This window comes from Actinophytocola oryzae, from assembly GCF_004364325.1.
In the GTDB taxonomy this organism is placed as follows: Bacteria; Actinomycetota; Actinomycetes; order Mycobacteriales; family Pseudonocardiaceae; genus Actinophytocola; species Actinophytocola oryzae.
Window position 1 is genome coordinate 170486 of sequence record NZ_SOCP01000006.1, and the last position, 113032, is coordinate 283517.

The following is a 113032-nucleotide window of genomic DNA, read 5'->3' on the forward strand; positions in this document are numbered from 1 at the left end:
CGGCGCGAACTGCTGCATCTTGCGCATAGACCGGACCTGGTTCACGAACGGCTTGAACAGAATCGCCCGCAGCGACCAGACGAGGAAGATGATGCCGAGCACCCAGGAGATGCCTGCGGACTCGCCGAACACGAACCCGAACACCTTGTGCCAGAACCAGAGGATCCAGGACACCGGAAAATAGATGAAATCGAGCACGAGCCGCTACTCCTTGGCGTCTGTGTATTCGGGGCCGGCCTCGGCCGGCTCATCGCGGTCTTGGTGGCGGGGAGGCACCGGGTCGTAACCACCGGGGTGCCAGGGGCCGCAGCGCAGCAGCCTGCGCACGGTGAGCCAGGAGCCGCGCAGTGCGCCGTGGGTCGTCAGCGCCTCGACGGCATACGCGCTGCAGCTCGGCTCGAACCGGCAACTGGGGGGAAGAACCGGGGAGATCCACGCCCGGTAGAAGTTGACGGGCACGAGTAGGACCCGCGCCACCGGACCGGCGCGACGCGTTGGCGCGTCCTGGTCCTCGGTGTCGGGCAGGGTCACTTGGCACCGCCGGTATCGCTGTCGTCGCGGCTCAGCCGCAACCGCCGCAGGGCGGCGTCGATGTCGCTCCCGAGGTCGGCACTCGCCGCGGAAGCGGCGGGCGGCAGCGCTCGCACGACCAACGTGCAGCCGGGCCGCACGGTTCCCAACCGGTCCCGAAGCACGTGGCGAAGACGGCGGGCGACCCGGTGGCGGACCACCGAGTTACCGACCGCCTTGCTGACCACGAAACCTATTCGGGGGACCGCGTCGGACTCGGCGAGTGCCGGATCGACACGGTCGGCCCCTGCCGCGCCCGCGCGGAACCGAGCAACCTCCTCGGCCGTGATGGCGTGCACGACGAGCCTGGGGCGCCCAGCGCGGCGACCCTTTCTGGTCACGAGCCGAAAGTTGTCGCTGCCGGTCAGTCGACTGGGCGCGGGGAGCAAGCCGGCTCAGGCAGAGAGGGCCTTGCGACCCTTGCGGCGGCGGGCACCGAGGATCGCCCGGCCGGCACGGGTACGCATGCGCAGGCGGAACCCGTGGGTCTTCGCCCGGCGGCGGTTGTTCGGCTGGAAAGTACGCTTGCTCACGGCTGGATCTCCCGTTACTGGCTCGCCAAAAGTATCTGTCCCCGTCGCGGCCTGACGGCGCGCAGGACTCACCCACAACTGACGGGAGACCTTCATAGGGTACGGCACCCCTCGGACGCCCCGGATCCGGGTTGTCCCAAGTCAACCGCCGGGGACCTTTGGGCGACACGCCAGGCACGTTGGGTGCTTGCCCTCGGACATGTCTTGTGGCATGCGCCGGGGCTTGTTAGCGTGCGTGCTCTTGGTTGGCCAGAGGGAGTGGGAGCCCACTGCGCCGCAGAAGTTACGGCAGGGTCATTGGCGGCTTCCGCTGCGCTCCGTCGTACCTTCGTGCACAGTTGTGGACAACTCTGTGGATGCAGCCCACGCCTGGGCCGCTTCTGCCACGCCCGCCTTCCGGCGGGTCGCACCAGGGTGCCGACAGCGAGGGGCCGCAGTGATGGTGCAATGCCAACGAGGGGAGGGGAGCTCGTAGGTGTCTGAGCAGCAGATGAACCTGAGTGTGGTGTGGGAGCAGGTCGTGCGGGAGTTGTCCGCGGGCACGCTCTCCCCGCAGCAGCGTGCCTGGATGCGGGTGACCCGACCCATCGGGCTGCTCGACGGCACCGCCCTGCTCGCCGCACCGAGCGACTTCGCCAAGGACGCCATCGAGCGCGCGCTGCGGGAGCCGATCACCGACGCGCTGTCCCGCAGGCTCGGCCGGGTGGTCTCGCTCGCGGTCAAGGTCGACCCCGTCAGCACGCAGGCCCCGTCGCCGCCGGTCGTCGTGACGCCCGGCCCGAGCGCGCCGCCTCCGCCACGCAACGTGCCCCCGCCGCCGCCCCAGCCGAGGCCGGGAACACCGCGGCCCGGCGTCGGCTCGTTCGTCGAACAGACGATCATCATGGCGCCGATCTCCGCAGCGGACCTTAATAACACTGAGAAGCCCGACCCCTCCCGTGACGACGAGGAGGTGGACGAGGAGCGCGACGCCCTCGCCACCGTCCACGAGATCTGGCCGGGTCCGCAGGCGCGCCAGCCGCACTACCCGCCCATGCCGCCGCCGGTCGCCGGGCAGCCGTTCACCGCGCCGGCCCAGCCGCAGACGTCGAAGACCCGCCTCAACGAGAAGTACACGTTCGACACGTTCGTGATCGGCGCGTCCAACCGGTTCGCACACGCGGCCGCCGTCGCCGTCGCGGAGGCGCCGGCCCGTGCGTACAACCCGTTGTTCATCTGGGGCGAGTCCGGGCTCGGCAAGACCCACCTCCTCCACGCGGTCGGCCACTACGCGCAGCGCCTGTTCCCCGGCATGCGCGTGCGGTACGTGTCGACCGAGGAGTTCACGAACGACTTCATCAACTCGTTGCGCGACGACCGCAAGGTCGCGTTCCAGCGCCGCTACCGCGACATCGACATCCTGCTCGTGGACGACATCCAGTTCCTGGAGGGCAAGGAAGGCACCCAGGAGGAGTTCTTCCACACCTTCAACACGCTCCACAACGCGAACAAGCAGATCGTCGTGTCCTCCGACCGGCCGCCGAAGCGCCTGGAGACCCTGGAGGACCGGCTCCGCACGCGGTTCGAGTGGGGACTGATCACCGACATCCAGCCGCCGGAGCTGGAGACCCGCATCGCCATCCTGCGCAAGAAGGCCGCGCAGGACCGCCTGGCGGCGCCTGCCGAGGTGCTCGAGTTCATCGCGGCCCGCATAGAGCACAACATCCGCGAGCTGGAGGGCGCGCTCATCCGCGTCACCGCGTTCGCGTCGCTGAACCAGCAGCCGGTCGACATCGGCCTCGCCGAGATCGTGCTGCGCGACCTGATCCCGGACTCGCAGATCCCGGAGATCAGTATCGCCACGATCATGGCCGTCACGGCCGAGTTCTTCAGTGTCTCCCTCGACGACCTGTGCGGCCCTGGTAAGACCAAGGCGCTCGCACAGGCGCGGCAGATCTCCATGTACCTCTGCCGCGAGCTGACCGACATGTCGCTGCCCCGCATCGGACAGACCTTCGGCGGCCGCGACCACACCACCGTCATGCACGCGGAGAAGAAGATCCGCAAGGAGATGGCGGAGCGGCGCCGGGTCTACGACCAGGTCCAGGAACTCACCTCGCGGATCAAGCAACGCGCCCGCGGCTAGCCCCTCCTGTAGGACGTCTCATGACCAGCTCGCTTCGCTGTGCGGCTGGGCTGGAGGCGTGCCCGGACGACCCGAGGCGGCCCGCCGCCGCGGCGCAGAGCCCGACACGCAAACGTCCGAAATCCCTTGTGCGGCAAGAAATTTCCGGATGTTGTCGGCTCCGTCGATGTGTCCTGCGTCGCAGTTCCGCTTGTCCCCACCCCTCCGACCCTGTGCATGACTTGGGGGCGAACGCCTCACTTCTGGGGAGCGGCCTGTGGACAACTGGGGGCAACCTGTGGATCAACCTTGCACAGGCTCGAGTTGTCCACGGCGGCCCCGAGTTGTCCCAAGGTTGCCCCCACCCTCCATCCCCAGGCCTCGATACGTCGCGACGTGGAGGAACGAGGGTTATCCACACAATCCACAGGACCTATTACTACGACTGTTTTATCTTCAAGGGTTATCAACAAAGAAAAAGCAGGGGGTGCGTGTGCGCGAACGCGTGCGTCGCGAAGTGGAAGCCAGGACGGCAGGGGCCGATTGGAGCCGGGTTCGCCCACGCTCTACGGTGGCGAACAACGTCTGGTCTTCCTTCGAGCGGCGCAACGTCGCCATCGCGACATCGTTGCCCCTCGTGCCTGGAAAGGGACTCTCATGAAGATCCGCGTCGAGCGCGATGGCCTCGCCGACGCCGTCGCCTGGGTCGCGCGCAGCCTGCCGTCCCGGCCGCCGGTTCCCGTTCTCGGCGGGATCCTCCTGGATGCGGGCGAGTCGTCCGACGGGTTGACGATCTCCGGTTTCGACTACGAGGTCTCGGCGACCGTCGGGGTCGCGGCGACGATCGCCGACCCCGGCCGCACGCTCGTGTCCGGCCGGCTCCTCGCCGACATCACGAAGTCCCTCCCGGCCCAACCGGTCGAGATCCTCGTTGACGGCGCCCGTGTCTCGATCACGTGTGGCAGCGCCAAGTTCTCCCTCCCGACGATGCCGGTCGAGGACTACCCGCAGCTCCCCGCGATGCCGCCGCACGCCGGCGAGCTCACCGGCGAGGTGTTCGGTCTCGCGGTCAGCCAGGTCGCCGTCGCGGCGGGCAAGGACGACACGCTCCCGATGCTGACGGGTGTCCGCGTGGAGATCGCGGGCGACAAGCTCACCCTCGTGGCGACCGACCGGTTCCGGCTCGCGATGCGGGAGTTCACCTGGCAGCCGGACGAGAGCCTGACGAGTCAGGGCGAGCTCGCGGTGCTCGTCCCGGCCCGCACTCTCGCCGAGGCCGCGAAGGCGCTCGGCACCTCCGGCAACAAGGTCGAGCTGGCGCTCGCCCCGGGCGACGGGCTGATCGGCCTGTCCGGTTCGGGTCGGCGCACCACGAGCCGCCTGCTGGACACCGAGTTCCCCCGCTACCGCCAGCTGCTGCCCTCCGAGCAGTCCGCGCGGGCGATCGTCGAGGTCTCCTCGCTCGTCGAGGCGATCAAGCGCGTGTCGCTGGTCGCCGAGCGCGGCACCCAGGTCCGGCTCGAGTTCTCCGACGGCGGGCTGCGCCTGGCCGCGGGCGGCGACGACGAGGGGTCCGCGGAGGAGGAGCTGTCCGTCGACTACGACGGCGAGCCCGTGACGATCGCGTTCAACCCGAGCTTCCTCCAGGAGGGGCTCGGCGCGTTGCACTCCGACCGCGCCGAGTTGTCCTTCACCACACCGAGCCGCCCGGCACTGATCAAGCCGGTGGGTGACGATGGGACCGTCACCCCGGGGTACCTGCACCTGTTGATGCCGGTGCGTCTCCCCGGCTGATCACTCCAGGAGGGACAGGACAGATGCAGCTTGGTCTCGTCGGCCTAGGCCGTATGGGTTTCAACATGCGCGAGCGGGTTCGCGCGGCCGGCCACGAGGTGGTGGGCTACGACCGCAACCCGGACCTGCGCGACGCGGACTCGCTCGCGGACCTCGTGTCGAAGTTGTCCGCGCCGCGGGCGGTGTGGGTGATGGTGCCGGCGGGCGAGCCGACGCGGCAGACGATCGCGGAGCTGGGTGACCTCCTCGACGAGGGCGACATCGTGATCGACGGTGGCAACTCGCGTTTCTCGGACGACACCCAGAACTCGGCGGCGCTCGCGGAGAAGAAGATCGCCTACCTCGACTGCGGTGTGTCCGGCGGTGTGTGGGGCAAGGACAACGGCTACGGCCTCATGGTCGGCGGCGACGCGAAGGACGTCGAGCGCGTGATGCCGGTGTTCGACGCGCTGCGGCCGGACGGACCGCGCGAGGAGGGCTTCGCGCACGCGGGTCCGGTGGGCGCGGGTCACTACGCGAAGATGATTCACAACGGCATCGAGTACGGCCTCATGCAGGCGTACGCCGAGGGCTTCGAGCTGCTCGAGGCCGCCAAGATCATCGAGAACGTGCCCGCGGTCGTGAAGGCGTGGCAGCGGGGCACCGTCGTCCGGTCCTGGCTTCTCGACCTGCTGGTCCGGGCGCTCGACTCCGACCCCGAGCTGGACGACCTGCGTGGGTACGTCGACGACTCCGGCGAGGGCAGGTGGACCGTCGAGGAGGCCATCAACCTCGCGGTGCCCGCGCCGGTGATCGCGGCCGCGCTGTTCGCGAGGTTCCGCTCGCGGCAGGACGACTCGCCCGCCATGCGCGCGGTCGCCTCGCTGCGCAACCAGTTCGGCGGGCACGCCGTGCACTCGGCAGGCCCGTCCTCCGGTGCGGGCAGCACGCAGGGCTGAGTTGTAGGAGCGGAGCTAGCGAACATCGTGTACGTCCGGCACTTGCAGGTCACCGACTTCCGTTCGTGGGAGCACGCCGACCTGGAGCTGGAACCGGGACCGGTGGTGCTGGTCGGCTCGAACGGACAGGGCAAGACCAACCTGGTCGAGGCCCTCGGCTACGCGGCGACGCTCGGCTCGCACCGGGTGGCGACCGACGCGCCGCTCATCCGGCACGGGGCGGACCGGGCGATCGTGCGGACCGCGATCGTCAACGACGGCCGCGAGCTGACGATCGAGCTGGAGATCACGGCGGGCAAGGCCAACCGCGCCCGGGTGAACCGGGCGCCGGTGCCGAGGACGAGGGATGTGCTCGGGATCCTGCGGACAGTGTTGTTCGCACCCGAGGACCTCGCGCTCGTGCGTGGCGACCCCGGCGAGCGGCGGCGGTTCCTCGACGACCTGCTGGTGCTGCGTGCACCCCGGTACGCAGGCGTGCGTGCCGACTACGACCGGGTGCTGAGGCAGCGGAACGCGTTGCTGAAGTCGTCCGGCCACGCCAGGCGCGCCGGTTCGAAGGGGGACATCGGCACGCTCGACGTGTGGGACGGCCACCTCGCCAGGCACGGCGCGGAGCTGCTGGCCGCCCGGCTCGACCTCGTCGCGGACATGGCCGCGCACGTCACGGCCGCGTACGCGGGAGTGGCGCCGGAGTCGCGGCCCGCGACCATCCGGTACCGGTCGGGTGTCGCGGACTCCTACCCGGCCGAGTACGGGACGACCGCACGCGCCGACATCGAGGTGCTGACCGACGCGTTGCTGGCGGCGATGACCGCGAACCGGGACCAGGAGCTGGACCGGGGCGTGAGCCTCGTCGGCCCGCACCGCGACGAGCTGGAGCTGACGCTCGACGAGTTCCCGGCGAAGGGCTACGCGTCGCACGGCGAGTCGTGGTCGTTCGCGCTCGCGTTGCGCCTAGGTTCCTATGAGCTGTTGCGGGCCGACGGCAACGAGCCCGTCCTCGTGCTCGACGACGTGTTCGCGGAGCTGGACCGCAGACGGCGCGAGCGGCTCGCCGAGGTGTCCGCGGCCGCGGAGCAGGTCCTCGTGACCGCCGCGGTGGCCGAGGACGTGCCACGGGAGCTGGTAGGGGCTCGCTACCTTGTCGCAGACGGGGAGGTCCGCCGTGAATGATCGACAGAGAGTGACCCGAAACGGTGTGACCGGTTCCACATCTGGGGACAAACCTGTGGATAGTGTGGATAAAGCTGTCACGTGGCGTCCCTCAGTGACCCCCAACGGGGGTGAAACGACCGAGCTGACCACCCAAAAGGGTGTTGATGTTGGGCCTGCTGGTCGATCCAACACGGAGGGTGACTATCCACAGCTCCGCGGCTCGGATCTGGCGCGGGCGGCACTGGCCGCGGCCAAGGCGGCCTCCGGCGGTCCGGACGCACCCGTCAACAAGAGGAAGAACGTCGCCCGAGGTGCGGGTGCGGTCAACCGCCGCAGGCGGCGCTGGTCCGGCTCCGGCGCCGACGAGCGGGACCCGCAGCCGTTGGGCAGGCTCGTCGGACGCATCGCCATGGAGCGGGGGTGGAGCGGCAGGCTCACCACGGGCAGGCTCTTCGACCGGTGGCACCTCATCGTCGGCGAGGACGTCGCCGAACACGCGCGGCCGGTCGAGCTGAAGGACGCGGAGCTGACCGTGCAGGCCGACTCGACCGCCTGGGCCACGCAGCTGCGCCTGCTGCAGAAGCAGCTGCTCGTCAAGATCGCCGCCGGCGTCGGAAAAGACGTGGTCAAGCGGCTGAAGGTGCTCGGTCCGACGGCGCCGAGCTGGCGCTACGGGCCACGGCACGTACGTGGTCGGGGACCCCGCGACACCTACGGGTGACCCCGGTTGGCCCTATCGGGCCGGAAGCTGTGAAATCCGCGAAGTAGTACCTGTGCACGCGTACGGGGTCGGAGGCGAGGCCGTACGCGCGTCTGTGACAGAGCTAGGGGTGTGTTCGCCCCCTTCTGCGGACGCGCACCAGTAGTATTGACGCAGGCACTCAGCTAGGCCCTTTCTGGACAGGAGTACCCCCGCCCGTGGCGAACAGCAACCATGAATACAACGCGTCCTCCATCAAGAAGCTGGAGGGCCTCGAAGCCGTTCGCAAGCGTCCCGGCATGTACATCGGGTCCACCGGTGAACGCGGTCTCCACCACCTGATCCAGGAGGTCGTGGACAACTCGGTCGACGAGGCGATGGCCGGCTACGCCACGAAGATCGTCGTCACGCTGCTGGCCGACGGCGGGGTCCGGGTCGTGGACGACGGGCGTGGCATCCCGGTCGAGATCCACCCCGAGTACAACCGGCCGACAGTCGAGATCGTCCTGACCGAGCTGCACGCGGGCGGCAAGTTCGACAGCGACTCCTACGCGGTGTCCGGCGGACTGCACGGTGTCGGCGTCTCGGTGGTCAACGCGCTGTCGACCAAGCTCGAGATCGAGGTGCACCGCAACAACACGATCTACCGGCAGCAGTACCTGCACTCCGAGCCGGGACCGCTCACCGAGCACGGCGAGACCGAGGGCACCGGCACCTCAGTCACGTTCTGGGCCGACGGGTCGATCTTCGAGACCACCGCCTACAACGCGGAGACCATCGCGCGCAGGCTGCAGGAGATGGCGTTCCTCAACAAGGGCCTCACGATCGTCCTGCGTGACGAGCGGGTGTCCGAGGAGGAGACGCACGAGGACGCCGACGGCAAGGCCGCGCGGGTCAAGGAGCGCACCTACCACTACCCGGGCGGGCTCGAGGACTTCGTCAAGCACATCAACCACACGCGCGAAGCGATCCACAACAGCGTCATCTCGTTCGACGCCAAGGGCGACGGGCTCGAGGTCGAGGTCGCCATGCAGTGGAACACCGGCTACAGCGAGTCGGTCTACACCTTCGCCAACACGATCAACACGGCGGAGGGCGGCACCCACGAGGAGGGCTTCCGCGCCGCGCTGACCCGCGTGGTCAACGTGTACGCGCGCGACAAGAAGCTCCTCAAGGAGAAGGACACCAACCTCACCGGCGACGACGTCCGCGAGGGTCTCGCGGCGATCATCTCCATCAAGCTGGCCGAGCCGCAGTTCGAGGGCCAGACCAAGCAGAAGCTCGGCAACACCGAGGCCAAGACGTTCGTGCAGACCACGGCGAACGAGATGCTGGCCGACTGGTTCGAGCGCAACCCCTCCGACGCCCGCACGATCGTGACGAAGGCGGTCGGCTCCGCGCAGGCCCGCATCGCGGCGCGCAAGGCGAAGGAGCTGGTCCGTCGCAAGGGCGCACTCGACATCGGCGGCCTGCCAGGCAAGCTGAAGGACTGCCGCTCGACCAACCCGGAGGAGTGCGAGCTCTACATCGTGGAGGGCGACTCCGCGGGCGGCTCGGCGAAGGAGGGTCGCGAGTCGCGGTTCCAGGCGATCCTCCCGATCCGCGGCAAGATCATCAACGTCGAGAAGGCACGCATCGACCGCGTGCTGAAGAACACCGAGGTCCAGAGCCTGATCACCGCGCTGGGCACCGGCATCCACGAGGACTTCGACGTCTCGAAGCTGCGCTACCACAAGATCGTGCTGATGGCGGACGCCGACGTCGACGGCCAGCACATCCGCACCCTGCTGCTGACCCTGCTGTTCCGCTTCATGCGGGGGCTGGTCGAGCACGGATACGTGTACCTGGCGCAGCCGCCGCTGTACAAGATCAAGTGGCAGCGTTCCGACCCGGAGTTCGCCTACTCCGACCGCGAGCGCGACGGCCTGATGGCGGCCGGCCTCGCGGCGGGTAAGAAGATCAACAGGGACGACGGCATTCAGCGGTACAAGGGTCTCGGCGAGATGAACGCCGACGAGCTGTGGGAGACCACGATGGACCCGGCCCACCGACTCCTGCTGCAGGTGACCCTGGATGACGCCGCCACAGCGGACGAGCTGTTCAGTGTGCTGATGGGTGAGGACGTCGAGGCCCGCCGCTCGTTCATCACCCGCAACGCCAAGGACGTCCGCTTCCTCGACGTGTAGTCCGAGGAACGCGTGTGAAAGGAAGACCCCAAGCGTGACTGAGACCTTGCCACCCGGGCCGCCGCCCAACGACCGCACCGAGCCGGTCGACATCCAGCACGAGATGCAGCGGTCCTACATCGACTACGCGATGTCGGTCATCGTCAGTCGGGCCCTCCCGGACGTCCGGGACGGTCTCAAGCCGGTGCACCGCCGCGTCCTCTACTCGATGTACGACACCGGTCTTCGTCCGGAGCGCAGCCACGTCAAGTGCTCGCGCATCGTCGGTGACGTCATGGGTAACTACCACCCCCACGGCGACTCGGCGATCTACGACGCGCTCGTCCGCCTGGCCCAGCCGTGGTCGATGCGCTACCCGCTGATCGACGGCCAGGGCAACTTCGGCTCGCCCGGCAACGATCCGCAAGCCGCGATGCGGTACTGCGTGGACGCCGACGCCCGCGTCAAGCTCGCCGACGGGTCGAGTGTCCGAATCGCGGACATCGTTCCCGGCGCGGCGCCGAACACCGACAACCCGATCGATCTGAAGGTCCTGGACCGCAACGGTGACCCCGTGGGGGCCACCATGCTGTTCCACTCGGGCGAGCATTCGTCGTTGAAGCTGACCACCAACGAGGGGTTCAGCCTCACCGGAACGCACAACCACCCGGTGCTTTGCCTGGTCAACGTGCTCGGCGTGCCCACCCTGCTGTGGAAGCTGCTCGAGGAGATCGCGCCTGGCGACCGGGTAGTGCTGCAGCGCGCGCCGTACGACGAAGCCGACATCCCGTCGGCGAAGGACTTCGCGGCCGCCACCCTCGCCGGCGCGTTCGTGAGCGAGGGCTTCGTCGCCAAGAAGCGGGCCGGCTTCAACAACATCGACGAGGCGTTCTTCTCCCTCGTTCGCGAGGCGTACGACGTTGCCGTCGGCGGGCCTCGCTACGTCTCGACACGCACGATCAAGTCCGGTTCCCCGCTGCACGAGCTCGACGTGCATGACCTCACCGCACTGAGGAAGTCGGTGCTCGCACCGATGGTCGGGCAGCGCAGCGCCGACAAGCGGGTGCCGGAGTTCGTCTGGCGCTCGGGAATCGCGATCAAACGCGCCTTCCTCCGTGCCCTGTTCACCGGCGACGGCTCCGCTTCGGCTCTGCCCCGCAACACGGTGCAGGTCTCCTACTCCACCATGAGCACCCAGCTCGCGCGGGAGGTCCAGCAACTGTTGCTGGAGTTCGGCGTGGTCGGTAGGCAGACCCGGCATCAGGGCGGCGAGATCAAGGTCGTCATGACGAACCGTCGGGACGCCCGGATCTTCGCCGACCGGGTCGGTTTCATCGGTGCCAAGGACGACGAACTTCGCGCGATGCTCGACGCTCAGCCGATCACGAGTTCGGCACTGTCCAGTGATCACGTGCCGTTCGTCGCGGACTTCATCCGGGCGAACGGCGCCCGTCGCTGGACCGAGCGCAACTGGCTCGCGCTGCACAACGTCGATCGTGTCGAGCGCTGGGAGGACTGGCGTCACGAGATCGTCGAACGGATCACCGAACCCGGTGTCCTCGACGTCGTCGAGCCTCTCGTGGACGGACGTTTCTACTACGCCGAAGTGAAGTCGGTTGTCGACGCCGGAGTTCGGCCGGTGTACAGCCTCAGGGTCGATACCGACGATCACGCCTTCGTCACCGATGGCTTCGTCAGCCACAACACCGAAGCGCGCATGACGCCGCTCGCCATGGCGATGTTGCAGGACATCACCGAGGAGACCGTCGACTTCGCCGACAACTACGACGGCAAGACACAGGAACCGGTCGTCCTCCCGTCGCGCATCCCGAACCTGCTCGTCAACGGCAGCAACGGCATCGCGGTCGGCATGGCGACCAACATCCCGCCGCACAACCTGCGCGAGGTCGCGTCGGGTGTCGTGTGGGCGCTGGAGAACTGGGAGGCGTCTGACGACGAGACCCTCGCCGCGATGATGACGCGGATCAAGGGCCCGGACTTCCCGACGCACGCTCTCATCCTCGGTACCCAGGGCATCGAGGACGCCTACCGCACCGGCCGCGGCTCGGTCAGGATGCGTGCGGTCGTCGAGGTGGACGAGGACGCCAAGGGACGCACGATCCTCATCGTCACCGAGCTGCCCTACCAGGTGAACCCGGACAACCTGATCGAGAACATCGCGTCGCTGGTCCGTGACGGCAAGATCGGCGGCATCGCCAACGTCGACGACGAGTCGAGCAAGCGTGCCGGCATGCGGATCGTGATCACGCTCAAGCGGGACGCGGTCGCCAAGGTCGTGCTGAACAACCTGTACAAGCACACGCAGCTGCAGCACAACTTCGGCGTGAACATGCTGTCGCTGGTCGACGGCGTGCCCCGCACGCTGCGGCTCGACCAGATGATCCGGCACTACGTCCGCCACCAGGTCGAGGTCATCGTCCGGCGCACTCGCTACCGGTTGCGCAAGGCGGAGGAGCGGGCCCACATCCTGCGTGGTCTGGTCAAGGCGCTGGACATGCTGGACGAGGTCATCGCGCTGATCCGCCGCTCGCCGACGGTCGACGAGTCGCGCACCGGCCTGATGTCGTTGCTCGAGGTCGACGAGATCCAGGCCAACGCCATCCTCGAGATGCAGCTGCGCCGCCTCGCCGCCCTCGAACGCCAGAAGATCATCGACGAGCTGGCCGAGATCGAGACGATCATCGCCGACCTGCAGGACATCCTGGCCAAGCCGGAGCGGCAGCGGAACATCGTCCGCGACGAGCTCATGGAGATCGTCGACAAGCACGGCGACGACCGGCGCACCCAGATCATCCCGTTCGACGGCGACGTGTCGGTCGAGGACCTGATCGCGGTCGAGGACGTCGTCGTCACGATCACCCGGACGGGTTACGCGAAGCGCACCAAGACCGACCTGTACCGCGCGCAGAAGCGTGGCGGCAAGGGGGTGCAGGGCGCGGGGCTCAAGCAGGACGACATCGTGGCGCACTTCTTCGTGTGCTCGACGCACGACTGGATCCTGTTCTTCACGAACAAGGGTCGCGTGTACCGGGCGAAGGCGTACGAGCTGCCGGAGGCCAACCGCAACGCGCGTGGCCAGCACGTCGCGAACCTGCTCGCGTTCCAGCCGGACGAGCGGATCGCGCAGGTCATCGAGATCAAGGACTACCAGGTCGCGCCCTACCTGGTGCTCGCGACCAAGAGCGGTCTGGTCAAGAAGAGCCGCCTGTCGGACTTCGACAGCAACCGTGCGGGTGGTCTCATCGGCATCAACCTGCGTGAGGACGACGAGCTGGTCGGGGCCGTGCTGTGTGCGGCGGAGGACGATCTGCTCCTCGTGTCCGCGGGCGCGCAGTCCATCCGTTTCCACGCGAGCGACGAGGCGCTGCGTCCGATGGGCCGCGCCACGTCCGGTGTGCTGGGCATGCGGTTCAAGGAGGGTGACGAACTGCTCACCCTCGGTGTGGTCCGCGAGGACACGTTCCTGCTGGTCGCGACCAACGGCGGCTACGCGAAGCGCACCCCGATCGACGACTACCCGCTCCAGGGTCGGGGTGGCAAGGGCGTGCTCACCGTTCAATATGACAGCAGGCGTGGCAGGCTTGTAGGTGCGGTCATCGTCGACGAGGACGATGAGCTGTACGCGATCACCTCCGCGGGCGGGGTCATCAGGACCTCGGCCAGGGAGGTACGCAAGGCGGGACGGCAGACCAAGGGGGTGCGCCTGATGAACCTGGGAGACGGCACCACCCTGGTCGCGATTGCCCGCAGCGCGGAAGTCGAGAGTGCGGCGGATAACGACGCCGCGACCGGCGACGAGGACGGTACGGCAGTGGAGGCCTCAGCCGATTCACCGGTGGAAGGCAACGCAGCCGACGGGCAAGGCGTCATCACCGAGGACGGCGAGACGCCGCCCGAGCCAACAGAGTAAGCCGCGACACACGTAGGGGACCCGCGTGACACCACCTGACAAGCCCGGACGCACCGAGCAGGCAGCGGAGGCGGACCGCACGGCCGCCGTCGCCACCAGCGACCCGGCCCAACAGGACGACCAGGGCGCCGGTGGCAGCCACGAGGGCAACGGGCAGAAGCCGCCGGCCACGGCACACGTGGCCGGCGCGGAGGACCTGGAGCTGAGCCACGGCGCCCCGCCGCCGTGGCAGCGAGTGCAGCCCGAGAAGCCGACCGAGCCCGCGGCGCCGCCGTCCCACCCGACCCCGCCGCCGGGTTCGGGTGAGAAGACGGTGCGCGTGGAACGCCCGGTCGTCACGGGCTCGGCCGCCGCGAACCTGTTCGGCGGCTCGGACGCCAAGACGATCAACGTCCCGCACCACGCCCCGCGCATGGACACCCCACCGGGCGGCCTGCCACTGGGTGGCCGCACGGCGGTGAACCTGGACGGCACGACGGGCAACCCGGCGTCCACGGGTCCGCTGCGTGCGGTGGGTGCCGCGGCGCCGAGCGCACTGCGCAGGCCGGGCCGAGGCCCGCGCCGGGCCAACCTGCAGATCAAGCGCTTCGACCCGTGGTCGGTGCTGAAGCTGTCGCTGGTGCTGGGCGTGGCGCTGTTCTTCGTGTGGCTGGTGGCGGTGGGCATCCTGTACGCCGTGCTGGACGGCATGGGCGTGTGGGACGGCCTGAACGGCATCTCCGACGAGCTGCTGCAGGGCTCGAACAACACCGGAGAGCCGCTGATCAGTGCGGGCAGGGTCTTCGGCGTGGCCGCCATCATCGGCGCGGTGAACATAGTGCTGTTCAGCGCGCTGGCGACGGTGGGTGCGTTCATCTACAACGTGTCCGCCGACCTGGCCGGCGGCCTGGAGGTCACCCTGGCGGAACGCGAGTGAACACCCTGCTGTAGTGTTCACCTCGCATCCGGGGCCTATAGCTCAGGCGGTTAGAGCACTTCGCTGATAACGAAGGGGTCGGAGGTTCAAGTCCTCCTAGGCCCACGGAAGACGGACGACCCCTGCGAACACGGGTCGTCCGTACTCATTTCGGGCGTCGGGAACCCGGGTATGGTGCCCGAAGGCTCCGTACCCAGGACCCACACCTGTGGCAGACTTGTAGGGCCGCTCGCAAGGATCATCAGGGGTCGCGGGCGGGTAGGTCTTGTTTTGCCGAAGGAGGCAATGGACGTGAAGAAGCTTCTCGCACTGGCAGCCGTGGCTGGTGGCGTTCTCTTCGTGATTCGCCGCAACAAGTCCGCCAAGGCACAGGACGACCTGTGGCGCGAGGCTACTGCTCCTGCCGCGGGCGCCAAGAAGGCCTGACACAGAGCTTCCATCCCAGCTGGCGGGCGCTCGAAGCCCGTCAGCTGGTAGTGGACACCCACACCCGGGGACGTAGCTCAATTGGCAGAGCACTGCCTTTGCAAGGCAGGGGTTAGGGGTTCGATTCCCCTCGTCTCCACGAAGACGACCTGAGGTACAGGTCAGGATGCCTCGAAACGGGCTCGGTACGCGGCTGCCGCAGGCAGTGACTCGAAGCCGAACAGCACCGTTGTTACCGGAACGTCGACCACCGCCGCTACTGCGGTCGCCACGGTCGGACCCATGCCGCCGCACAGCTCGACCCGCTCGGCCCCGGCCGACACCAGTGACACGGCTGCCGACACGACCTCGTCGACCGACGGCACCGTCACCACCGTCGTCGCGCCGAACGTCCAACGAGCCGCGACCGGGTCCTCGAACAGCACCGCCGATCTGACCGGCGGCAGGTCGGGACCGGGATGACCGACCGGCACACCCGGCGCCACCTCGAGTACGGCCGCGGCCGCCCGCGTGCCCAACCCGCCGTACAGCTCGACCAGGTCGACCTCCCCGAACGCCGACGCCACCGCCACCGCGGCCTCGACCGACGGCACCGGCACGATCGTCGTCGTCGACAGGGCGTCCGCGTGCACCACCCGCTCCGCCGGAGCCGCGCCGGTCACCCGCACCAGGAACAGGTTGCGAAACATGTCCCCACACTGCGCCTGGCACCTGGAAAACGCCTCGCGCCGATGTGGTTGACTCAGCCCCCTATGAAACGCGCTCTCCTGCTCGGTCCGCTGCTGCTGGTCGCGCTCGCCGCGTGCACAGACGAGGCCACGGACGACCCCACAGTCATCACGACCGATCTGCCCTCCACCGAGTCGAGCCCGGCCCAGGCCGCGCTCCCGCCGGAGCCGCAGCCGACCGCGGACGGGCCGTGCCCGTACCTCGAGGACGACTACGTCGCGGACACCAACGGACAGCACGTCTCCAAGGTGCAGACCTCCGCCGACCAGCCGCCAGCCTGCTTCTTCTACCGGCCCGACGGCGGCGTCCAGCTGACCGTCCGCGTCTACACCGGCGACGCGGCCGTGGCGAAGGCGCTCGTGGACGCGGCCACGCCGATCTCGTCCTCCAACCCGGCCGAGCTGCCGGGTGGCTGGAAGGGTGGCGCGGAGGCCAAGGACAGCGGCGCCGTCTACGCGGTCGCCAAGGACGCCTCCGCGGTGGTGGTCACCACCAACCAGGAGCAGACGATCAAGGCCAAGCAGATCGCACAGCAGTCGATCACCGCGCTCGGCCTCTAGACAGCACTCGGCCCGCCGGCACGAGACCGGCGGGCCGAGGTACCTCTAGCTCTTCGTGCTCGACTTCTGCTGCTGGCCGTTCTGTGAGGCCGGCGGCGCCTCGGCACCCTCCGGCTTCGCAGCCTCGGTCGGCCTGGGGGCCGGTGCAGGCGGCTCCTCGTGCTGCTGTGCCGCCTTGTTGCGGACGGCGACCGCGACGCCGCCCGCCACGATCAGCAGCAACAGGACCTTCGGCCAGCGCCGCTTGCGCTTGGGAGCCTCCGCGGCGAGCGCGGCTGCCTCCTCGCGGGCCCGCGCCTTCAGCTTCAGCATCTCCGCCTTGACCGACGACTTCAGCTTGGCGGCGTCCTTGCGTGCCTGCTTCGCCGACTTCGCCGTCTTGCTCTTCAGGGCGTCCTTGCGTGCCTGCTTGGCGGCCTTGGCCAGGTCCTTGCGGGTGTGCTTGGCCGTCTTGGCGAGCTTGCGTCGTGCCCGCCGGGTGGTCCTGACGACCTCCTGGCGCGCGACCTCGGCGCTCTCGGCCAGTGCCTCCGCCAGCTGCCGTGGCGCGACCCCGCGCTCGGTCAGCTTGGCCTCGGCGGTCTGCGCGGCCTCCGCGCCGGCCTTTCCGGCGCGCACGGCGCCACGACGAGCCGCGAGCAAGCCGGTGCTCACGGCCTTGCCGACCGTCTCTCCGGCCCGGTTCATGGCCTTCACATCGTCCATAGTCTGCTCCAGGGTGGCTAGTCGGACACATACCATCCTGCCCCTTCCGGAGCGATCCTGCTTGTGGATGGCACGATGACCGGGTGGCAGACAGCAACGAGTCCCTTGTCGGGGTGAAGGTCACGGCGACCTTCCACACCTCGAAGGGTGACATCAAGGTCAACCTTTTCCCTGATCAGGCGCCCAAGACGGTGTCGAACTTCGTCGGCCTGGCCGAGGGCACCAAGGAGTACGGACCCCGCAACGCCAAGGGCGGGACGTCCGGGCCGTACTACGACGGCATGCTCTTCCACCGGGTGATCGACGGCTTCATGATCCAGACCGGCGACCCGACCGGCACCGGTCGCGGCGGCCCCGGCTACGAGTTCGCCGACGAGTTCCACCCGGAGCTCCAATTCAACAAGCCGTACCTGCTCGGCATGGCGAACCCCGGCCGCCGCAACGCGAACGGCTCGCAGTTCTTCATTACCGTGGCGCCCACGACGTGGCTGAACTTCCAGCACACGATCTTCGGCGAGGTGGCCGACCAGGAGTCGCGCAACGTGGTCGACAGGATCGCGACGACCGAGACCAAGAAGCCGGACGACAAGCCGGTGGAAGACATCGTCGTGGAGCGGGTCGTCGTCGAACGCGAGGGCTGAGTGTCCGTAAACAGGCAGCAGAACCTGCCGGCCTGCGTGAGACATCCCGACAGGCCGACCGGTCTGCGCTGCGTGCGGTGCGACCGGCCGGCCTGTCCCGACTGCCTGCGGGAGGCGTCGGTCGGCTACCAGTGCGTCGACTGCGTCGCCGACGGCAACAAGACGGTCCGCCCCGCGCGGACCGCGGCGGGTGCGCCGGTTCGCCGGGGTGTCCGGTCGATGGTCGTCGTGCCGGTGCTCATCGGCCTCAACGTGCTGGTCTTCGCGATCACCGCGCTGCAGGCGCAGAGCATCACCGACAACCAGCGTTCGGCGGTGTTCCTCGACGGCACGCTCATCCCCGGCCTGGTCGCGAACGGCGACTACTGGCGTCTGATCACGTCCGGCTTCCTGCACTTCGGCAACTACGGCGGTTACGGGCCGATCCACCTGATCTTCAACATGTTCGCCCTGTACGTGCTGGGGCGGGACCTCGAGGTGGCACTCGGCAAGCTCCGCTTCCTGACCGTCTACCTGCTGGCGCTGCTGGGTGGTTCGGTCTCGGTCATGTTGTTCGGTGACGCGATCTCCAGCGTCGCGGGTGCGTCCGGCGCCATCTACGGGCTCTTCGGCGGCATCGCGGTCGTGGTGTTCCGCGCGAAGATGAACCCGACACCCGTGCTGGTGCTGCTCGGGATCAACATCTTCCTGTCGGTCGCGCTGCCTGGCATCTCGCTGCTCGGCCACCTCGGCGGGCTCGTGGTCGGCGCGCTCGCGACGGCGGCCATGGTCTACGCGCCGAGGACGCCGAACCTGGTCCGGTTCCAGGTCTGGGCGTGTGCGGGGCTCGCGGTCCTGCTCATCGTCGTGGTCGGGGTCAGGATCGCCGCGATGGACGTCTCCTGCGAGCTCTCGGAAGCGCAGGGCTACATCAGCTGTGGGCCCGCCTAGGTCCGCAGCGCCAGCAGCTCGTCGACGACGTCCTCGGGATCCGCACCGAGGTCGAGCCGGCCCAGCACCACCAGGGCCGGCGGGTCGGCGTTCTCCGCGTCCACCTCGATCGTGGCGGTGTCGCGGCCGAGGCGGCGCGTGCGGACCATCCGCACGTTCACCTCGGCCCACGTCCACCGGCGCGTGCCGACCAGCCCGCGCACCGCGATGCCCTGCTGGTCGGCCGTGAGGCGCGGGCGGGCCACGGTGGTGAAGAGCGCGGCCAGCGCGAGCAGCAGCGCGACGGCACCGAGCAACACCCGACCGGGTGGGTCACCGATGAGCGCGGCCCAGGCCCCGGCCGCGAGCGCAAGCGCCCAGGCCAGAATCGCCACCGCCGGCTGCGGAGACCACGTTTTCGCTGGTGGCGGGGTCATGGCTGTCGTCACGCTCCAGGTTCAGGAGTGCGTCGAGTGAGAGTTATCCACAGCAGTTGTCCACACTGGGGATGACTTACACCCGTGTGGTTCAATCACGCTGCGCTGAACGGGTGCACCAAGCCAACCGACCGTAGAGCGTTACCGCCAACGCATCGTCATCAGCAGCCCGCCGATCATCAGGGCGAAGCCGATGGCGAAGTTCCAGTTACCGAGGTCCGACATGAACGGGATGTTCTCGCCGGCGATGTAGTTCACGACCAGCCACGCCAGGCCGAGAATCATGGTGCCAAGCATCACGCCGATGTAGATGGGGTGAGACGGACCCGCTGTCTTCACCTTCACCGGAGTGCGCCGGTCGGTGGGTGGCGTGTAAACCGCCTTCTTGCGGACCTTGGACTTAGGCATGGGAGTCCTCACTGGCGTGTAGCTTGGGCACAAACACCACTCTGCAACACGTTAACGTAGCCGAGGGTCTCGGCGAACCCATAGGTCGGGACTCCCGAGAGGAGTGTGCGTGGGCACCGTCGAGCACATGGGCCGAGGCGCTGGCCGGATCTCCGGCGATCTGGGCGGCCGGCCTCCTTCGCCGCGCCCGCGTCGCTACGTGCCGGACCCGCCGACAGTCCGGATCCCGAAGGACTTCCTGCGGCCGGGTCCGCCCCGCAAGGACCCCGTACGCACGGTTGTGCGCACCTTCGGCGAGGTCCTGATCACGCTGGGGATGGTCGTCCTGCTGTTCGTGGTCTACGAGGTCTACTGGACGGACGTGATCTCGGCGGGCAAGCAGCGCGACGCCACGTCCGCGCTCGACAACAGGTGGACGACGAAGGACGACCCGCAGCGCCAGGACCACTTCACGGGCCTCGGTGAGGGCGACGGCTTCGCCAAGATGTACATCCCGGCCTTCGGCGCCGACTACCACTTCACGATCGTGGAGGGCACCTCCGGCGCCAGCCTGGAGATCGGCCCCGGCCACTACACCCACACCGCCTACCCGGGCGGCGTCGGCAACTTCGCCGTCGCGGGCCACCGGGTGGGCAAGGGTGCGCCGTTCAACGACATCAACCTGATCAACTCCTGCGACGCGATCGTGGTCGAGACCCAGAACAACTGGTACGTCTACCGCGCGCTGCCCAAGGCGGAGGAGAAGGCGGGCTGGGCCGAGGGGAAGGGCAAGGAGACCAGGTGCAAGGGCGTCTCGGTCCTCGGCGGCCCGTACTCGCACGTCGTCGGGCAGCAGATCGTCACCCCGAACGACGGTGACGTGGTCAGCCCGGTGCCCGGGTCGGACACGGTGCCCAGCGCGGGTGAGCAGGCCTCGCTGATGACGCTGACGACGTGTCACCCCCGCTTCTCCGACAAGCAGCGCCTGATCGTGCACGCGGTTCTGGTCAAGCAGTGGGCGAAGGACCCGGCCAAGGCGAACTGGACGCCGCCGGAGCTGAAGGAGACCGTCTGATGTACAACTGGATCTGGCGGCACCTGCCCGGTCCGATGGCGGTCCGGCTGTCGTTGGCGGCGGTGCTGTTGCTGGGGTTCGTCGCACTGTTGATGTTCGTGGTGTTCCCGTGGGCGGAGCCGTTGCTGCCGTTCAACAACGTGACCACCCCGCAGTAACCCCGGGCAGTATTGTTCTCGCCATGCGTGTGCTGGTAGTCGACAACTACGACAGCTTCGTCTACAACCTGGTCCACTACCTGGCCCAGCTGGGGGCGGACTGTGTGGTGCTGCGCAACGACGCCGACGAGCTGGCGTCTTCCTCCGTCCTGGACGACGTGGACGCGGTGCTGCTGAGCCCCGGCCCGAGCACTCCCGAGCGGGCGGGCGCGAGCATCGAGGTGACCCGCTGGTGCGCGGCGGCGAGGAAGCCGCTGCTCGGCGTGTGCCTCGGCCACCAGGCGATCGGCGTGGCGTGGGGGGCGACGGTGGACCGCGCGCCCGAGCTGTTGCACGGCAAGACGAGCCAGGTCCACCACAAGGGCGTCGGCGTGCTGGCCGGTCTCCCGGACCCGTTCACGGGGACCCGGTACCACTCACTGACGGTGCTGCCGGACACCATCCCCCCGGACTTCGAGGTAACGGGCGAGACGGACAGCGGTGTGGTGATGGCCATGCGCCACCGCGAGCTGCCGATCGAAGGTGTCCAGTTCCACCCGGAGTCGGTGCTGACCGAGGGCGGCCACCGGATGCTGGCCAACTGGCTGGCGACGGCGGGCCACGAGGTTCCCGACCAACGCGTCCGCGAGCTCGAGTCCGCCATGCGCAACCTGGCCGACGCGGCGACGCGCCCGTGAAGACCGCGATTCATCCCCAGCCTGTGGAGCGTTGACCGGGGCGCCGGTCGTGTGCTGGTGATCCTCGTAACCAGCCGCAGGCTCGTTCCGCCTGGTCAAACCAGTGGCGGCGTGGCCTCCGGCCCCCTCGAACCACGCTACGGCATGGGACCGACAGAGGGCTCCGGTGCGGCGGCGCCTGTGGACAACTCGGCACGCTGTGGACGACCGTGGGCCTCAGGTCACTCCGTGCGAGGCACCTGCGGAGACGTGTCGGTGATGGCGGCGTTCGCCAGTGTCTGGCCTATCGCGGGTGCGTGTTTGAACAGGTTCGCGCCCCACACCGCGGTCACCGGACCCACCGTGGCCACGTGCACGCCGTCGCCGAGTGACGCGGGCGAGTCGCAGTGGATCTCCTCCACGAGCTCGTCCCCGACCCCGACCAGGGCCTCCCGCACGTAGGACCGCACCAGCTCGCGTGACTCGTCCGCGACTTCGTCGCGGCCGCGCTCCCAGTCCTCGTCCTCCGGGGGCAGTGACAGGCCGATCGACCACAACCCGGGGCCGGACAGGTGCTGGTAGCTCCTGATCCCCGAGCGCCACGACTCCGTGCCGTCGAGCCAGCACGGGGGCGCCGCGTCCTGGTCCTTCAACCGGAACGTGAACCGCGAGTTGTGGGCCAGGTCCGTCGGCAGGTACAGGTCGACCTGCGCGGCCAGCTCCAGCGAACCCCGGCCCGCCGCGATGACCACGCGGTCCACCTCGTGCACGCCACCTGCCCCGTACACGGTCACCCAGTCGTCGTGCGGTTCCAGGCGGTAGATGTGGTCCGGCCACACACGCCTGCCGATGGCGGCACGCAGGAACCGGTTCGTCGCCCCGACATCGATCACGCCGCCGGACGGGTCGACCAGTGCCGGGCCGGACAGCTCCGACACCGGCAGGCCGAGTGCCGGGTCCACCTCGTCGAGCAGGGTGTGGTCGACGCCGGCGTCGGCCATCGCGTCGGCCCAGACGGGGGCGGACGGGCCTGTGACGACCGTGGTCTGCTGGCCGACCAGGCGGTTGCCCGCCCGGTGTGTCCAGTCGGCCCACAGGCCTGCCGCGGCCGCCGCGTAGGCGACCAGGCCGGAGTCGGCGTGGGCCAGCCGGAAGATTCTCGAACTGCCTGCCGAGCGGGCACCCATCGGCCGGTCCGTCTCGAAGACGACTACCTCGGAGCCGTGGCGAAGCAGCGCGTACGCCGTCGAGAGGCCGACCACGCCGGCCCCGATGACGGCGGTACGCATCTGCATGGCCAGGTCAGCCGCCGTTCCCGATCTGTGTCGCCACGATCACGCCGACATTCTCGTCCTTCTTGATCCGGGTGTTCGGCTCCTGCTGCTGCTCGATGATCTTGCCGAACTCGTCCGGGTCGGTGGTCGAGCCGGGCTGGTCGTTGAGCCTGCCCTCCCAGCCGAGGCCGTGCAGGATGTTGCGTGCCTCCTGCGGCGACTTGCCCGTCAGGTCGGGCATGAGGATGGTGTCCTCCTCGCTCTGCCCGCTCGACACGATCAGCGTGATCTTGGTGTCCGGGGGCTGCTTGCCCTTCGGGTTCTGGTCGATCACCTGGTTCTTCGGCTTGTCGGACTCCTGGTCCTGCCGCTCGACCTGGAAGCCCGCGTTCTCGATCTGGGCCTTGGCGGTGTCGAAGTCCTTGCCGACGACGTCCGGCACGGACTCGTTCTCCTTCGCCTTGCCGGTCGTCAGCTTGACCGCGGTGCCCTTCGCGACCTGCGCGCCACTCGCCGGGTCCTGCGCGATCACCTTGCCGACCGAGTCGTCGTCGTCGGTCTCTTCCTCGTTGACCGCGGGATCGACGGTGAGGCCCACCGCCTCCAGGGCCGCGCGTGCCTCGTCGGGTGTCTTGCCGCTGAGGTCCGGGACCCCGACCTTCTCCGCCTCCTGGCCGACGACGAGGGTGATCGTGTCCTCTTTGTTGATCTTCTGCCCGGGTTTCGGGGTCGTGTCGATGACCTTGTTGATCGAGTCCGGACCGCACTGGCCCGGCTGGTTCGTCGCGGTCGCCTCGCAGACGCGGTACTCGACCGTCGGGTTGAACCCCTTCTGGATCAGCTCACTGCGTGCGTCCTCGAGCAGTTGTCCGGTCACGTCCGGCACCTCGACCAGGCCGGACGGCGGCTCGTCGCCGAGCACGCTGCTCATCAGCCAGATCAGCACGCCGACCAGCGCGACACCGAGGACCGTGAGCAACGCGATCAGCCAGCCCTTGCGGCGGCGTCGACGGCGTTCCTCCTCCTCGTCCTCGTACGGGTCGTAGTCGTCGTAGTCGTTCGAGAGCGCCTGCGGGCGGTGCCTGCCGCGCTGCTGCGGCATCGCGCTGGTGCGGCCCTGCGACAGGATCGTCGTGCGGTCCTCGTCGGTCATCACCATCGGCGCGAGCGGCCGCTGGCCCGACAGCACCCGCACCAGGTCGGTCCGCATCTCCGCGGCCGACTGGTAGCGGTTGGCCGCGCCCTTCGACATGGCCTTCAGCACGATCGCGTCGAGCGCCGGGTTGACCCTCGGGTTCAGCGCCGACGGCGGCTTCGGGTCCTCCCGCACGTGCTGGTAGGCGACCGCGACGGGGGAGTCGCCGGTGAACGGCGGCTCGCCGGTCAGCAGCTCGAACAGCACGCAGCCCGCCGCGTACACGTCACTGCGTGCGTCGACGGTCTCGCCGCGTGCCTGCTCGGGCGACAGGTACTGGGCGGTCCCTATCACCGCCGCGGTCTGCGTGACCGCGGCCTGGCCGTCGTGCACGGCACGCGCGATGCCGAAGTCCATCACCTTGACCGCACCGGTCTTGGTGATCATCACGTTGGCCGGCTTGACGTCACGGTGGATGATGCCGTGGCGGTGGGAGAAGTCCAGTGCCGCGCTGACATCGGCCATGATCTCCATGGCGCGCTGACCGGGCAGTGGGCCCTCGGTCTTCACGATGTCCCGCAGCGTGCGCCCGTCCACGTACTCCATGACGATGTACGGCAGTGGGCCGTGCTCGGTTCTGGTCTCGCCGGTGTCGTACACGGCGACGATGGCCGGGTGGTTCAGGGCGGCCGCGTTCTGCGCCTCGCGCCGGAACCGCTCCTGGAACTGCGGGTCCCGTGCGAGGTCCGCACGCAGCACCTTCACGGCGACGTCCCGGCCGAGGCGGACGTCGCGACCCTTGTGCACCTCGGACATGCCGCCATAACCGAGCGTGTCGCCAAGCTCGTAGCGGTTGGAGAGCAGTCTCGGTGTGGTCATCGGTCTTTCGTCTCGATCCTCGTCGGGTGTGCGCCCATAATGCCTGTCCCGTGGCGGTTCCCGCGGTCAGTCATCGCGGCGGTTCCTCATCTTCTTCGCAGCGCACGAGCACCTCGGTGCCGACCTGCCGCCGCCCGTGCGGTGACACTCCGACCACCCTGCAGTTGCCCAGGTCCTGCGGTTGCTGTCCGAACTGGTTCACCACCGTCGGTGCCAGGCCGTCGTCCTCGAGCTTGGTCGCCGCGAAGTCGGCGGGCCGGTTCACGAAAACCGACTCGTCTACCTGAACGAACTTGCCCTGCGGGGGGATACCCGTCATCTGAGGTTTCCCCGGTGCCCCAGTACTGCCGTCCTCGTTGACGTCGTCGCCGCCACCGGCAGGACCCGACGTGGTCGCCGGTGTGGACCGGCCGTCGGTGTCCCGGTCGGCGTCGAGCAACGATGCCACGCCGAGAACGGCGAGCACCAGAAGTACCACACCGAGGATGATTAGCAAGGCCCAGAGTCCCGCACGGCTCCGCCTCGGCGGCCCCGGGGGAGGTCCCAGCGGGAAGGAACCGGTTCCGGGCGGCAACGTGTGCGGTGCGCTCACCGGCCCGACCGGCAGCATGCCGGGGTTCGTGGCGTTCGGTCCGCCCGCGTAGTGACCGGCGGCGACCCGCCCGGACGGCGCGGGCAGGGGGTGCCCGGCACGTACCGCGGCGACCGCCGCCGCGAACTCACCACCACTGGAGTAGCGCTGGGTGGGGTCCTTGACCAGGGTCGCCTCGATGACGGCACGCGCGTAGGGCGGCACGTCCGGTGGCAGCGGTGGCGGCGCGTCCCGGATGTGCATCATCGCGACGGTCACCGCGTTCTCCGAGAGGAACGGGCGGTGTCCCGCGAGGCACTCGTAGCCGACCACGGCGAGGGAGTACACATCGCTCGCCGGCTCGGCCTCGTGCCCGAGCGCCTGCTCCGGCGCGATGTAGTGCGCGGTCCCCATGACCATGCCGGACCGGGTGACCGGCGCGGCGTCTGCGGCCTTGGCGATGCCGAAGTCGGTGAGCTTGACCACGATCCGGCCGTCGGCCGCGTGCGTGACCATGATGTTGCCCGGCTTGATGTCCCGGTGCACGTAACCGCGTTCGTGTGCGGCCTGCAGCGCGTTGCCTGCCTGCTCCACGATCTCGAGCGTGTACTCCGCGCTGATCCGCCGCTCCTTCGCCAGGATGGCCGCGAGGGGGTCGCCCTCGACCAGCTCCATCACGAGGTAAGCGGTGTCCTTGGGTCCGTCGACCACCGCGTTGGTCTCGCCGTAGTCATGGACGGCGGCGATGCCCGGGTGGTTCAGTGACGCGGTCATGCGGGCCTCGGTGCGGAACCGGTGCAGGAACTCGGCGTCCCCGCACAGCTCCGGCTTGAGCACCTTGATGGCGACGTGCCGGTCCAGCCTCGTGTCGGCCGCTTCCCACACCTCGCCCATGCCACCAACGGCGATGCGACGAGCGAGCCGGTAGCGGTCGGCCAGCAGCTGCCCCGACGTCAGCATCTCCAGCTACCCCCCGACCAGCGCGTTGATGGCGGCCCGGCCGACACCGGCCGCGAGCTTGCCGCCGGTCGCGGCGACGTCCTTGCTTTCTACCACCACGGCGACCGCGATCTGGGGGTTATCGGCAGGTGCGAACGCCACGTACCAGGCGAACGGCGGCGCGCTCTTCGGGTCGACGCCGGTCTCCGCGGTACCGGTCTTGGACGCGATGGTCAGGTCCGACTTCTTGCCGGGGCCCGCGGTGAACTTCTCCGACTCGATCATCATGTCGCGCAGCTCGTTCGCGTCCGAGCCGGACATGGCCTGGTCGACCTCGTCCGCGTGGAAGCCGGAGATCTCGTCGAGGTCCGGGGCCAGGATCTTCTGCACCAGCTGTGGGCGCATCCGCGAGCCGTCGTTGGCGATCGTGGCCGCGATGCTGCAGTTCTGCAGCGCGGTGAGGCGCACGTCCTTCTGCCCGATGCCGCTCTGGAACAGCGAGGGCCGGTTGGGGATCACCATGCACTGGTCGTCGGCACGCGACCCGAGGCACGACGGCACCACGGCCATCGGGATCTGCAGGTCCGTGTCACCGATGCCGAACTTGGCCGCCTGGTCCCGGAGCTTGTCGGCGCCGACCTGGTCGGCCAGCTGCGCGAACGCCGTGTTGCACGAGTGCGCGAGCGCGCTCTGCATCGTCCCGTCGCCGCAGGTGCTCCGGCTGTAGTTCGCGAGGCAGGTGTTGTCGTTGACGTTGCAGTTCGTGTCGCCGTTGATCACGTTGATGCCGGGCGACTGGGTCACCTGCGTGTTCTTGTCCTTGCCATCCGCCAGCGCGGCCGCGGCGGTGACCAGCTTGAACGTCGACCCCGGCGCGTAGTTCTCCGAGATCGCCCGGTTCAGCATCGGCTTGGCCGGGTTGTTCGCGTCCTTGTACTGGTCGAAGGTCTGCTGCTGCACGGTGCCGTCGGTGCTCGCGAGGCCGGACGGGTCGTAGGACGGCGTGGACGCCATCGCCAGGATCTGGCCGTCGTCCGGCTTGATCGCGACGACCGCGCCGGTGAAGCCGTTCGACACCATCGAGTCGTACGCGGCCTGCTGCACCTTCGAGTTGATCGTGGTGACGATGTTGCCGCCGCGCGGGTCCCTGCCGGTGATCAGGTCGGACAGTCTGCGCACGAACAGCCGGTCGTCCGAGCCGTTGAGGATGTCGTTCTCGGCGTTCTCGAGGCCGGTGGAGCCGTACCGCACCGAGTAGAAACCGGTGACCGGCGCGTACATCCCGCCGTTCTCGTAGGTCCGCTGGTACTGCAGGCGGCCGTTCGTCGACTTGACGTTGGCGATGATCTTCTCGTCACTGGTGAGGATCTTCCCGCGCTGTCGCGAGTACTCCTCCAGCAGGACGCGGCGGTTGCGTGCGTCGTCGCGGTAGTCGTCCGCCTTGACGACCTGGATGTAGGTGGCGTTCGCCAGGAGCAGCACGATCATGGCGAGCATCGCCAGGCCTACCCGGCGCAGCGGAGTGTTCATTGCGGCCGCTCCACCATTACCGTTCCAGCCTCCGCGATCGGCACCTGGTTGACCGGCTTCGGCCGCTGCCCCGTCTGCGGGCGGCGGGCCGCGTCCGAGATCCGCAGCAACAACGCGACCAGCACGTAGTTGGCCAGCAGCGACGAGCCACCCGCGGACAGGAACGGCGCGGTGATACCGGTCATGGGGATGAGCTTCGTGACCCCGCCGACGACCACGAACACCTGCATGAGCAGTGCGAACGAGAGGCCGCCGCCGAGGAGCTTGCCGAACGTGTCCCGCACGGCGATCGCCGAACGCAGGCCGCGCATGGCGAGCAGCATGTACACCAGCAGCACCGCGGCGAGCCCGATGAAGCCGAGCTCCTCGCCGATCGCCGCGGTGATGAAGTCCGAGTTCGCGAGCGGCACCATGTCCGGTCTGCCCGCGCCGAGGCCCGTGCCGCCGACCCCGCCGGTGCCGAGGCCGAACAGGGCCTGTGCGATCTGGTAGCCGCCCCTGTCGTAGTCGGCGAACGGGTCGAGCCAGCTCGCCACGCGCACCTGGACGTGGCCGAACAGCTGGTAGGCCAACAGGCAGCCGCCGACGAACAGCGCGAGGCCGACCGCGACCCAGATCGCGCGCTCGGTCGCCACGTACAACATGACCAGCACGGTGCCGAAGAACAACAGCGACGAGCCGAGGTCCTTCTCCGCCACGAGGACCATCACCGAGACGGCCCAGCAGAACAGGATCGGCCCGAGGTCGCGTGCTCGCGGCAGGTCGATGCCCATCACCCGGCGGCCCGCGGCCATGAACAGGTCGCGCTTGGAGACCAGGAACGCCGCGAAGAAGATAAGCAGCAGGATCTTGGCGAACTCACCCGGCTGGATCGACAGCGGCCCGACCACGAGCCAGATCTTCGCGCCGTTGATCGTCGGCGCGATCACGCTGGGCAGGACGGCGGGCACGCCGAGCATGAAGAGGCCGACCAGACCGAACGTGTAGCCGTAGCGGGTCAGCGTGCGGTGGTCCTTCAGCACGTACAGGACCGCGAGGAACATGAGCAGCGCGATCGTGGTCCACAGGATCTGCTTCGGCACCGCGTTCTGGAACTCTTCGTTCGACTGCAGCGCACTTTCCGCGCCCGCCAGGTCCAGCCGGTAGATCATCACCAGACCGATGCCGTTGAGCAGCGCGACGCACGGCAGGATCAGCGGGTCGGCGTACGGTGCGAACTTGCGGACCGCGAGGTGTGCGATCCCGAACAGTGCCAGGTAGGCGAGGCCGTACCAGAGGATCCGCAGCGAGAGCGACTCGTTCTGGTTTCCCTCGACCAGCATCAGCGCCGCCGTCACCAGCCCGGCCGCGAACGCGAGCATCGACAGTTCGGTGCCGCGCCGGGTGGGAGCGGTTCTGTCCTGTGCGTCGCCGGACTGCCCTGCCAGCAACCCCGCCGAGCCCGGCTCAGCCATCAGCCGCCGCCCTCACGCGGGACTCGGCAGTTCTCGCCGGCCTTCGGTTCGACCGCGGACGAGCTACCCGGCTGTGACGTCGTGGTGGTCGCGCCCGTCGGCTGCCCGGCAGGCGGAGTCGGAGTGCCGCTCGTCGGGGTCTGGCCCACCGTGCGCTCCTGCCTCTCCAGCGACTCGCAGGTCGGCAGCGGGTACTTCGTCCGCAGCTCGCGGATGAACTGGCGCGCGTCCGGGACGTTGTCGAAGCTCTCCGTGCCCTCGCGGACCGCCTCGCGGCCGAGCTGCTTGAGGTCCTCGACGTAGAACTTGTCGCACGTCGGCACCGTGGGATCGCACGAGCCCTGGACCTGCCGGTTCAGCGAGATGCCGAAGACACTGCCGCGCACGCCCTGGAAGATCGCGATCTCTCCGTCGTCGGCCTCACCGACGAAATACTGCTTGTTCACCACGACCCAGGTTGCCACGCCGCCGCCCACCAGGAGCAGCAGAACGACGAAGAGGATCGCGAAAACCCGGAAACGCCTGCGCCTCCTCGCCTTCGGGTCCGGTGGCGGGGTCACGGGCTCCGGCGGCTTCGGGATCTCGCGGGGCGCGGTGAGCGCCCCGGCACGTGAGGCGGCCGAGTCCGGCGGCGGGCTCTGGTCCTGGCCGTTGCCCGCGGCGCCACCCACTATCGGGATGTCCTCGCCGAAGTCGATGTCCACGACGTCCGCGACGATCACCGTCACGTTGTCGGGACCGCCGCCCTTGAGAGCCAGCTCGATCAGCCGGTCGGCACAGGCCTGCGCGTCCGGGATCTTGATGGTGTCGGACAGCGTCTCGTGGCTGACCACGCCGGACAGGCCGTCGGAACACAGCAGGTACCGGTCGCCTGCGCGAGCCTCGCGAACCGTGAGGTTCGGTTCCACCTCGTGACCGGTGAGGGCCTTGAGGAGTAACGAGCGTTGGGGGTGGGTCGCGGCCTCGTCCTCGGTGATCCGGCCCTCGTCGATCAGCGACTGGACGAACGTGTCGTCGTGCGTGATCTGGGCGAACTGACCGTTGCGGTGGAGGTAGGCACGCGAGTCACCGATGTGGACGAGACCGATGCGGTTGCCTGCGAAGAGGATCGCCGTGAGCGTGGTGCCCATGCCGTCCAGCTCGGGGTCTCTCGCGACCAGCTCGGCGATAGCGCCGTTGCCGTTCGCGGTGGCCTCCCGCAACTGGGCGAGCAGGTCGTCACCAGGCTCGTCGTCGTCGAGTGGTGCCAGGGCGGCGATGACGACTTTGCTGGCTACCTCACCCGCGGCGTGACCACCCATGCCGTCGGCGAGTGAGAGCAGGCGCGGTCCCGCGTACACGGAGTCCTGGTTGTTGGAGCGGACCAGGCCTCGGTCGCTGCGGGCCGCGTAGCGAAGGACGAGGGTCATGACCGTAGCTCGATCACCGTCTTGCCGATTCGGATCGGGGCCCCCAGGGGCACCCGAAGGGGTGCCGTGACCTTAGCCCTGTCCAGGTAGGTCCCATTAGTCGAGCCCAGATCTTCCACGTACCAGTCCGTTCCGCGCAACGAGATCCGCGCGTGGCGCGTGGACGCGTAGTCGTCGTCGAGTACCAACGTGGAGTCGTCCGCGCGACCGATCATGATCGGTCGGCCGTCCAGCGAGATGCGGGTGCCCGCCAACGCCCCGTGGGTCACCACGAGCTGACGAGGCGCCTTGCCCCTTGTCTTCTTCGCCGCCGAACGACGGAAACCGGGTACTTCGACCCGGATACCGGCAGCCGCGTAGAGGTCTGACCTGACGACCCGTAACGCGGCCAGCACGAACAACCAGAGCAGGGCGAGAAACCCTGCTCTGGTCAGCTGCACAACCAGCTCTGGCACCTGCTGCGAACGCTCCCGCCTTGAGGGGATAGGTGAGACCGCCCGGTATCAGACGATGTCAGCCTTGGGTACGGAACACCAACGAGGAGTGACCGATACGGATCACATCTCCGTCCGCCAGCTGCCAGGTCTGCACCGGGGTGCCGTTCACCGTAGTGCCATTGGTCGAACCGAGATCCGCCAGAGTCGCAGACTGCCCATCCCAGGTGATTTCCAGGTGCCGCCGGGAGACCCCGGTGTCGGGCAGACGGAAGTCCGCGTCCTGGCCACGGCCCACGACGTTGCCACCCTGCTTCAGGGAGTACGTGCGGTTCGAGCCGTCGTCGAGCTGCAGGCTCGCGTTGAGCTGGCGCGGGCCGGTCTGCACGGCGGGCGGTGCGTAGCCCTGCTGGGCGTACGGGTCACCCTGGCCGTAGCCGCCCTGCTGGCCGTAGCCCTGCTGCTGGCCGTAACCCTGGTCGTAGCCACCTTGCTGGCCGTAACCCTGGTCGTACCCCTGCTGCTGGCCATAGCCCTGCTGCTGCTGGCCGTAACCCTGGTCATAGCCCTGCTGGCCATAGCCCTGGTCGTACCCCTGCTGCTGCTGGCCGTAACCCTGCTGCTGCTGGTTGTAACCCTGGTCGTAGCCCTGCTGGCCGTAACCCTGGTCATAGCCACCTTGCTGGCCATAACCCTGGTCATAGCCGCCTTGCTGACCGTAGCCCTGGCCCTGTTGGCCATAGCCGTACTGCTGTCCGTAAGGATCGCCCTCGGGCGGTTGGCCGTAGCCGGGAGGCTGGCTCATGGATCGGTCTCCTGCGTTGCGGGGTTGTGCCGACCGTGCCTCGCCGGGCGCCCTGGCCGGAGCCTTGACGTCCGGGTCGACGGTCGAGCGTATTCGGAACTGTCCGGTGTGCAGCGCGTCGGAGCGCTCCAGGGAGACTACGACGTCACCGTATGTGTCCCAATGCTGCTCCGCGAGATACTCCTCGACACAGTCCGCGAGCAGCGCGGTCGTGCGGTCCGTCTCTCCGGCGAAGTTACCGAAGTCCTGTTCGCCGAGTTGCACTATGTAGTGGTTCGGTGCAAGTTGCCGGCCACCGGCCAGCTCCTTGAGGTGGACCTCACCTTCACGCAGCAGCGCCTGCGCCAACTCCTGGGGCACCACGCTGCCACCGAACACACGCGCGAAGGTGTTGCCCACAGCGTTCTCCAGCTTGCGGTTCAGCCGCTGCCCGAGGCCCATGGGTTCCTCCTCTCACGTGTGGTCCTTGTTCGATCGTATCTGGGTCCGGCCCCAAGGACAGGGCGATGTGCAAACCCGTTCCGCCGCCGTGTACGCTTCGCTGGCACCCACTCGGGCGAGTGGCGGAATGGCAGACGCGCACGGTTCAGGTCCGTGTGTCCGAAAGGACGTGGGGGTTCAACTCCCCCCTCGCCCACTCGACCTTGGGCGTCCCGTGTTCGCGGGGCGAGCTCACCAGGTTTGCGGTCTCGTCATCATGTTGGGGGGCCGAGCCCCCCAAGCCCCCCACGGTGCGGTTTGTTGCTGACCCAGCTTGGTTGCTCTGGGTGTTCGCTGCGCGGGGGTTGCTGTGCGGTTTTGGGGTTGGGTCGTTGTGGGTTTTCTTCTTTTTGCTCACTCTCTGTTCTTGGGTGGGTGGGTTGTGTTTCGTTGTATTTGTCACTTTACGACTGTCTAGTTGCAGGTCGGTCTCGCTTGTCGTGCTTCTCGGGGGCTGTTCGGTCGGCACGGGGGTGTGGGGTGTAACTCCTGGCACCAGACCGGCGGTTGGGGTGCTCGTTCCTCATCCTGGTGGATCGGACGTTCCCGTCCTCTCGGGGCTTCGTGGCGGGGGGTGGGGCCTGGTTTGTTGTGCTTCTCGGTTTTCGGGTTTGGGCTTCGCCTTGTTTCTTCCCCGGGTTCCTGTTCGCCGGGTGTCCGGGCGGTTGTCTCTCGTCGTTGCTGGTCTGGCTGCTTTGTTGTCTGGCTGGCTTCCTTTGCGGCTGCCTTCTTGGGGTTCTTGTTTGTTGGCAGGTTGCTGTCTTGTGTTGGGTTCGTCACTTCTTCTGGGGTGGGGCCATCCTTTGGGGTGGGTTCAACCGCTGTTCGGGTGTTTCGAGGTGGTGTTGTGGGGGCGGGGGTCGGGCTGGGGGTGTTGATCTTTCTTGCTGGTCGGGGGGCTTGTGTGCAAATTGCTGGGGGCAACTTTGAGTATTGGTTCGTGTTCAACCGTCCGGCGGAGGACTCACCCAGACGGCCGCATCGTCGGGGCGAAGTCCCATTGCCGCCTGTCGACCGGTCACCGACCGCTCAGCGCCGTCGGTCGCAGGATGCCCGTTTTCGTCTGCGGTTGGGCACCTGCGGCCTGGTAGCACAGTCATGTAACCAAATACGTCGCAGGTCGGCAGGGGATGGCACGTCGAACGTCGCGGCGGTAGCGGAGAGGGCTGGGTTCGTGACGGGCATACCAGGACGCACAGCGGTTTCGGACAATCTGACGGCGGTGCCATCGCCGCTCGTCCCTCCCGTCGAACTGCCGGCCAAGGTCGACGAGCTCGCCGCCGCCGCGGCGCGGGACCTCGGCTGGCAGGGGATCGTTCTCCCCGAGATGAAGCTGCTCGGCCGACGGATCAGCCTCGTCGCCCAGCTCATGCCCGACGCACACGCCGAGCGCATCTGCCTCGGCCAGGCGCCGGAGGTCGACCGGGCGACCGTGGCCACCTGGGTGTGGCCCGAGTTCACCGGCCGCGTCCCGGCGGCCGCCGTGCGCATCGTCGGCGCACTCGCCGTCGCCCGCCACTGGCGCACCGGGCTCATCAACGCCGTGCCGTTCCTGCGTTACTGCGACGCCGCGATGGTGCTGCCGATGTCGGTCGTCATCACCAACGACTACCTGGTCAACTGCCTGCCGAGGGCACGCGCCTACGGCGTCGGCATCGCCTCCGCGGCGCCAGGGCCGGAGGTGCGGATGGATCTCCCCGGCCGCGCCGACCGGGTGCCCGCGGACGTCGACGGCACGCACCGCTGGCTGAACGAGCTCGCCTACGAGCAGATACTCTCCGCCGTGTGAAGGTTGTCATCGCGGGTGGTCACGGCAAGATCGCCCTCCGGCTGACCAGACTGCTCGCCGAGCGTGGCGACACCGTCGTCGGCATCGTCCGCAACCCGGACCACGCCGACGACGTCGAGAAGGCCGGTGCCGACGCCAGCGTGCTCGACCTCGAGAGCGTCTCCGCCGACGAGGTCGCCCCGGTCCTCGAGGGCGCCAACGCCGTGGTCTTCGCGGCGGGCGCGGGGCCGGGCAGCGGTGCGGCCCGCAAGGACTCCGTCGACCGGGGCGCCTCCGTACTCCTCGCCGACGCCGCCGAACAGGCGGGTATCCGGCGGTTCCTGCAGGTCAGCGCCATCGGTCTCGACCGAGCGGACGACCCGGACGTCGACGAGACCTTCGCCGCCTACCTCCGTGCCAAGGCAGCCGCAGACCAGGACGTGATGGCCCGTGACGGGCTCGACTGGACGATCCTGCGGCCCGGGCTCCTCACCGACGACCCCGGCACCGGCAAGGTCGAGCTCGCCGAGCAGGTCGGCGGTGGTGTGGTCACCAGGGACGACGTCGCCTCCGTCCTCGTCGCCCTCCTCGACCACCCCGACACCTCTGGTCGCGTCTACGAGCTGGTGAACGGCGAGACGGCCATCGAGGCCGCCCTAAGCGCCTAGAACGCGCCTCAGGTACGGGTTCAGGAACTTCCCCTCGGGATCCAGCTCCGCCCGCAGCGCGGTGAAGTCGTCGAACCGGGGATAGCGCTCCCGCAGCACCGACGCGTCGAGCGAGTGCATCTTCCCCCAGTGCGGCCGACCCCCGACCGAACCGGCAATTGACTCGAACAACGCGAAGTACTCCCGGTAGGGCATCCCGACGAACTGGTGGATGGCGATGTACGCGGAGTCCCGTTCGTGGGCGGTCGAGAGCCAGATGTCGTCGGCCGCCGCGACGCGGACCTCCACCGGGAAGATCACCGGATCCGCGAGCCTCGGCACGCGTTCACGCAGCTCGCCCAGCACCTCCGGGAGCGATTCGCGGGGCACGGCGTACTCGGACTCCACGAACCGGACGTTCCTGTTGGTCACGAAGACCCGGTGCGACACATCGGAATACGCCCGCGCCGACAGCACTGCCGACGACAAGCGGTTGAGCGGTCGCACCAGCGGACGAACGGCTCTCCCCACGCGACAAACGGCACCGAACATCGTGTTCTCCATCAGCTGGTACTCGACGAACTGACGGGTCCTGGACAGCGGCTCCGGCAGCGAACCGGCCGGCAGGCGGTTGTTCCGCTTGGTCAGCGCGTTGCGGCCGTAGGGAAACCAGTAGAACTCGAAGTGGTCGTTGTCGGCGCAATTACCGTCAAGTGACGCCAGAACGTCGTCCAGCGGCTCGGGTCGCTCCTCCGCGTGCAGCACGAACGCGGGCTCGGTCCGCAGTGTCACGGTCGAGATCACACCGAACGCACCCAGCCCGACCCGGCCGGCGGCGAACAGCGAGGGACGCTCCTCGGGTGAACACGTCACCACCGAGCCGTCCGCGAGGACCAGCTCCAACGCCGCTACCTGGGTCGAGATGCCGCCGAATCGCGCGCCCGTGCCGTGGGTGCCGGTCGAGATGGCACCCGCAATCGTTTGCGCGTCGATGTCACCCAGGTTCGTCATGGCCCGGCCCATCCGGTCCAGCTCGGTGTTCAGAGCCCGCAGCGTGGTGCCGGACCGGACGGTGACGAGGCCCGTGCCCGCGTCCGAGGAAACGATGCCGGTCCAGTCCGACAGGTCGATGGCCCGGTCGTGCGCGGCGCCGACCGCGGTGAACGAGTGGCCGCTGCCACGCGCGCGCACCGACTTGCCCGCGCCGGCCACCGCGGCGGAGAGCTGTTCGAGGTCCCCGGGGCGCACGACCTCCGTGGCGACGGCCGCCTCCGTGCCAGCCCAGTTGCGCCACGACGTCGTCGCTCTGGTCTCCACAGCCATGGTTACTCCCGGGTAAATCGCGAGACCCAGATCTTCGCAGGTCGCCTCAGACGACGTCAGCGTGGTCGACCAACGCGAGGCTGCGGCGCCACAGCTCCGACCGCGCCGAGGGGTCGTAGGCCTGCTCGTCGGCTCGGGCGTCCCGCTGCCGGTCGAAGAACCGGCCCGTCACGCCCGCGACCTCCGCGCCGACGGCCAGCCTGCTTGTCGACGCGACTCCCGTCTCCAAGGAGTCGACCGAGTAGCCGATCTCGTCGACCACCATCTTGGTCGGCATGTACGTCCCGGGGTGCAGGCTGTTCACCGTCACCTCGGCCGCGGGAAGGCGGGACGCCAGCTCGAACCCGGACATGACCTGGGCGAGCTTGCTCTGCGAGTACGCCCGGCCGCCGCTGTAGTCGCGTTCGAGCATGAGGTCGTCGAAGTCGAGCGGGTGCTGGCCGAGCGAGGCGACGTTGACGATCCGCGCCGGCGCCGAGGAACGCAGCAGTGGCAACAACTCCAGCGACAACAGGAACCCGGCGAGGTAGTTCACGGCGAACCGCAGCTCGTGGCCGTCCACGCTCGTCGCGCGTTCGCGCCCGACCGGCATGCCGCTGCCGATGCCCGCGTTGTTGACGAGGACGTCCAGCCGGTCGGTCAGCTGGCGCACCTGTGCCGCCAACCCGCGCACCTGGCGAAGATCAGCGAGGTCCGCGAGCGCTGTGTGCACCTCGGCGCGGTCCTTGATCGCGGCCGCGGTGTCGGCCAGCCTCCCCGCGTGACGGCCGTGGAGGATCAGGGTGTGCCCGTCCGACGCGAGCCGGTCGGCGAGCGCACGGCCGAGCCCGTCGGTGGCACCCGTGACGAAGACGATCATGGCGAGTTCCTTCCGAGGTGGAGCGTCCCGAGCGTACGTCCGGGTGGATGGGGCGTACGGACCGTGTCGAGTGGTCCGTCTGGCCGTACGGTTGGTCTGTGCCCGACGAAACACTGCGTGCCCGCCTGGACGCGGCCACCAAACAGCTCGAAGCCCCCCTCGCGGTCGTCGACCTCGACGCGTTCGACCGGAACGCGGACGACCTCGTGCGCCGGGCGGCCGGGCGGCCGATCCGGGTCGCCAGCAAGTCCGCCCGGGTCCGGCACCTGCTGGAGCGGGTGCTGCGCAGGGACGGCTTCGCGGGGGTGATGGCCTACTCGTTGCCCGAGGCGCTCTGGCTGGCCCGCCACTGGGCGGGCACCGACCTCGCCCGTGTCGACATCCTCGTGGCGTACCCGACCGTCGACCACACGGCGCTACGAGCGCTGGCCACCGACGACCACGCCAGAGGGCTCGTCACGATCATGGTCGACTCCGTCGCGCACCTCGACCTCGTGGACGCCGCGCTCGGCTCGGACCACCCCGACATCCGGGTCTGTCTGGAGCTGGACGTGTCCTGGCGACCGCTCCTGGGTAGTGACATCGCTCACATCGGCACCCGTCGATCGCCGGTCTTCCTGCCGGGGCAGGCCCGCACGCTCGCCACCGAGGTCCGCGACCGCGCGGGGTTCCGGCTCGTCGGGCTCATGGGTTACGAGGGGCAGATCGCGGGACTGGGCGACCATCCGAGCGGGAAGCCGCTGATGGGCGCCGTTCTGCGGTGGATGCAGGGCCACTCGGCGCAGGAGCTGGCCGTTCGGCGGACGGCGGCCGTCGAGGAGATCAAGAAGGTCGCTGACCTGGAGTTCGTCAACGGCGGCGGCACCGGCAGCATCGAGACGACCGGCCTCGACCACTCGGTCACCGAGGTCGCGGCGGGCTCCGGGCTGATCGGGCCGACGCTCTTCGACAACTACCAGCGGTTCTCGCCCTCACCAGCGGTTCTGTTCGCGCTCCCGGTAGTACGCAAGCCCAGGAAGAAGACGGCCACGCTGTTCTCCGGCGGCTACATCGCGTCCGGTCCGGCTGGCAAGGACCGTTCCCCGACGCCGTACCTGCCTGCCGGCCTGTCGCTGGTCGGCACCGAGGGCGCGGGTGAGGTGCAGACGCCGGTCAACGGCCGCGCGGCCAGGGACCTGCGGGTCGGCGACCGCGTCTGGCTGCGGCACACCAAGGCGGGCGAGCTGGCGGAACGGTTCACGGAGTACCACGTGCTCACCGGGGACCGCGTGATCGCGACGGTCCCGACCTACCGCGGCGAGGGGCAGTGCTTCGGCTAGGAGGTCAGTCCTTCTCCTGGTACATCAGCTGGCCGGCCAGGTAGGCGCGGACGACCTGCTTGGCCTCGGCGATCATGTCCTCCTCGTCGAACAGCTTGCGCCGGAACGCGAGCGCGAGGATGGCGTCGCCGATGTCGCACGCCACGGTGATCTGCTTGAACAGGCTCTCGACCGGTATGTCGTTGTTGCCCGCGACGACGTGCGCGATCTGCTCGGAGATGACCGTGTTGTTGTCGCGGCCGTCCTCGATGAAGCGCAGGTCGATGACGTCACCGAAGCGAACCCGGCCGAACCCGGGGATCGTGCGGTACATCTCGACGTAGATGTCGATGATGGTGTCGACGCCGTGCCACCAGTGCTCGAGGTTCGCCCAGTCGAGGCGCTCCTCGATCTGCTCGGTGAAGTGGTCGAGGTGGCGCTTGGTGAGCGCCTGGACGACCGCCCGCTTGTCGGGGAAGAACTGGTACAGCGAACCGACGGCGACCCCGGCCCGCTCGGCGATCAGCGTGGTGGTGACGCCGTCGTAGCCGAGCTCGTCGATGAGCGCGGCGCACGCCTCGAGCATCTGCTCGACGCGTTTGGCGCTGCGCTGCTGCACTGGTTGCTTTCGCAACGGAACCTGGGTTGCCACGTGTTCTCCTAGCGCGGGTGACTAGCTCCATCCTGCCTGGCCTGGCTCACTCGTACCACTAGATTCTGTATACGCCATGAGCCGAACCGGGACGAACTGCATGTCAGGACGGTGCCAGAACAACCGACCGTCCACATAGTCCGGCCAGGACCATCGTTCCCTGAGAACTCGAGCGGCCCCTGTGCTGACGTGCACAAGGGCCGCTCGAAAGTGGAGCCGCGAACCGATGCTGGTCGGGGGAGGGGAGTACAACAACATCGGTTCGCGGAGATCAGATTCTGGAAATCGTTGTTGTGAGATTTCCTGTGCCGGCGGCCGGGCTGTGTTCGTAGCGCTCGGGGGTGCCTACGAGCACTGGCCGCCGGCTCAGGGGTGGCTGTTCCTCAGGCCACGCGCCGCGCGGGGTCGCGGCGGGCGAGGTGACAGCCGTTCCTACCTGGTACCCGTGGCCAACCGGCCTGAGTGCGTCACGCGCGTGCGGTTCGCGTGGCGTGCGGGCTGCGTCGTCGGTGCCAGCCCGCCGGCTACCAGGTGCTCGTAGGCCGCCTGCCACACAGAGCAAGGCGCCTTCTGTTGCCGCCACCGCGACGAGCACGCGGGGCAGTTTCCCTTCTCGTCCGGCTCGTGGGCCGCGAGCATCGCTCGCCAGCCCTCCGTCAGCCTCGGGAGCTCGGAACGTGCCACGGACAGCAGGGACGGAGCGTCCGCGCGGTTGGCGAGTTCGGCCAGCATGTCCAGCCGTTCCCACACCGCGTTGCGGAGTACCTGTCCGAGGATCTCGTCCATCGAAACGTCACCGCTACCTTTCCGCCTGCTCGGCGGCCTCACGAAGCGCGACCCGAAGCTGGCCGAGTTGGCCTGCGTTCAGTACCGCGGTTTCGCCCGGCGGCCCTACGAGGACCACCCGATTACGTTCGACGAGCACCGTGAGGCAGCGTTCCCGGTTGACCACGTCGCCGCAGTTGATGCGCCAGACCTGTCTTCCGAGGGAGGAACCATGCAACTCGCGGCGGTGGTCCGCGTCCTCTGTTACAGGGCCCGGTGGCGCCGTGCTGACCAGTTCCACAGTCTCGGCTTCCCTCCGTGCTCGTACGCTTACAACCAACTACATTGGTGGTTTCAGACACAGAATGGTTCGCTAGAGCGCCGATCGGCGACCATTCCACGGTGAGCGGTCGGCGAACTTCGGTAGGACCGATCAGGTTCACCGATCCGGACTTTTAGCGGCTCGTGAAGTGCGCTTACTCTGCGCCTGACGCCCAGCGGACTGTGAGGGGGCGGAATGAACTCCATCGGGTCTCAGAGCTCTTCTGTGACGCCAGAGGCGTGGGAAGACCCAGAGATGCGTAACGCGCTAGCCGCGCGGGAGGTCAGCACGATCTACAAGCTGCTGCGACGCCGAGGTGTGTCTCAACGACAGATCGCCGCGATGACCGGTCAGTCACAGTCCGAGGTGTCGGAGATCCTCAAGGGTCGTCAGGTCATGGCCTACGACGTCCTGGTGCGGATCGCCGACGGACTGGGTGTCCCCAGGGGATACATGGGTCTCGCGTACGACGAGGTCACCGCACAGCGGGTGGCCGAGACGAGCGATACCCCGGAGGCTGAGGAGCCGGAGAACGTGAAGCGTCGGAAGTTCCTTGCGCACGCCGCGGCGGTCGCCGTCGGTGCGCATGTGCTCGGCGCCGACTCGGGATCGTGGGTGTCCAACCCGGTGCTGACTCCCGCACCGGGCCGGATCGGCATGACAGACGTCCGACAGGTGGAGGCCGCCACGCGTGCCCTCCGCTCGCTGGACTACCAGTACGGCGGCGGTTTCTGCAGGGACGCTGTGGTCGCACAGCTGTCCTGGGGGCAGCAGATGCTGAGCTCGTCCGGTACGGACGTCGTGAAGAGGAGACTGCACGTCGCACTCGCCGACCTGCACAACCTCGCTGGCTGGACATCGTTCGACGTCGGACTGATCGACTCGGCGCGCAACCACTTCGGACGCGCGCTGGAGCTGGCGAAGGCCGGCGAGAGCGACGAGCTGGTCGCGAACATCCTGTACCGCATGGGCCGGGTCTACCTGCACAAGGAGGCCCCCGACGACGCGCTGAAGATGTTCCAGCTCGGCCAGATCGCCGCACAGCAGTCGGGCTCCGAGCTGGCCGTCGCGGTCATCTGCGCCAACCAGGCGTGGGCCTACGCGATGATGGGCCACGAGGAGCAGACGATGAAGCTCATCGGCAGGACCCGTGACGAGTTCGCCCGCGCGAACCACGGCGAGGCCGCCGACTGGGTCAAGTTCTTCAACGAGGACGACGTCTACTCGATGATCGGCACCGTCCACACCGTGCTCGCGCAGAAGGTCGACGCGAAGCACACCAAGTACGCCATCCCGGCCCTGACCAGGGCGATCGACTCCTACGGCGAAGAGGTCGCGCGCAACAAGGCGTTCAACCTGTCCTCGCTGGCCACCAACCACCTGCTCGACGGCGACATCGACCACGGCGCCAAGGTGGGGGTCGCGGCCGTCGACCTGGCACAACACCTCAAGTCGCAGCGTGTCCGCGACCGGTTGGAGCCGCTGCGCGAGGAGGCGGACAAGCGCCGCAACTTCGCCGACGCCCGCGACCTCGCGGACCTCATCGGCCGGTTCCACGAGACCAACCAAGCGGTCTGACGAGGTCGTCGTGACCGTGTTGCCGACCTCGGGGATCCCGTCTGCCACGGCCCCGGGCAGTGGTGGTCCGTTCTCCGGAGAGCGTCTGGCCGAGGCGCTGACCGGTGTGTGCGCGGTCGCCGGGCTCGACCCGGCGGGTGCCACGCTCATCAAGTGCACGGCCAACGCCGTGTTCCGCCTGGCCAGCGCGCCCGTGGTGGTCCGCATCGGGGCCTCGACGGCGCTGCGGCACCGGGTCGAGAAGGTCGTCCACGTGGCCACCTGGCTGGCCGAGCACGACGTGCCCGCGGTCCGGCTGCTGCCCGGGGTGCCCCAGCCGGTCCAGTACGACGGCTACGTGGCCACCATCTGGGAGGCCGTGCCGTCCGGCGGCAAGCGACCGCGGGGCCGTGACCTGGGCAAACTCCTGCGCCGCATCCACGACCTGCCGCAGCCCGCGTCCTGGCTGCCGGAGTGGCGGCCGCTCGCCGACGTGCGGGCCCGCATCGGGGAGGCCGACCTCGACGCCGCCGACCTGGCGTTCCTCCAGGACCGGTACGACGACGTGGCCGACCAGCTGTCCCATCTGGACTTCCCGTCGCCGCCCTCCCTGGTGCACGGCGACGCCCACCTCGGCAACCTCATCGCGAGCCCGGCAGGCCCGGTGCTGTGCGACTTCGACTCGTCCAGCTACGGCCCGCCGGAGTGGGACCTGACGCCGCTCGCCGTCGGCGTGGTTCGTTTCGGCGAGCCGGCGGGCCGGTACCGCGAGCTGGTCAGGACCTACGGCCTCGACGTGACCCGCTGGTCGGGTTTCGCGGTGCTGCGTGCCGTTCGTGAGTTGAAGCTGATCACCAGCGTGCTGCCCATCATCGGGAGCAGACCGGAGGTCAGTGCCGAGCTGTTCCGGCGGATGGCGGATGTCCGTTCGGGTAATACCTCGGCTCGGTGGGCCCGCTACACGTGACCGGATCGGCCCAACAGCCGTAACACTCCGTCGCCGAATCACGAATCTGAAGTGTGCCCGGACGGACATCTTCGCACGTCGTAGCGGTTTTTCGGAAGTTTCATTCGTATGGACTACTTATGGGGGTCGCCGTTTTCGGGAAGCGCGCTACGCTGAGTGGAACTAGCCTCAGTCCGCTCCCCGAACGAGGTGTTCAATCCGTGGCTAGGGTGATCAAGAAGTCCAGGAGCGCGCGACGCGCGCTTGATTCGGCACGGATTCTCGAGCAGGTCGTCGAGAACCAGCTCCCGCTCGTCGCCCGCCTGCCGGACGGCGGCAGCAGGGTGCGTGCCGCGGACTTCCTAGCCGAGCTGGTGCTGCTCTCCCAGGCCTACCGCCACCACGCGGCAGGCTGGATCACGCGGCGGGAACTCGAGCGAAGAGGCGATCGGGCCATGCGGCGACTGTCCACCATCCGGCGCCGTTCACCCCTGTCGTACACGCAGTTCACCGAGCAGGACTGACCATTCGGCGTTGGGGCTATTCCGGATTGCCGCGGGGTCCTGTGACCGCCCACACACCTGCGGTGAGCCGACGAGCGGTCGGTCTGCGTCCGTTCACCGTTCAGTCGAGCCGAACTGTGCCCTGAATCGAGAAAGCCGGGCAACGGACCTCAGCTCACGGGAGTACGCGTGAGCACGACCGCGAACCCGAAGGCCGCGCCCATGACAGCGAGCTCGACGGTCGCCCAGCCGATGAGCGCGGTCCGCTGGTGGCGCACGATGCCGGGCATCAGCCGCCACCGGATGTTGGCGCCGAAGACGGCGAGCAGGCCGTAGCAGACGAGCTTGAGGATCACGAGCGTGCCGTAGCCCGTGCCGAACAGGGTGTCGAAGACGTTCTTGCCCGGCACCGAGCCCAGCTCCACGACCGCGTTGAACAGGCCGGTCGCCGCGACGACGCACAGGCAGACGGTCGCGAGCGTCGAGAACTTCGGGAGCGCGGTGGACAGCAGCGTCCGGTTCGTGGCCAGCACCACGACGACCGCGCCGAGCCCGCCCGTCCACACGGCCGCGCCGAGGACGTGCAGCTCCATCGAGATCATCGCGTAGTCCTGCCACCGGAAGTCCGTGGCGTGGCCGGTGACCGGCAGCGGCAGCAGGGCGAACAACGCGACCGCGGCCCGCAGCTCGGCAGGCACCGCGTCGCCCGCGCGCACGGCCCAGATCGACAGCACGAACGAGATCAGCGCGACGCCGGCGACGAACACGAGCGCCTTGCCCGCGCTGACCGTCACCACGTAGTCGGCGACGGCGTCGGGCGAGATGCCCGAGCGGTCCTGGTCGGGGTGTACCTCGGCGGTCTGCAGCACGAGTGCGACCACGGCGGTCACGGCGAGTGCCAGTGCGCTGAACGCCGCCGCCCGGCGAGCACCGGCGAGCACCGGCGCCGCGACCTTCGGCCTGCCGAGCCCGACGAGGAAGGGCAGGAGGTTGAGCCCGACGGTCGCCACGGCCGACAGGTCGAACAGCACCCGGGCGATGGGCAACCCGTACCGGACCACCGCGTCCGGCCCCGGCACCCCTGGGATCTCCGCCACGGGAGTGAGCACGAGACCGACCACGACCGCGGCCAGTGCGGTGCCCACAGCGGCGGCGACCAGGGGCAGCCGGTTGAACGCGGTGGTCCGGATCTGGGTCATTCCGGCTGCTTGCCGCCGATGCGCAGGGCCACGAACAGACCGGCGCCGAGCAGTACGCCCGCACCGACCAGCCACACCCAGATCGGCAGGCCGGAGCCCGACGACCCGTCGTCGCCCGTGCCGGGCACCGACGCGGTGTTCTCGCTGGCCTTCGCCGGGGTGCCGTTGCCTGCCTTGGTGAGCGTGAACGTCACCTTCCCGGAGACGGGGTGCCCGTCGGCGGACACGATCCGGTAGCCGATCGTGTAGACGCCGGTCGGGCCCAGCTCACGCACCGGTGCGGAGACGACGTTGCTGTCGACGTCCGCCGGGCCGCCCTGCCACTGCTTGCCGTCCGGTCCGGTGACGGCGACGGAGTTGAGCCCCTCGCCCTCCTGGACCGGCTGGTCGAAGGTCAGCACGACGGTCTGCGGTCCGGCGTCGAGCGAGGAGTTCTCCACCGGGTTGCTGCTGACCAGCGTGTTGTGCGCGGACGCAGGCGCGGCGAAGGCGAAGAGCGCCAGCCCCGTCATTGTCAGGACGGCAAGCAGCTTCCTCATGACTGGTCGCCTCGCGCGGCCGTCGCCTTGCGTGCGCGCAGCGTCGCGCCGATGCCGAAGCCGGCGCCGAGGGCACCGACCACGAGTCCGGCACCGCCCAGCCAGCGGGCCGTGGTGTCGGACGTGCTCGCGGCCTGGGCCTCGTTCGTGTCGGACGCCATGGCCGCGTTCTCCGGGTCGGCGGCCGGGGCGTCGTCGCCGTGGTGGTCGTCGCCACCCTCGGCGGCCAGCGCGATCACCGGTGCCGGGTGCTCCGGCTCCTCCTCGCCCTCCTTGGTCGGCTGGTCCCAGGCGACGACGGTGCCGTCGTCGTAGGTCTGGATCGCAGGCATCATCAGCTGGTCGGTGTTGTCCGGCAGCGGGCCGACGGACAGCTCGAACTCCTGGAACTCACCGGGGGCGATGCGGGTGCCGCTCGCCGTCCAGACGACCGAACCGACGGCCTCCTTGACCTCGGCGTTGTGCACCTTGACCGGCTTGTCCAGGGTGACCTTGTTGATCTGTGCGGTCCAGCCGGGCATCGGCTTGGTCCGCGCGCCGGAGACGGGGGAGTCGGCGGGGAACTTGACCTCCAGCTTGATGGTGCCCGCGTTCTCCTCCTCGTTCGGCACCCGGAAGGTGATCTTCGTGTAGCCGCCCTTGGCGGCCGCCTCGCCGAGCACCTTGGCGGTGACGTGGGCGGACGCGAGCCCGCCGGAGAACATGGTGGCCACACCGGCGGCGATGGCGACGATGCCTGCGCGCGCCATGAAGCGCTTGATGGACATGTGAGTACTTGCTCCTGAGAGTTGGGGGATTCGCCGGTACGCATCCGGCGTCCGGCATTCGGGGGGTTTCTCAGGAGTGGACCGGCGGCCCCCGCCGCCCGCAGACCCGCCGGAACAGGACCTCCAGCAGCTCACCCGGCCGTGCGGGGGCGGAGTTCCCGGCGGTGGCGGCGAGCGGTGGCACCGGTCCCGCGGCGAGGATGCGCAGTCGGCCGAGCAGCCAGCCGATCGCGGACGTGACCGCGGCGAGCGCGAACCCGGCCCTGGTCAGCAGCAACGCGGTGACGATCGTGGCGACGGCGTGCGTGCCGAACATGGTCCAGCCGTCGAAGGTCGCCGTTGTCTCGCCGTGTCCGCTGGCGATCTCGTTCAGCAGCATGTGCTGGCAGGCCTGGGTGAGCCCCAGTACGGCGACGAGCGCGGGCGTGCCGCCGCGGCGGGTGATCGACATGCCGCCCCAGGAGAGCAGCGTGGCGAGCAGGATCGTGAACCCGGAATCGGCGACCGCGCCACCGGCGAGACCGTGCGCGGCGATGGCCAGAGCGGCCGAGCAACCGGCGAGCAGGAGCCCGCGAACGCCGTCGGCGTCGCCAGTCCTCGCTCGTCTACCGCTCACGCCTCACAAGAGTAGGGCGCCGGTCAACGGGCGTCATATACCGCGCGTGCGTCCATTACGCCCGGCATGCGTGACTCGAGCAGGTCGACCAGCTCCAGGAGCTTCTCGGCGACCTCCCGGCCGACCGGGGTGAGGCTGTACTCGACGTGCGGCGGGATCGTCGGACGGGCCTCACGCAGGACGAGACCGTCCCGTTCGAGAGCCTGCAGTGTCTGGCTGAGCATCTTCTCGCTGATGCCGTCCACGCGGCGCCGCAACGCGTTGAACCTGGTCATGCCGTCGAGGAGCGCGACCATCGCCAGGCCGCCCCACCGGCCGGTCACGTGTTCCATGGTCTCGCGTGAGGTGCAGTTCCTCGCGAACACGTCGAACACCAGCTCGTCCACACCTCTATGGTAGTACTAACCAAGGGAAAGTACTAACCAAGGGAGAGTGATTGCATGATCGTCGTCACCGCGGCGTCGGGGCAGCTCGGCCGCCACGTGCTCGACGGACTGCGCGCGAAGGGCGTCGAGTTCGTCGCGGGCGTCCGGGACACGGCCGTAGACCTCGGCGTGGAGACGAGGGAGCTGGACTACGACCGGCCGTCGACCATCGAGAAGGCGCTCGACGGTGCCGACCAGGTCCTGTTCATCTCCGGCAACGAGCCGGGCAGGAGGGTGCCCCAGCACACCGCGGTCGTCGACGCGGCGAAGAAGGCCGGGGTGCGCCACATCGTGTACACCAGCGCCCCGCACGCCGACTCGACTCCGCTGGTCCTCGCGCCGGAACACCGGGCGACCGAGGAGGCCATCCTCGCGAGCGGGCTGCCGTACACGTTCCTGCGCAACGGCTGGTACCACGAGAACTACCTGGACAAGATCACCACCGCGGCCGAGACCGGCGAGATCGTCGGCGCCACCGGCGACGGGCGGATCGCCTCGGCGGCACGCAGGGACTTCGCCGACGCCGCGGTCACGGTGCTCACCGAGCCGGGGCACGAGAACAAGGTCTACGAGCTGACGGGCGACGTGGCGTGGACGTTCGCCGAGTTCGCCGACGAGGTCGCGAAGGTCGCGGGCCGCCCCGTCACCTACCGGGACCTGACGGTCGAGGAACTCCAGCAGTACCTCGTCTCGCTGGGCACGCCGCCCGAGGTCGCCGGGTTCGTCGCCGCCATCGACGGCGACATCGCGGCGGGCCTGCTCGGGCACACCCCGGGTGACCTGCGGACCCTGATCGGCCGGCCGACGACGCCAGTGAGCGAGACGATCAGGGAGACCCTCAGGGCCTAGTGCCGTGTCCAGGTGGGGAGGGTCGTTTATCCGTGGATCCAGGTGGTCGCTGGCAAGGCGCCGGGAAGCCGCTCGTACCGGGTTGTACTCGGGCTTTCCGGCAACGCCGCCAGCGGCCGCCTGGGCCGCGGAGAAACGTGCCCTCCTCGCCTGGACGCGGCACTAGCATCGGAGGCCGTGGACCTACAGCGCAGGTTGGTCGAGACCGTGTCCGGCGACGTCGGCTTCGACGCGGCCACGAGAGCGCTGTTCACCATGGACGCCTCCAACTACCGGCAGGTCCCGGTCGCGGTGGTGCGTCCGGACACGGTCGACGACGTGGTCGCCGCGGTGACCGCCGCCCGCGAGTTCGACGTGCCGGTCGTGCCTCGTGGTGGCGGCACCAGCCTGGCGGGCAACGCGACGGGTGGCGGCCTGGTGCTGGACCTGACCCGCCTGGACCGCATGGAGATCGACCCGCCGACGCGAACGGCGTACGTGGAGCCGGGCGTGGTGCTGGACGACCTGAAGGCGGCGGCCGCGCCGCACGGCCTGACGTTCGGCCCGGACCCGTCGACGCACAGCCGCTGCACGCTCGGCGGCATGATCGGCAACAACTCGTGCGGCTCGCACTCGGTCGCGTGGGGCACGACGCTGGACAACGTCGTGTCCCTCGACGTACTGCGGTACGACGGCACCCGCATGACCGTCGGCGCAGGCGACCTCCCGCCGGAGCTGGCCACGCTCGTCGACGAGAACCTGGCCGTACTGCGCAGGGAGCTGGGCCGGTTCGGCCGTCAGGTGTCCGGCTACCCGCTCCACCGGCTGCTGCCGGAGAACGGCCGCGACCTGGCGAAGGCGTTGGTCGGCACTGAGGGCACGTGTGTGACGGTGTTGGGCGCACGGGTCCGCCTGGTCCCGCTGCCTGCCGAGAAGGTGTTGCTGGTACTGGGTTTCGCGGACGACGTCGCCGCGGCGGACGCGGTGCCCGCGATCCTGCCGCACGGACCGCTGACCGTGGAGAGCATGGACGAGCGGATCGTCGCGCTGCGTGCTCTGCGCAACCCGGAGCCACCGCCGGCGTTGCCGGAAGGCGGCGCGTGGCTGTTCGTCGAGGTGGACGGAACCGAGGCGGCGCGGACGATCGCGGCTGCCGTCGACGTGCCGCACGCCGTGTTCACCGAGGCTTCCCGGCAGCGCGAGCTGTGGCGCCTGCGTGAGGAGGGCTCCGGCATCTCGACCCGCATGGCCGACGGAGCGGAGGCGTGGCCGGGCTGGGAGGACACTGCGGTGCCGCCGGAACGACTTGGCGCCTACCTCCGCGACCTGCGTGCGCTGCTGGCCGAGCACGATCTGCGTGGCATCCCTTACGGCCACTTCGGGGAGGGTTGCGTCCACATCCGCATCGACTTCGACCTGGTGCACGCCGCCGGTGTGGCGAGGTTCCGCGCCTTCCTGGAGGCGGGCGCCGACCTGGTGGTCCGACACGGCGGCACCCTGTCCGGCGAGCACGGCGACGGCCAGGTGCGGGCGGAGTTGTTGCCGCGCATGTACTCCCCGGCGGTGATGAGGCTGTTCGCGAGGTTCAAGGCGTTCTGGGACCCCGGCAACCGGATGAACCCCGGCATGGTCGTCGAGCCGTACCGCGTCGACGAGAACCTGCGCTTCGTGCCGCTGATGCCCACCCGCACGGCCTTCACCTACCCACACGACGACGGCGACTTCGGCCAGGCGGCACGCAGGTGCGTCGGGGTGGCGAAGTGCCGCAACCACAGTGGTTCGGTGATGTGCCCGAGCTTCCAGGTGACGGGCGAGGAGAAGCACTCGACGCGGGGCCGCGCGCGGCTGCTGTACGAGATGCTGGCGGGCGAGGTGATCACGGACGGCTGGCGTTCCACGGAGGTGCGGGACGCGCTGGACCTGTGCCTGTCGTGCAAGGGGTGCAGGAGCGACTGCCCGGTGAACGTGGACATGGCCACGTACAAGGCCGAGTTCCTGCACCACCACTACCGGCGGCGCGTGCGTCCGGCGTCGCACTACTCGATGGGCTGGCTGCCGCTGTGGCTGCGGGTGGCGTCGCGCATGCCCGCGTTGGCGAACAGGACGATGGCGTCGCCTCGGCTGTCGAAACTGCTCAAACGGCTGGGTGGCATTGCTCCGCAACGAGATCTGCCGAGTGTGGCCCCCGAACCGTTCACCACGTGGTTGCGCGGGAACCCGGGGACCGGCGGCGAACCGGTGGTGTTGTGGCCGGACACGTTCACCAACTTCTTCTCCCCGTCGGTGGGCGTGGCCGCGGTCAAGGTGCTCCGGGCGGCGGGTTTCGACCCGGTGCTGCCGGCAAAGTCGGTGTGCTGCGGCCTGACCTGGGTGTCCACGGGGCAGCTCACGGTGGCCCGCGGGGTGATGCGGCGAACGCTGAAGGTCCTGGCGCCACACAAGGACCTCCCGATCGTCGGCCTGGAGCCGAGCTGTCTGTCCGCGCTGACGGAGGACCTGCCGAACCTGACGGGGGAGAAGCTGAATGCCTTCACCCTGGCCGGTTTCCTGGAGGCTCATGCTCCACAGTGGACGCCGCCGCGCGTGGAGCGGGAGGCGATCACCCAGGTGCACTGCCACCAGCACGCGACGCTGGGCTTCACGCCGGAGGCGAAGCTGATGGAGAGAGCGGGTGTGCGGAACTCCCGTCTGCCAGCGGGATGCTGCGGCCTGGCAGGCAACTTCGGGTTCGAGCGGGAGCACTACGCGGTCTCGCAGGCGCTGGCGGAACAGACGTTGCTGCCCGCGATCCGGGAGGCGGCGCCGGACACCGTGGTGATAGCGGACGGCTTCAGCTGCAGAACCCAGGTGGCGCAGGGAAGCGCGCGCCGGGCCGTACACCTAGCGGAGGTACTTGCCGAGGGTCTGTAGGCGAACGCTGAACCGGGCCCCGCCCTCGGGGGCCCGCCCCGCGGTGATCTGCCCGCCGAGGCGGGTGACCAGCCCGTGCACGAGGGCGAGCCCGATCCCGGTGCCGACGGGCCGCACCCCCTGGTACCGCGAGTGCAGGACACCTTTCCGGAAGGCGAGCTGGTAGTCCTCGTCGGACAACCCAGGCCCACCGTCCCGCACGGACAGGACGGCGATCATGTTGTCGATCACGTAGAGGGACAGGACGACGGGTGCCCCGGGCGGAGTGGCGCGCAGGGCGTTGGCGGCCAACCCGTCGAGAACCTGCCGCAACCGCCGGGGATCGGTGTTCACCATGGTGGGTGTGGTGGGGCTCTCCACCCGCAGCTCGACCCCCGCCGCGGCGCACCGGCTCTCCCAGACCCGGGCGGCCTCCGCCAACAGCGCGGTGAGGTCGACGTCGGAGAGGTCGAGCCTGAAGTCGTCGGCGCCCAGTCGAGCGAGGTCGAGCAGGTCGGTCACGAGCCCGTCGAGCCGCTCGGCCTCACGTTCGATGGTCTGCCCGACCTCGACGACCTCGTCCCCGGTGACCACACCGTCGGCGAGCGACTCCGCGAATCCCCGCACGGCGGTGAGCGGCGTCCGCAGCTCGTGCGAGATGGAGAGGAGGAACTCCCGCTGCCGGGCCTCGCTGCGGGCGAGGGCGTCGGCGAGGGCGTTGAGCGACTCCCCGACGTCGACGAGCTCCCGGGGTCCTTCCGGAGGCACCCGGAGGTCCCGCCGCCCGTGGCTCATCCCGACAGCGACCTCGGCGGTCCGCCGAAGCGGCCGGGCGAGAAGCCGAGCGAGCAACAACCCCGCGACGGCGGCGACGAACATCCCGACGGCGAGCGCGATCATGACGTTGCCGACGAGCCGCCGCCCGGCCGCCCTGGAACGCTCGGGCTCCCGCACGAGCGCGACGGCACCACCGTCACCGATGGCGCGTCCCTCCACGAGCAGCACGGTCCCCCCGATGTCCGCGTCGCCGTGGAGGGGCCGGTCGGCGGTGACGTGCCCCAACCCGGCCCGCCGAGCAGCCCGGACGGCGTCGGGATCGGCACTGACCATCCCGCCTGCGGCCCCACGCCGAACGAGGGAGATCCCCTGCCCGGACAGGATCTCGGTGACCCGGGGCGTGGCGATCCGTGAGGCACTGAGCTGCGCTGCCACGACATCGGCCTGGTCGGCGAGAGTCTCCTGAACGGCCTCCCGGGAGGTGATGGACACCATCCGCACGGAGACAAACCCGGCGACGAGGGCCATGACCCCCGCGACCGCCAGCCCGAACGCGGTGACGCGCACCCACAGCGTGGTGGCGGCCTTGCGCCTGTCGCGAGCCATCAACGCCACCCCGCCGCAGGCCCGACATGCGGCTGCCGGAGACGGGCACTCACAACGAGTCCGCCGAGTACCCGACACCGCGGACCGTCCGGATCGGACTGGCGGCCCCCAACTTGGCGCGCAGCTGGGCCACGTGCACGTCGACGGTCCGCGTCCCGGTCACCTGGTACCCCCACACCGCGCTCAACAGCTGCGCCCGCTCGAACACCTGCCGTGGCCTGCGCATCAGCTGGGCCAGCAGCTCGAACTCCGTGGAGGTCAGCGTCACCTCGACGCCGTCGGCGAACACCCGGCGCTGTGTGACGTCGATCCGCGTCCGGCCCACCGACAGGACCTCGGCGACCACGTGGCCACGGCGAAGAACCGTCCGCACCCGCGCCACCAGCTCCCTCGGCGAGAACGGCTTCGTCACGTAGTCGTCGGCCCCGAGCTCCAGACCCAGCACCCTGTCCACCTCGTCGTCACGGGCGGTGACGAACAGGACCGGGGTCCAGTCGCCCGCCGCCCGCAACTCGCGGCACACCGCCACGCCGTCCATCGACGGCAGGCCGACGTCGAGGACCACCGCCACCGGGCGCAGGCGGCGCACGGCGGCGAGACCGGCGGCCCCGTCCTTCTCCACGTGCACGCCGAAGCCGTCCCGGCGCAGGTACCGGTCGACGAGGTCCGCGATGGCCGGGTCATCCTCGACGACCAGCACCAGACCCTCAGGCATGGCCCTTTGTAACACCCATTCAGTCCCCCGCCATCTCCGACTCGATGGCGTCCAACGTGGACTCGACGTCACTCACCTGCTGGTCGACGCCGGGTTGTGACGGTTTCGCCTCGGCCCGGCAACCGACCCCGAGCACCAGGACCGGCACCAGGACGAGGACGAGCCGCCTCATTTCGCCCCGCAGTGCTGGCTCTGGAAGTCGGTCGCCCACTTCTTCGCCTGGTCGAGCTGGTCGACGTGCCCGGCACGCCGGTCGGCCCGCTCCTCCAGCAACTGCGCCGACGTCTCCCGGCCCGCGTCCCGCTCCTTCGCGGCCCTGGCCCGCAGCCACGCGGCAGACCCGCGCGTCGACGCGTCACCCTGGATCCGCTCCAGCAGGCGGGTGGCCCGTTGCTCGATCTTCGGCAGGCGTTTCTCGCACAGGTTCTGCACCTGGTCGGCACTCAGCGTGATCGTGACCGGCTCCGACGGGTCGGCGACAGCCGTCGCGGCGCCGCCGACGACCAGGCCGACCGCCACCACGGCACCGACTACGAGGTTCCTCATGGTTCCTTCTCCCTTCGTGTGGTGCCCACTGTGGAGGGAGAAGGTGAGAGGAGTGATCGGGGAATGTTCGGGTTGTGTAAGGGTCAGACGCCGAGGCGCTGGAGCAGGCGTTCCTCCAGCTGGTCCAGCTCGATGCCTGCGGCCCGGTGCGCGGCCCTGCGGCGTGCCGCGGGCATCCGTTCCGCCGCCCGCACGGCCGCGGCGAGCTGGCTGAGCGTCGTCTCGGAACGGTCCGCGAACGCCTTGTCCTCGGCCGTCGCGTCCCCGCGTTCCCGCAGCTCGGCGACCGCCTCGGCGGCGCCGGAGATGCGTGCGTGCAGCGAGCCGCCGTGACCGGAGAACCTGGGCAGGTCCTCGACGGGCACCCCGAGCCGGTGGGCCCGGATCCGGTCGTACCGGTCCCGAGCCTCGCCGAGCGCACGTACCACGTAGGGCGCGACCAGGGGGATCACGGCGGGCCCGACGATCTTCACGACGGCGAGTGCGTTCCTCGCCTTCTTGGGCGTGATCCTCGGCTCTGCGCCGATGGCAGCCTTGCGCTTCCTGAGTGCCATGTGGAGAACCTATCGGTGCTGACCAGCGTCGGCACGCGCTACCGGCCGGGAACTGTCGGTGGTCCGTCCTAGACTGCGAACCGTGACGACTACGGTGCTCCTCGACTCGGGAGTGGTGAACCGCTGCCGGCGCCGGGTACACCTCGAGCACGACCCGGCCATGGCCGACGCCCCCCAGGCGCCGCCCGACCCGACGGGCGAGCAGCGCAAGGCCGACGCGGCCGCCCACCGCCGGTTCATCGCGGACGAGATCGCCGGGCTGGTCGGCGCCGGCTGGACGGAGATCCCGCGTGAGGCCCGCGCCGCGGACCGCGAGCAGCTGACGGCCGACGCCATGGCCGAGGGCGCCCGGTTCATCTGGGCTCCCCAGCTGCCGCGCGACGAGGCGGGTGGCCGCAGGGGCCACATCGACCTGCTGGTGCTGACCGGGACCGGGTACGTCCCGATCCTCGTCGTGCGGCACAAGGTCAGCGACCCCGGCCAGGGTGCGCAGACCTCCCCGCTGTCCTCGCCCTGGCCGGACACGCGGCAGCCGGACCCGCGCCGCCGCGTCCGACCCCAGCCCCGCGACGTGCTCCGCCTCGCCCACACCTACCGCCTGCTGGTCGCCGCGGGCCGGGCCGCCGACGGTCCGGCGATCGCCGGCGTGATCGGCCTCGACGGCGACGCGGTGGTCTGGCACGACCTCGAGGCGCCGACCTGGCCGGGCGGCCGCACCGCGCTCGCCGAGTACGACGCCCGCTTCGCCGACCGGCTGGCCGTCGCCACCACCGCGGCGACCGGCGGCGAGGCGCTGGCCCAGCCGTCACGCATCGTCGAGTGCCGCTCCTGCCCGTGGTGGCCGGTGTGCGGCGTCGAGCTGGAGCGGGCCAGGGACGTCAGCCTGGTCGTGCGTGGCGAGGAGGCCGCGACGCTGCGGGCAGCGGGCGTGCGCACGGTCGACGACCTCGCGGTCGTCGACCCGGAGGACGAGTCGCTGCCCCAGACCGGCATGCCGATGGCCGACGCGGTCGGCCTCGCCAAGGCGTGGCTCGCGGACCTGACCGTCGTGCGCAGGGTGCCGAGGATCGACGTGCCCCGCGCGGAGGTCGAGGTCGACGTCGACATGGAGAGCTTCGGCGACTCCGGCGCGTACCTGTGGGGCGTGCTGCTCACCGGCGCCGACGTCGGCGAGCGGCAGGGCTACCACGCCTTCGCCACCTGGGAGCCGCTGCCGACCGACGACGAGGCACGGTCGTTCGCCGGGTTCTGGGAGTGGCTCATGACCATGCGCCTGCGTGCGCGGGCACGCGGGCTGAGCTTCCGCGCGTACTGCTACAACGAGCTGGCCGAGAACCGCTGGCTGCTGGCGTCGGCCAAGCGGTTCGCGGGCAAGCCGGGCATCCCCACGACGGAGCAGGTGCAGGCGTTCATCACCTCGGACGCCTGGTTCGACCTGTTCGGCAGCGTCCGGGACAACTTCCTGTGCTCGCGGGGCAAGGGCCTCAAGACGATCGCCCCCGCGGCCGGTTTCCGCTGGCGCGACGCGGAGGCCAGCGGCGAGAACAGCATGCGCTGGTACCGCGATGCCGTCGGCATGGACGGCCGCAGGCCGGACGACGACCAGCGCGTCCGGCTGCTGGAGTACAACGAGGACGACGTCCGCGCCACCCACGCGCTGCGCGGCTGGATGTCGTCACCGTCGGTGTACGACGTGCCCTACGTCGGCGACCTGTAGCGGAAAGTACCTGACAGGGTCGCCCGAAAGGACAGTCGGACAAGCCGGATGGCCGATGTCTGCCAGAACCCCGCCCACCAGGGTGGATGGTATGGAACTCCTCGCCGTCGCCGCGCTGTTCGTCGGCCTCGCCCTCCTGGCGGCCATCCCCCTGGTACTCCTGCTGCACTTCACCCAACGCCAGCGGGACGGCGAGGGATAGCCTCGACCGGTGCTCGAAGGTGACCTCGTGGAGCTCGTCCCGCTGACCCCGGACCACCTGCCCGACCTGCGCCGCATCCGGCGGACTCCGGAGGTGCTGGCCCGCTGGGGCGAGCCGGAGGACGACGGCAACGACGACGACGTCACCTGCTTCACGATCCTGCTCGACGGGGCCGTCCGCGGCATGGTCCAGTACGGCGAGGAGGACGACCCCGGCTACCGGCACGCCTCGATCGACATCTACGTCGACCCCGACGTGCACGGCCGGGGTGTCGGCAGGGACGCCGTGCGGACGCTCGCCCGCCACCTCGTCGACGACCGGGGGCACCACCGCCTCGTCATCGACCCCGCCGCCGACAACGCGGCCGCCATCCGCTGCTACGCCGCCGTCGGCTTCCGGCCGGTCGGCGTCATGCGGCAGTACGAACGCGACAACGACGGCAACGGCTGGCACGACGGCCTCCTGATGGACCTGCTCGCCACCGAGCTCCGGTGATCGACCGTTAACCTGTCGAACGAACCCGAAAGGACAGGGAGACGGCATGCTGATCAGTGACACCTCCGCCATCGTGACCGGCGGCGCCTCCGGACTGGGCGGCGCGACGGCCGCCGCACTCGCCGGCGGCGGGGCCCGGGTCTTCGCCGTCGACCTGCAGGCAGCCATCGACAAGGCGCCGGAGGTCGACGGGGTCACCTACGTGGCCGCCGACGTCACCGAGCCGGAGCAGGTACAGGCCGCCGTCGACGCGGCCGAGGGCGCCGGGCCGCTGCGCACGGTCGTCAACTGCGCGGGCATCGGCCCGTCGGCGCGGATCCTGTCGAAGAAGGGCCCGCACGACCTGGCCCTGTTCCGCAAGGTCGTCGAGGTCAACCTGATCGGCACCTTCAACGTGGTCACCCTGGCCGCGCAGGCCATCGCCAGGACCGACGCCGACGAGCACGGCCAGCGCGGTGTGATCGTCAACACGGCCTCGATCGCGGCGTACGACGGGCAGATCGGGCAGGCCGCGTACGCCGCGTCCAAGGGCGGCATCGTGGGCCTCAACCTGCCTGCCGCACGCGACCTGGCGTCGTCGGGCATCCGCGTGGTGACCATCGCGCCGGGCATCGTCGACACCCCGATGCTCGCGACCGTGAGCGAGGAGTTCCGCCAGGCCCTCGCCGACGGCATCCCGTTCCCGAAGCGCCTCGCCCGCCCGGAGGAGTACGCGGACCTGGCCCTGTCGATCATCGCCCAGGACTACCTGAACGGCGAGGTCATCCGCCTGGACGGCGCACTGCGGATGGCGCCGCGTTAGGACACGGTCAGTGGCGGCCGGGCGGGCAGATCTCGTCCAGTGCCGTGAGGTCGTCCTCGCTCGGGTGCCACTGGCCGGCCGCGGCGTTCGCGGTGACCTGCTCCGGCGTCGTGGCACCCGCGATGACCGAGCCGACCGTTCTCTGCGCGGCCAGCCACGCGATCGCGACCGTCGACATCGGCAGGTCGCGTTCGTCGGCGAAGGCGCGGAGCTTCTCGATGCGGTCCCACGGCGCGTCGGACAGCAGGCGGGCGCGGCCCGCGAGCCTGGCGGTGGCGGGTGGGTCGGTATCGCGGTGGTACTTGCCGGTCAGCAGGCCGTTGGCCAGCGGGAAGTACGGCAGCAGGCCCAGCCCGAACCGGTCGCACGCCGGGATGATGTCCCGCTCCGCCTCGCGTTCGAGCAGCGAGTAGTGGTTCTCCGCGGCGATCACGCCGGACCAGTGGTTGGTGCGGGCGAGCCACGCGGCGTCGGCCAGCTGCCAGCCCGCCAGGTTGCACACGCCCGCGTACCGGATCAGGCCCTCGCGCACCAGGTCGTCGAGCGCCGCCAGGGTCTCCTCGAACGGGGTGGTCGGGTCGGCGCGGTGCAGCTGGTACAGGTCGATCCAGTCCGTGCCCAGCCTGCGCAGCGACGCCTCGACCGCGCGCTTGACGTACCGCCGCGACCCTCGGGCGCCGAAGTCCGGGCCGTTGACGCCCTGCATGTCCACGCCGAACTTCGTGGCGATCACGCACCTGTCGCGCCTGCCGGACAGGGCCTGTCCGAGCAGCTCCTCGCTGCGGCCGCGTGGTGCGCCGTACACGTCGGCCACGTCGAAGAAGTTGACGCCCGCGTCGACCGCGGCGCCGATCAGCGCGCGGGAACCGGCCAGTGACTCCGCGGCGGTCCCGGGGCGGCCAAGGTTGTTGCAGCCGAGGCCGACCGCACTGACCACCAGACCAGATTCTCCCAGGTGACGGAGTTCCATGGCGACAACCTACTGAGAGTGAACGATCGGATCCACATTCATATCGGCATCGACACAGGGCCGAACGGCCCGTCCGACGCGTACTTCCGGCCCGGGTGGGGCACGCTGTGCGCTATGAGCAAGGCATCTGACGTCGACAGATCCTCTGCGGCGGACTGGGTGACAGGGCACGTCCCGAGCCAGGTCGGGCGGGTGTTCGTGGTGACAGGCGCGAACAGCGGCCTCGGTCTCGAGACCGCCCGAGTCCTCGGTTCCCGTGGAGCGACCGTGGTCATGACCGCCAGGGACATGGCCAAGGGCGAGGCCGCGGTCGAGTCCCTCCGGGAGGAACAGCCGGACGGGCGGTTCGACCTGCGTCATCTCGACCTCGCCGACCTCGAGTCGGTGCGGGAGTTCGCGTCCGGGGTGGACCGGGTGGACGTGCTGGTCAACAACGCAGGCGTGATGATGCCGCCGCACACGCTGACCGAACAGGGCTACGAGCTGCAGTTCGGCGTCAACCACCTCGCGCACTTCGCCCTCACGATCCTGCTGTTCAACACGCTGCTGCGGAGCGAGGACGGGCGTGTGGTCACGGTCAGCTCCGGGCTGCACCACCGCGGGCGCATCCACCTGGAGGACCTGCACGGCAACCAGAAGTACAACCGCATGGGCTACTACGCGCAGTCCAAGCTCGCGAACGTCGTGTTCGGACTCGAACTGCACCGGCGCCTGCGCACCGGCGGGTTCGGCCTGCGCAGCGTGCTCGCCCACCCCGGTTACACCGCGACGAACCTGCAGCGGTCGGGCCCGACGGGTGTCGGCAGGCTGTTCATGAAGATGGGCAACATGATGGCCCAGGACGTCTCGATGGGTGCGCTGCCGCAGATCTACGCGGCGGCGGGCGCGGATGTCGAGAGTGGTCAGTTCTACGGTCCCGACGGCCGCAACGAGAACAAGGGCTACCCGACGCTCGTGGAACCGAAGGTCGAGGCACGTGACCGCGAGCTGGCCAGACGCTTGTGGGACGTGTCGGAGGAGCTGACCGGCGTGCACATCGACCTGGCGCCGTGATGCGTGACATCCGCACGGTCGAGGACGTGCTCCGCTTACTGGACGGCTTCTTCCCGCGTGACGCGGCATGGTGGGACGGGTTCTACGCCGACCGCGACAGGCCGGTCCCGTTCTTCGTGGACAAACCGGACGAGAACCTCGTGTCCTACCTGGACCGCGGCCTGCTCACCCCGGGCCGCGCGCTCGACCTCGGCTGTGGTCCGGGCCGCAACACGCTGTACCTCGCGGCGAACGGCTTCTCGGTCGACGGCGTGGACCTCTCGGCGACCGCGCTCGAGTGGGCCGGGGAGCGGGCGGCCGAGACGGGCGCCGACGTGCGGTTCCGCCAGGGCGACGCGTTCGAGCTGGACCTCGGCGGCCCCTACGACCTGATCTACGACGCGGGCTGCTTCCACCACCTGGCGCCGCACCGCCGCGTCAGCTACCTGTCCCTGGTCGACCGGTACCTGGGGGTGGGCGGGCACCTGGTGGTGACCGGCTTCTCGGCAGGCGTGGCCGACTCCGGCTCCGAGACCCCGGACGCCGAGCTGTACCGCAGGGGCAGCCTGGAGGGTGGTCTCGCCTACTCCGACGAGGACCTGCGCCACGTCTTCGCCGACCTGACCGAGGTGGAGCTGCGGCGCATGCGGGACGAACCGGACGGCTCGCCGCACTTCGGCGAGCCGTTCCTGTTCGCCGCCCTGTTCCGGAGGGACTAGCGGGTGCGGTGGCCGACCACCGTGTACAGCAGCGTGCGCCTGCCGCCCGCGAACGCGTGGTGGTAGGTGATCTCGGTCCGCTCGAAGCCGAGCACGCCGACGTACCGGCGGATCAGCTCCGGGCTCATGTGCCACCAGGTGTCGCCGTACGCGTGGTCCCAGTGCTGCGGCAGGAACGTCGCCTTGGCCTGGCCGTGTGCCTCCGGCGGCAGCGGCGTGGGGACGCCGTCGGCCGGGTCCGGCGCGTCCACGAAGTCGCCGACCAGGTGGTACTCCGACGCCGGGTACACGTCGGTGACGATGACCGTGTCCTTGACCAGCCGGCACGACGTCTGCAGCGCCAGGAACGGGTCGCGCAGGTGCAGCAGGATGCTCGCGAACGTGGCCACGTCGACCTGGCCGATCTCCGCGGGCACGGTGTACACGGTCCCGTGCACGAGCTTGGCCGAGAGGCCCTGCGCGCGGTGGTTCAGCCAGAAGCCGTTGTTGATCTTGCGGAGGTGGTCGCGGCGGACGGCGTCGTAGCTGCCGAGGTCGGTGCCCGCGAACGGCACGACGTCCCACGAGTGGCGTTCGGACAGGTCGTAGGCCACCACGTCCGCGCCCTGGCGCTCCATGTAGGAGGTCAGGAAGCCGCTCGCCGCACCGAGCTCGAGGACTCGCCTGCCGCTGAGGTCGGCTCCGCCGAGGTAGCGGTGTTCGTCACCGCGAAGGTCCCACTCACCCGAGACTTCACCGTGTCCGGGGATATCCATCGAGTGATAGAAGTAGCAGTCAGTGAGGTTCTCGACCGCGCGAGGCGATGCGTAGAGATCCGTCCGGGTACTCGTCATTGCCCGTCCCCCTAGCTCCAGGTCCGGCCAATCTAGCCCAGTCAGTTGTTCCGTTTCGCCTGCCGGTCGTGCAGCGTGAGGACCAGCCGCACGACGAACACCGCGGCGGCGACTGTGACCAGCACGATCAGTGGCACCATGCCGACAGCCTCCTCTCTTTCGGTCCCGGCTGTCAGACGCGGGACGTGCGGGTGAGGTTCACTCCCGGGTGAGTAAAGTCGCGCCGTGCCCGCACTCAGCACCCATCCCGGCGTCGGCGCGGTCGCCATCTGGACCAGTGCCGACCGGCCGGGCCTTGGGGACCAGTTACCCGGACGGGTGATCCAGCAGGAGCTGCTCGCGCGGCTCCCCGGCTGGCGGATGAGCATGTTCGCCACCGACGGCTGGCGCAGGTCGACCGTCGCGGACGGTGGCCTGGTGGCCGAGCCGCTGCGGGACCGCACCCCGGCCGAGCTGGCCGACGCCGCGACCCTGACCGTCATCTGTTCGGGTGATCCGGTCGCTCTCGAGCTGGCCACCCGACTCGACGCCACGCACCCGGTCGTGCCCTTCGCCGTGCCGGAGGTGCCCGGCGGCCTGGCCGCCCGTGCCGCGGTCGTCGTCACCGGCCCGAACCCCGGCCTTCTGCTTGACCGCGTTGTCGACCGCGACACCCTGCCCGCCCGCGTCGCGCAGCTGCGCCAGCTCGGCGAGCTGCCGGACGGCGACTACGAGGTGGGCGACGGCGGGGTCGAGCTGCCGCAGAACCTGGTGTTCGAGGACCGGCTCGCGTTCCTGTTCGGCGCGCGGGCGGTCGTCACCGACGACGAGCATGTCGCCGCCGCGTGTGCCTGGCTCGGCGTGGACTGCCGCCGCCCGGACGGCACCGCGTTCGAGTTCGCGCCGGTCGCGGACCTGAAGGCCCAGCTGGACCGGGTCGCCGAGCTGGCAGAGCACACGCTCGCCGACCGGGGCGGCGACCTGGCCACGCGCACGAGCGTGCTGGCCGAGGAGAACCACGCGCTGCGCCAGGCGCACTGGCACCTGCGGCGCCGGATGCTCGTGGAGCGCCAGCGCCTGGCCGAGCCGTTGGCGCAGGCGTGGGAGGAACGGGACGCGGCGGTCGCCGAAGCGGCCGAGGTGCGCGCCGACAACGCCGAGCTGACCCGTCGCAACGAGGAGCTGACCGCCCGCCTCGCCTTCGCCGAGCAGGAGCTGGCGCGCTGGCAGGACACCAAGCTCGTGCGCTGGACGCGCCCGCTGCGTGACGCGTACGGGAAGGCGCGCGGATGAGTGGACCGAGGCTCACGTTCGTGCTCGTGTCCTACGGCGGACGTGACCTGGTCGTGCGGTGCCTCGAGCTGCTCGCCGAGCACACGGACGTCCCCTACCGGGTGATCGTGGCCGACAGCGCGTCGCCGGACGGCACCGGCGAGTGGCTCGCGGAGAACCTGACCGGCGCGACCGTGCTGCGCATGCCGACGAACCTCGGCTTCGGCGCGGGCGGCAACCTCGCGGTGCGGCACGCGGACACCGAGCTGCTGTGCTTCCTGAACGCGGACATCGAGGTCACCGAGGGCTGGCTGGAGCCGCTGCTGGCGTTCCTCGACAGGCACCCGTCGGTTGCCGCCGTGTCCCCGCTGCTGGTCAACCCGGACGGCAGCGTGCAGGAGGCAGGCAGCGTGATCGGCGGTGACGGCTGGTGCCGCGCGGTCGACGAGGGCCCGCTGTTCACCCACGAGGTCGACTACGCGTCGGCCGCGTGCCTGGTGGTCCGGCGCGCCGCGTTCCTGGCGGCGGGCGGCTTCTCGCCGGAGTACGAGATCGCGTACTTCGAGGACGTCGACCTGATGCTGTCGCTGCGCGCACAGGGCTGGCAGACCTGGGTGGAGCCCGCGTCGAAGGTGGTGCACCAGCGGCACGGCAGCAGCTCGTCGGCCCGCGCGACCGAGCTGATGCGGCTGAACCACGAGACGTTCACCCGCCGTTGGCCGCACGAGCTGGCGGACCGGGTCCCGGTGGTCGGCCTCGACGAGCACCCGCACCGGAAGTGGTGGCTGCGTGACCAGCTGGCGCCCTACCGCGTGCTGCTGATCGACGACCGGGTGCCGCAGCCGGACCGGGGCCGGGGCGACGGCCGCACGATGGCCGTGGTCAACGCGTGGCGCGAGGCGGACCCCCGGGCCCGCGTGACGTTCTTCGCGGTGTCCCCGGAACGGGCCGAGCAGGTGGCGCCTGCCCTTGCCGCACGCGGCATCGAGGTCGTGTGGGGCGTCGACGACCCGGCACGCTGGTCGGTGGGGCGGGCAGGTCTCTACGACGTGGTCGTGGTGTTCCGGCCGCACAACTTCGTGGGTTACGGCGAGCCGATCGCCCGCGCACAACCGCAGGCGGTGAAGGTCTACGACGCGGAGGCGTTGTTCCACCGCAGGCCGGAACAGCACTTCGGCACCGCGACCGAGGTGCCGGAGCGACGGGCGTGGGCCGTGCAGGCCGACGCGCTGCGCAGGCAGGAGGTCGAGGCGTTCACGTGGGCCGACGTGGCGGTGTGCGTGAGCGAGGAGGAGGCCCACTGGGCACGTCGCGTCGCGCCGGGCGCGGAGGTACACGTGGCGTGCTACCCGGCCGCGGTCCCGGAGACGGTGCCGGGCTGGGACAGTCGTCGCGACATCGTCTTCTTCGGCGGCTTCGACTCGACCCCGCGCACCCCGAACGAGTTCGCGGTCCTGGAGCTGGCCGAGCTGGTCCTGCCACCGCTGCGTGAGCGCCATCCCGACCTGCGCATGCGGGTGGTCGGCGCGGACCCGTCACCCGCGGTGCTGGCGCTGGACGGCCCGACGATCGAGGTGGTCGGCAAGGTCCCGGACCCCCGCCCGCTGCTGGAGTCGGCCCTGCTGCACGTGGTGCCCATGCACTACGGCGCGGGCGTGAAGATCAAGTTCGTGGACTCCATGGCGGCAGGCCTCCCGTTCGTCACGACCCCGGTCGGCGGCGAGGGCCTGCACCTCGGCTGGACGGCACGCCACCTGGTCGGTGCGTCGTCGGCCGAGCTGGTGGAGCTGTGTCACCGGCTGCTGACGGACCCGGTGCTGTGGACCGAGGTGCAACAGGGCCTGCTGGAGATCTGCCGCACGCACTTCTCGCCCGCGGAGTTCCGCCGTTCGATGCGTGACGTGCTGACGGCGTGCGCGATCCCGCCGCAGGTCACGGTGCCGTGAGAGCGGCGACGAGGTCGTTGACGACGCCCTGCCAGTGCCGGCGCTGCCGCTCCCGCTCGGCGGCGTCGGCGAGCCGCTCCTGGTGAACCCCGAGCCGGGTCCGCCCGGCCCCGGCGTCCCGCACGGTCAGCTGCAGGGTGGTGTCGTGTGACCACCCCGAGGGCCCTCGACGACCGGCTGCGTGCCTTCGGCCGGTGGCTGGCGGACCGTCACTAGGTACAGTGGGGTCGTGGGGCGCTTCTCGGTGGTGATGTGGGTCAAGCTGGTGCTTGCCCTCTTCCTGCCCGCCCTGTTCCTGGCGCTGCCAGGCGGCCACGGCCCACTCGCCCTCGTCACCGCGGTGACCGCCGGTATCGCCGCCGCGTTCGTCATCGCCGTCGTCCTGTACGGACGGGTCGAGGCCGCCGTCCCCATGCACGTGCGGGCCATCAGCCTGCGTGAACGGGCGCGGCTCGCCAACTTCATCCGGTTGCGCGACCCCGACGCCAGGGGGCGCACCCGACCACGAGCTCCGTCACTCGGCAGCGCGGCTGCCTGACCTTCTTTCCCGTAACGGCAGTCGCTTCCGCCTGTCCGAAAGAAACGTCTACGACGGAGCGACTCTTGTTCGACATCTTCCTGTACCCGGTTTCCGCCGTGCTCTGGTTCTGGCACACCGTGTTCGGCGCCATCCTCAGTCCCGACAGCGGCCTCGCGTGGGTCCTGGCCATCGTCTTCCTGGTCTTCAGCATCCGGCTCCTGCTGGTGCGGCCGGCGTTGAGCCAGCTCCGCGCGGGCCGCAGGCAGCAGAAGCTCGCACCCCAGATGAAGAAGATCCGCGAGAAGTACGGCAAGGACCGGCAGCGGATGGCCACGGAGATCCAGAAACTCCACGCCGACTCCGGCACCAGCCCCTTCGCGGGCTGCCTGCCCGCACTCCTGCAGATCCCCGCCTTCCTCAGCCTCTACTGGGTGCTCCGCGACTTCACGCCCGGCGCCACCTCGAACCACGCCTTCGACCACGACGGCGTGCGGTCCTTCCTCAACGCCGACCTCTTCGGCGCCAAACTCGGCAACTGGATCAACCAGCCGGCCGACGCGCTGGCCGCCTTCGGCACCGACCGGGCGCACATGATCGCCGTCGGGGTGCCGCTCATGCTCGTCGCGGGGCTCGCCACGTTCCTCTCGATGCGTGCGAGCATGCGTCGCCAGCTCAACCCGAACCCGCAGTTCGCGTCCGTCAGCCGGTTGATGATGTACCTGGCGCCCGGCGGCATGCTCGTGTCGGGCTTCTTCTTCCCGGTGCCGATCGGGGTGCTGCTCTACTTCCTGGCCAACAACCTGTGGACCTTCGGGCAGCAGCACGTCCTCACCGCGCGCATCGACCGCGAGGAGGCCGCCGTCGAGGCCGTGAAACCGAAGGTGGTCGCACCGAAGCCGGGACAGCGTCCGGTTGTCCGGAAGGCGAAGGTGAGGCGGCGTTAGTCGAGCGGGTGCGGTGGCAGTACCGGTAGGCGCAACCGCCTGCCACGCAACGACTTCCACCGCACCGCCGCCGCGAGCAGCCTGCGTTCCGCGCCGGCCGTCGTCTGGCGGTCGGCGCGGGCCCGTGCCAGCAGCGGCTTCAGGTCCCGCTCCACCCTGGTCAGCTCCGCCAGCCGCTCCCGCACGTCGCCGAGCCGGTGCCACTGACGCATCAACAACACGGTCGTGAACTGGGCGACCCGCCGGAGCTCGTAGTCGGCCACCGCCTCCAGCTCAGGGTCCTCACCCCGGCCCAGCAGCAGGCGGAGCCAGCCGAGACCGGACGGCAGGCCCTCGTCGAGCCGGTTGTCCCGACGACCGCTCACCGCGTCGTCGTGCTGCCGGTAGGAGTGCAACGGGCGGTCGACGAACTCCAGACGTCCGGCCGCGAGGGCGACGGCGGCGATCCACTGGTCGTGGAACGCCGACGGCGTGCCGGGCGGGAACGGCAGCACCTGCTCCCGCACGACGTCCGCCCTGACCATGCAGGCGGCACCCGTCACGGTGTTCAGCAACAGCAACGAGTCCAGGTCGGACCACTGGTTGCGCCGGTGTCGCCAGAACGACGACTCGATCACCTCGTCGTGCGTGTCGATCAACCGCATGTCGGCGTAGGCCAGGGTGACCGACGGGTCGGCGAACCGCTCGACCAGTGTGTCCAGCTTGTCCGCGTCCCACACGTCGTCCTGGTCGGACAGTGCCACGAGGTCCGCGGCGGCGGGCACGTGGGTCATGGCGCGCTCGAAGTTCCGGTAGAAGCCGACGTTCTCGTCGTGCGCCAGCACCACGAACCGCTCGTCACCGGCCACCAGTCGGTGGATCGTGGCCACGTGGTCCACACCGGACGCGTCGTCGGAGATCACGCACAGCCAGTTCGTGTGCTTCTGCGCCCGGATCGAGTCGAGCTGCTGTGCGAGGAACCCGGCGTCCGGGCGGTACGTCGCCATGCAGATGGCGACCTTCGCCCCGTCGGACGGCCACCGCGCCGAGACGGGCGAGAGTTCCGTCTCGACGAGCGAGACCGTCGGCAGCTCGCGGGTCAGCACCGTGCCGTCGTCCAGCGTCACGACGAGGCTCAGCGGCAGGACGCCGGGCGCGGACGTCGACGCGACCGGGATCCGGACCGTCACCCCGCTGCCGTCCGGCACCCGCACCCCGCCCGGCCGCAGCGCGGCGGCGACGTCGGGACGGAAGTGGCCGCGGCGAGCCGGCACCGTGACCGACCCCGCCTGGATCGAGACCGACCGCACCCCAACGGATGCGTGGGTCACCCACCCGACCAGCTCGAGCACCTGCCCGGCACCGACCGCCAGCGTCCCGGGCACCGGCAGGTCGAAGTGCAGCCCCGCCTCCCGCGCCGAGGTGGCCCGCGACCGGTACCGGCCCGTCAGCCGCGACACCAACCCGGGCGCCCGGTGGCCGACCTTGCGCAGCAGCCCGTCCGGTTCGTCGCCCGGCCGGCCCAGCGCCAGGTCCCGCACGCCACGCACCAACCGCCCGGCGGGCCACACCGACCGGTGCGCGGTCCGCACCAGCGACGAACCCTCCAGCGCGTCCAGCCGCGCCCGCGTCCGGCTCAGCCGCGACCGCAGCGAGGCGGCCTCGGCGTCGAGCGCCGCGCGTGCCGCCTCGGTCTGCTCGTTCGTCTGCCACGCCAGTGCGGCCTCGTGCACCGCGGCCGACAGCTCGGTGAACGCCTTGCCGATGCGGTCGTCCTTGAGGTCCAGCTGCGAGCGCGCCATCGCCAGCTCGTGCTCGGTCCGGCGAAGGCGCTCGGCCAGGTCGTCGATGCGTGCGCTCTGCCGCGCCACCTCGGCGGCCAGCTCCTGCTCACGGCCGATGGCCGAGTCCCGCTCGTACTCCACCGCGCGGCGGGCGTTGTCGGCCGCGCGCAGTGAGCGGAGGCCGCCGGGCAGCTGCCACAGCGGCTCACCGTGGTCGGCGTCGACGTCGTGTTCCAGCGCGGCCGCGATCCGGTCCGCGAGCTGGCCGGTCACCTGCTCCTGCAGCGTCGCCTCGGCCGCCACCAGCTCGTCCCACCGGCCGTCGAGCGCTGTGGACAACCCGGTCAGCGCACACAGCTCCGCGAGCACACCGCGCACGGTCGTCGCCTGCCACGGGTGCGGTGCGTGGCCCTGCACAACCTCCCGGGCGAACTCCAGCAGCGCCCGCAGCATCACGAGCTCCGCGTCGACCCCGTGCCCCGCGTGCCACTCCAGGTCGACGCGGGTGACGCCGCCCTGCGGGCCGATGATCAGGTTGCCGGGGTGCACGTCGAGGTGGTCCGGCGGCAGCACGGGCACGTCGGGCCGGTGCGGCAGGTACGCGTGGGGGAGGTTCGCCGGGTCGAGCGGGCGCGCCTGCGCGAGACACGTCTGCCGCCACATGCCGAGGAAGTGCGTCAGCTCGGGGATGTCGTGCCTGCGCATGGCATCGAGCAGGTACGCGTCCATCGCGCGCCCTGGCCGCAGCGGCTCGGAGACCAGATGTTCCTGCCGCAGCCAGGAACGTGCGTCGCCGAGTCCACTGTGGATTGTCTGCAGCGTGAAGTCGGGGTTGAGCCTGCGGGTCCGCCGCCACTCCGGTCGCCGCGCGCCGCTGATGAGCCACGCGAGCCCCGGTTCGACCACTGTGGACAGTGCGGCCGGGGTGCGTGCCGCGACGATCAGGAACGACGGTGCCACAACGGGTCCGATGCCCTCGGCCATCGCGAGCCGATGTGCGATGCGGCCGGACGTCGTCGCGTCGTTGCCGCCGAAGCTGCCCTGCAACGGATCGCGGACGAGCTTCTCGACGAGGTCCGGCCCGTGCCGGAACGCGGACTCGTCCAGCACCACCCTCGGCATCGTGAAGTCGGGGTAGGGCATGAACCACCGCTGCGCGGTCAACCCGGCGCCCGCGAGCATCCGGTGCAGCGTCCCGCGCGTCCACGCCCGGGGTCCGCTCCCACCCGGGAAGTCCGCGAGTCCCACCCAAGCCTGGTCGCGGTGTTCCTCCACGCCACCCAGCAGTTGCCGCAGCCCCAACTGGTTCTCGATTGCGAGCACGACGACCCCGTTGTCCGCCAACGAGTTCGTCACGGCCGACAGGAGTGACCTCGGGTCGTTGTGCTCCAGCGCCCCGCAGAGCACCGCCACGTCGAACGGTCCGGCGCCCGCGAGTCCTTCCGCGAGCGTGGCCGACTCGATCCGCACGTTCGGGAGGTCGCGGCAGCGTTCCCGCGCCGACGCCGCCCGGTCCGGCACACCCTCGATGCCGAGCACCGACGCACCGGCCTCGCCGAGTGCCCGCGACAGCACACCGGAGCCGCAGCTGACGTCGACCACTCGCATGCCGGGCGAGATTCGCAGCGGTGCCAGCAGGCCGAGCCGGGCAGGGGAGAAGTGGTAGGCGGTCTCCCACGTGCTGACCAGGTTCGACAGCTCTGTCGAACCCGAGGAGACGTCCCGCGCGTCACGCAGGGCCGTCAGTACCGCCGCGTCGTCGGCGTGGTCGATCGTCATCTACGCGTCACGAGGCCGGTGGGAACTCTTTCTTTTCCTTCGCGATCAGGTCGTTGAACTCCGACTCCACGTTGGCCGAGTCCGCGCCGTACACCTCGACACGCACCAGGTAACCGTCGGTGATGTAGTGGGCCCGGAACACCGTCTGGTCCGACGGCGGGATCGGCGTCTGCTTGCGGACGAGGACCCCGTCCTCGTTGCTGACCAGCTCGAACTGCGCCTGCTGGTAGAGCCCGTCCATGGCGTTCAGCACGTCGCTCGGGTTCGAGTCAGGGCCGAGCTTGAACGCCCAGATGCCGCGCCGCAGGCCGTTGTCCTCGGTGACCAGCCCGCCGACGTCCGAGACGCCGACCGACTGGAGCAGCGCGGCCTCGTCCTTGGTGGGCTGCTGGTCCGTGATCGCCTGCGACATCGGCACGGTGCGGTTCAGCACCTCCTCGCCGGGCAGCTCGATGAACGGCCCCTCGGGAAGGTTGGGTTCCTCGGTCGTGGTGGTCGTCTCCTGGGACTGCTCCTGGCTCGTCCCACCGCCGCCGTTGCCGCCGGCCTGGTTGTCGTCGCCCTTGTCGCGGAAGCCGAAGAACCAGATGGCCCCGCCCGCGAGCGCGAGCACCAGCACGACGGCGATCACGATGCCGACGGTCTTGCCGCCACCGCCCCCGGACTTCTCCTCGAAGACCTCGGGCCCCTGCCTCGGCCAGCTCTGCTGCCCGAACTCCGGCGGCAGCTCCTCGTTGGCCCACGGTGGCGGGGTCATCGACGACTGCTGCTGCGGGTGCAGGGTCTCCCACGGCGGCGGCGCGGGACGCGGCGGGAACGTCGGCGGCATGTTCGACACGATCTGGGTGCTGTCCGCGTCGTTGCCCCGGCCGACCACCTGCGTGCGGTCGCCGACCTGTCCCTGCTGTCCCACGGCCTGCGTGCGCTCGCCGAAGGTCGGCTGCTGCGGCGGCTGCTGCGCGGGGTTCACCGGGCGGAAGACCTGCGTGGGTTCCGCACTCTGTTGCTGCTGCGGCGGTTCCGGTGCGCTCTGGCCCGAAGCCTGTGCGATCACACGGTCACGCCGGGTGCGGTACTCGTCAGCGGAGATCTGACCGGACGCCAGCGCGCTGTCGAGCTGTGCGAGCTCGTCTTGCCAGGACATGAAGTCGCCCTCCAACACAGATGGTGCACCGACAGCGCCTACCCCGCCATGACCCGGCAAAGACTATTGGGTCAGGTGTGGAGCGGCGGTGTCGGGTGGCTAACTACTTGGTGGGCGGCGCGGCGTCCGTGACGGCCGTCATCGCCTGCTGGAACTGGGCGTGCAGCTCGGCGATGTCACCGACGGGGATCTGCAGCACGCTCAGCTGGATCGTCGTGTCACCGTAGGTGTACACCCCGCGCAGGGCTGCCGCGTCCCTGTTGCTCACCGTGGTCATCGTGACGTCACCGGGGACGCCCTCGACCTTGGTGTCCGTGAAACCGAGCCCCTTCTGGACGTCGAGGATCTTGCCGGTCAACTCCTTGGCCGCCGCCGCGCTGTCGCTCTTGTACGCGTACAGCAGGTAGCGGTAGTTCTCGTCCGAGTAGCCGGAATAGGTCACCTGCTTCGCGCCGGCGTCGGCGAGCAGCGTCGCCTCGGAGGGGGCGATGACCTGCAGTTCGCTGGCGCGACCGATGTCCATCGTGCCCGCGTTGTCGGCCGCCTCGCCAGGCAGCTCGATCTTGGTGATGTCGACCGGTTCCGGCGCCTTCGGCCCGTTGTCCTGGCTGGTCTCCTGGCCCGCGGTGTTCGTGTCGTCGCTGTCGCGGAACCCGAGGAACCACACGGCGCCACCCGCGATGGCGAGCACGACGACGACCGCGACCACGATCAGCAACGGCTTGGGGCCACCCCGTGCCGGCTTGTTGCTCGTGAACAGGTCCTGCGCGTCGAGTGGGGTGACCGCGGGGCCGCCGACCTGCGGTGGCACGGGCGGGAACGAGGCGATGCCGGTCGCGGCGGTGTGCGTGGGCGGCAGTGTGGCCCACTGCGGCGGCTGGCCCTGCTGGTTCTGCTGGGCCTGCGGTTGCTCGGGGGGCGCCGGGGTGGTGGGCGCGTCGGTGACCGGGGCGACGATCTGGGTGTGCTCGGTCCCGTTGGACTTCGCCGGATCCGTGATGATCTGCGTCACGTCGGCCTCTGACTCGCCGTTCTCGATGCTCACCACCTGCGTGACCTCGGCGGCGTCGTGCGCCTCGGCGCCCTCCGCCACGACGGGCTGCGGCCCGGTCGGCGGACCGATGACGGGCGACGGCGGCTGGGCCGACGAGGCAGCCGCGAGGATCTCGTCCCGACGCTTGCGGTACTCGTTGGCCGAGAGATCACCGCCGGCAAGCGCGCTATCGAGTTGCCTCAACTCTTCCTGCCAGGTCATCCGGCGCCCTTTCTGCGGAGTTCCGTCCGCGATTTTCCCACTTGCGATACCGGCGGACGCACGGTGCCTCGACGAAGCGGTACAGCAGGTCTGCGATGACCGCGGAAGCGAGCGTCGCGACGAAGAAGGCCAGTGTCGTACCCGTGGTTGTCGAGAGTAGGTGAGGCGTCACGTAGAGAACCGGCACATGAACGAGAAAGACGGCATAAGTTCTGTTCGCGACACCCCTTGTCCACCGCCCGGCGACCACGCCGCCGGTCAGCCGGCAGACGACGATCACGAGCAGCGCTATGCATACCACCAGTCGCCCGTAGCCCGGAATGGCCGGCGTCAGATCGCTCGTGAGATCTGCCCGTACCAGCAACAGCCACTGCAGCACGCCGTACGCGAGGCCGGCCAGCGGGTGCAGCCTGCCGAGCCGCACGAGCGCGATGACCTGTCCGATGAACAGGATCGGCAGGAAGGTGACGACCACGCGCAGCATGTGTGTTGCGACGCCGTCGTCGTGCAGCACCGACAGCAGCACCGAGATCATGGTGACGGCGAGCGCCGGCGGCAGCCACGGCCACCTGCGCAGCAACGGGATCGTGGCCGCGACGAAGACGTAGTAGGAGATCTGGACGGCGAGTGTCCACGTCACCAGGTCGAGGCCCGCGTTGCCCGAGAAGAAGAAGTTCGCGAGCGTCAGGTTGGCGAACAGGTCGCCCACTGTCACGGGACCGGTCACGCCGATCGGTGTGTTCGTCCGCGCGACGACCCAGACGGCCAGGAGGACCACCCACATCGCGGGGAGGATCCGCACCGCCCGCCGAGCGACGAACCGGCCGGGGCTCTCCCGTTGTGCCGCGTAGGTGATGACCACGCCGCTGACGATGAAGAACGTGCCGATGCCGAAGGCACCCACGAGGGAGTCGAGGCGCAGCGGGCCGAACACCGTGGCGGAGGCCTTCTCGTCGAACGTCCACCGCTGTTGGCCCGACGCGAACCACCCGCGGAAGTGGTCGTACACGACCGCGACCGACGCCACGATGCGCAGCGCGTTGAGCCCGTGGAGATACCCGCCGCTCACGTGACCTGCCCCAGCACGGCGAACAGCACGACGGGACCGACCAGGACGAACCACTCGGCACTCGCGGACAGCGCTCTCGTGACGGGGTTCGCGGCGATCGCGTCGGCGGTCCGTCCGGGACGCACCGCCACGAGGAACACCAGCACCGCGATCGTCGCGGCGACCGGGTACCACCACCGGTCGAGGCCGGGGAAGTTCTCGTCGACGGCGACGACCGCGCCGAGACAGCAGGCACCGAGCAGGACACCGGCCCACGCGGGAATCGTCCGGTCGAGCACGCGCCAGGTGGCGGTGCCGATGAGGGCCAGCGGCAGGAACTCCAGTGGCCTGGCCAGTTCCGGGAGGTCCGTGAGCACGGCGGTGCCGACGGTGGCCGCGAGCACGACGACGGTCGACGGCCAGACCAGCCGGTCCAGGCTGACGAGCCAGGCGACCAGCTGCAGCACCGTGAGCCACGCGAGCGGCACGAGCGGCATCCCGCCCGGCATGGTCCACGCGGTCAGCCCGGTCACCGCGACCACGGCGGCGAGGCCGGTCGCCACGGCGAGCGGGACCACCTGCCGGACCGTGAAACCCGTGCACAGCAACAGGAGCATGAGCGCGAACGGCCCGAAGTCCTCGCCGAGGCCGAGTGGCCGGTTGACCCACTCGCGGATGGTCGCGACCGGCTCGGGGTTCAGGTCCTGCCTGGCGAGCCACAGCCCGATCCCGTAGCCGTAGAGGCCGAGCACGCCGGCAGCCGCACGCAGCAGCGTGACCGGGGTCGCGACGAGCGTCATCCTGGCGGCCACTCGGTCAGCTGACGTGTCGCGAGGGTGGCGAACGCCTGGTCGACGCGGTCCTTGTCGGTGCCGTACGCCTCGATCCGGATCAGGTACGGGCCGAGGACGTAGTGCGCGCGGTACCCGGTGAACGGCTGCCCTTCGGAGGGTGTCTGCGTACGCAGCAGCACCCCGTCGTGTGCGGTGTAGGCGCGGGTCCAGCCGCCCTGCTCGTACAGCGCGTCGATGGCCCGCTGCGCGTCGCGCGGATCGGCGCCGTCGTGGACGGCCATCTGCCACACGCCCTGGGACACTCCGTCGTCGCGGGCCACGCGTGCCTTGACCGCGACCACGCCCGCCCCGCTCAGGACGTCCGACTCGATGTCGCCGAGTACGTCGGGGGAGTTGCCCGCCTTGACGGTGGTCGAGTCCATGACGAGGAAGCCGGGCGGCCGCACGAGAACGAGCCGCTCGGGGTTGTCGGGTAATCGGAGGTCGGTGTCGGGCACGGTGACCCGTTGGCCCGCCAGCTCCGGGTCGTCGCCGAACCCCCACACCACCACCGCGCCGACCACGGCCGCCGTCAGCAGCACGTGGACAAGGGCCACCGCGACGGCGCGCCAGACCCGCACACGAACCTCCCCCTGACTACGTCGAGCCGCCCCGGCGGATGACGTAGGTGAAGCTCTCCCACTCGGCGCCGGCCATGTCGTCCGGCACGATGTTCACGATCTCCGAACCGCAGTGCGTGAACAAGAGGCGGACGAGGTTGACGTCCATGCCGAACATCTCCATGCCGCCGTCGTCGCGGCCCCTCGGCGCCGGCATCGGCTCGATCCTGACCTCCTGCGGCTCGCTGACCGCGGGCACCTCGACGACCGTTCCCGCCACCACGGTCACGGGCGTCCGCACGGGCGTGCTGCCCACCTCGGCCCACCAGGTGACGGCCTCCTGCACGATGTCCAGCTCCAGGTCGTAGGTGCCTGGCTCGTCCGGTGCGACGACCGGCAGCTCCAGCACCACGGACTGGTCCGGCGCGAGGTCGTGCGGCAGGTCGGTGCGGCCGTCGTTCCAGCGCACCGGCTCGTCGTCGGCCAGCCAGTGGTTGCCGAGCCGGATCAGGCGGCCCGCGGGCCAGAGGTGCTGGCTGACGTTGGTGACGCGGGTCCGCACCGGCGCGACCTGGCCGACGCCAACCGGGCTGGGTACCTCGAGCAGCTCGATCCGCGCACGCATGCCCTCGGTCGGCAGCTGTTCCGGCCTGCTCGGCCGGTAGGGGATCTGGATCGCGAGCACACCGCCGGGCCGTACGACGCGCTGCAACTCGACCAGGCACGCCAGCTGGACGGCGGCAGGCGAGTGCTGCACGGAGATGAGGCTGACCGCGGCGTCGAACGTCTCGTCGTCGAACGGCAGCCGGTGGCCGTCGTAGGCGACGAAGCCGACCCGGTCGGGGAGCCGGTTGATCCGGTGCGCCTCGTCGATCATCGACTGCGCGATGTCGACGCCGACGACCTCCCTGGCGTGCGCCGCGAGCGCGTTGGTCAGACGGCCGACACCGCACCCGAAGTCGAGCACGCGGTCGCCGAGCGACAGCCCCGCCTCGTCGAGCATCGCCTTGACCTGGGCGATCGGCTCGACCCCGGTGGCGAGGAACTCGTCGACGTCCCAGCCGCCGTGGCGCCGCTCGGGATCGGTCAGCACCGCCCACAGCGGGTCGGCCTTCCCGAGGTCCTCCCAGGTCGACTTGAGCCGGTCCACAGTCATGGCGGCAAGCCTATTGGGCGGGGGCGACCTCACTCGCGCGCCGGTCCCGCCGGGCACGCGCCAGGCCGTACCGCAGCGCGAGCACCAGGTCCGCGAGCGTGTGCCCGACCCGGAGCATCAGGCTGACCGTGGCCGCGGCGGGAGCACCGAGCAACGGGGTCAGGGCGAGGATCAGCACGGCCTCGCGGGCACCGACGCCGGCAGGCGCGAGGAACACCAGCAGGCCGACCAGCCAGCCGAGTGCGAACGCGCCGGTGCACACCACGGCGAGCCGCAGCACGGAGTCCGTGAACGGGTCGGCGAGCACGTACCCGGCCACCCCGTACCCGACCCACGCGGGCAGCATCCACAGAAGTGGTTTGACCAGCCCGGACCAGCGCAGCACGGGCGGCGTGGTGCCGGACCGCTTCGCCAGCTTGCGGGCCAGCCAGTTGATGATCCTCGGGTGCAGCAGGACCAGCGCGAGGGGGATGCACAGGCCCGCCCAGCCGAACCTGCTCACCAGGTCCGGCTGGCTGACCAGCAGCAACGCGCCGACCAGCACCGAGGTGACGGCGTGCACGACCAGGAACACAGACCCGGCCAGCAGCGCCGCCCCACCGGGCACGCCACGCTCCCGCGCGAACTTCATCTGTGCCAGGAACGGCCACACCGACCCTGGCAGGTACTTCCCGACCTGCGCGGGGAAGAAGATCTCCCGCGCGGCCGCGGACGACACCGGCGAGCCGAGCGCGGCGAGGCAGTGCTTCCACACCTCGGCCGTCGCCAGCAGTCCCAGCACGATGCCCGCGAACGCGACGACCGGCCGCCACCAGGCGATCTCGCCGATCGAGTCGAGCATCGACGGGAAGTCGTCCCGCAACGCCCACGCCGCGACACCGACGGCGACGACCACGAAGCCGATCGCCAACAGATCCGACTTCCTGCTGGGTTTCGGCGCCGACGGCTCGTCAGACACGGTGTTCGCTCCGCGGGCTCCGCTCAGTCACGCCAGATCAGTCCGGTCGTCGTCGGGTACGGCAGCGTCGGCGTGCCGCCCTTGAGCAGCTCGATGCGCAGGCCTGGCATGGCGGAGAGCACGTCCCAGTACCGCTTGCGCTTGATGTTGTCGAACACGACCACGCCGTCGTCCTCGAGGTGGTCGAGCGAGCGGCGGAACGCGTCGACGCGTGCCCGGCCGTCGACCACGATCAGGTCGAACGAGCCGCCGACCTCGTCGATGGTCGAGACGTAGTTGGCGAAGTCGAGGTCGGTGTGCCCGACCCGGCCCGAGCGCACGGTCGTGTCGGCCGTGGCTCCGGTCGGCGGCACGACGTGCAGCTTCGCGTTGCCCGCGGTGTCGGCGAGCATCTCGCGCACCGACTCGGCCCAGCCCGCGTCGTGCTCGACGCTGTCGACCTGCCCGGCCCGCTTGGCGAGCCACAACGTGCTCGCGCCCGCGCCGTACTCGAAGATCCGCGCGTCGGGCCGCTCGGACAGGAACTCGTCGACCCGGCGCATCGCCGGGTAGCTCCACCAGGCGAGGTCCATCTTGACCATGTCGCCCGCGTCGAAGATCGAGAACAGCGTGCGCACGTGCCGGGCCTTCGGCGACTCGCTGCTCTCGAGTTTGCTCAGCAGCCCGGTCTTGTCGACCGCCTTGCGAACAGTCCGAACGCCGGTGACGTAGGCGCCCCGAATCCCGCTCATGCCGGTACCTCGCCCGCTCCGCGGCGCCGGAACGCTCCGCAGGCTCCGCTACACCGGCGCCCCCCGCGGTCGAGGTACCGGCCTGAGTATCGTCGGTTCGCTCCGCAAGCTCCGCTCATGCGCCCACCTTCTCAACAGTCACTGCCGCGTCGCGTGCCGTCGGCTCGACGGGTGTCCGTTCCCTGATCAGGTCCGTCGCCTCGCGCCGGTTCGCCGTTCGGTGCAACACGATCTCGGCGATCAACCCGATCGAGATCAGCTGCACGCCGAGGATCACCAGCAGGATGCCCAGCATCAGCAGCGGGCGGTCGCCGATGGCCTCGCCGCCGAAGATCTTCACGACGGTCAGGTAGGCCAGGACCAGGAAGCCTATGAACGCGGACAGCAGGCCGATGCCGCCGAACAGGTGCGCGGGCCGGCGACCGTACTTGGTGATCGTCATGACCGTCAGCAGGTCGATGGCGCCGCGGACGTACCGCTCGAAGCCGTACTTCGACTTGCCGTGCTCACGTGCGCGGTGGTTCACGGCAAGCTCGCGCACCTGGTAGCCGGTCTGGTGCGCGAGCGCCGGGATGTAGCGGTGCAGCTCGCCGTACAGCGGCACCCGCCGGTACACCTCGGTCCGCGCGGCCTTGAGCCCGCAGTTGTGGTCGTTGATCTTGAGACCGGTCATGACGTTGGTCATCATGTTGAAGAACTTCGACGGGATCCGCTTGCCCAGCGGGTCCTTGCGGTCGGCCTTGTGGCCGGACACCAGGTCCGCGCCGTCGTCCAGCTCGGCCAGCAGGCGCGGCACCTCGGCCGGGTCGTCCTGCAGGTCGGCGTCCATGGTGACGATCCGCTCGCCCCGTGCCTCGTCGACGGCCGCGGCCAGAGCGGCCGCCTTGCCGAAGTTGCGGCGCAACCTGAGCGCCCGCACGCGGGGGTTCTCGGCGGCGAGCCGGGTCATGACCTGCCAGGTCGTGTCGGTGCTGCCGTCGTCGACGAAGATGACCTCGTAGCCGGTGTCCGGCAGCGTCGCGAACGCGGCCTCGATCTCGCCGACCAGCGTGGCCAGCGTCTCCTCCTCGTCCTTGGCGGGGATCAGGACGCTGACGTCTATGTCTTGTTCAATGCTCACTTCTGGTCCTCGTCGTCGACCTTCGCCGGCATCCAGCGCTTCGCGCCGCTCTCCAGAATCACCACGACACGGAGGTCGGGGTCGTCCGGGCCGACCAGCCCGAACCCTGTGTCCGCGTTGATGCCCAGGTACTGCTGGGCGATGTCAGAACGGACCCGGTCACTCACGCCCCCACCCACGACCTTGCCGGTCGAGTCGACAAGAACGGTACAGCGCACCGGGTCGTTCACTCCGGTCGCCCATCCCCACACGAGCTGTGACCCGGGCTCCGGCTGGACCTTGTCGACCGTGCCCGCGGGCGACGCGGGGGTGCGGCCACCCTTCGGCGGCACCATCTGCTTCACGCCGTCAAGATCAATGTGGTCACCCAGTTCGGGGCCGCCGCACCCGAGGGTGAAGCTGTCGTTGAACGGGTAGTGGCCGAGCGCCTCGAGCCGCGGCACCAGCTGGTGACCGGCCGGGGGAAGTGCCCACCCGAACGCGTTGAGGTAGCCGGCACGCAACGCGACCGACTGCATCTCGTGGTCGGTGTCCTCGGTCCGCACCTGGTCCGCGGTCGGCACGCCGAGCGCGAACCCGAGCACACCGGCGACGGCGAACCCGATGGCGAGCTTGCGCCAGTGCCGCGCGACGAACGAGTGCAGGACCGTGCCCGCCATGACCAGCAGCGGCAGCGAGATCAGCACCGAGATGGACGTGTACCGGCTGTGCTGGCTGTAGTCGAGCCCGAAGTCGATGCGCGAGACGGCGATCATCGCGCCGCCGAAGAACGCGTGGCAGGCGAGGCCCCACCAGAACCGCAGCTCGGGGGTGCGCGAGGCCTTGACCGTGGCCAGGGCGCCGTACGCGCCGAGGATGACCGCGCCCGCGAAGACCGCGACGCCGGTGTTGTCGGCGGCCCAGATGTGTCCGAAGACCGCGAACAGGCCGAAGATCGCGGTGCCGATGTCGCTCTCGGTGCCCGATCCCGCGGCGTTGTGGTTGACCGACATCCAGCCGATCACGATCACCGCGCCGGTGACCAGCGGCAGGACCCGCCGCCACATCGGCTCGCGCCGCATGATCGCGACCAGCGCGAGCGACGGCCAGATGGCGAACGAGGTGCCGTACGTGATGCTCCCCAGCAGGGCCATGCCCCAGGCGGGCCACCACTTGCCCTTGACCCCGAACAGCAGCGCGCCGACGCAGATCAGGTTGGCCGTCAGCCAGGCGGCGCCGCTCATCGCGTGGGTGTAGTTGTGCAGGCCGTGCAGGCTGAAGATCAGTGCGGCGGACGCGAACACGATCGACGCGCGCACGACGACCGGCAGAGTCCTGGGGATCGCGTACCGGATCAGCAACACGGTCGCGACGGCGATGAGGATGTCCAGGTAGCCGAGGTACCGCTGGTTGCCGCCGAAGATGGTGGCGTCGCCGTAGTAGAGCAGCGACGGGATGGCGATCAGGTGCTCGTTGGAGGATACGAAGAGCCCGGGGACGTGGAGCGAGCCGTCCAGGTTCACGAACCGGACCAGTGCGTACCAGTAGTCGACGAAGTGCAGCTTCGGCGACTTCGAGACCTCGATGGCCATCGCGGCGACCGGGACGAGGGCCGCCAGCTCGATCAGGCGGGCGAGCCAGGTCGTCGTCGCGAACCGTCGCAGGCGCTCCGGCCAGGCTGTCTTCGGCGTGTCGGCGTGCTGGTCAGGCGCCGAATCCTCCGCCGAGTCCTTCGTCACCGTGCTCGTCACGTCACATTCCTCCGCGCGATCGTTACGCCGAATACCATGTCAAAGTCCGGCGTGCGGGCGTCGCGCGGCCCCTTCACCTGGCGTTCTACCGGATCGGGTGCTTGGCCAGCTGTTGGCCCAGCTTGTCGAGGAAGCCCTGGTCAAGGAGGGCGACGGCGCCGGCCGCGACGTTACGCTCGACGACCTCCAGCACCACGACCTCACTGTCGGTGATGGTCCTGACCGTGTCGTCCGGCCGGTTCTCCGCGGCGCGGTAGTACTGGACGGTCAGGTCGGAGAACGCTGCGGGCAGGTAGCCGGACGCACCCACGAGGAACGAGTCGCCGAGCACGGCCGTCGGCGTGTTGATCATGCCGGTGAGCCGCTTCGAGCTGTAGGACTTCGCCGTGAGCAGGTCGGCGGTGTTCTTGCGGACCCGGTCGTACCGCCCGTCCGGCCGCAGCCGGTAGTTGGTGATCTTGTTCTCGCCCTTCTTGCCGATCAGCGGCGGCAGGTCCGCGACCCCGACGGTCTGGTCTTTGCGCTGGATCTTCCACGTGTCCGCGACACCCGGCTCGACCTCGGTCGCGACCGCCTTGAGCATCTCGAGCGCGCCCTCGGAGGTCCAGTGGGTGTCCTGCGGGTAGTACACCGGCCGGTCGTACCGCTCGGCGGCCGACGCGAGACGCGGCCGCATGTCGACGGCGCCCGCGACGCTGATCGCCTGTTGCCACAGCTGGGGCGTGATGGGCCCGGCGCAGTCCTTGCCCGGGTAGCTGGCCGGCAGGTGCTCGGGCACCATCGTGGTCTTGTCCGGCACGACGACCAGCACGAACGTCCGGCCGGAGGACTCGATGACCTGCCGCAGCTTGGCGAGCTGTGCGACCGTCTCGGACAGCGGCTGGAGCGGCCGGCACTTGGAGAGCGCGTCGGAGCCGTAGTACAGCCAGTCGTCGGTGCCCTCGACGACCTGGCGGAACCCGGCCTGCTCGCTCTCGCCCGTCTGCCCCTCGGTGGGATCGGTCTGGTCCTGGGGAGTCTCGTCCTCCGAAGGGCTGCCGGGCAGTGGCCCGGTCGGCGCACCACCGCCACCCTGGTCGAACGGAGCAGGCTCACCGAAGAAGGTGCGGCTGATCCAGTCGGTGGTGTTCACGGCGCCACCGCGGAAGGGCAGGTTGTCGGTCGCCCAGTCGTCGAGCCCGGTGAACAGGCCCCAGCCGTCCGCGAAGGTGGGGAAGGAGGCGAGCTGGTGGTTCTCGATCTCGTCGGCACGCACGCCGACCACCCACATGAACGCCGGGGTCGCGAAGAAGACGAGCGCGCTGATCAGCGCGGTGAGCTGCCGTTTGCCGTGCCGGGGCCGGTGGAGCGAGTGCTCGCGGGGTAACCAGGCCTCGTGAACCGGTGGCAGATCGTTCGTCGGTCCGGCGGTCACGCGTGCACGGTAGCTAATCCGAGGTTGGTTGGTCGTCAGGTTGGTCGAGCGCTTCCGCGATGGAGTTCTTCACCACAGTGGTCTTGTCCGTGGTGCCCACGATCTGCGTCATCTCGCCGGAGGGCGCCTCCCAGGCCGCGGACACGGGAATAGGCACCTTCTCCCTGCCTGTTTCCGGAGGTGGCGCAGGTTGCGTGTCGTCGGCCGCCTCCCGGTCCGCCTCGGCGAGGATCTGCTCGCTCCGGGTGCGGTACTGGGCGGTGGTCACCTCGCCGGACACCAGCTGGTCGCCGAGTTCCCGCAGCCGCTCCTGCCAACTCATGTTTCCAGTTGGTACCACGGACCGCCGCGCTACGTAGAGTGGAGGCCATGGTGCTGTTCGGACACGACAAGACCCGCCCGGTGGACGCCGCGCACGCGCTCCCGGGGCGTGCGACGAGGATGCCGGTCCCGTCGGCGCACGCGGTGTTCACGGACCGTCCCATCGCCCCGCCGTTCCCGGACGGGCTGGAGGTGGCGGTCTTCGGCATGGGCTGCTTCTGGGGTGCGGAACGCCTGTTCTGGCGGACCGACGGCGTGTGGACCACGGCCGTCGGCTACGCGGGGGGCTACACGAAGAACCCGACGTACGAAGAGGTCTGCAGCGGCCGCACCGGCCACGCCGAGGTGGTCTTGGTGGCCTACGACCCGACGGTCGTCACGTACGAGGCACTGCTGAAGGTCTTCTGGGAGGAGCACGACCCCACCCAGGGCAACCGCCAGGGCAACGACGTGGGCACCCAGTACCGCTCGACGCTGTACTACACGTCCGACGCCCAGAAGAAGACCGTCGAGGAGAGCCGGGCCTCCTACCAGGCAGCCCTGACCCGCGACGGCCACGGCGAGATCACCACCGAGATCGCCCCCCTCGGCGAGTTCTACTACGCGGAGGACTACCACCAGCAGTACCTGTCCGACGCCAAGAACCCGAACGGCTACTGCGGCCTCGCGGGCACCGGCGTCAGCTGCCCGATAGGCCTTGACGTCAAGGGCGCCTGACTAGACCGTCTGACCGTCCAGACGCTTTGACGAGCTGCCTGTGCCGACGTGCAGTGCTCGTCAAAGCGGGCCGTCGGTGGTTCGGGCGTGGGACGACCGGCTGGAGGTGGCTGTCACCGAGATCGCTGGCCGAGAGCCTCGTTACCCAGCGGATGAGCTGGGTCGCGACACACCTACCTGTGGATGTCCTGAGCGGGCGCGTCGACGGCGCGGTGGTGATCTCGAACGACTCCGACCTGGGACTGCCGCTGAGAACCGTGGGAGAGCACGTACCGCTCGGCGTCGTGAACCCCTCGACCGGCTATCTGGCGAGTGCGCTTCAGGGCCATCCTGACGAAGGCGTTGGTCGGCACTGGTGGCGTCAGCTGACCAAGGACGACTACACCGTGCACCAGTTGCCCGACCCCGCCGGAGGCGTCACCCGTCCCGTGGGCTGGTAGTTCGAGTTGACCCCCATAACGTTGAAGCACCCACCCGGTTCCCTCGCGGAGCCGGGTTTTCTGTTTGCGCGGACCGTGCCGCGGCACGCTGAACGACCGACATTGCTGGCGTCGAAATTCCACCGATGGTGGGATGTCCGCCATGACGTGGTTCATGGCGGCGGACGTGACCGAGGCGGACCTCGCGCGCTGGGATGCCGAGGACTCCGGCCGACTCGTCCAGATCATGCGTGAGGAACGCGGCTGGACCCGCACCCGCCTGGCACAGCTCGCCGGCACGTCCCACGCCGAACTGGCCCGCTTCGAGATGGGCAGAACAGTTCCAGCACAGGCGATGCTGGTCCGCTACCTACACGCGATGGGCTACCGCTCGCACTAGCACCCACCAGCGATTTTGGCCGGTGAAGCCAGTATCGGGGGTCCGGGGGCGGAGCCCGCCGGGCGGGGTGCGGGGGTTGCACCCCCACAGAACATGGCGAGAGACCCGGTGAGCGTCCTCCGCGAACAGGGGAGCCCAGAACGAGCGGACGACGAGATTCGAACTCGCGACCCTCACCTTGGCAAGGTGATGCGCTACCAGCTGCGCCACGTCCGCATTGCGCGATGAGTCTAGCGGATGCGAGCCGAGAACGTTCAGTGAGGGCCCGTTAGCCCAATGGGTTACACCTAACGGCTCACGCCGATAGTCGGTATCGTCTTCACGTTCTTAACGTTTGCCGTGCACGTGAAACCGGTTGTGGCATGTTGGCCACATCCCGTGGCGGTCGGGAGGAGGTGGCGTGACCAGCGAGGCTGTCGAGGCCCCTGGAGACGGGGACAGAACGCTGCTCGAGCGGCTTCGTGCCGGCGAGGACGCGGCGTTCGGTGAGCTCTTCTCCAGGCACTCAGCCGCCGTGTTGCGGCTCGCACTCAGCATGACCACCGACCGGTCGGAGGCCGACGATCTCACGGCCGAGGCCTTCTTCCGTGTGCTGCAGGCGATCCGCCGCGGCGCCGGGCCCGTGGACAACGTCCGCGGCTACCTGCTGATCGTCGTCCGGCGTGTGGCGTGGGAGTGGAGCATGCGCCGACGCGACGTGCCCGTCTCCGACGAGGAGCTGACCTTCCGCGCCCCGTCGAACCCCGACACCTCGGGCCAGTTCACCGAACGCAACCTCATCCGCCGCGCGTTCACCAGCCTCCCGGAGCGCTGGCGCAACGTGCTCTGGAAGATGGAGGTCGAGGGCGAGCGACCGGCGGCCGTGGCCACGAACTTCGGCCTCAGCCCCAACGCGACGGCCGCGCTCGCCCGCCGCGCGAGACAGGGCCTTCGTGCCGCCTACCTGCAGGCCCACCTGACCGCCGAGCGCAGCGCCACCGGCTGCCGGTCCGTGCTCGAGAAGCTCGGCGCCTACACCGCGGGCACGACCTCGGGCATCGAACGCCGCCGGATCCTCGCCCACCTCTCGACCTGCGCCAGCTGCACCGCCATGCACGCGGAGCTGCGCGACGTCTTCTCCGGCCTGCGTCCGCACAACGGCGTCACAGCGGTCCCGGTGGTCGCGGCGGCAGGCTGGCAGCTCGGCGCGTCGCTCAAGGCGTTCCTCGCCAGCACCAAGTTCCAGGCCGGCCTCGCGGCGACGTCCGCGGCGGCGATCGGCGTGCTCGGCTTCGTCTTCACACCGTGGGGCGTCGACAGGTCCGCACCTGTCGACCTCGCGGGCAAGCGGGCCATCGAGATGCACGTGGACGCGCCGCGGGCCGACCCCCTGGACCCCGTCGACGTGCGGGAGAGTTCGCTGGACGACACCATCGACCACGCCGCCGAGGAGCCCGACGCGCCCGACCCGGCGGCACCGGGGACCTCGACGACCTCGACGACGACCACCACCGTGCCTGCGGTCGTGCCCGAGAGGGTTCCGTCACAGACGTCCGCCGACGCGACCTCGGTCGTAGCCAGGGACGAGGACGCGGCGACCGACGCGGAGACCTTCGACGTGGAGTCTCCGATCGTGTACGGCGAGACGACGACCGAGACCTACACGCAGGAGTACGAGGACTACACGCTCGTGCAGGAGACCACCACGGTCAAGCAGGTCAACTCCCTCGACCAGACCCGGACGACGACCACGAGCACCCGCTACACCAAGCCGAAGACCCCCCGGACACAGAGCGCCACCACACCAACCACCTGACCGGCGCCTGACAAGGGCTGCCCGATACGTCATCATTGGAAGTTGATGTTGCCTGGCCGTCCCCGGAGGCAGTCGCGATGATGGAGCGCACTGTGCGTGGTCGTGACGACCGCGTATGGACCCTGCGTAGTCAGATGGAATGGCGTCAGCCGGCCACCGCCGACGACTTCGAACACGACGTGAGTGTGGGTAACGCGTCCGCGTTCGTCCTGTTGGCGTTGATCATCGTGCTCGCCATCACGCTGATCTCGACGATCCCGGAGGACGTGGTCGCGCCGTGGAGCGGCCGGATGCTGTGGCTCGGGCTGCTGATCGTGCTCGCGATCCTGTTCTTCCCGGTCCGCTGGGCGCTGCGCAGGCCGTGGACCGTGGTCGCGGAGACCGGCGACAACGGCGAGGGCGAGCCCACCGAGCGCTGGACCGGCCAGGTGCGGGGCGCGCTCACCGCGCGCCAGCAGATCAACCGGGTGGCCAAGAGCATCCAGGTGGACTCCCAGCCCGACCTGGAAGGCCCGTTCCAGCCCGTGGCGTAACCGCGGGAATCGGGCAAGACTGGGGCCGTGCCAGAACTACCCGAGGTGGAGGCGCTCGCCCAGCACATCCGTGAGCACGGTGTCGGTCGCACCGTGGCGCGGGTCGACGTCGCCTCCCTTTCCGTGCTGAAGACCGTGCGCCCGCCGTGGACCGAGCTGCACGGCAAGCAGGTGACCGGCGCAGGCCGGCACGGCAAGTTCCTCGACCTCGACGTCGAGGGCCTGCACCTGATCATCCACCTGGCCAGGGCGGGCTGGCTGCGCTGGGCGGACACGCTGTCGATGGTGCCGCCGAAGCCGGGCAAGGGGCCGCTGGCGTTCCGGGTGCACCTCGGCCCGCCCGGTCAGGGACCCGGCTTCGACCTGACGGAGGCGGGCACGAAGAAGGGCCTCGCGGTCTGGATCGTCGAGGACCCCAAGGAGGTGCCGGGCATCGCGGCCCTCGGTCCCGACGCGCTCGCGGTGACCCGCGACGAGTTCGCCCAGGTCATGTCCGGCCATACCGAGCGGTTGAAGAACGCGCTGACCACGCAGAAGATCCTCGCCGGCGTCGGCAACGCCTACTCCGACGAGATCCTCCACATGGCGAAGCTCTCCCCGTTCGCGACCGCGGGCAAGCTGACCGACGTGCAACTGGACCGCCTCTACGAGTCGCTCCGCGAGATCCTGACCAGCGCGGTCGAGCGCTCGGTCGGCCAGCACGCCGCTCGGCTGAAGGGCGAGAAGCGCTCCGGCCTGCGGGTACACGGTCGCACCGGCATGCCGTGCCCGGTCTGCGGGGACACCGTGCGTGAGGTGTCGTTCGCGGACAAGGCGTTCCAGTACTGCGCGACGTGCCAGACGGGTGGCAAGCCGCTCGCCGATCGCCGGATGTCGAGACTGCTCAAGTGAGCCCGCAACCGCTACGGTGATCTTGTGCGGGGCAGCGAGCACGTCACCCTCCCTTGCCACAGAGGTGGCGGTAGCCGGAGCATTGACGGGTGACCGACCTGTTGAACGAGCGAGCCATTGTCGGCGGTATCGCGATACTCGTCGTGGCCGCCGTGTTCGCCATCTGGATCAGGTCGCGTAAATCGGACAACTCGGTCGACGACGCCGTGCTCGATGCCGTCCAACGCCTGTCGAAGGCGGCCCCCGAGCTGCGCGGGGGCCTCACCGAGGGCGCCGCGGACGAGGCTGTCAAGCATCTGCTGGAGATGCTGAAGTGCGTCGCCATCGGCATCACCGACGCCGACGGCAGGCTCCTGTCGTGGGCGGGCGGCGCCAACGAGCACTATCCGGACCTGACCGGCGCCATCGACCTCACGATCCGAAACGGCCAACGAGCCCACATCCACCACACGAACCTGAGCTGCGCCAGGCGGGGCCGCTGCCCCATGCGCACGGCGGTGATCGTGCCGCTCATCCCGGACGGCCACGTCGAAGGCACCCTGATCGTGGTGGGTGGCGTGGACTCCAAGCGCCTGATCAGGGCCGCCGACGAGGTGGCGCAGTTCGTCTGCATCCAGCTGGAGCTGGCGAAGCTGGACGAGTCGAAGCAGCAGCTGGCCAAGGCCGAGGTCCGCATGCTCCGGGCCCAGATCTCGCCGCACTTCCTGTACAACGCGCTGAACTCGATCAGCTCACTGATCCGCACCGACCCCGAGCGTGCCCGCGACCTGTTACAGGAGTTCGCGGACTTCACGAGGTACTCGTTCCGCACGTCCGGCCAGTTCACGACGCTGGCCGAGGAGCTGCGCAACATCGACCGGTACCTGACCATCCAGAGCCAGCGTTACGCCGAACGGCTGAACGTCCGCATCAAGATCGCCCCCGAGGTGCTGTCGGTGGTCGTTCCGTTCCTGGTCCTCCAGCCACTGGTGGAGAACGCCGTCCAGCACGGGATCTCCCCGAAGCCGGGCGGCGGCACGGTCACGGTGGTCGCGCAGGACAACGGCAACGAGGCGCTGATCAGCGTCGAGGACGACGGCGTCGGCATGGACGCCGACCGCCTGTTCGCCGACCTGCGGGACGCCCACAAGACCGGCTCCCACGTGGGCATCGGCAACATCAACCAGCGGATGCGCCAGGTCTTCGGCGACGAGTACGCCCTGATGGCCGAGACCGCCCCCGGCGCGGGCATGAAGGTGATCCTGCGCGTGCCCAAGTTCTTCCCCGGCGTGCGCCCCGACCTGCCCAAGTTCGGCGAGGACGCGGCCAAGCCGGCCAGGTCCGCGAGCTGATCCCCCGGGGCGGGCGGCACGTGGCCGCCCGCCCCCACCTCGCCCCCTCAGGCCTCCCGGCGGCTGGGCCGCCGCCAGCACACCCGTCCCTCGACGAGATCCGCGTCCATCCCCACGGTGCACGGATCCAACGTCCAGTGCGGTGCCGCCCCCGGCGTGGACGGCCGGTACATCCCCCGGTCGACCGACCCGAACACCGTGAGCCCCGGCCTCGTCCACTCCGCGTACAGCCGCCGCTCCACCCACGAGCACGCCGCCGAACAGGTGGCGAACTCCGCGACATCGATCTGGGCGATCCGCGACTCGTCCTCGACCCCGAGCCACGCCCGCCAGCGAACTTCGGTCCCCATACGAAACATGAGGCTCGTGCCCCGCTCGGGATACGGTTGACCCATGAGTGTCACCGAGAAGCTGGCCGCGCGCCTGCCGATGAAGAGCGGTACGACGAAGCCCGTCGTCGCGGTGGTCAAGCTGCACGGCGTGATCACCCCGAACCCGTCGCCGCTGTCCAGGGGCACGATCAACATCAACACGGTGGAGCAGGCCCTCACCAAGGCCTTCGACCACGAGCGCCTGCGGGCGGTGGCCCTCGCGATCAACTCACCCGGCGGGGCGCCGACACAGTCCGCGCTGGTCAGTGAGCGGATTCGGGAGCTGGCCGAGCGCAAGAAGGTTCCCGTCCTCGCGTTCTGCGAGGACGTCGCGGCCTCCGGCGGCTACTGGCTCGCCTGTGCCGCCGACGAGATCTACGCACACCCCAGCTCCCTCGTCGGCTCGATCGGCGTGGTCACCTCGGGCTTCGGTCTCAACGGCCTGCTTGAACGGTTCGGCGTCGAACGCCGTGTCTACACGGCGGGCGCGCACAAGGTACGCCTGGACCCGTTCCAGCAGGAGAAGGACGAGGACGTCGAATGGCTCAAGGGGCTGCAGTCGCAGCTGCACGAGCAGTTCGTCGGCTGGGTGAGGTCACGCCGGGGCGACCGACTGGGCGACGGCGACGACCTGTTCACCGGCGAGATCTGGACGGGCGCGAAGGCCAAGGAGCTCGGTCTGGTCGACGACGTCGGCAGCCTGCGGACGGTCCTCGCGCGGCGGTACCCGGAGGCGGAGGTCACAGTGGCCGAGCCGAAACGACCGCTGCTGGCCCGTCTCGGCATCGGTGGCGCGACACAGTCGCTGCTCACGGCGGTGGAGCACCGCGCACTGTGGTCCCGTTACGGACTCTGACCGCGGTCACACGAAGGGGGCACGCGATGGACAACACGCCGGTCCAATCGGCAAGATGCTTGTCACCGTGAGTACTTCAACGAACACCCCTGGTCTCGTCATCCTGGCCGTGGACGACGAGAAGGACGGCATGGACCTGATGGTCGAGCGGCTGGAGGGCAACCGCTACGTGCGCAAGGTCATCAAGGCCTTCGACGCCACGGAGGCGCTGCGCCATCTCGGCAGCGACGACGAGGACCTGGTCGCCCGCCGCAACGCGGGCAAGCCGATCGTCGACGCCGTCTTCTCCGACCTCAAGATGCCCGGCCTCACCGGCATGGAGATGGCCAAGGTCCTCGCGGGCTTCAAGCCGTCGCCCGTCCTGGTCTTCATCACCGGCCACGGCGAGGGCAACGACGCGGTCGAGGCGTTCGACCTCGGCGCGGTCGACTTCATCCCGAAGCCGTGCGACCAGATCCGGATGGACCGCGCGATCCAGCGGGTCATCTCGAAGCTGCGTGGCGACGGGCTCGTCGGCGAGGCACCGCAGGTGGCCTCCGAGCCCGCGGACGACGAGGTCATCCCCGTCGAGCTGGCAGGCAACACGAAGCTGATCCCGCGTTCGTCGGTCCGCTGGGTGGAGGCGCAGGGCGACTACGCGCGCCTGTTCACCACCGAGGGCTCGCACCTGGTCAGGATCCCGCTCGCGCAGCTGGAGGAGCGTTGGGAGAAGGCGGGCTTCGTCCGCATCCACCGCTCGTACCTGGTGCCGATCAACCTGATCACCGAGCTGCAGCTCGGCGGCAACGGCTACCACGTGGTGATCGGCGACGACGAGCGCAAGCTGCCGGTCAGCCGCAGGCACACGCGTGAGCTGAAGGACCGGATCGTGCGGCGCGGCGGATTATGAGCGTGGCGTCGTGAGCAGGCACTCCGCGGGACCCGGGCGGGACGAGCAGGGCGCGCGACGGTCGCCGTCGGACGCGCCGCCCCGCCGCAAGCGGGTCGTGCTGGCCGACTCACGGGCCCCCGTCACCCGCCTGCGCACGGTCGTCGAGCTGGAGGAACAGACCAGCTACGGCGAGGAGCTGGTCCGCCAGCTGATCCGCGCCCAGTTCAGGGCCGCGGCCCGTGCGCTGGCGATCGTGGTGATCTTCTTCGCGTCACTGCCCGCGCTGTTCTTCTTCCTCCCGCAGCTCTCGGATGTCACCATCGCAGGGGTACGGCTTCCGTGGCTCGCACTGGGACTGGCACCGTTCCCGTTGTTGTTCGGTGTCGGCTACTGGTACAACCACAAGGCCGAACGACAGGAACGTGACTTCGTCGCGATGGTGGAGAAGTAGTGGCAGTGGCTCCAACACGGTGAAGTAGGACTGGTGAGCGCACAGATCTGGGCCCTTTCCGGGGTCCTCGCGGTCACCTTCGCGACGTTCCTGGTCGGCTGGCGCGCGTCCAGGATGGCCAGCACCGCACAGGACTTCCTGGTCGCCCGCAGGACGGTCCGCTCACGCCGCAACGCCGCCGCGGTCTCCGGCGAGTACCTGTCGGCCGCGTCGTTCCTGGGTGTCGCGGGCCTCGTGCTGAAGGACGGCGCCGACGCGCTGTGGTACCCGATCGGCTTCACGGCAGGCTACCTCGCGCTGATGCTGTTCGTCGCCGCGCCACTGCGCCGCTCCGGCGCCTACACGCTGCCCGACTTCTGCGAGGCACGTCTCGGCTCCCGCGCCCTTCGTGGCCTCGCGGGCGTGCTCGTGGTGTTCATTGGGATCCTGTACGTCATCCCGCAGCTGCAGGCAGCGGGCCTGGCGCTGCACAACATCCTGCCGAACGTGCCGAACTGGGTCGGCTCGACCGTCGTCGCCATCGTGGTGATCATCAACGTGTTCGGCGGCGGCATGCGTGCGATCACCGTGGTGCAGGCCTTCCAGTACTGGCTGAAGCTGTTCGCCATCGCCGCGCCGACGTTCATCATGTGCGTGCTGTTCATCGGTCACGGCGGCCTGCGCGACGGCGGCGCGACGACCCTGTCCGAGCCGCTGCCGCCCACGTTCACCACCGCGACCACGATCTCCGTCGACACCCCGGTCCTGCTGCAGGTCACGGAGACCGTGAAGTTCGCGGCACGCGGCACGATCGACGACGACCCGGTGAACGGTTCGGTGTACTGGCGTTCCGGCCAGCAGCACAAGGTCGGCGCGGACACCAAGCTGCACTTCTCGAAGGACTCCTCCGTCCCGGTGATCGCCGGCGCGCCCTCGGACAACGCGAACTGGTTCGCGCCCTCGTCGACGGCCGACGACATGTTCACGACGTACTCGCTGATGCTGGCCTTGTTCCTCGGCACGATGGGCCTGCCGCACGTGCTGGTCCGCTTCTACACCAACCCGGACGGCCGGGCGGCGCGGCGGACGACCCTGCACGTGCTGGTCCTGCTGGCGCTCTTCTACCTGTTCCCGATCATGCTCGGCGCGCTCTCCCGGCTGTACGTGCCGGAGCTGCTGGTCACGGGCCGCACGGACGCGGCGGTCCTGTCGCTCCCGACCAAGTTCGCGCCGGGCCTGCTCGGCGAGATCCTCGGCGCGGTCACCATGGCCGGCGCCTTCGCGGCGTTCCTGTCGACGTCGTCCGGCCTGATCGTGAGCGTGTCGGGCGTGCTGTCGACGGACGTGCTGCGTGGCCGCGTCCGCGACTACCGCGTGGCCACGGTCGTCGCGGGCAGCGTCCCGCTCATCCTGGCCATCGCCGTTCGGCAGACCGACATCTCGCTGACGGTCGGCATGTCGTTCGCGCTGGCCGCGTCCACGTTCAGCCCGATCCTGCTGCTGGGTGTGTGGTGGCGGAAGCTGACGTGGGTCGGCGCGGCGGCGGGCATCGTCGTGGGCGGCGGGCTGACGCTGGCCGCGCTCGTCTACAGCCGGGTCCACGCCCTGACCGGCGGCTCCGTGCCTGGTGTGATCAGCCAACCCGCCCTGTTCACGGTGCCCGCCGCGTTCGTCACGGTGGTGCTGGTCAGCAAGATGACGCCGTCGAAGATCCCCGCGGACGTGGCGCAGGTCCGCCTGCGCATGCACGCCCCGGACGGCCTCGGCCTGACCCGCGACCGTGCTGTCGCGAGTTTCGGGACGGCCGAGGAGCGGTCACGACTGGCGGACGGTCGCCATCGCAAGTAGTTGGATCGGGCATTTCGGCAACTAGCATGCACGCGGACCCGGTCGCGGACGATGGGAGCCTCAGATGGCGGTGTCGGTGCTGAGCATGGCCCGGCACATCGCCGAGGAGCTGAAGGACGGCCTGTCGGGCTCGGGGGTCCGGTCGGCGGCACGAGGCATCCGCAGGCTGCTCGGCGTGGACTTCGTCGGCCTGGCGGACCTGTCGGGCACGGTGACGTGGGCACCGGTGGAGCCGCCGTTCTACGCGGACGCGAACTCGCTGGTGGAGAAGGTCCTGCACAGCGAGAACCGGGAGGGCCGCTCCCAGCTGGTCGCGGTGCCGCTGCACGTCCACCAGGAGCTGGCCGGTGTGCTGGTGGTGGCGGGTGCGACGCGGCGGGCCGACGTCCGCGAGGCGGCGGCCTGGATCGTCGAGGCACTGGAGCGCGGTCGTCTGGCGGCGTCGGCGGAACAGGCCGCGCAGGCCGAGCTGCGGGCGTTGCGTGCGGAGATCTCGCCCCACTTCGTCTACAACGCGCTGACCGTCATCGCAGCGCTCGTCAGCTCCGACCCGGACCGGTCACGCGAGCTGATGCTCGACTTCGCGGACTACATCCGTTACAGCCTGGCGAAACACGGCGAGTACACGACGGTGGCCGACGAGTTCCACGCCATCGAGACGTACCTGGCGCTGCAGCGGGCGGTGCTGGGGGAGCGCCTGCGGATGCAGGTGCGGGTGGCCCCGGAGGTGCTGGCGGTGGCGCTCCCGTACCTGGTGCTCCAGCCGCTGGTGGAGAACGCGGTCCGCCACGGCATAGAACCGAGGGCGGGCACCGGCCACGTGCAGGTCCGGGGCGAGGCGGAGGGCAACGACTGTGTCATCAGCGTGGAAGACGACGGCGTGGGCATGGACCCCGCCCTCGCGGAGGCGATCCTGGCGGGCAGGGGCGGCACGGACAGCGTGGGGCTGGCCAACGTGGACAGACGACTGAGAAACGTCTACGGCCCGTGGTACGGACTGGTGGTCGAGACGGCGGACGGCGAGGGAACCCGCGTGGTCGTGCGCATCCCCAGGTTCCAGCCAGGAGTGATCCCATGACCCTCGCGGTACTGGCCGTCGACGACGTGCCGCCTGCCCTGACCGAGCTGAGCCGCCTGCTGTCCGCGTCCCCGGAGGTCTCGGAGGTCTCGACGGCCGGTGACGCGCTGTCGGCGTTGCGCATGATCCAGAACGGCCGCTACGACGCGATCTTCCTGGACATCTCCATGCCCGGTCTCGACGGCCTGGAGCTGGCGAGGCTGCTGGCCCGCCTGACCGAGCCGCCTGCGGTCGTCTTCGTGACGGCGTACGAACAGCACGCGGTGGCCGCGTTCGGCATCGGCGCGGTGGACTACCTGCTGAAACCGGTGCGCGCGGAACGTCTGGCCGAGGCGCTGGCGAGGGTCAACCGCCTGCTCGCCCGCCAGGCACCGCAGGAGGCCCCGGACACGATGGCGGCGCTGCCGGTGGAGGCGGAGGGTCGCACGAGGTACATCCGCCGGACCGAGGTCCACTACGTCGAGGCGCACGGTGACTACGTCCGCCTGCACGCGACCTCCGGTGTCCACGTGGTGCGGATGCCGATCTCGCGCCTGGAGGAGTACTGGGCGGCGGCGGGCTTCATCAGGGTGCACCGGAGCTTCCTGGTGGCGATCGACTCGGTGCGGGAGCTGAGGAGCGACTCGGTCGGCGGCCTGCTCGCGCACACGGAGCTGGGTGACGTGCCGGTGTCGCGCCGCCACGCGCGGGACCTGCGCGAGAAGTTGTTACTGGCGGCCAAGTCCGGCCGGCTGGACCGCCGCTGATGCCCGGCCACAAACGGGTGGCGGTGATGAGCCCGCAGACCCGCCTCGCCCTGTCCCGCCGAAGGGCACGGGGCCGGTGGCGGGTGCCCAAGCTGGACGCGGAAGGCGAGTCGAGGGCCGTCCACCTGCACCGCCGCCAACTGAGGCTGGCGGTGGCGCCGCTGGTTCTGCTGTTCGCGGGGATACTCGGCCTGCCACTGGTGTTCCGGCTGTTCCCCGGCCTGGACACCGTGCGCCTGCTCGGCATCCCGGTCTCGTGGCTGGCGCTGGCCGTTCTGCCGTATCCGGCGCTGACGTGGCTGGCGGGCTGGCAGCTGAGACGAGCCGAGCGGACCGAGGACGAACGGGCGTGATCCTCGCCTTCGCGGTGGCGCCGGTCGTGCTCGTCACCCTCCTCATCGGGCTGCGGGGGGTGGCGGCCATGCGCACCACCTCCGACTTCCTCGTCGCCTCCCGCCGGGTGTCGCCCCTGCTGAACTCGGCCGCGGTCTCCGGCGAGTACCTGTCGGCCGCGTCGTTCCTCGGTGTCGCGGGCCTGGTCGTGAAGGACGGCATCGGCTCACTCTGGTACCCGGTCGGCTTCACGGCAGGCTACATCGCCATGCTCGTCCTGGTCGCGGCCCCGATGCGGCGTTCGGGTGCGCTGACCGTGCCCGACTTCGCCGAGGCACGCCTCAACTCACCCGCCCTCAGACGGGTCACGGCGGTCGTCATCCTGGTGATCGGCGGCCTCTACCTCGTCCCGCAGTTCCGCACCGCGGGTCTCGTGCTCTCCGCGGTCACCGGCTCGCAGTACTGGGTCGGTGTGGTGATCGCGGGTGCGGGCGTCGCGATCACGCTCGCGTTGGGCGGCATGCGTGCCGCCACCTACGTGCAGGCCTTCCAGTTCTGCCTCAAGCTGGTCCTCTTCATCGTCCCGGCGATCTGGCTGCTCATCCAGATCTCCCCGCAGACCGGCCACGACGCCGTCAACCCCGTCGAGTTCACGCGTTTCCCCAAGAACACGACGATCGACTTCACGATCGGCACCACGCTCGACCTCGCCGAGCCCCTCGACGGACGCACCGGCACCTGGGAGATCCCGCAGGGCACAACGGTCACCTTCCCGAAGGGCTCGCTGGTCCCCGAGGTCGTCGGCACCGCCCGGCCCGGCGGTGACGCCTGGGCCCGACCACTGCTCGACCTCGCCTACGCGGGCCACCCGCTGCTCGGCACCTGGGCGCTCGTCGTGGCTCTGGCACTCGGCACCATGGGCCTGCCGCACGTCATCATGCGGTTCCACACCAGTCCGGACGGCCGTGCCGCGAGACGAACCGCCGCGTTCACCGTCGGGCTCCTCGGCATCTTCTACCTGTTCCCCGGCATCTACGGCGTGCTCGGCCACGTGCTGGTCCCGCAGCTCTACCTCAACGGCGCCACCGACACCGCCGTCGTCGCGCTCCCCGCACAGGTCGACCACGGCTGGGCGGGCTCGCTGTTCACGGCTCTGCTCACCGGCGGCGCGTTCGCGGCCTTCCTCGCCACCTCGCTCGGACTGCTGCTCGTCGTCTCCGGCGCCATCGCCTACGACCTGCTGCCAGGTGGCCTCCGGCGCCTCCGCCTGACCGTGGTCGCCGCCGCGGCGATGGTCGTCCTCCTCGCGCTAGAGGCGATCAGACTCGACGCGGGAATCCTCGTCACCTGGGCTTTCACGGTTGCCGCGTCGACCTTCTGCCCGCTGCTCGTGCTGGGCATCTGGTGGTCGCGGCTTACCGTCGCGGGCGCCATGTCCGGCGTCGTCGTCGGTCTGGTGACGTCCTCGGGTGCCATCGCGGGCACGCTCCTCGGGCTCCCGGTGACGGGCTGGCTGGCCATCCTCGTCGCCCAACCCGCGCCGTGGTCGGTTCCGCTGGCGTTCCTGACGATGGTCGTCGTGTCGCGCCGGGGGAGACCCGCGTCCTGGGCCCGCACGGCGATGTTGCGGCTGCACCTCAACGAGGAACGCGAACAGACGCCGACCGAGCGGCTGAGAATGCTGCGTGAACGTGCTCAGCCCTCCCAGACCAAACGCAGCTGAACTGTCGTCCCGTATCGCCGCAATGCGGATTCCGCGTTCCGGTGAAGTCCGAATACCGTTTGGTTTGTTACGGGGTGGCGGCAGTACGTCACAGCTTCCTGTTCTGTCGCCGTAGTGATCTCCAGCCCTCATGCGAACACCATTGTTTCGTCGTCGGCACTTACCAGTGTGAAGAGACGTCCTTCCATGGCATTTCAGTGTCCGTACGAACGCGGCGGCATTGGGTTTCCCATTGTTGGGTCAGTTGCCTGCGATCATGGGGGACGTGAGCAAGAGAGCACCGTTCCTGCGGCGCAGGCTGCGTGAGATCCGCGAGGGCGCGAACCTCACCTTGACCGAGGCGGCCAAACGCCTGGACAAGACCCGCAGTGCGTTGCAGTCGACGTAGAGACATATGCCGCGTCGGTGCGGGAGTTCCCAGGGCTGATGCTGCCCGGCCTGCTGCACACAGAGGCCTATATGCGTGCGCTGTTCTCGCATAGCCGCCGTCGGCGGTCGCCCAAGCAACTACACGATGACATCGAGTTCTGCCTGATCCGCCAGGAGCGACTGACCAGCGAGGAGCACCCGATCGAACTGTCGGTCATCATCGATGAGTCGGCCCTGCGCCGTGAGGTCGGCGGCCTGAAGGTGATGCGGGAACAGCTCCGCCACCTGGTCGACATGTCTTTCCAAGATCGCGACGAACCCGATCTCCTTTACGTCGAGTACGCGACCGGAGCGCTTCACATCGAGGAGGATTACCGAGGTCCGCGCCTGTAGACTGAAGTTCGATCGGTCGGGCGTCGAAGCCTTGAGTCCTGACGACTCGGTCACGCTCATCGAGCGAATCAGCCAAGAATGGTAGAGGCGGTCGAAGTGTCCCCATCGGATCTTGTCTGGCGGAAGAGCAGCCGCAGCGGCCAGGACCACACCAACGGCAACTGTGTCGAGGTCGCCTTCGCCCGGGCCGACTGGCGAAAGAGCACCCGAAGTAGTCAAGACGGCAGCAACGGGGCCTGTGTCGAGGTCGCCTTTGACGCACTGTCAGTGGCGGTCCGTGATTCCAAGTCACCTGATCGAGCGATCCTTGTACTTCCGGAATCTGGTTGGGTAGCTTTCCTGCACGTTTCCAAAATGTGACCTAAACCATTCGTCGCGCGAATCACACCGTTCGTCAACCACTCGTCGCACGACGAAGCGATTGATCGGGGCCGGATTCACGCCGCGTTAACGCCTTCCTAGGGTCGGAGAACCTGTTCGCATCCCTGGAGGCAACGTGAGCACCACCGACCAGGGCCCACCCGGCCCCGACTGGGAGACGATCCAGCAGAGCGCGGAGTTCACACAGCTTCGCCGCCGTCTCCGCAACTTCGTGTTCCCGATGACCGCCGCGTTCCTCGTGTGGTACCTGCTGTACGTGCTGCTGTCGGACTACGCGCACGAGTTCATGAGCACCAAGGTCTTCGGCAACGTCAACATCGGCCTGCTCTTCGGCCTGTTGCAGTTCGTCTCGACGTTCCTGATCACAAGCCTGTACGTGCGGCACGCGAACCGGAAGCTCGACCCGGTCGCGGACAAGATCCGTGAGGACGTCGAGGGAGGCGCGGCATGAATCTCGCAGCAGGCGTCGAGGGCAGCAACGCCGCCCTCAACATCACCATCTTCGCGGTCTTCGTGGTGATCACCCTGGTGATCGTGTTCCGCGCGAGCCGCAACAACAAGACCGCGGTCGACTACTACGCCGCGGGCCACGCCTTCACCGGCGCCCAGAACGGCATCGCGATCTCTGGCGACTACCTGTCGGCGGCGTCGTTCCTCGGCATCGCGGGCTCGATCGCCGTGTTCGGCTACGACGGCTTCCTGTACTCGATCGGGTTCCTGGTCGCGTGGCTCATCGCGTTGCTGCTGGTGGCGGAACTGCTCCGCAACACCGGCAAGTACACGATGGGTGACGTGCTCGCGTACCGGATGCGGCAGCGTCCCGTGCGCGCGGCGGCGGCGACCTCGACACTGGTCGTGTCGTTCTTCTACCTGCTGGCGCAGATGGCGGGCGCGGGCGGCCTCGTCGCACTGCTGCTCAACATCGAGAACAAGGCGGGCCAGGCGCTGGTCATCGCGGTGGTCGGCATCGTGATGATCCTGTACGTGATCATCGGCGGCATGCGCGGCACCACGTGGGTGCAGATCATCAAGGCGACGCTGCTGATCGCCGGCGCGTTCGTGATGACCGTGTGGGTGCTGGGCAAGACGGGCTTCAACCTGTCGCAGCTGCTCGGCGACGCGGTCGCCAAGGTCGGCGAGGGCGGCGAGAAGCTGCTGAACCCGGGCGCGCAGTACGGCCTGACCGGCACGTCCAGGCTCGACTTCGTGTCGCTGGCACTCGCGCTGGTCCTCGGCACCGCGGGCCTGCCGCACATCCTGATGCGCTTCTACACCGTGCCGACGGCCAAGGAGGCCAGGAAGTCGGTCGTGTGGGCGATCTGGCTGATCGGCATCTTCTACCTGTTCACCCTGGTGCTCGGCTACGGCGCGGGCTGGCTCGTCGGCGCGGACGCGATCCTCGCGGCACCGGGCAAGTCCAACTCGGCGGCCCCGCTCCTGGCCTACGCGCTGGGCGGCACAGTGCTCCTGGGCATCATCGCGGCGGTCGCGTTCGCGACGATCCTCGCCGTGGTCGCGGGCCTGACGATCACCGCGTCGGCGTCGTTCGCACACGACATCTACGCGAACGTCATCAAGAAGGGCGCGGCCGACGACAAGGGCGCGGAGGTCCGCGTCGCGCGCATCACCGCACTGGTCATCGGCGCGGTGGCCATCGCGGGCGGCATCGTCGCGAACGGCCAGAACATCGCGTTCCTGGTGGCGCTCGCGTTCGCGGTGGCGGCGTCGGCGAACCTGCCGACGATCCTCTACTCGCTGTTCTGGAAGGGCTTCAACACCCGCGGTGCCCTGTGGAGCATCTACGGCGGCCTGATCGTCTGCCTCGTGCTGATCGTGTTCTCGCCCGCGGTGTCCGGCAAGGAGACCTCGATGTTCCCGAGCGTCGACTTCCACTGGTTCCCGCTGGCCAACCCGGGCCTGGTCTCGATCCCGGTGGCGTTCATCCTCGGCTTCATCGGCTCGAAGACGTCGAAGGAGAACGACCAGCAGAAGTACGCCGAGATGGAGGTCCGCTCCCTGACCGGCGCGGGCGCGGAGAAGGCAGTCGCGCACTAGGACGCCGCATTGGCTCCAACGACGTGGTCAGTGCTCTGAGGAACGGCCCCCGGCCCCGCGCCGGGGGTCGTTCGTGTCCCCGAAGGAGAACCGCCGCACCAACGGCAGCCACCGCTCGTAGACCTCCTGGGACAGTTCGACCTCACTACTCGGCTCACCACCGTTGGCGAGCAACACGAGCACGGCTTTGAACTGCTCGCCGACGAGGAACTCGTCCAGCTCGGCCCCGGAAAGCCGCGCCCGCACGAGCCGGTAGAGGTTCGTCAACCGCTTCGCCGCCCTGGGCGACGGCACGAGATGGGCCAGCCGCCCCAGGAACTCCACCTCGACCGGCGTGATGGTCAACTGCCTGGGCCGCAACGATTCGCGCGCGGGTGCGGCCACGACCGACGTGGCCATGCTCGCCTGGATCGCGTCACCGGGCCCGCTCGGTTCGTCCGTCCGACCTGCCGCGCCCGCGTCCACTGGCTCGACCCGCGCGGGAGTCGGCTCGTCTTCCGCCAGTTCCGCCACGAGCCAGGTGAAACCCTCCTTTTCCATGGGCGAGAGCTGGAAGGGGACCTGGAAGATCTTCTCCAGGTAGTCGGCGGGCGTGATGGCCGCGTCAGGCAGGACGTTCGCGTAGTGATGCCGGATCGCCTGGTGCAGCCACCTCGGGTCGACCCCGACCACCACGACGAACACCGGCATCGCGACCAGCAGGTGCACCGCCTCCAACACCTTGATGACCACGTCCGGTGGACACCGGTCGAGATCGTCGATGTAGAGCACGACCCGCTCCGGCCCACCCATGGCCAGCAGGTCGGCGAACGTCTCCAGATCCTTGCGCAGCATGGAGACGACACCGAGATGCTGCTGGTAGTCGACATTCCTCGACCGGGCGAACTTCGTCACGTCATGTGTGGGTGCCAGCTCGGCGACGGCCTTCTCCAACCGGTCGACCTCGGCGTCGAGCTCGGTCAACTGCCGGCTGGTCCGCGACTCGGCCTGTTCCCGAACCCGCCCGATCCGCGCCAGAACCCTCGTCACCACGGCAAGAATCGGCACCGCCCCGAGCACCACGGGCCACACGGCCGACCCCACGAGGAAGCCGAGCCCGACGGCCAGCGCCACCCCGACACCTATCGCCACCCAGGTCCACCCGCTCGTGGCGAGCACCCGGGCCTTCGCCCGGAAACCCTTGAGCTGCCGCGCGAAGTTCATCACGTCGTCGGTGGTCGCGCTGGACACCCCGACCTCGTGTGCCACCCAGGCGAGATCGTCCCCGCCGAGCCGCAGCGGCGCGCCACGCGCCGCGACGAGCCGCCGCTTCACCCGCACCGCGCTGAGCTGTTCCAGCAGCGACTCCGACTGCCGCTTCCTGTCGAGCTGTTCGAGTTCCTCGTCGGTGGTCTCGGCGGCGAGCGAGTCGAAGATGTGCGTGGCGAGGCTCGCCCACAGGTTCGCCTCGACGTAGTGCCAGGCGTTGAAGTCGATCTGCCTGATCGAGGCGCAGTACGACGAGACCTCGAGCCCGCTTGCCCCTTGGACCTCCTCGGCCGTCTGGGCGGCATGGGCGAGCCGGTCCACCCGGTCCCGGAGCTTCCGCATGAAGAAGCTCTTGCCGGACCCCCAGTTCCCGAACAGCCCGATCGACAGCGGCGGCCTGATCAGCCGCGACGCCACCAGGTCCGCGAGCATGTCAACGTCGGCGGTGATGCCGAGCCGGTCCGGCCCGTCCGGGGTGTCGGCCCGGTAGCCGGCCGTCTGTGCCTCGGCGGGCTCCGGCACCACCCCCGGGAACACGGCGGCGATGTCCGACACCGTACGTGCGCCCATGTACCCGTCTGCGGCCTCGCGTTGTTCCTCCTCCGTCAGTTCGGCGTTGACGTGGACGAACTGCGGCGACAGATCCTCGAGGGCGATCCGCAGCCCGGACAGGTTCGAGTCCAGGAGGGACACCAGGACGATCGCCCACCGGCCTTCGACGGCCAGCCAGTCACGTACGACCCGGCTGATGTACCCGACCGACATGCGCCCGGACCGTCTGGAGTCCAACCACATCACGGACTTGCCGCCGGCCGTCTCCGTCAGCTGCTCGGCGGCGGCAGGCGTGTAGAGGAACGCGTCCGGCAGGTTTCGCAGCAACGCCTCGTAGGCCGAGCGCCGTGCACCGGCCTGATGGGCGAACTCGATCACGACGGGCCCCGGCCGTGCCAGCGCGCGGTCGAGGTCCGTGTCGATGTGGCGGCGCACGTAGGGCTGGAGCTGCCCGTCCGCGGGCGGGCTGGCGAGCAGGCTGTTCGGATCGATCTCGCGCACCCGTGGTACAGATGAGGCCACCTGTCACAGCTTGCCCTATCTCGCCACGAGGGTGTTCTGCCGGGCGGCGACCAGCCAGCGGCCGTCCTCCTTCACGAGCACGTACAACGCGTTCATGGCGTGGTCCGCCGCGGGCTGGAGCGAGGCGGACAAGGTGTCCGTGAGCGGCGGCAGCGAGACGATCCGCGGTGGTCGCGGCAAGCTGCCCGTCACCGAGGAGCAGCTGGCGACGATCGCGACGGGATTCAAGGTGCGGCTGGGGTGACTCACACGCGTTCTACGGGCGGACGTGGCAGCATCGTGTCCGTGATGCCACAGCAGGTGCCCAGTGTGACCGTGCCGGACCTCCCGGCTGCCCTTCCGGAGGGAGTGACGCTGCTCGACGTGCGGGAACCCGACGAGTGGGCTGCCGGTCACGCCCCGGAGGCGCTGCACATCCCCATGGGCGAGCTCCCGGGCCGGCTGGACGACCTCCCCGCCGACAGCGAGGTGTACGTCGTGTGCCGCAGCGGCGGGCGCTCGGCGCGGGTGACGCAGTACCTCAACGCCAACGGCTGGGACGCGAAGAACGTCGACGGCGGCATGCAGTCCTGGCACGCGGCAGGCAGGCCGATGACCAGCGACGCAGGCGAGCCGACGGTCATCTGACATGCAGCGGCAGCGGTGGATAGCGACGGTGCCCCCGGGCACCGCCCGTCGCCCCCGCATGCGCAGGAGACTGCCGTACATGGGCCCGCCCGCGTACGGCGCGACGCCGACCTGGGGCTTCCCGGCGCTGGCGTGGCGCTGGCCGAAGGCGGTCCCCAGCGCGGTCACCGAGCAGCCGGTCACGGTCGAACGCGTCCGCGCAGTGGCGGGCCACGCCGCGGCGATGATGTGGGCGCTCGCCGCGCTGGCCGTGTTCGCGGCGGCCGGCGAGGTGTGGCGGTACGTGCTGCTGGTGCGCAGCCGCACGGGTGCGCTGTCGTCGAGCGTGGTGTCGGCGTCGGACGCGGTGGTGACGATCGCGGCGGTGCTGGCGGTGGCGTTCGGAGTCGTGGCCGTCGTGGTCACGCTGTGGTGGCTGCGCCTCGCCCGGCACGCGGCAGCCGACCTGGCCGACCAGCGCCTGGCCCGCCCTGACTGGCAGGTGATCCTCTACCTGCTGATCCCCGGCGTGAACCTGGCGATGGCGGGCGTCGTGCTGGCCGAGCTGGAACACCAGGTGCTGCGGCGCCCGGCCCACGAACGTCCGCGACCGACGAAACCGGTCGTGATCTGGTGGTCGGTGTGGGCGGCGGCAGGCCTGCTGTTCGGTCTCACGGTGGTCTGGCGGTTCCGCGACTCGGCCCAGGCCCACGCGGACGGCGTCATCCTGAGCGGCCTGACCGACCTGGCGGCGGCGGCCGTCGCGATCCTGACCGCCCTGATGGTCCGCCGCCTTGCCGCGTTCCTGGCGCCGATAGACCCGGCGACCGTCCGCCACCTGCGGGTTCTGCGCATCGAAGGAGTGCAGGAAGCCCTGGTGCGTGTGGAGAAGCCGGCCACCTCCCGCCGCTGATGAACACCGGTCTGCTGCTGTTGATCCCGTACCGGTGGCTGGAGAACCGCGTGCTCTCGGCACTGGCCGCCGCCGGTTTCGCCGACGTCACCGTCGCGCAGCTGCGGATCGTGCAGCTCGTCGGCCCGCACGGCACCCGCCTCACCGAGCTGGCCGCGCAGGCCCAGGTCACCAAGCAGACCGCGGGCTTCCTCGTCGACCAGCTGGAGAAGGCGGGCTGGGTCGAACGCGTCCCCGACCCGTCGGACAGGCGCGCGCGGCTCGTCCGCGTCGCCGAACGGGGCCGAGCGGCCATCCCCGTCGCGACGGCCGCGGTGGCCGAGGTCGAGGCAGAATGGACCGCCCACCTGGGTGAAGCACGCATGACCGAACTCCGCCGCACCCTCGCCGACCTCCGCGACCTCACCGACCAGGCGCCCCAGCCGCACTAGTTCGTGGTCACCGGCAGCGTCCGCAGGCCGCGGATCACGAACTCCGGCCGCCGCCGCGGCTCGGCGGCCAACCGCAGCGAGGGCAGCCGCGTCACCAGCGCCTCCAACGCCGCGGCGATCTCCACCCGCGCGAGCGGCGCCCCGACGCAGTAGTGGATCCCGGCCCCGAAGCCGAGATGGGCGTTCGGCGTGCGACCGATGTCCAGTCGCGCGGGGGAGTCGAACACGAGCGGATCCCTGGCGGCCGCGCCGAGCAGCGCGGCGATCCGGTCGCCGGGCGCCAGCTCGTACCCGGCGACGGTCGTGGGCTCGGTGGCCGTCCGCTCGAACAGCTGCAGGGGTGCGTCGAAGCGGATCAGCTCCTCGACCGCGGTGGGCAGCAGCCCCGGATCGTCGACGAGGCGCACCCATTCGGATCGGTGGGTCAGCAGTGCGAGCACCCCGTTGCCGACGACGTTGACCGTCGCCTCGTGCCCGGCCATCAACAGGAGGACGGCCGTCCCGACCAGCTCGTCGTCGGAGAGCCGGTCACCGCCGTCCCGCTCGGCCACGAGGTCGCTGATCAGGTCGGACCCCGGTGCGGACACGCGTTCGGCGGCCAGCCACCGCAGATAGTCCACGAACTCCTGCGCCGCCGCCTCGGCCTCGACGGCGGCAGGCGCGGGCAGGGCGTACTCGTACATCTTGACGATCGCGTTCGACCACGGCTGCAACCGGTTCCGGTCGGCGGCAGGCACCCCCAACAGCTCGGCGATGACCTCGACGGGCAGCGGCGCGGCGACGTGCGCGAGGAGATCGGCGGACCCGTCGGCCTTGATGGCGTCGGCGAGCGAGGACACCAGTGAGTCGGCCAGCGACCGCACCCAGGGCCGCAACCGCTCGGTGTGCCCACGCGCGAACGCGGCCGAGATCAGCCGCCGCAACCTCGTGTGCCGGGGCGGTTCGTTCTCCAGCAAGGAGTTCTGGTGCAGCAGGTTGAAGGCCACGAAGGACGAGGCAGGCTCCTTGTCACGCCAGACCCGCCCGGCCGCGCGGTTGCGCAGCACCTCGGAGCACGCGGCGTGGGACACCGCGACGGCCAACCCGAGCCCCTCGTGCCAGTGGACCGGCGCCTCGGCACGCAACACGTCGAACACGGGATACGGATCGGCGAGGAACACCGGATCACGTGGGTCGAAGGCCATGGGACCAAGGTAACCGTGGAATGATTGGCGCCGTGCAGCCCGATGTTGTCGCGCACCGGGGCGCTTCCGCGCACCGTGCCGAACACACCGTCGCCGCGTACGCGCTGGCCATCGAGCAGGGCGCGGACGGCCTGGAATGCGACGTTCGCCTGTCCAGAGACGGACACCTCGTCTGCGTACACGACCGCAAGGTCGACCGGACGTCGTCCGGCAAGGGCGTCGTGTCGACACTGACCCTGGAACGGTTGTCCCAGTTGGACTACGGCAGCTGGTATCCCGGCATGCCGGAGACCGCCGACGAGCTGCTGCGCCCACCGGACGAGTCGGAGCGCGGCGTGCTGACGCTGGAGTCGCTGCTCGACCTGGTGGAGGCGAACCGGGGCATCAAGCTGTTCGTGGAGACGAAACACCCGGTCCGCTACGGCGGTCTGGTGGAGACGAAGCTGATCGCGATGCTGCGGCGCTACGGCCTGGCCCGCCCGAAGTCCAAAGAGGACTCACCGGTGGTGATGATGTCGTTCTCTTCGCGCGCCGTCCGCCGCGTCCGCGACCACACGGACACCCTGCCGACCGTGCTGCTGCTGGACCAGCTGTCGGTCACCCGCTGGGACGGCACGCTCCCGTCGTACGCGGACTACACCGGACCCGGCGTGCACATCCTGCGTCACGACCCGGACTACGTCGAGCGTGCGCGCTCGTTCGGCGCCGAGACCTACGTCTGGACGGTGGACGACGCGGAGGACGTCGCACTGTGCACGAAGCTGGACGTGCGTTTCCTCGCGACCAACTCCCCGGCCACGACCGTGAAATTGCTGAACCGGTAGCGTCTGGCTCCATGGCCAAGCGTTCCGCCGTGAAGAGCAAGCAGCCGGCAGACGGCATCAACCCCAGGCAGGCGTGCCCGTGCGGGTCCGGCAAGCGGTACAAGGCGTGCCACGGCTTGTCAGGGGGTCCGATCGAGGTGCCGGTGGGCCGCCCGTTCGAGGGCCTCGCGGCCGAGCGTGAGCTGATCGCACTGCGCGAGTTCGTGCCGTCGGCGACAGCGCCCCTGACCCTGACGGTGGAAACGGACCGGAAGGTCACCCTGGCGTCGGTCCTCCCCATGGCGGCGGCGGGCCTGGTCAGGGCGGACGGCAGCGCCTTCGTGGGCCTGCAGGTACAGAGCCGTTCCAGCGACGTGAGCCGCGACCTGGCCCGCGCCCTCCGCTGGGCAGTGGAGGCGAAGCCGGGCGAGGTCCTCTCGGTGGTTGGCCCGGAGACCGAGGATGGCGACCGCGAGCGCCTGCAGGACATGCTCGAGCCGAAGGCGGAGCTGGAGCCGACCCTGCACAGTGACTTCGCGTGGTGGCTCCCGGAGGACGAGGAGCCGACGGGCGAGGTGGCACTGTCACTCGAACGGGCGAACCAGGCGATCATGCCGACGGAACGCATCGGCCCGGCCGCGTACTGGGTGGACGCAGGCGACCGAGCCCACCTCCGCTGGGTCCGCCCGGAGCCGGAGGAGCAGCTGATGTTCGCGCTGGCCCGCCTGTCGGCCCGAGGCGAGCTGGGTTTGGGCGAAGGCTCCCGCTACGCAGGCTCCTTCCGTGCGCACGGCCTGCTGGTCCCGGTGTGGGACCTGGACCGCGAACAGCACGCCCGCGAGTGGACCACCCCGGCGGAGACCCTGGGCACCCGCCTGGACGAGGCGCTGACGTCGCTGGAGAACACCCCGCTGACCAGCGAGGAACGCCGAGCCCGTGACGGCCTGATCGGCCGCCAGATCACCATCCGCTAGGACAGTTGTCCACCGGTTGTCCACAACCAGGCCCCCATCCGCCCAAGGGGGCACCCGCAGGCCCGGCTGAGACCCGCCGCTGCGCCGACAAGGCGACAGTGGCAACAAAGTTGATCACCAACACCGACGCCCGGCGATGCACATCGCCGGGCGTCCGCGCTGTGCCCACCCCGCGAAGTTGTCCACAACCCACCGAGTTATCCACAGCCAAGATCAACACCCCCACCCCCGTCACCCCCACCCAGTAAAATGGTGATCGGGGTGCCCCCGGAGAGGGTGGGGGCCGCCACTATGCTGTAGGCGAAGCGTTTTCGCAGGTCAGAGGCGGTTTGTGCCTAGTATGCAGGCCACTGGCGGGGCCAGCTCCAACGTTTCCGTGCGGAGGTCGACGAACCCCGCCGCGGCCAGCAGCTCCGAAAGCTCCCGACCCGCCCGCTCCGTCGTTTCCGCCGAAGCTCCGAGGCACCGAGGCTGACTCGCCAACGCGATCCGCCCACCGTCCCGAAGCAACCCCCGCAGCTCACGCAACCGCTCCCCAGGCTCCGGCCAGAACCCGAGACTGTTGACCGACACGATCACGTCCAGCCCGGTCAACCCCGGCAACCGATCGACCGGCGCGTGAAACAGCGAAACCCGCCCAGCCCGAACAGCCGCCGCGTTGCGCCGCCGAGCAGCCCGGAGCATCACCGACGAGTGATCAACGCCGTAGACCTGCCCAGCCACCCTGGCCATCTCGCCGACCGCGATCCCAGGTCCGAACCCGACCTCCAACACCCGATCCGTCGGCCGCAGGTCGAGCAGCGACACCACCCACCGGTTCCGCTCCCTGTTCGACCCTCGGTGAGCCATCACCCACCCGGCCGCGGCCCCGGCCACCCCACGTGGCCACCCGAACTGACGCACGATCCGTTCCTGAACTCTCACGATCCGCAGACAACGCCTTCAAGTAGCCTTGAAGTCAAGATGCTGACGATCGGCGAACTGGCCGACGCCACCGGCGTGGCCACCTCCGCGCTCCGCTACTGGGAGGACCAGGGCCTCCTCGCCCCCACCCGTGCCAACGGCCACCGCCGCTACGCCGACGACGCCGTCACCAGGGTCGGCCAGATCCTCCTGCTCCAGGACGCCGGCTACACCCTTCGCGAGATCAGGTCCTTCGGTGCGGGCTGGCGGGAGCTGGCCGCACGCAAGCTCGCCGAGCTGGACGGCCAGATCGCCAAGGCCCAGGCCGCGCGTTCCGCTGTCGCACACTCCCTGGCCTGCCCCCACGAGGACGTCCGCGACTGCCCCAAGTTCGTGGACCTCGTCACCGCGCGTCTGGCTGGCGAGCTTTTACATGTGACACACCCGAAATAGATGTTGCACACTCGTAGTCACGGGGGGCCGGAGAAGTGCAACGTCGAGGCAACCTCTGGCGTCTGGCGGGTGTGTACCCACTGACGGTGGCGACGGACACCGCGGAAGGGAGGGCACGTCATCTGGACTGGGGAAGTGGGGCTACCGCGGTGGAGGATTTCGCTGATTTCGTGCGACAGGCGCTACCAGGATTACTCAGGTACGGACACATGCTGACCGGCAACCCGCACGACGCGGCGGATCTGGTCCAGACGGTGCTCGAGCGGCTCGGCGCCCGTTGGTCGTCGATCGGGCGCAAGACCGGGGACCCGGTCGCCTACGCACGAAAGGCCATGGTGAACGCGCACGTCAGCCGCTGGCGTCGAACGAGGAAAGAGAGCCTGCTCGCGGAGATGCCCGACGCGCCCGCGCCACCCCGCGACGACCCGTTCGAGAACGAGCCGTTGTGGGAGGCACTGCGTGGGCTTCCGCCGCGTCAGAGGGCGGTGCTCGTACTGCGGTACTACGAGGAGAAGTCAGAGGCGGAGATCGCGGCTGTCCTGGGGGTCAGCCGCGGCACCGTCAAAAGTCAGGCGAGCAAGGCGATGACCACGCTGCGTGGCCGTCTCGGCACATCGGTGGGGGGTGTTTGATGGCCCTTGACGACGAACTCCGGCAGCTCTTCACGACCGACGACCGGCTTGACGTGCCCGTTCGCGGTGATGCCGAGCAGATCATCGTCGCGGGTGCGCGTCGCGTGCGGAGGCGACGGATCGTCGCGGCGACCGCCAGTGGCGCGCTCGGGGTCGTAGTGGTGGTCGTGGTCGGCATCGCGCTCGCGGGCGCGAGCCCGGACGCCATGCCGCCCGCCACCGCCAACTCCACCACGCGCCCGGCCGCGCCTGTGTCATCGAGCACCTCGCCACCGACCCACACGTCGGCCACCGCGCCGGCGGTCGAGCCCGGCCCCGAGGACACCACGACCGAGAAGCAGCCGAAGTCGACACCGACCAAGCCGACCGACGCCGGTCCGCCCGCGCTCAGGTTCCAGGTCGTCGGCCCGACCGGCCTCCGCGCGCTGACGCTCGGCCAGACGATCGAGGAGGCCCAGGCCACCGGCCTGCTGGGCGCCAAGACCTCTGACGAGGGCGACTGCGCGGTCTACGCCCTGGCAGGCGACGACCGCGTGTCCGGCCAGGTGTACATCGCGACGACGGTGCGGATGATCGAGGCCGACCCGGTGCAGACACCGGAGGGCGTCGGTCCCGGCTGGACGATCGGGCAGGTCGAGGACGTCTACCCCGCCCTTGACGAAGCGGACGCGGACACCGGGCACGCCCTTGTGCCGGTGCCGGGGAACGCGGCCGCCGGCTTCCTGTTCGGTTTCGCCGACGGCGTGGTCACGACCGTGACCCTGCAGTCGACGGACCAGACCTGCGTCTAGACCGCGCCACCGGCGGCGTGCGGGGCGAGCGGGTCCCTGCCGACGTCGCCGACGGACTCGCGGGCGAGGAAGTTCTCCACGTCGAACAGGTTGCCGTCGGCGCGCTGCACGACGTTGAGCAGCGTCGTCATCTGCGCGACCTCCTCGACCTGCTCCTTGAGGAACCACTGCATGAACTGCTCGCCCTTGTAGTCGTCCTCGTCCCTGGCGACCTTGGCCAGCTTGATGATCTCGTCGGTGACGTCCTTCTCCTGCTGGAGGGCCAGCGCGACCAGGTCGGCCGCTCCGGAGAAGTCGTTCCTGACCTCGGCGACGCCCGGGATGGGCGGCTGGATGTCGTTGTCCAGCAGGTAGCGGACGATCATCATCGCGTGGTTACGCTCTTCGAGCGACTGGCGGTAGAAGTGCTTCGCCAGCTGCGGCAGATCCTGTCCGTCGAACCAGACGGCGAGGGCGACGTACTGCTGCGAGGAGGTGAACTCGTTGCGTACCTGCTCCTGCAGGAGCGAGTGGAACTTCGTGAGGCTCCCTTTGATACCCATGAATTCGATAATACGAGCCGAACAGATCGTCGGCAATTTTGCATTTAATTAGGTAAGCCTACCAAAATTCAATTCAGGTAAGGCGTCCCTAACGAAGTGAACCCTCACTTGGTGAAGATAAAACATAAAAGCAAGCCAGTGTGTTGATGGGTAACGAGCGAGGTGGCCTGTGGGAAGCCTAACTCGATTGCAGGGCCGGTGCCGACCGTCGAAGATGGGCCGATGGCAGATCTCCCAGTCCTGACCGACGGAGTGGTGACGCTCCGCGCACACCGGGTGTCCGATGTGGATGGCATCGTCGAGCAGTGCGTCGACCCGGACTCGGTCCGGTGGACCACGGTGCCGACCCCGTACGACCGGGAGCTGGCGAGGTCGTACGTGACCGAGGAGGTCCCAGAAGGCTGGCGAACGGGCAGGGAGCTGAACTTCGCCATCGAGTCCGAGCACCCGGACGGCGAGCGAAGGTTCTCCGGCTCGATCTCCCTGCGCCCGATGGGCGGCGGCCTGGCGGAAATCGCGTTCGGTCTGCACCCCGCGGTACGCGGCAACGGTGTGTGCAGCAGAGCGGTGAAACTGATACTGGACTGGGGTTTCCAGCGGGGCGACATCGAGGTCGTGCTGTGGTTGGCGCATGTCGGCAACTGGGGTTCCTGGCGGGTGGCCTGGGCAAACGGCTTTACTTTCCACGGCACGATCAAGAAGCTGTTGTCCCAGCGAGGCGAACGTCACGACTGCTGGCAGGGGACGCTGCGCGCCGATGACTCCCGGGAACCCAAACACAAGTGGAACGTCCCACCGGTCCTGGAATCCGACCGGCTGCGCATGCGCCCCCACCGCGAAACCGACGCAACGAGGTACGCGGAGATCCTGAACGACGAGAGAAGCCGCCACTTCGGTGGCCGAAGCGTGTGGCTGAGCCAACTCCCGAACAAGGAGCACGGGATCCACCGGGCGAGGGAGGCCAACGCCAGAGGCGACCGCTACGACTGGACCATAGCCGACCGGGAAACCGACGAGCTGATTGGCCAGATCCAGTTGTTCAATCTCGAGGGACTGGACGACACGATGGCTGGAATCGGTTATTCGATGCATCCGTCCCGCCGGGGACAGGGCGTGTTGACGGAGGCGCTGGGAATGCTGACGGAATGGGCATTCCGCGAAAAAGAAAAAGGCGGTCTGGGTCTACGGCGGCTGAAGCTGGGCACGGCCACAACGAACAAGGCGTCCCGCCACGCGGCGGAGTCGGCGGGCTTTCTGCACATCGCGACAGAACCGGACGCCTTTCCCACGGGTGAGACGGGCTTCGAGGCGGAAGCGATTTACCACCGTCTGAACCCGGACTGGGTGGAGGTCAAGGAAACACCCCGATACTGAGCCCGGAACTCCAGAAGGCCAGCAGCACCCACCCGACCACCATCCCGGCCCCGAACCCACGGGCCGAGCGGCGCCCCCGAACGGCGAGCCAGGCCCCACCAAGCGCCGCGGCCCCCAGGAATAGCGGCGCACCCACCGGCACGACGAACAGCAGGACAGAGAACACCTCGAACCCCACGAGCACGAACGCCAGAACCCCGAACAACCCGGCGATCACGACAGCGACACCGACATCGAAGCGAGTGGGCTCACCCTGCACCGCAACCCCCGTCCCGTGACCAGCCCAAACCGCCAGCTATCCACAAGTTGTCCACAGCCCGACCGGCTTCCATGACACCCCAGCACCCGAAGCCCCGCGGCATCGCACGCAAACCAACGAACGCCAAGCGATACGCCAAGCACTGCAAAGCGTCCCTGGCGACGCTCACTCCACCGATGGCGTTCACTGGCAACGCCCCACGTTCCGAAGCTGTTCACCAGTGCATTTGCACGGGCGCGACAGTTGTCCACAGCCCATCCAGTTGTCCACAGTCAAGATCCACAACGCCAATCCCGTCACCCCTCACCACTAGAATGGAACACGGGGGTGGGCCCCGGACCTGCGAGGCGGAGGGCGGCACCTTACAAGGTATCCGGCGGCACCGTCACTGGCCGAGCCCGGCCTCGGATGCGGCGGCCTCGCGTGATGGGGACCGCCGCGACCGGGCACTGCGCGACGCAGACCGCCGCGACTGAGGCCGACGTCGGCGACACCTGGACCTTGTGGGGGAGGACCTCGCCGCCGTGTAGAAGGCCGGGGGCGGCACTACACGACTGGGCACCGCCATGCGGTGGGGCACGCCACGGGAGCGGATGCCACCACACGACTGGCGTGTCGCCACGCGACAATGTCGCCCTGTGACTGGGCGCCGTCGCGTGACCGAGTACCGCCCCTTGTCGGGTGCCGTCACGTTACTGAATGCCATCACCTGGCATGGCGTCGCCGGATGTCGCCCGTGCCTGGGTGCCGCCTCATGACCGGGTGCCGCCGCGTGATCCGTGGTCACCTGGGCGGGCACGCCTTGGACTTCCCCGGTGCCCCGACCCCGACCGCGCACCGCCCCGCGATCGGGTGCCGCGCGGACCCCGTCAGAGTGCCTCGACCACCTTCCGGGTCGCCGCCACGATCAGTCGGTCGTCCGTCACGGCGTCCTTCACGCCGCGAGTGGACAGGATCGCGACCACGATCGGCGATCGGTTCGGTGGCCAGAGCACCGCGATGTCGTTCCGCGTGCCATAGCCCCCGGTCCCCGTCTTGTCGCCGACCACCCACCCCGCCGGCACCCCCGCCCTGATCAGCGCATCCCCCGTCTCGTTGTTCCGCAGGAATTCCGTCAGCAACCCCCGGTCATCGGCGTCCAGGGCATCACCCAGTACGTACGCCCGCAGATCACCAACCAGCGCCCTCGGCGTGCTCGTGTCCCGACCATCCCCGGGCACCGCATCGCTCAGCTCCGTCTCCACCCGGTCCATCTCCGTGACCTCGTCACCGAGCGCCCTCAGCTCCCGCTCAAGCCCCCCAGGCCCGCCCAACTCCCCGAAAATCAGGTTCGCCGCCGTGTTGTCACTGAACCGGATCGCCGCGTCCATCAGCTCCCGCAACGTCATCCCGTCCCCGACATGCTTCTCGCTCACCGGCGAGTTCGCGACCAGCTCCGCACTCGTGTACACCACCCGCCGCTCCAGGTCCGCCGCCGGGATCCGCGCCAGCAACGCACCCGACGCCAACGCCTTGAACGTCGAGCAGAACGCGAACCGCTCGTCCGCCCGGTGCTCCACCACCCGCCCGGACCCCGTGTCCACCGCGTACACCCCCAGCCGCGCGCCGAACGTCGCCTCGAGGTCGCCGAAGTCGACGGACGCCCTTGTCGGCCGCGGGGGAGACGGCGGTCGCCCTGGCGGCGCCTGACACGCGCCGACCAGCACCAGCACCAACGCGACCGCCACCCGCCGGAAAACCATCGTGCACATCCCCTTCGATCGACTGGGTGAGCCTCCCAACCGGGCTTCGATGCTGTCCAAGCCACAAAGACTTATATCTATGTCGACTTGGCATAGACTCCACCCCGTGGACGTTGTCGCGGCCTGTCGGGCCTTCGTGGCCGTCAGCGGGCACGGCAGCTTCACCGTCGGTGCCGCCGCCGCACGAATCCCGCAGTCCGTCGCCAGCCGTCGTGTCGCCGCCCTCGAGCAACACTTCGGCGCACGCCTCTTCGACCGGTCCTCACGCAGCGTCACGTTGACCCCGTTCGGGCGCGACATGCTCCCCTCCGCCCGTCGCCTCGTCGAGCTGGCCGAGACCATGGAGCACGACGCCGAGCGCGCGAAGCTCCGCCCCTTCCGGATGGCCGTCCCCGCCATCTGCGCCCAGCGCCCGCTCGCCCACCTGGTCGCCGAAGGCCGCCGCCACAGCCTGACCCTCGACCTGCACCCCGCAGGCCCCGCCGAACGTGCCGAACTCGTCCGCACCCTCGAAGTCCGCGCTGCCCTCGTCGCCGTGCCGGACGGGGAGGGGACCTGGCGGGTCCCGCTCGGCCTCGCCCAGCGGACCGAACCCCGCTCGGGCACCGTCTACCTCGAAACTCTCCGCGCGAGCCGCGCCCAACGGACCGCCCGACGGCGCCGCGTCTGGCTCCAGCCCGAGGACGACGTCCCCCACCTCCGTGACCAGATCACTCGGCTGGGTGATGCCGTCGGCCTGCGGCCGGCACAGATCGTGGTTGCGACCTCCCTGGTCGACGCCGCCGCCGAGGTGCTCGGCTCCACCGATCTCCTGCTCTGC

116 protein-coding genes, 4 tRNA genes and 1 pseudogene (2 of these 121 cut by a window edge) are annotated in these 113032 nt (G+C 69.5%); 66 read left to right on the top strand and 55 right to left on the bottom strand.

What is annotated here, in order from left to right:
• The 4 genes in view from yidC (CLV71_RS18570) to rpmH are tightly spaced (at most 6 nt apart) and all read right to left on the bottom strand, a layout consistent with a single transcriptional unit that may run on beyond the window.
• A protein-coding gene (gene yidC, locus CLV71_RS18570; protein WP_133904056.1) for a membrane protein insertase YidC crosses the window boundary here: on the bottom strand, positions 1-198 show its 5' portion. Its footprint begins 918 nt before the window's first position; only the first 198 of its 1116 coding nucleotides appear in the window; its start codon is at positions 196-198; its stop codon lies beyond the left edge, outside the window.
• 6 nt (positions 199-204) lie between these two features.
• Entirely contained in the window at positions 205-525 is a 321-nt protein-coding gene (gene yidD / locus CLV71_RS18575) for a membrane protein insertion efficiency factor YidD (protein ID WP_208297631.1), read from the bottom strand.
• A gap of 2 nt (positions 526-527) precedes the next feature.
• Positions 528-959 (bottom strand): ribonuclease P protein component, encoded by a 432-nt coding sequence (rnpA, locus tag CLV71_RS18580; RefSeq protein ID WP_133904058.1) that lies wholly within the window; start codon positions 957-959, stop codon positions 528-530.
• A 6-nt stretch (positions 960-965) separates the two neighbouring features.
• Complete coding sequence (rpmH, locus tag CLV71_RS18585) at positions 966-1103, bottom strand: 50S ribosomal protein L34 (protein ID WP_133904059.1); 138 nt, start codon at positions 1101-1103, stop codon at positions 966-968.
• Between the two features lie 475 nt (positions 1104-1578).
• Between rpmH and dnaA the strand changes: the two genes are divergently transcribed.
• The 11 genes and pseudogenes from dnaA (at position 1579) to CLV71_RS18635 (ending at position 15371) form a co-directional block, all read left to right on the top strand.
• The gene (gene dnaA / locus CLV71_RS18590; protein ID WP_133904060.1) at positions 1579-3228 is read left to right on the top strand and encodes a chromosomal replication initiator protein DnaA; all 1650 of its coding nucleotides are present in this window, start codon (positions 1579-1581) and stop codon (positions 3226-3228) included.
• Between the two features lie 636 nt (positions 3229-3864).
• Positions 3865-5001, top strand: coding sequence for a DNA polymerase III subunit beta (gene dnaN / locus CLV71_RS18595; RefSeq protein ID WP_133904061.1), 1137 nt, complete (start codon positions 3865-3867; stop codon positions 4999-5001).
• Positions 5002-5024: 23 nt separating this feature from the next.
• On the top strand, positions 5025-5939 hold the full coding sequence (gnd, locus tag CLV71_RS18600; protein WP_133904062.1) for a phosphogluconate dehydrogenase (NAD(+)-dependent, decarboxylating): 915 nt from the start codon (positions 5025-5027) through the stop codon (positions 5937-5939).
• Positions 5940-5966: 27 nt separating this feature from the next.
• Complete coding sequence (gene recF, locus CLV71_RS18605; protein ID WP_133904063.1) at positions 5967-7112, top strand: DNA replication/repair protein RecF; 1146 nt, start codon at positions 5967-5969, stop codon at positions 7110-7112.
• Positions 7113-7206: 94 nt separating this feature from the next.
• Positions 7207-7815, top strand: a complete 609-nt coding sequence (locus CLV71_RS18610; protein WP_133904064.1) for a DciA family protein — start codon at positions 7207-7209, stop codon at positions 7813-7815.
• Between the two features lie 197 nt (positions 7816-8012).
• Complete coding sequence (gene gyrB, locus CLV71_RS18615; RefSeq protein ID WP_133904065.1) at positions 8013-9980, top strand: DNA topoisomerase (ATP-hydrolyzing) subunit B; 1968 nt, start codon at positions 8013-8015, stop codon at positions 9978-9980.
• 34 nt (positions 9981-10014) lie between these two features.
• The gene (gene gyrA / locus CLV71_RS49325) at positions 10015-13890 is read left to right on the top strand and encodes an intein-containing DNA gyrase subunit A (protein ID WP_133904066.1); all 3876 of its coding nucleotides are present in this window, start codon (positions 10015-10017) and stop codon (positions 13888-13890) included.
• A 25-nt stretch (positions 13891-13915) separates the two neighbouring features.
• Positions 13916-14806 carry a DUF3566 domain-containing protein gene (locus tag CLV71_RS18625; protein ID WP_243866557.1) on the top strand — a complete coding sequence of 297 codons (891 nt, stop codon included), beginning with the start codon at positions 13916-13918 and terminating at the stop codon, positions 14804-14806.
• A 31-nt stretch (positions 14807-14837) separates the two neighbouring features.
• Positions 14838-14911, top strand: a tRNA-Ile gene (locus CLV71_RS18630).
• Positions 14912-15097: 186 nt separating this feature from the next.
• Positions 15098-15208: pseudogene (locus tag CLV71_RS47725) on the top strand (DLW-39 family protein); the annotation flags it as partial.
• Between the two features lie 90 nt (positions 15209-15298).
• A tRNA-Ala gene (locus tag CLV71_RS18635) sits at positions 15299-15371 on the top strand.
• 22 nt (positions 15372-15393) lie between these two features.
• Here CLV71_RS18635 and CLV71_RS18640 read toward each other — a convergent pair.
• Complete coding sequence (locus CLV71_RS18640) at positions 15394-15921, bottom strand: DUF6506 family protein (RefSeq protein WP_133904067.1); 528 nt, start codon at positions 15919-15921, stop codon at positions 15394-15396.
• A 63-nt stretch (positions 15922-15984) separates the two neighbouring features.
• Between CLV71_RS18640 and CLV71_RS18645 the strand changes: the two genes are divergently transcribed.
• Complete coding sequence (locus CLV71_RS18645; protein WP_133904068.1) at positions 15985-16521, top strand: DUF2020 domain-containing protein; 537 nt, start codon at positions 15985-15987, stop codon at positions 16519-16521.
• A gap of 45 nt (positions 16522-16566) precedes the next feature.
• Here CLV71_RS18645 and CLV71_RS18650 read toward each other — a convergent pair whose 3' ends face one another.
• Positions 16567-17226 carry a hypothetical protein gene (locus CLV71_RS18650; protein WP_243866558.1) on the bottom strand — a complete coding sequence of 220 codons (660 nt, stop codon included), beginning with the start codon at positions 17224-17226 and terminating at the stop codon, positions 16567-16569.
• An 83-nt stretch (positions 17227-17309) separates the two neighbouring features.
• Here CLV71_RS18650 and CLV71_RS18655 point away from each other — a divergent pair, with 83 nt between their 5' ends.
• The gene (locus CLV71_RS18655) at positions 17310-17867 is read left to right on the top strand and encodes a peptidylprolyl isomerase (protein ID WP_133904069.1); all 558 of its coding nucleotides are present in this window, start codon (positions 17310-17312) and stop codon (positions 17865-17867) included.
• Between the two features lie 36 nt (positions 17868-17903).
• Complete coding sequence (locus CLV71_RS18660) at positions 17904-18797, top strand: rhomboid family intramembrane serine protease (protein WP_243866559.1); 894 nt, start codon at positions 17904-17906, stop codon at positions 18795-18797.
• On the opposite strand, the gene CLV71_RS18665 is transcribed toward CLV71_RS18660, so the two are convergent.
• The gene (locus tag CLV71_RS18665; RefSeq protein WP_243866560.1) at positions 18794-19171 is read right to left on the bottom strand and encodes a PH domain-containing protein; all 378 of its coding nucleotides are present in this window, start codon (positions 19169-19171) and stop codon (positions 18794-18796) included. The genes CLV71_RS18660 and CLV71_RS18665 overlap by 4 nt on opposite strands.
• Positions 19172-19354: 183 nt before the next feature.
• The gene (gene crgA, locus CLV71_RS18670) at positions 19355-19621 is read right to left on the bottom strand and encodes a cell division protein CrgA (protein WP_133904072.1); all 267 of its coding nucleotides are present in this window, start codon (positions 19619-19621) and stop codon (positions 19355-19357) included.
• A gap of 109 nt (positions 19622-19730) precedes the next feature.
• On the opposite strand from crgA, the gene CLV71_RS18675 reads away from it, so the two are divergent.
• The 3 genes from CLV71_RS18675 to CLV71_RS18680 are packed head-to-tail and all read left to right on the top strand — an operon-like array spanning position 19731 to position 21510.
• Entirely contained in the window at positions 19731-20675 is a 945-nt protein-coding gene (locus CLV71_RS18675; RefSeq protein WP_243866561.1) for a class E sortase, read from the top strand.
• Positions 20675-20833, top strand: a complete 159-nt coding sequence (locus tag CLV71_RS47730; protein WP_166664153.1) for a hypothetical protein — start codon at positions 20675-20677, stop codon at positions 20831-20833. The genes CLV71_RS18675 and CLV71_RS47730 overlap by 1 nt, the downstream gene beginning before the upstream one ends.
• Before the next feature lie 23 nt (positions 20834-20856).
• Positions 20857-21510, top strand: a complete 654-nt coding sequence (locus CLV71_RS18680) for an aminodeoxychorismate/anthranilate synthase component II (RefSeq protein ID WP_133904073.1) — start codon at positions 20857-20859, stop codon at positions 21508-21510.
• 221 nt (positions 21511-21731) lie between these two features.
• Here CLV71_RS18680 and CLV71_RS18685 read toward each other — a convergent pair whose 3' ends face one another.
• From CLV71_RS18685 to CLV71_RS18720, 8 genes are all read right to left on the bottom strand, one after another.
• A complete protein-coding gene (locus tag CLV71_RS18685) occupies positions 21732-22784 on the bottom strand; it encodes an NAD(P)/FAD-dependent oxidoreductase (RefSeq protein ID WP_133904074.1) in 1053 nt (350 codons plus the stop codon).
• Between the two features lie 7 nt (positions 22785-22791).
• Complete coding sequence (gene pknB / locus CLV71_RS18690) at positions 22792-24777, bottom strand: Stk1 family PASTA domain-containing Ser/Thr kinase (RefSeq protein WP_133904075.1); 1986 nt, start codon at positions 24775-24777, stop codon at positions 22792-22794.
• 70 nt (positions 24778-24847) lie between these two features.
• Complete coding sequence (locus tag CLV71_RS18695; RefSeq protein ID WP_133904076.1) at positions 24848-26308, bottom strand: serine/threonine-protein kinase; 1461 nt, start codon at positions 26306-26308, stop codon at positions 24848-24850.
• 6 nt (positions 26309-26314) lie between these two features.
• The gene (locus CLV71_RS18700; RefSeq protein ID WP_133904077.1) at positions 26315-27817 is read right to left on the bottom strand and encodes a peptidoglycan D,D-transpeptidase FtsI family protein; all 1503 of its coding nucleotides are present in this window, start codon (positions 27815-27817) and stop codon (positions 26315-26317) included.
• On the bottom strand, positions 27814-29271 hold the full coding sequence (locus CLV71_RS18705; protein ID WP_133904078.1) for an FtsW/RodA/SpoVE family cell cycle protein: 1458 nt from the start codon (positions 29269-29271) through the stop codon (positions 27814-27816). Before CLV71_RS18705 ends, CLV71_RS18700 begins: the two co-directional genes overlap by 4 nt.
• On the bottom strand, positions 29271-30680 hold the full coding sequence (locus tag CLV71_RS18710; RefSeq protein ID WP_133904079.1) for a PP2C family protein-serine/threonine phosphatase: 1410 nt from the start codon (positions 30678-30680) through the stop codon (positions 29271-29273). Before CLV71_RS18710 ends, CLV71_RS18705 begins: the two co-directional genes overlap by 1 nt.
• A complete protein-coding gene (locus CLV71_RS18715; RefSeq protein WP_133904080.1) occupies positions 30677-31135 on the bottom strand; it encodes an FHA domain-containing protein FhaB/FipA in 459 nt (152 codons plus the stop codon). The genes CLV71_RS18710 and CLV71_RS18715 overlap by 4 nt, the downstream gene beginning before the upstream one ends.
• Positions 31136-31193: 58 nt before the next feature.
• Complete coding sequence (locus CLV71_RS18720; protein WP_133904081.1) at positions 31194-32360, bottom strand: DUF3662 and FHA domain-containing protein; 1167 nt, start codon at positions 32358-32360, stop codon at positions 31194-31196.
• A gap of 113 nt (positions 32361-32473) precedes the next feature.
• Between CLV71_RS18720 and CLV71_RS18725 the strand changes: the two genes are divergently transcribed.
• The 3 genes from CLV71_RS18725 (at position 32474) to CLV71_RS18735 (ending at position 34835) form a co-directional block, all read left to right on the top strand.
• Positions 32474-32556, top strand: a tRNA-Leu gene (locus CLV71_RS18725).
• A gap of 1065 nt (positions 32557-33621) precedes the next feature.
• The gene (locus CLV71_RS18730; protein ID WP_243866562.1) at positions 33622-34188 is read left to right on the top strand and encodes a hypothetical protein; all 567 of its coding nucleotides are present in this window, start codon (positions 33622-33624) and stop codon (positions 34186-34188) included.
• Positions 34185-34835 carry an NAD(P)H-binding protein gene (locus CLV71_RS18735; RefSeq protein ID WP_133904083.1) on the top strand — a complete coding sequence of 217 codons (651 nt, stop codon included), beginning with the start codon at positions 34185-34187 and terminating at the stop codon, positions 34833-34835. Before CLV71_RS18730 ends, CLV71_RS18735 begins: the two co-directional genes overlap by 4 nt.
• Here CLV71_RS18735 and CLV71_RS18740 read toward each other — a convergent pair.
• Both CLV71_RS18740 and CLV71_RS18745 read right to left on the bottom strand, forming a co-directional pair.
• A complete protein-coding gene (locus tag CLV71_RS18740) occupies positions 34824-36137 on the bottom strand; it encodes a D-arabinono-1,4-lactone oxidase (protein ID WP_133904084.1) in 1314 nt (437 codons plus the stop codon). The two genes, CLV71_RS18735 and CLV71_RS18740, sit on opposite strands and share 12 nt — an antisense overlap.
• 46 nt (positions 36138-36183) lie before the next feature.
• Positions 36184-36996, bottom strand: a complete 813-nt coding sequence (locus CLV71_RS18745) for an SDR family NAD(P)-dependent oxidoreductase (protein WP_133904085.1) — start codon at positions 36994-36996, stop codon at positions 36184-36186.
• Between the two features lie 98 nt (positions 36997-37094).
• Between CLV71_RS18745 and CLV71_RS18750 the strand changes: the two genes are divergently transcribed.
• Complete coding sequence (locus tag CLV71_RS18750; RefSeq protein WP_243866563.1) at positions 37095-38315, top strand: amino acid deaminase/aldolase; 1221 nt, start codon at positions 37095-37097, stop codon at positions 38313-38315.
• Between the two features lie 4 nt (positions 38316-38319).
• Here CLV71_RS18750 and CLV71_RS18755 read toward each other — a convergent pair whose 3' ends face one another.
• From CLV71_RS18755 to CLV71_RS49330, 3 genes are all read right to left on the bottom strand, one after another.
• Positions 38320-38946, bottom strand: coding sequence for a TetR/AcrR family transcriptional regulator (locus tag CLV71_RS18755; protein WP_243866564.1), 627 nt, complete (start codon positions 38944-38946; stop codon positions 38320-38322).
• A gap of 432 nt (positions 38947-39378) precedes the next feature.
• Complete coding sequence (locus tag CLV71_RS18760; RefSeq protein WP_133904087.1) at positions 39379-39732, bottom strand: hypothetical protein; 354 nt, start codon at positions 39730-39732, stop codon at positions 39379-39381.
• 13 nt (positions 39733-39745) lie between these two features.
• A complete protein-coding gene (locus CLV71_RS49330; RefSeq protein WP_133904088.1) occupies positions 39746-40051 on the bottom strand; it encodes a hypothetical protein in 306 nt (101 codons plus the stop codon).
• A gap of 177 nt (positions 40052-40228) precedes the next feature.
• Between CLV71_RS49330 and CLV71_RS18770 the strand changes: the two genes are divergently transcribed.
• The 3 genes from CLV71_RS18770 (at position 40229) to CLV71_RS18780 (ending at position 43060) form a co-directional block, all read left to right on the top strand.
• The gene (locus CLV71_RS18770; RefSeq protein ID WP_166664154.1) at positions 40229-41611 is read left to right on the top strand and encodes an NsdA family TPR-like regulatory protein; all 1383 of its coding nucleotides are present in this window, start codon (positions 40229-40231) and stop codon (positions 41609-41611) included.
• Positions 41612-41621: 10 nt separating this feature from the next.
• Complete coding sequence (locus tag CLV71_RS18775; RefSeq protein ID WP_243866565.1) at positions 41622-42557, top strand: aminoglycoside phosphotransferase family protein; 936 nt, start codon at positions 41622-41624, stop codon at positions 42555-42557.
• A 200-nt stretch (positions 42558-42757) separates the two neighbouring features.
• On the top strand, positions 42758-43060 hold the full coding sequence (locus CLV71_RS18780; RefSeq protein ID WP_133904090.1) for a hypothetical protein: 303 nt from the start codon (positions 42758-42760) through the stop codon (positions 43058-43060).
• 149 nt (positions 43061-43209) lie between these two features.
• Here CLV71_RS18780 and CLV71_RS18785 read toward each other — a convergent pair whose 3' ends face one another.
• From CLV71_RS18785 to CLV71_RS18805, 5 genes are all read right to left on the bottom strand, one after another.
• On the bottom strand, positions 43210-44238 hold the full coding sequence (locus tag CLV71_RS18785; protein WP_133904091.1) for a copper resistance D family protein: 1029 nt from the start codon (positions 44236-44238) through the stop codon (positions 43210-43212).
• A complete protein-coding gene (locus CLV71_RS18790; protein ID WP_133904092.1) occupies positions 44235-44777 on the bottom strand; it encodes a copper resistance CopC family protein in 543 nt (180 codons plus the stop codon). Before CLV71_RS18790 ends, CLV71_RS18785 begins: the two co-directional genes overlap by 4 nt.
• The gene (locus CLV71_RS18795; RefSeq protein ID WP_133904093.1) at positions 44774-45544 is read right to left on the bottom strand and encodes a YcnI family copper-binding membrane protein; all 771 of its coding nucleotides are present in this window, start codon (positions 45542-45544) and stop codon (positions 44774-44776) included. The genes CLV71_RS18790 and CLV71_RS18795 overlap by 4 nt, the downstream gene beginning before the upstream one ends.
• A gap of 70 nt (positions 45545-45614) precedes the next feature.
• Positions 45615-46160, bottom strand: coding sequence for a hypothetical protein (locus tag CLV71_RS18800; protein WP_133904094.1), 546 nt, complete (start codon positions 46158-46160; stop codon positions 45615-45617).
• Between the two features lie 23 nt (positions 46161-46183).
• A complete protein-coding gene (locus tag CLV71_RS18805; RefSeq protein ID WP_133904340.1) occupies positions 46184-46492 on the bottom strand; it encodes a winged helix-turn-helix transcriptional regulator in 309 nt (102 codons plus the stop codon).
• A gap of 108 nt (positions 46493-46600) precedes the next feature.
• Here CLV71_RS18805 and CLV71_RS18810 point away from each other — a divergent pair, with 108 nt between their 5' ends.
• Positions 46601-47434, top strand: a complete 834-nt coding sequence (locus tag CLV71_RS18810) for an SDR family oxidoreductase (protein ID WP_133904095.1) — start codon at positions 46601-46603, stop codon at positions 47432-47434.
• Positions 47435-47689: 255 nt separating this feature from the next.
• Positions 47690-50323, top strand: a complete 2634-nt coding sequence (locus CLV71_RS18815) for an FAD-binding and (Fe-S)-binding domain-containing protein (protein WP_133904341.1) — start codon at positions 47690-47692, stop codon at positions 50321-50323.
• On the opposite strand, the gene CLV71_RS18820 is transcribed toward CLV71_RS18815, so the two are convergent.
• From CLV71_RS18820 to CLV71_RS18835, 5 genes are all read right to left on the bottom strand, one after another.
• Positions 50294-51685: a sensor histidine kinase gene (locus CLV71_RS18820; RefSeq protein ID WP_133904096.1), complete on the bottom strand. Its 1392-nt coding sequence runs from the start codon at positions 51683-51685 to the stop codon at positions 50294-50296. The two genes, CLV71_RS18815 and CLV71_RS18820, sit on opposite strands and share 30 nt — an antisense overlap.
• 49 nt (positions 51686-51734) lie before the next feature.
• Entirely contained in the window at positions 51735-52400 is a 666-nt protein-coding gene (locus CLV71_RS18825) for a response regulator transcription factor (protein ID WP_133904097.1), read from the bottom strand.
• Positions 52401-52419: 19 nt separating this feature from the next.
• Positions 52420-52572, bottom strand: a complete 153-nt coding sequence (locus CLV71_RS47735) for a hypothetical protein (RefSeq protein ID WP_166664155.1) — start codon at positions 52570-52572, stop codon at positions 52420-52422.
• Entirely contained in the window at positions 52569-52946 is a 378-nt protein-coding gene (locus CLV71_RS18830) for a hypothetical protein (RefSeq protein WP_133904098.1), read from the bottom strand. Before CLV71_RS18830 ends, CLV71_RS47735 begins: the two co-directional genes overlap by 4 nt.
• Positions 52947-53029: 83 nt before the next feature.
• Positions 53030-53500, bottom strand: a complete 471-nt coding sequence (locus CLV71_RS18835) for a DUF6474 family protein (protein WP_133904099.1) — start codon at positions 53498-53500, stop codon at positions 53030-53032.
• A gap of 82 nt (positions 53501-53582) precedes the next feature.
• On the opposite strand from CLV71_RS18835, the gene CLV71_RS18840 reads away from it, so the two are divergent.
• The 3 genes from CLV71_RS18840 (at position 53583) to CLV71_RS18850 (ending at position 56716) form a co-directional block, all read left to right on the top strand.
• Positions 53583-55217 carry a TM0106 family RecB-like putative nuclease gene (locus tag CLV71_RS18840; protein ID WP_133904100.1) on the top strand — a complete coding sequence of 545 codons (1635 nt, stop codon included), beginning with the start codon at positions 53583-53585 and terminating at the stop codon, positions 55215-55217.
• A gap of 211 nt (positions 55218-55428) precedes the next feature.
• Positions 55429-55914, top strand: a complete 486-nt coding sequence (locus CLV71_RS18845) for a GNAT family N-acetyltransferase (protein ID WP_243866566.1) — start codon at positions 55429-55431, stop codon at positions 55912-55914.
• 46 nt (positions 55915-55960) lie between these two features.
• The gene (locus CLV71_RS18850; RefSeq protein ID WP_133904101.1) at positions 55961-56716 is read left to right on the top strand and encodes an SDR family NAD(P)-dependent oxidoreductase; all 756 of its coding nucleotides are present in this window, start codon (positions 55961-55963) and stop codon (positions 56714-56716) included.
• A gap of 7 nt (positions 56717-56723) precedes the next feature.
• Here the strand turns inward: CLV71_RS18850 and CLV71_RS18855 are convergent, their stop codons facing one another.
• Positions 56724-57653, bottom strand: a complete 930-nt coding sequence (locus tag CLV71_RS18855) for an aldo/keto reductase (RefSeq protein WP_341771610.1) — start codon at positions 57651-57653, stop codon at positions 56724-56726.
• Between the two features lie 147 nt (positions 57654-57800).
• Here CLV71_RS18855 and CLV71_RS18860 point away from each other — a divergent pair, with 147 nt between their 5' ends.
• Both CLV71_RS18860 and CLV71_RS18865 read left to right on the top strand, forming a co-directional pair.
• On the top strand, positions 57801-58739 hold the full coding sequence (locus CLV71_RS18860; RefSeq protein WP_133904103.1) for an oxidoreductase: 939 nt from the start codon (positions 57801-57803) through the stop codon (positions 58737-58739).
• Positions 58739-59437, top strand: a complete 699-nt coding sequence (locus CLV71_RS18865) for a class I SAM-dependent methyltransferase (RefSeq protein WP_208297632.1) — start codon at positions 58739-58741, stop codon at positions 59435-59437. The genes CLV71_RS18860 and CLV71_RS18865 overlap by 1 nt, the downstream gene beginning before the upstream one ends.
• On the opposite strand, the gene CLV71_RS18870 is transcribed toward CLV71_RS18865, so the two are convergent.
• Complete coding sequence (locus CLV71_RS18870; protein WP_166664156.1) at positions 59434-60192, bottom strand: class I SAM-dependent methyltransferase; 759 nt, start codon at positions 60190-60192, stop codon at positions 59434-59436. The genes CLV71_RS18865 and CLV71_RS18870 overlap by 4 nt on opposite strands.
• 303 nt (positions 60193-60495) lie before the next feature.
• Here CLV71_RS18870 and CLV71_RS18875 point away from each other — a divergent pair, with 303 nt between their 5' ends.
• Both CLV71_RS18875 and CLV71_RS18880 read left to right on the top strand, forming a co-directional pair.
• Positions 60496-61542: a hypothetical protein gene (locus CLV71_RS18875; RefSeq protein WP_133904106.1), complete on the top strand. Its 1047-nt coding sequence runs from the start codon at positions 60496-60498 to the stop codon at positions 61540-61542.
• On the top strand, positions 61539-63467 hold the full coding sequence (locus tag CLV71_RS18880) for a glycosyltransferase (protein WP_133904107.1): 1929 nt from the start codon (positions 61539-61541) through the stop codon (positions 63465-63467). Before CLV71_RS18875 ends, CLV71_RS18880 begins: the two co-directional genes overlap by 4 nt.
• Here the strand turns inward: CLV71_RS18880 and CLV71_RS18885 are convergent.
• On the bottom strand, positions 63454-63591 hold the full coding sequence (locus CLV71_RS18885; protein ID WP_208297614.1) for a hypothetical protein: 138 nt from the start codon (positions 63589-63591) through the stop codon (positions 63454-63456). The genes CLV71_RS18880 and CLV71_RS18885 overlap by 14 nt on opposite strands.
• 105 nt (positions 63592-63696) lie before the next feature.
• Here CLV71_RS18885 and CLV71_RS18890 point away from each other — a divergent pair, with 105 nt between their 5' ends.
• Together CLV71_RS18890 and yidC (CLV71_RS18895) are read left to right on the top strand one after the other, a co-directional pair.
• Positions 63697-64005: a DUF6412 domain-containing protein gene (locus CLV71_RS18890; protein WP_243866567.1), complete on the top strand. Its 309-nt coding sequence runs from the start codon at positions 63697-63699 to the stop codon at positions 64003-64005.
• 65 nt (positions 64006-64070) lie between these two features.
• The gene (yidC, locus tag CLV71_RS18895) at positions 64071-64931 is read left to right on the top strand and encodes a membrane protein insertase YidC (RefSeq protein WP_133904109.1); all 861 of its coding nucleotides are present in this window, start codon (positions 64071-64073) and stop codon (positions 64929-64931) included.
• On the opposite strand, the gene CLV71_RS18900 is transcribed toward yidC (CLV71_RS18895), so the two are convergent.
• From CLV71_RS18900 to CLV71_RS18955, 13 genes are all read right to left on the bottom strand, one after another.
• Complete coding sequence (locus tag CLV71_RS18900) at positions 64928-68473, bottom strand: glycosyltransferase (RefSeq protein ID WP_133904110.1); 3546 nt, start codon at positions 68471-68473, stop codon at positions 64928-64930. The genes yidC (CLV71_RS18895) and CLV71_RS18900 overlap by 4 nt on opposite strands.
• A 7-nt stretch (positions 68474-68480) precedes the next feature.
• Entirely contained in the window at positions 68481-69617 is a 1137-nt protein-coding gene (locus tag CLV71_RS18905; RefSeq protein ID WP_133904111.1) for an SHOCT domain-containing protein, read from the bottom strand.
• A gap of 103 nt (positions 69618-69720) precedes the next feature.
• Positions 69721-70854 (bottom strand): hypothetical protein, encoded by a 1134-nt coding sequence (locus tag CLV71_RS18910; protein WP_133904112.1) that lies wholly within the window; start codon positions 70852-70854, stop codon positions 69721-69723.
• Entirely contained in the window at positions 70838-71941 is a 1104-nt protein-coding gene (locus tag CLV71_RS18915) for an acyltransferase family protein (RefSeq protein WP_166664157.1), read from the bottom strand. The genes CLV71_RS18910 and CLV71_RS18915 overlap by 17 nt, the downstream gene beginning before the upstream one ends.
• Positions 71938-72732, bottom strand: a complete 795-nt coding sequence (locus CLV71_RS47740; RefSeq protein ID WP_166664158.1) for a hypothetical protein — start codon at positions 72730-72732, stop codon at positions 71938-71940. Before CLV71_RS47740 ends, CLV71_RS18915 begins: the two co-directional genes overlap by 4 nt.
• Positions 72717-73334, bottom strand: coding sequence for a hypothetical protein (locus CLV71_RS18920; RefSeq protein ID WP_133904114.1), 618 nt, complete (start codon positions 73332-73334; stop codon positions 72717-72719). The genes CLV71_RS47740 and CLV71_RS18920 overlap by 16 nt, the downstream gene beginning before the upstream one ends.
• A gap of 16 nt (positions 73335-73350) precedes the next feature.
• Complete coding sequence (locus CLV71_RS18925) at positions 73351-74469, bottom strand: class I SAM-dependent methyltransferase (RefSeq protein WP_133904115.1); 1119 nt, start codon at positions 74467-74469, stop codon at positions 73351-73353.
• 10 nt (positions 74470-74479) lie between these two features.
• Positions 74480-75427, bottom strand: a complete 948-nt coding sequence (locus CLV71_RS18930; RefSeq protein ID WP_166664159.1) for a lysylphosphatidylglycerol synthase domain-containing protein — start codon at positions 75425-75427, stop codon at positions 74480-74482.
• A 23-nt stretch (positions 75428-75450) separates the two neighbouring features.
• Positions 75451-76158 (bottom strand): class I SAM-dependent methyltransferase, encoded by a 708-nt coding sequence (locus tag CLV71_RS18935; RefSeq protein ID WP_133904117.1) that lies wholly within the window; start codon positions 76156-76158, stop codon positions 75451-75453.
• 115 nt (positions 76159-76273) lie between these two features.
• Positions 76274-77278, bottom strand: a complete 1005-nt coding sequence (locus CLV71_RS18940; RefSeq protein ID WP_133904118.1) for a glycosyltransferase family 2 protein — start codon at positions 77276-77278, stop codon at positions 76274-76276.
• Positions 77275-79008 carry a hypothetical protein gene (locus CLV71_RS18945; protein WP_133904119.1) on the bottom strand — a complete coding sequence of 578 codons (1734 nt, stop codon included), beginning with the start codon at positions 79006-79008 and terminating at the stop codon, positions 77275-77277. The genes CLV71_RS18940 and CLV71_RS18945 overlap by 4 nt, the downstream gene beginning before the upstream one ends.
• A gap of 85 nt (positions 79009-79093) precedes the next feature.
• Positions 79094-80422 carry an alginate O-acetyltransferase AlgX-related protein gene (locus CLV71_RS18950; protein ID WP_133904120.1) on the bottom strand — a complete coding sequence of 443 codons (1329 nt, stop codon included), beginning with the start codon at positions 80420-80422 and terminating at the stop codon, positions 79094-79096.
• A 13-nt stretch (positions 80423-80435) separates the two neighbouring features.
• Positions 80436-80744: a hypothetical protein gene (locus CLV71_RS18955; RefSeq protein WP_133904121.1), complete on the bottom strand. Its 309-nt coding sequence runs from the start codon at positions 80742-80744 to the stop codon at positions 80436-80438.
• A 47-nt stretch (positions 80745-80791) separates the two neighbouring features.
• Between CLV71_RS18955 and msrA the strand changes: the two genes are divergently transcribed.
• The 3 genes from msrA to CLV71_RS18970 all read left to right on the top strand — a co-directional run bounded on the left by msrA (position 80792) and on the right by CLV71_RS18970 (position 82279).
• The gene (gene msrA, locus CLV71_RS18960) at positions 80792-81460 is read left to right on the top strand and encodes a peptide-methionine (S)-S-oxide reductase MsrA (RefSeq protein WP_133904122.1); all 669 of its coding nucleotides are present in this window, start codon (positions 80792-80794) and stop codon (positions 81458-81460) included.
• 179 nt (positions 81461-81639) lie between these two features.
• Entirely contained in the window at positions 81640-81900 is a 261-nt protein-coding gene (locus tag CLV71_RS18965) for a hypothetical protein (RefSeq protein WP_133904123.1), read from the top strand.
• 142 nt (positions 81901-82042) lie between these two features.
• A complete protein-coding gene (locus CLV71_RS18970; protein WP_208297615.1) occupies positions 82043-82279 on the top strand; it encodes a helix-turn-helix domain-containing protein in 237 nt (78 codons plus the stop codon).
• Positions 82280-82422: 143 nt separating this feature from the next.
• On the opposite strand, the gene CLV71_RS18975 is transcribed toward CLV71_RS18970, so the two are convergent.
• A tRNA-Gly gene (locus CLV71_RS18975) sits at positions 82423-82495 on the bottom strand.
• Between the two features lie 184 nt (positions 82496-82679).
• Here CLV71_RS18975 and CLV71_RS48470 point away from each other — a divergent pair.
• From CLV71_RS48470 to CLV71_RS18995, 4 genes are all read left to right on the top strand, one after another.
• Positions 82680-84074, top strand: coding sequence for a sigma-70 family RNA polymerase sigma factor (locus tag CLV71_RS48470; RefSeq protein WP_208297616.1), 1395 nt, complete (start codon positions 82680-82682; stop codon positions 84072-84074).
• Between the two features lie 80 nt (positions 84075-84154).
• Complete coding sequence (locus CLV71_RS18985; RefSeq protein WP_133904344.1) at positions 84155-84607, top strand: DUF983 domain-containing protein; 453 nt, start codon at positions 84155-84157, stop codon at positions 84605-84607.
• 27 nt (positions 84608-84634) lie between these two features.
• Positions 84635-85498, top strand: a complete 864-nt coding sequence (locus tag CLV71_RS18990) for an Fpg/Nei family DNA glycosylase (protein WP_133904124.1) — start codon at positions 84635-84637, stop codon at positions 85496-85498.
• A gap of 89 nt (positions 85499-85587) precedes the next feature.
• Complete coding sequence (locus CLV71_RS18995; protein ID WP_133904125.1) at positions 85588-86829, top strand: histidine kinase; 1242 nt, start codon at positions 85588-85590, stop codon at positions 86827-86829.
• 47 nt (positions 86830-86876) lie between these two features.
• On the opposite strand, the gene CLV71_RS19000 is transcribed toward CLV71_RS18995, so the two are convergent.
• The gene (locus CLV71_RS19000) at positions 86877-87179 is read right to left on the bottom strand and encodes a hypothetical protein (protein WP_133904126.1); all 303 of its coding nucleotides are present in this window, start codon (positions 87177-87179) and stop codon (positions 86877-86879) included.
• A 43-nt stretch (positions 87180-87222) separates the two neighbouring features.
• On the opposite strand from CLV71_RS19000, the gene CLV71_RS19005 reads away from it, so the two are divergent.
• The 13 genes from CLV71_RS19005 (at position 87223) to CLV71_RS19060 (ending at position 98283) form a co-directional block, all read left to right on the top strand.
• The gene (locus CLV71_RS19005) at positions 87223-88056 is read left to right on the top strand and encodes a S49 family peptidase (protein WP_133904127.1); all 834 of its coding nucleotides are present in this window, start codon (positions 87223-87225) and stop codon (positions 88054-88056) included.
• Between the two features lie 55 nt (positions 88057-88111).
• Positions 88112-88945, top strand: a complete 834-nt coding sequence (locus CLV71_RS19010; RefSeq protein WP_133904128.1) for a LytR/AlgR family response regulator transcription factor — start codon at positions 88112-88114, stop codon at positions 88943-88945.
• Positions 88946-88955: 10 nt separating this feature from the next.
• Positions 88956-89378 carry a hypothetical protein gene (locus CLV71_RS19015; protein ID WP_133904129.1) on the top strand — a complete coding sequence of 141 codons (423 nt, stop codon included), beginning with the start codon at positions 88956-88958 and terminating at the stop codon, positions 89376-89378.
• Positions 89379-89411: 33 nt separating this feature from the next.
• Positions 89412-91205: a sodium/solute symporter gene (locus tag CLV71_RS19020; protein WP_424923888.1), complete on the top strand. Its 1794-nt coding sequence runs from the start codon at positions 89412-89414 to the stop codon at positions 91203-91205.
• A 64-nt stretch (positions 91206-91269) separates the two neighbouring features.
• On the top strand, positions 91270-92283 hold the full coding sequence (locus tag CLV71_RS19025) for a sensor histidine kinase (protein WP_133904130.1): 1014 nt from the start codon (positions 91270-91272) through the stop codon (positions 92281-92283).
• Positions 92280-93029 carry a LytR/AlgR family response regulator transcription factor gene (locus CLV71_RS19030; protein WP_133904131.1) on the top strand — a complete coding sequence of 250 codons (750 nt, stop codon included), beginning with the start codon at positions 92280-92282 and terminating at the stop codon, positions 93027-93029. Before CLV71_RS19025 ends, CLV71_RS19030 begins: the two co-directional genes overlap by 4 nt.
• 26 nt (positions 93030-93055) lie before the next feature.
• Complete coding sequence (locus tag CLV71_RS19035; protein ID WP_424923889.1) at positions 93056-93382, top strand: hypothetical protein; 327 nt, start codon at positions 93056-93058, stop codon at positions 93380-93382.
• Positions 93379-95085, top strand: coding sequence for a sodium/solute symporter (locus CLV71_RS19040; protein WP_133904133.1), 1707 nt, complete (start codon positions 93379-93381; stop codon positions 95083-95085). Before CLV71_RS19035 ends, CLV71_RS19040 begins: the two co-directional genes overlap by 4 nt.
• 265 nt (positions 95086-95350) lie before the next feature.
• Positions 95351-95473, top strand: a complete 123-nt coding sequence (locus tag CLV71_RS50145) for a hypothetical protein (RefSeq protein ID WP_279588742.1) — start codon at positions 95351-95353, stop codon at positions 95471-95473.
• Between the two features lie 17 nt (positions 95474-95490).
• Positions 95491-95847, top strand: coding sequence for a Scr1 family TA system antitoxin-like transcriptional regulator (locus tag CLV71_RS19045; protein ID WP_133904134.1), 357 nt, complete (start codon positions 95491-95493; stop codon positions 95845-95847).
• A gap of 78 nt (positions 95848-95925) precedes the next feature.
• Positions 95926-96207, top strand: a complete 282-nt coding sequence (locus CLV71_RS19050; RefSeq protein ID WP_133904135.1) for a DUF397 domain-containing protein — start codon at positions 95926-95928, stop codon at positions 96205-96207.
• Positions 96208-96343: 136 nt separating this feature from the next.
• Positions 96344-96679: a DUF485 domain-containing protein gene (locus CLV71_RS19055; RefSeq protein ID WP_133904136.1), complete on the top strand. Its 336-nt coding sequence runs from the start codon at positions 96344-96346 to the stop codon at positions 96677-96679.
• Positions 96676-98283, top strand: coding sequence for a solute symporter family protein (locus CLV71_RS19060; RefSeq protein WP_133904137.1), 1608 nt, complete (start codon positions 96676-96678; stop codon positions 98281-98283). Before CLV71_RS19055 ends, CLV71_RS19060 begins: the two co-directional genes overlap by 4 nt.
• Before the next feature lie 27 nt (positions 98284-98310).
• Here CLV71_RS19060 and CLV71_RS19065 read toward each other — a convergent pair whose 3' ends face one another.
• Positions 98311-100584 carry a P-loop NTPase fold protein gene (locus tag CLV71_RS19065; RefSeq protein ID WP_133904138.1) on the bottom strand — a complete coding sequence of 758 codons (2274 nt, stop codon included), beginning with the start codon at positions 100582-100584 and terminating at the stop codon, positions 98311-98313.
• A 31-nt stretch (positions 100585-100615) separates the two neighbouring features.
• Between CLV71_RS19065 and CLV71_RS47745 the strand changes: the two genes are divergently transcribed.
• The 4 genes from CLV71_RS47745 to CLV71_RS19085 are packed head-to-tail and all read left to right on the top strand — an operon-like array spanning position 100616 to position 102555.
• Complete coding sequence (locus tag CLV71_RS47745; protein ID WP_166664160.1) at positions 100616-100849, top strand: hypothetical protein; 234 nt, start codon at positions 100616-100618, stop codon at positions 100847-100849.
• Positions 100850-100893: 44 nt separating this feature from the next.
• Positions 100894-101232 (top strand): rhodanese-like domain-containing protein, encoded by a 339-nt coding sequence (locus CLV71_RS19075; RefSeq protein ID WP_133904139.1) that lies wholly within the window; start codon positions 100894-100896, stop codon positions 101230-101232.
• A 1-nt stretch (position 101233) separates the two neighbouring features.
• Positions 101234-102124: a DUF4328 domain-containing protein gene (locus tag CLV71_RS19080; protein ID WP_133904140.1), complete on the top strand. Its 891-nt coding sequence runs from the start codon at positions 101234-101236 to the stop codon at positions 102122-102124.
• Entirely contained in the window at positions 102124-102555 is a 432-nt protein-coding gene (locus CLV71_RS19085) for a MarR family winged helix-turn-helix transcriptional regulator (RefSeq protein ID WP_133904141.1), read from the top strand. Before CLV71_RS19080 ends, CLV71_RS19085 begins: the two co-directional genes overlap by 1 nt.
• On the opposite strand, the gene CLV71_RS19090 is transcribed toward CLV71_RS19085, so the two are convergent.
• On the bottom strand, positions 102552-103739 hold the full coding sequence (locus tag CLV71_RS19090) for a cytochrome P450 (protein ID WP_133904142.1): 1188 nt from the start codon (positions 103737-103739) through the stop codon (positions 102552-102554). The two genes, CLV71_RS19085 and CLV71_RS19090, sit on opposite strands and share 4 nt — an antisense overlap.
• 32 nt (positions 103740-103771) lie before the next feature.
• Between CLV71_RS19090 and CLV71_RS19095 the strand changes: the two genes are divergently transcribed.
• Positions 103772-104563 (top strand): glycerophosphodiester phosphodiesterase, encoded by a 792-nt coding sequence (locus tag CLV71_RS19095; RefSeq protein WP_243866568.1) that lies wholly within the window; start codon positions 103772-103774, stop codon positions 104561-104563.
• Between the two features lie 11 nt (positions 104564-104574).
• Entirely contained in the window at positions 104575-105516 is a 942-nt protein-coding gene (locus tag CLV71_RS19100; protein WP_133904144.1) for a DUF5926 family protein, read from the top strand.
• Positions 105517-105834: 318 nt separating this feature from the next.
• Here CLV71_RS19100 and CLV71_RS19105 read toward each other — a convergent pair whose 3' ends face one another.
• Positions 105835-106326: a class I SAM-dependent methyltransferase gene (locus CLV71_RS19105; RefSeq protein WP_243866569.1), complete on the bottom strand. Its 492-nt coding sequence runs from the start codon at positions 106324-106326 to the stop codon at positions 105835-105837.
• Positions 106327-106479: 153 nt separating this feature from the next.
• On the opposite strand from CLV71_RS19105, the gene CLV71_RS19110 reads away from it, so the two are divergent.
• The 3 genes from CLV71_RS19110 (at position 106480) to CLV71_RS19120 (ending at position 108295) form a co-directional block, all read left to right on the top strand.
• On the top strand, positions 106480-106872 hold the full coding sequence (locus tag CLV71_RS19110; RefSeq protein ID WP_133904145.1) for a MerR family transcriptional regulator: 393 nt from the start codon (positions 106480-106482) through the stop codon (positions 106870-106872).
• Between the two features lie 122 nt (positions 106873-106994).
• Positions 106995-107504 (top strand): SigE family RNA polymerase sigma factor, encoded by a 510-nt coding sequence (locus CLV71_RS19115; protein ID WP_243866597.1) that lies wholly within the window; start codon positions 106995-106997, stop codon positions 107502-107504.
• Complete coding sequence (locus CLV71_RS19120; protein WP_133904146.1) at positions 107504-108295, top strand: hypothetical protein; 792 nt, start codon at positions 107504-107506, stop codon at positions 108293-108295. Before CLV71_RS19115 ends, CLV71_RS19120 begins: the two co-directional genes overlap by 1 nt.
• On the opposite strand, the gene CLV71_RS19125 is transcribed toward CLV71_RS19120, so the two are convergent.
• The gene (locus CLV71_RS19125; RefSeq protein WP_133904147.1) at positions 108292-108837 is read right to left on the bottom strand and encodes a ferritin; all 546 of its coding nucleotides are present in this window, start codon (positions 108835-108837) and stop codon (positions 108292-108294) included. The two genes, CLV71_RS19120 and CLV71_RS19125, sit on opposite strands and share 4 nt — an antisense overlap.
• A gap of 198 nt (positions 108838-109035) precedes the next feature.
• On the opposite strand from CLV71_RS19125, the gene CLV71_RS19130 reads away from it, so the two are divergent.
• Entirely contained in the window at positions 109036-110211 is a 1176-nt protein-coding gene (locus CLV71_RS19130) for a GNAT family N-acetyltransferase (RefSeq protein WP_133904148.1), read from the top strand.
• On the opposite strand, the gene CLV71_RS19135 is transcribed toward CLV71_RS19130, so the two are convergent.
• Both CLV71_RS19135 and bla read right to left on the bottom strand, forming a co-directional pair.
• Entirely contained in the window at positions 110189-110470 is a 282-nt protein-coding gene (locus CLV71_RS19135; RefSeq protein WP_133904149.1) for a hypothetical protein, read from the bottom strand. The genes CLV71_RS19130 and CLV71_RS19135 overlap by 23 nt on opposite strands.
• Positions 110471-111339: 869 nt before the next feature.
• Positions 111340-112221: a class A beta-lactamase gene (gene bla / locus CLV71_RS19140; protein WP_133904150.1), complete on the bottom strand. Its 882-nt coding sequence runs from the start codon at positions 112219-112221 to the stop codon at positions 111340-111342.
• Positions 112222-112318: 97 nt separating this feature from the next.
• Here bla and CLV71_RS19145 point away from each other — a divergent pair, with 97 nt between their 5' ends.
• Positions 112319-113032 carry the 5' portion of a LysR family transcriptional regulator gene (locus CLV71_RS19145; RefSeq protein WP_243866570.1) on the top strand. Its footprint extends 162 nt past the window's final position, so 714 of the gene's 876 nt are visible here — the first part of the coding sequence; its start codon is at positions 112319-112321; its stop codon lies beyond the right edge, outside the window.

Coding starts and splice junctions, on each gene's coding strand:
- dnaN (WP_133904061.1), top strand. CDS start 3,865: ATGAAGATCCGCGTCGAGCGCGATGGCCTCGCCGACGCCGTCGCCTGG.
- gnd (WP_133904062.1), top strand. CDS start 5,025: ATGCAGCTTGGTCTCGTCGGCCTAGGCCGTATGGGTTTCAACATGCGC.
- CLV71_RS18640 (WP_133904067.1), bottom strand. CDS start 15,921: ATGTTTCGCAACCTGTTCCTGGTGCGGGTGACCGGCGCGGCTCCGGCG.
- CLV71_RS18645 (WP_133904068.1), top strand. CDS start 15,985: ATGAAACGCGCTCTCCTGCTCGGTCCGCTGCTGCTGGTCGCGCTCGCC.
- CLV71_RS18650 (WP_243866558.1), bottom strand. CDS start 17,226: ATGGACGATGTGAAGGCCATGAACCGGGCCGGAGAGACGGTCGGCAAG.
- crgA (WP_133904072.1), bottom strand. CDS start 19,621: ATGCCTAAGTCCAAGGTCCGCAAGAAGGCGGTTTACACGCCACCCACC.
- CLV71_RS47730 (WP_166664153.1), top strand. CDS start 20,675: ATGTACAACTGGATCTGGCGGCACCTGCCCGGTCCGATGGCGGTCCGG.
- CLV71_RS18680 (WP_133904073.1), top strand. CDS start 20,857: ATGCGTGTGCTGGTAGTCGACAACTACGACAGCTTCGTCTACAACCTG.
- CLV71_RS18685 (WP_133904074.1), bottom strand. CDS start 22,784: ATGCAGATGCGTACCGCCGTCATCGGGGCCGGCGTGGTCGGCCTCTCG.
- pknB (WP_133904075.1), bottom strand. CDS start 24,777: ATGACCACACCGAGACTGCTCTCCAACCGCTACGAGCTTGGCGACACG.
- CLV71_RS18695 (WP_133904076.1), bottom strand. CDS start 26,308: ATGCTGACGTCGGGGCAGCTGCTGGCCGACCGCTACCGGCTCGCTCGT.
- CLV71_RS18700 (WP_133904077.1), bottom strand. CDS start 27,817: ATGAACACTCCGCTGCGCCGGGTAGGCCTGGCGATGCTCGCCATGATC.
- CLV71_RS18705 (WP_133904078.1), bottom strand. CDS start 29,271: ATGGCTGAGCCGGGCTCGGCGGGGTTGCTGGCAGGGCAGTCCGGCGAC.
- CLV71_RS18710 (WP_133904079.1), bottom strand. CDS start 30,680: ATGACCCTCGTCCTTCGCTACGCGGCCCGCAGCGACCGAGGCCTGGTC.
- CLV71_RS18720 (WP_133904081.1), bottom strand. CDS start 32,360: ATGGGCCTCGGGCAGCGGCTGAACCGCAAGCTGGAGAACGCTGTGGGC.
- CLV71_RS18740 (WP_133904084.1), bottom strand. CDS start 36,137: ATGGCTGTGGAGACCAGAGCGACGACGTCGTGGCGCAACTGGGCTGGC.
- CLV71_RS18745 (WP_133904085.1), bottom strand. CDS start 36,996: ATGATCGTCTTCGTCACGGGTGCCACCGACGGGCTCGGCCGTGCGCTC.
- CLV71_RS18760 (WP_133904087.1), bottom strand. CDS start 39,732: ATGGACGAGATCCTCGGACAGGTACTCCGCAACGCGGTGTGGGAACGG.
- CLV71_RS18770 (WP_166664154.1), top strand. CDS start 40,229: ATGAACTCCATCGGGTCTCAGAGCTCTTCTGTGACGCCAGAGGCGTGG.
- CLV71_RS18785 (WP_133904091.1), bottom strand. CDS start 44,238: ATGACCCAGATCCGGACCACCGCGTTCAACCGGCTGCCCCTGGTCGCC.
- CLV71_RS18790 (WP_133904092.1), bottom strand. CDS start 44,777: ATGAGGAAGCTGCTTGCCGTCCTGACAATGACGGGGCTGGCGCTCTTC.
- CLV71_RS18795 (WP_133904093.1), bottom strand. CDS start 45,544: ATGTCCATCAAGCGCTTCATGGCGCGCGCAGGCATCGTCGCCATCGCC.
- CLV71_RS18805 (WP_133904340.1), bottom strand. CDS start 46,492: ATGGAACACGTGACCGGCCGGTGGGGCGGCCTGGCGATGGTCGCGCTC.
- CLV71_RS18810 (WP_133904095.1), top strand. CDS start 46,601: ATGATCGTCGTCACCGCGGCGTCGGGGCAGCTCGGCCGCCACGTGCTC.
- CLV71_RS18815 (WP_133904341.1), top strand. CDS start 47,690: ATGGACGCCTCCAACTACCGGCAGGTCCCGGTCGCGGTGGTGCGTCCG.
- CLV71_RS18820 (WP_133904096.1), bottom strand. CDS start 51,685: ATGGCTCGCGACAGGCGCAAGGCCGCCACCACGCTGTGGGTGCGCGTC.
- CLV71_RS18825 (WP_133904097.1), bottom strand. CDS start 52,400: ATGCCTGAGGGTCTGGTGCTGGTCGTCGAGGATGACCCGGCCATCGCG.
- CLV71_RS47735 (WP_166664155.1), bottom strand. CDS start 52,572: ATGAGGCGGCTCGTCCTCGTCCTGGTGCCGGTCCTGGTGCTCGGGGTC.
- CLV71_RS18830 (WP_133904098.1), bottom strand. CDS start 52,946: ATGAGGAACCTCGTAGTCGGTGCCGTGGTGGCGGTCGGCCTGGTCGTC.
- CLV71_RS18835 (WP_133904099.1), bottom strand. CDS start 53,500: ATGGCACTCAGGAAGCGCAAGGCTGCCATCGGCGCAGAGCCGAGGATC.
- CLV71_RS18850 (WP_133904101.1), top strand. CDS start 55,961: ATGCTGATCAGTGACACCTCCGCCATCGTGACCGGCGGCGCCTCCGGA.
- CLV71_RS18860 (WP_133904103.1), top strand. CDS start 57,801: ATGAGCAAGGCATCTGACGTCGACAGATCCTCTGCGGCGGACTGGGTG.
- CLV71_RS18865 (WP_208297632.1), top strand. CDS start 58,739: ATGCGTGACATCCGCACGGTCGAGGACGTGCTCCGCTTACTGGACGGC.
- CLV71_RS18870 (WP_166664156.1), bottom strand. CDS start 60,192: ATGGATATCCCCGGACACGGTGAAGTCTCGGGTGAGTGGGACCTTCGC.
- CLV71_RS18880 (WP_133904107.1), top strand. CDS start 61,539: ATGAGTGGACCGAGGCTCACGTTCGTGCTCGTGTCCTACGGCGGACGT.
- CLV71_RS18900 (WP_133904110.1), bottom strand. CDS start 68,473: ATGACGATCGACCACGCCGACGACGCGGCGGTACTGACGGCCCTGCGT.
- CLV71_RS18905 (WP_133904111.1), bottom strand. CDS start 69,617: ATGTCCTGGCAAGACGAGCTCGCACAGCTCGACAGCGCGCTGGCGTCC.
- CLV71_RS18925 (WP_133904115.1), bottom strand. CDS start 74,469: ATGACTGTGGACCGGCTCAAGTCGACCTGGGAGGACCTCGGGAAGGCC.
- CLV71_RS18935 (WP_133904117.1), bottom strand. CDS start 76,158: ATGAGCGGGATTCGGGGCGCCTACGTCACCGGCGTTCGGACTGTTCGC.
- CLV71_RS18955 (WP_133904121.1), bottom strand. CDS start 80,744: ATGAGTTGGCAGGAGCGGCTGCGGGAACTCGGCGACCAGCTGGTGTCC.
- msrA (WP_133904122.1), top strand. CDS start 80,792: ATGGTGCTGTTCGGACACGACAAGACCCGCCCGGTGGACGCCGCGCAC.
- CLV71_RS18970 (WP_208297615.1), top strand. CDS start 82,043: ATGACGTGGTTCATGGCGGCGGACGTGACCGAGGCGGACCTCGCGCGC.
- CLV71_RS18985 (WP_133904344.1), top strand. CDS start 84,155: ATGGAGCGCACTGTGCGTGGTCGTGACGACCGCGTATGGACCCTGCGT.
- CLV71_RS19000 (WP_133904126.1), bottom strand. CDS start 87,179: ATGGGGACCGAAGTTCGCTGGCGGGCGTGGCTCGGGGTCGAGGACGAG.
- CLV71_RS19005 (WP_133904127.1), top strand. CDS start 87,223: ATGAGTGTCACCGAGAAGCTGGCCGCGCGCCTGCCGATGAAGAGCGGT.
- CLV71_RS19010 (WP_133904128.1), top strand. CDS start 88,112: ATGCTTGTCACCGTGAGTACTTCAACGAACACCCCTGGTCTCGTCATC.
- CLV71_RS19025 (WP_133904130.1), top strand. CDS start 91,270: ATGGCGGTGTCGGTGCTGAGCATGGCCCGGCACATCGCCGAGGAGCTG.
- CLV71_RS19030 (WP_133904131.1), top strand. CDS start 92,280: ATGACCCTCGCGGTACTGGCCGTCGACGACGTGCCGCCTGCCCTGACC.
- CLV71_RS19035 (WP_424923889.1), top strand. CDS start 93,056: ATGAGCCCGCAGACCCGCCTCGCCCTGTCCCGCCGAAGGGCACGGGGC.
- CLV71_RS19050 (WP_133904135.1), top strand. CDS start 95,926: ATGGTAGAGGCGGTCGAAGTGTCCCCATCGGATCTTGTCTGGCGGAAG.
- CLV71_RS19060 (WP_133904137.1), top strand. CDS start 96,676: ATGAATCTCGCAGCAGGCGTCGAGGGCAGCAACGCCGCCCTCAACATC.
- CLV71_RS19075 (WP_133904139.1), top strand. CDS start 100,894: ATGCCACAGCAGGTGCCCAGTGTGACCGTGCCGGACCTCCCGGCTGCC.
- CLV71_RS19080 (WP_133904140.1), top strand. CDS start 101,234: ATGCAGCGGCAGCGGTGGATAGCGACGGTGCCCCCGGGCACCGCCCGT.
- CLV71_RS19085 (WP_133904141.1), top strand. CDS start 102,124: ATGAACACCGGTCTGCTGCTGTTGATCCCGTACCGGTGGCTGGAGAAC.
- CLV71_RS19090 (WP_133904142.1), bottom strand. CDS start 103,739: ATGGCCTTCGACCCACGTGATCCGGTGTTCCTCGCCGATCCGTATCCC.
- CLV71_RS19100 (WP_133904144.1), top strand. CDS start 104,575: ATGGCCAAGCGTTCCGCCGTGAAGAGCAAGCAGCCGGCAGACGGCATC.
- CLV71_RS19110 (WP_133904145.1), top strand. CDS start 106,480: ATGCTGACGATCGGCGAACTGGCCGACGCCACCGGCGTGGCCACCTCC.
- CLV71_RS19120 (WP_133904146.1), top strand. CDS start 107,504: ATGGCCCTTGACGACGAACTCCGGCAGCTCTTCACGACCGACGACCGG.
- CLV71_RS19125 (WP_133904147.1), bottom strand. CDS start 108,837: ATGGGTATCAAAGGGAGCCTCACGAAGTTCCACTCGCTCCTGCAGGAG.
- bla (WP_133904150.1), bottom strand. CDS start 112,221: ATGTGCACGATGGTTTTCCGGCGGGTGGCGGTCGCGTTGGTGCTGGTG.